The organism is Chryseobacterium sp. RU37D (assembly GCF_900156075.1).
Taxonomy (GTDB): domain Bacteria; phylum Bacteroidota; class Bacteroidia; order Flavobacteriales; family Weeksellaceae; genus Chryseobacterium.
This window is the reverse complement of the sequence record NZ_FTMM01000007.1, coordinates 1-115343: the sequence shown is the minus strand read 5'-3', so window position 1 is coordinate 115343 and position 115343 is coordinate 1. Positions and strand designations below refer to the sequence as shown.

The 115343-nt window shown below is 35.2% G+C and carries 99 protein-coding genes and 2 tRNA genes (1 of these 101 running past the window's edge); 57 read left to right on the top strand and 44 right to left on the bottom strand.

From position 1 onward, the window contains the following. Together BW926_RS05335 and BW926_RS05330 are read left to right on the top strand one after the other, a co-directional pair. Positions 1-94, top strand: partial view of a heme-binding domain-containing protein gene (locus tag BW926_RS05335; protein WP_076444921.1) — the 3' end only. Its footprint begins 368 nt before the window's first position; the window shows 94 of its 462 coding nt (coding positions 369-462); its start codon lies off the left edge, out of view; it ends in the stop codon at positions 92-94. A 9-nt stretch (positions 95-103) separates the two neighbouring features. Then, positions 104-511 carry a thiol-disulfide oxidoreductase DCC family protein gene (locus tag BW926_RS05330; RefSeq protein WP_076444895.1) on the top strand — a complete coding sequence of 136 codons (408 nt, stop codon included), beginning with the start codon at positions 104-106 and terminating at the stop codon, positions 509-511. A 45-nt stretch (positions 512-556) separates the two neighbouring features. Here BW926_RS05330 and BW926_RS05325 read toward each other — a convergent pair whose 3' ends face one another. After that, positions 557-1993, bottom strand: coding sequence for an alpha-amylase (locus tag BW926_RS05325; protein WP_076444893.1), 1437 nt, complete (start codon positions 1991-1993; stop codon positions 557-559). A 188-nt stretch (positions 1994-2181) separates the two neighbouring features. Here BW926_RS05325 and BW926_RS05320 point away from each other — a divergent pair, with 188 nt between their 5' ends. Then, the gene (locus BW926_RS05320; RefSeq protein WP_076444891.1) at positions 2182-2832 is read left to right on the top strand and encodes a DUF4290 domain-containing protein; all 651 of its coding nucleotides are present in this window, start codon (positions 2182-2184) and stop codon (positions 2830-2832) included. Continuing rightward, complete coding sequence (murA, locus tag BW926_RS05315; RefSeq protein ID WP_076444889.1) at positions 2833-4140, top strand: UDP-N-acetylglucosamine 1-carboxyvinyltransferase; 1308 nt, start codon at positions 2833-2835, stop codon at positions 4138-4140. It begins immediately after the preceding gene. A gap of 100 nt (positions 4141-4240) precedes the next feature. Here murA and BW926_RS05310 read toward each other — a convergent pair whose 3' ends face one another. The 3 genes from BW926_RS05310 to BW926_RS05300 all read right to left on the bottom strand — a co-directional run bounded on the left by BW926_RS05310 (position 4241) and on the right by BW926_RS05300 (position 5858). Continuing rightward, positions 4241-4555: a cysteine methyltransferase gene (locus tag BW926_RS05310; RefSeq protein ID WP_076444887.1), complete on the bottom strand. Its 315-nt coding sequence runs from the start codon at positions 4553-4555 to the stop codon at positions 4241-4243. Between the two features lie 213 nt (positions 4556-4768). Beyond that, entirely contained in the window at positions 4769-5425 is a 657-nt protein-coding gene (locus BW926_RS05305; protein ID WP_083672265.1) for a YiiX/YebB-like N1pC/P60 family cysteine hydrolase, read from the bottom strand. Then, positions 5403-5858, bottom strand: coding sequence for a DUF1801 domain-containing protein (locus BW926_RS05300; RefSeq protein WP_076444885.1), 456 nt, complete (start codon positions 5856-5858; stop codon positions 5403-5405). The genes BW926_RS05305 and BW926_RS05300 overlap by 23 nt, the downstream gene beginning before the upstream one ends. 397 nt (positions 5859-6255) lie before the next feature. On the opposite strand from BW926_RS05300, the gene BW926_RS05295 reads away from it, so the two are divergent. From BW926_RS05295 to proC, 4 genes are all read left to right on the top strand, one after another. Then, positions 6256-7461 (top strand): pyridoxal phosphate-dependent aminotransferase, encoded by a 1206-nt coding sequence (locus BW926_RS05295; RefSeq protein ID WP_076444883.1) that lies wholly within the window; start codon positions 6256-6258, stop codon positions 7459-7461. Positions 7462-7478: 17 nt separating this feature from the next. Further along, on the top strand, positions 7479-7949 hold the full coding sequence (locus BW926_RS05290) for a hypothetical protein (protein ID WP_076444881.1): 471 nt from the start codon (positions 7479-7481) through the stop codon (positions 7947-7949). A gap of 16 nt (positions 7950-7965) precedes the next feature. Beyond that, the gene (murB, locus tag BW926_RS05285) at positions 7966-8979 is read left to right on the top strand and encodes a UDP-N-acetylmuramate dehydrogenase (RefSeq protein ID WP_076444879.1); all 1014 of its coding nucleotides are present in this window, start codon (positions 7966-7968) and stop codon (positions 8977-8979) included. 137 nt (positions 8980-9116) lie between these two features. Beyond that, complete coding sequence (proC, locus tag BW926_RS05280) at positions 9117-9920, top strand: pyrroline-5-carboxylate reductase (protein WP_076444877.1); 804 nt, start codon at positions 9117-9119, stop codon at positions 9918-9920. 119 nt (positions 9921-10039) lie between these two features. Here proC and BW926_RS05275 read toward each other — a convergent pair whose 3' ends face one another. Beyond that, positions 10040-10462, bottom strand: a complete 423-nt coding sequence (locus tag BW926_RS05275; protein ID WP_076444875.1) for a VanZ family protein — start codon at positions 10460-10462, stop codon at positions 10040-10042. A 55-nt stretch (positions 10463-10517) separates the two neighbouring features. Between BW926_RS05275 and lnt the strand changes: the two genes are divergently transcribed. The 6 genes from lnt (at position 10518) to BW926_RS05245 (ending at position 14458) form a co-directional block, all read left to right on the top strand. Next, on the top strand, positions 10518-12152 hold the full coding sequence (gene lnt, locus BW926_RS05270; protein ID WP_076444873.1) for an apolipoprotein N-acyltransferase: 1635 nt from the start codon (positions 10518-10520) through the stop codon (positions 12150-12152). Positions 12153-12375: 223 nt separating this feature from the next. Then, positions 12376-12615 carry a 50S ribosomal protein L28 gene (gene rpmB / locus BW926_RS05265; protein WP_007841810.1) on the top strand — a complete coding sequence of 80 codons (240 nt, stop codon included), beginning with the start codon at positions 12376-12378 and terminating at the stop codon, positions 12613-12615. 7 nt (positions 12616-12622) lie between these two features. Then, a complete protein-coding gene (gene rpmG / locus BW926_RS05260; protein ID WP_027379950.1) occupies positions 12623-12805 on the top strand; it encodes a 50S ribosomal protein L33 in 183 nt (60 codons plus the stop codon). A 20-nt stretch (positions 12806-12825) separates the two neighbouring features. Further along, positions 12826-12978, top strand: a complete 153-nt coding sequence (locus tag BW926_RS05255) for a DUF4295 domain-containing protein (protein ID WP_002976755.1) — start codon at positions 12826-12828, stop codon at positions 12976-12978. 191 nt (positions 12979-13169) lie between these two features. After that, the gene (ftsY, locus tag BW926_RS05250) at positions 13170-14123 is read left to right on the top strand and encodes a signal recognition particle-docking protein FtsY (RefSeq protein WP_076444871.1); all 954 of its coding nucleotides are present in this window, start codon (positions 13170-13172) and stop codon (positions 14121-14123) included. A 71-nt stretch (positions 14124-14194) separates the two neighbouring features. Then, on the top strand, positions 14195-14458 hold the full coding sequence (locus BW926_RS05245; RefSeq protein ID WP_076444869.1) for a GlsB/YeaQ/YmgE family stress response membrane protein: 264 nt from the start codon (positions 14195-14197) through the stop codon (positions 14456-14458). 76 nt (positions 14459-14534) lie between these two features. Here the strand turns inward: BW926_RS05245 and sppA are convergent, their stop codons facing one another. Further along, the gene (gene sppA / locus BW926_RS05240; RefSeq protein ID WP_076444867.1) at positions 14535-16292 is read right to left on the bottom strand and encodes a signal peptide peptidase SppA; all 1758 of its coding nucleotides are present in this window, start codon (positions 16290-16292) and stop codon (positions 14535-14537) included. A 19-nt stretch (positions 16293-16311) separates the two neighbouring features. Between sppA and folK the strand changes: the two genes are divergently transcribed. The 5 genes from folK to fmt all read left to right on the top strand — a co-directional run bounded on the left by folK (position 16312) and on the right by fmt (position 22749). Further along, complete coding sequence (folK, locus tag BW926_RS14165; RefSeq protein WP_076444865.1) at positions 16312-16728, top strand: 2-amino-4-hydroxy-6-hydroxymethyldihydropteridine diphosphokinase; 417 nt, start codon at positions 16312-16314, stop codon at positions 16726-16728. 21 nt (positions 16729-16749) lie between these two features. Then, the gene (locus BW926_RS05230; protein WP_076444863.1) at positions 16750-18252 is read left to right on the top strand and encodes an OmpA family protein; all 1503 of its coding nucleotides are present in this window, start codon (positions 16750-16752) and stop codon (positions 18250-18252) included. A gap of 31 nt (positions 18253-18283) precedes the next feature. After that, positions 18284-19744: an OmpA family protein gene (locus tag BW926_RS05225; protein ID WP_076444861.1), complete on the top strand. Its 1461-nt coding sequence runs from the start codon at positions 18284-18286 to the stop codon at positions 19742-19744. Between the two features lie 78 nt (positions 19745-19822). Continuing rightward, entirely contained in the window at positions 19823-21724 is a 1902-nt protein-coding gene (locus BW926_RS05220) for a RecQ family ATP-dependent DNA helicase (protein WP_076444859.1), read from the top strand. Between the two features lie 77 nt (positions 21725-21801). Continuing rightward, entirely contained in the window at positions 21802-22749 is a 948-nt protein-coding gene (gene fmt / locus BW926_RS05215; protein WP_076444857.1) for a methionyl-tRNA formyltransferase, read from the top strand. A 43-nt stretch (positions 22750-22792) separates the two neighbouring features. On the opposite strand, the gene ribB is transcribed toward fmt, so the two are convergent. From ribB to BW926_RS05200, 3 genes are all read right to left on the bottom strand, one after another. Continuing rightward, a complete protein-coding gene (gene ribB, locus BW926_RS05210; RefSeq protein ID WP_076444855.1) occupies positions 22793-23914 on the bottom strand; it encodes a 3,4-dihydroxy-2-butanone-4-phosphate synthase in 1122 nt (373 codons plus the stop codon). Positions 23915-23980: 66 nt separating this feature from the next. After that, positions 23981-24985, bottom strand: coding sequence for an LLM class flavin-dependent oxidoreductase (locus BW926_RS05205; RefSeq protein WP_076444853.1), 1005 nt, complete (start codon positions 24983-24985; stop codon positions 23981-23983). Between the two features lie 463 nt (positions 24986-25448). Next, a complete protein-coding gene (locus BW926_RS05200) occupies positions 25449-27575 on the bottom strand; it encodes a helix-turn-helix domain-containing protein (protein WP_076444851.1) in 2127 nt (708 codons plus the stop codon). 82 nt (positions 27576-27657) lie between these two features. On the opposite strand from BW926_RS05200, the gene BW926_RS05195 reads away from it, so the two are divergent. Next, positions 27658-28101: a hypothetical protein gene (locus tag BW926_RS05195; RefSeq protein WP_076444917.1), complete on the top strand. Its 444-nt coding sequence runs from the start codon at positions 27658-27660 to the stop codon at positions 28099-28101. Positions 28102-28197: 96 nt separating this feature from the next. Here the strand turns inward: BW926_RS05195 and BW926_RS05190 are convergent, their stop codons facing one another. Then, entirely contained in the window at positions 28198-28728 is a 531-nt protein-coding gene (locus BW926_RS05190; protein WP_076444849.1) for a gamma carbonic anhydrase family protein, read from the bottom strand. Between the two features lie 153 nt (positions 28729-28881). On the opposite strand from BW926_RS05190, the gene BW926_RS05185 reads away from it, so the two are divergent. The 3 genes from BW926_RS05185 to BW926_RS05175 all read left to right on the top strand — a co-directional run bounded on the left by BW926_RS05185 (position 28882) and on the right by BW926_RS05175 (position 31289). Beyond that, positions 28882-29760 carry a NifU family protein gene (locus BW926_RS05185; protein ID WP_076444847.1) on the top strand — a complete coding sequence of 293 codons (879 nt, stop codon included), beginning with the start codon at positions 28882-28884 and terminating at the stop codon, positions 29758-29760. A 68-nt stretch (positions 29761-29828) separates the two neighbouring features. Next, positions 29829-30851, top strand: a complete 1023-nt coding sequence (gene hemH / locus BW926_RS05180; protein WP_076444845.1) for a ferrochelatase — start codon at positions 29829-29831, stop codon at positions 30849-30851. A gap of 207 nt (positions 30852-31058) precedes the next feature. Then, complete coding sequence (locus BW926_RS05175; RefSeq protein WP_143756500.1) at positions 31059-31289, top strand: hypothetical protein; 231 nt, start codon at positions 31059-31061, stop codon at positions 31287-31289. A 475-nt stretch (positions 31290-31764) separates the two neighbouring features. Here BW926_RS05175 and BW926_RS05170 read toward each other — a convergent pair whose 3' ends face one another. Then, positions 31765-32976 carry a type IX secretion system plug protein gene (locus BW926_RS05170; protein WP_076444841.1) on the bottom strand — a complete coding sequence of 404 codons (1212 nt, stop codon included), beginning with the start codon at positions 32974-32976 and terminating at the stop codon, positions 31765-31767. Between the two features lie 204 nt (positions 32977-33180). Between BW926_RS05170 and BW926_RS05165 the strand changes: the two genes are divergently transcribed. Next, complete coding sequence (locus BW926_RS05165) at positions 33181-33819, top strand: MBL fold metallo-hydrolase (RefSeq protein ID WP_076444839.1); 639 nt, start codon at positions 33181-33183, stop codon at positions 33817-33819. A gap of 102 nt (positions 33820-33921) precedes the next feature. On the opposite strand, the gene BW926_RS05160 is transcribed toward BW926_RS05165, so the two are convergent. From BW926_RS05160 to BW926_RS05150, 3 genes are all read right to left on the bottom strand, one after another. Next, a complete protein-coding gene (locus tag BW926_RS05160) occupies positions 33922-36381 on the bottom strand; it encodes a TonB-dependent receptor (protein ID WP_076444915.1) in 2460 nt (819 codons plus the stop codon). Between the two features lie 77 nt (positions 36382-36458). Next, positions 36459-37937 (bottom strand): trehalase family glycosidase, encoded by a 1479-nt coding sequence (locus tag BW926_RS05155; RefSeq protein WP_076444837.1) that lies wholly within the window; start codon positions 37935-37937, stop codon positions 36459-36461. Between the two features lies 1 nt (position 37938). Beyond that, entirely contained in the window at positions 37939-39168 is a 1230-nt protein-coding gene (locus tag BW926_RS05150) for an MFS transporter (RefSeq protein ID WP_076444835.1), read from the bottom strand. A 124-nt stretch (positions 39169-39292) separates the two neighbouring features. Here BW926_RS05150 and BW926_RS05145 point away from each other — a divergent pair, with 124 nt between their 5' ends. Further along, on the top strand, positions 39293-40198 hold the full coding sequence (locus BW926_RS05145; RefSeq protein ID WP_076444833.1) for an AraC family transcriptional regulator: 906 nt from the start codon (positions 39293-39295) through the stop codon (positions 40196-40198). 210 nt (positions 40199-40408) lie between these two features. Here BW926_RS05145 and BW926_RS05140 read toward each other — a convergent pair whose 3' ends face one another. Further along, a complete protein-coding gene (locus BW926_RS05140; RefSeq protein ID WP_076444831.1) occupies positions 40409-40963 on the bottom strand; it encodes a thioredoxin family protein in 555 nt (184 codons plus the stop codon). 291 nt (positions 40964-41254) lie between these two features. On the opposite strand from BW926_RS05140, the gene BW926_RS05135 reads away from it, so the two are divergent. From BW926_RS05135 to BW926_RS05120, 4 genes are all read left to right on the top strand, one after another. Beyond that, positions 41255-41851, top strand: a complete 597-nt coding sequence (locus tag BW926_RS05135; protein WP_076444829.1) for a TetR/AcrR family transcriptional regulator — start codon at positions 41255-41257, stop codon at positions 41849-41851. Between the two features lie 378 nt (positions 41852-42229). Next, entirely contained in the window at positions 42230-43390 is a 1161-nt protein-coding gene (locus tag BW926_RS05130; protein ID WP_076444827.1) for an efflux RND transporter periplasmic adaptor subunit, read from the top strand. Between the two features lie 209 nt (positions 43391-43599). Next, positions 43600-46782 (top strand): efflux RND transporter permease subunit, encoded by a 3183-nt coding sequence (locus BW926_RS05125; RefSeq protein WP_076444825.1) that lies wholly within the window; start codon positions 43600-43602, stop codon positions 46780-46782. A gap of 345 nt (positions 46783-47127) precedes the next feature. Continuing rightward, a complete protein-coding gene (locus BW926_RS05120) occupies positions 47128-48540 on the top strand; it encodes an efflux transporter outer membrane subunit (protein WP_076444823.1) in 1413 nt (470 codons plus the stop codon). Positions 48541-48592: 52 nt separating this feature from the next. On the opposite strand, the gene BW926_RS05115 is transcribed toward BW926_RS05120, so the two are convergent. Further along, positions 48593-49201: a DapH/DapD/GlmU-related protein gene (locus BW926_RS05115; protein ID WP_228403402.1), complete on the bottom strand. Its 609-nt coding sequence runs from the start codon at positions 49199-49201 to the stop codon at positions 48593-48595. Then, on the bottom strand, positions 49198-50130 hold the full coding sequence (gene miaA / locus BW926_RS05110) for a tRNA (adenosine(37)-N6)-dimethylallyltransferase MiaA (RefSeq protein ID WP_076444822.1): 933 nt from the start codon (positions 50128-50130) through the stop codon (positions 49198-49200). The genes BW926_RS05115 and miaA overlap by 4 nt, the downstream gene beginning before the upstream one ends. A gap of 411 nt (positions 50131-50541) precedes the next feature. Here miaA and BW926_RS05105 point away from each other — a divergent pair, with 411 nt between their 5' ends. From BW926_RS05105 to BW926_RS05070, 7 genes are all read left to right on the top strand, one after another. Beyond that, positions 50542-51399, top strand: a complete 858-nt coding sequence (locus BW926_RS05105) for a YicC family protein (RefSeq protein ID WP_076444820.1) — start codon at positions 50542-50544, stop codon at positions 51397-51399. Positions 51400-51480: 81 nt separating this feature from the next. Next, the gene (gmk, locus tag BW926_RS05100) at positions 51481-52047 is read left to right on the top strand and encodes a guanylate kinase (RefSeq protein ID WP_076444818.1); all 567 of its coding nucleotides are present in this window, start codon (positions 51481-51483) and stop codon (positions 52045-52047) included. Positions 52048-52153: 106 nt separating this feature from the next. After that, the gene (nadA, locus tag BW926_RS05095; protein ID WP_076444816.1) at positions 52154-53173 is read left to right on the top strand and encodes a quinolinate synthase NadA; all 1020 of its coding nucleotides are present in this window, start codon (positions 52154-52156) and stop codon (positions 53171-53173) included. Positions 53174-53221: 48 nt separating this feature from the next. After that, positions 53222-53590 carry a dihydroneopterin aldolase gene (gene folB, locus BW926_RS05090; RefSeq protein ID WP_076444814.1) on the top strand — a complete coding sequence of 123 codons (369 nt, stop codon included), beginning with the start codon at positions 53222-53224 and terminating at the stop codon, positions 53588-53590. Continuing rightward, positions 53556-54980: a DUF4403 family protein gene (locus tag BW926_RS05085; RefSeq protein WP_228403401.1), complete on the top strand. Its 1425-nt coding sequence runs from the start codon at positions 53556-53558 to the stop codon at positions 54978-54980. The genes folB and BW926_RS05085 overlap by 35 nt, the downstream gene beginning before the upstream one ends. 151 nt (positions 54981-55131) lie before the next feature. After that, positions 55132-55202, top strand: a tRNA-Cys gene (locus BW926_RS05080). A gap of 735 nt (positions 55203-55937) precedes the next feature. Beyond that, positions 55938-56744, top strand: a complete 807-nt coding sequence (locus tag BW926_RS05070; protein WP_076444813.1) for a M12 family metallopeptidase — start codon at positions 55938-55940, stop codon at positions 56742-56744. A 404-nt stretch (positions 56745-57148) separates the two neighbouring features. Here BW926_RS05070 and BW926_RS05065 read toward each other — a convergent pair whose 3' ends face one another. The 9 genes from BW926_RS05065 to BW926_RS05025 form a co-directional block, all read right to left on the bottom strand. Further along, positions 57149-59938, bottom strand: coding sequence for an aminopeptidase (locus tag BW926_RS05065; protein WP_083672263.1), 2790 nt, complete (start codon positions 59936-59938; stop codon positions 57149-57151). 85 nt (positions 59939-60023) lie between these two features. Then, on the bottom strand, positions 60024-61403 hold the full coding sequence (gene pyrF / locus BW926_RS05060) for an orotidine-5'-phosphate decarboxylase (protein WP_076444810.1): 1380 nt from the start codon (positions 61401-61403) through the stop codon (positions 60024-60026). A gap of 103 nt (positions 61404-61506) precedes the next feature. After that, the gene (locus BW926_RS05055) at positions 61507-61854 is read right to left on the bottom strand and encodes a YkvA family protein (RefSeq protein WP_076444808.1); all 348 of its coding nucleotides are present in this window, start codon (positions 61852-61854) and stop codon (positions 61507-61509) included. Between the two features lie 78 nt (positions 61855-61932). Beyond that, positions 61933-62472, bottom strand: coding sequence for a TlpA family protein disulfide reductase (locus BW926_RS05050; protein WP_083672262.1), 540 nt, complete (start codon positions 62470-62472; stop codon positions 61933-61935). A 167-nt stretch (positions 62473-62639) separates the two neighbouring features. Further along, complete coding sequence (locus BW926_RS05045; RefSeq protein ID WP_076444805.1) at positions 62640-63203, bottom strand: thioredoxin family protein; 564 nt, start codon at positions 63201-63203, stop codon at positions 62640-62642. A 2-nt stretch (positions 63204-63205) separates the two neighbouring features. Continuing rightward, a complete protein-coding gene (gene aroC, locus BW926_RS05040) occupies positions 63206-64276 on the bottom strand; it encodes a chorismate synthase (protein WP_076444803.1) in 1071 nt (356 codons plus the stop codon). Positions 64277-64321: 45 nt separating this feature from the next. Continuing rightward, complete coding sequence (locus BW926_RS05035; protein ID WP_076444801.1) at positions 64322-65962, bottom strand: LIC_10190 family membrane protein; 1641 nt, start codon at positions 65960-65962, stop codon at positions 64322-64324. A 56-nt stretch (positions 65963-66018) separates the two neighbouring features. Then, positions 66019-66561 (bottom strand): YMGG-like glycine zipper-containing protein, encoded by a 543-nt coding sequence (locus BW926_RS05030; RefSeq protein WP_076444799.1) that lies wholly within the window; start codon positions 66559-66561, stop codon positions 66019-66021. A 1344-nt stretch (positions 66562-67905) separates the two neighbouring features. Next, on the bottom strand, positions 67906-68745 hold the full coding sequence (locus BW926_RS05025; RefSeq protein ID WP_228403400.1) for a glycosyltransferase family 2 protein: 840 nt from the start codon (positions 68743-68745) through the stop codon (positions 67906-67908). 489 nt (positions 68746-69234) lie between these two features. Here BW926_RS05025 and BW926_RS14615 point away from each other — a divergent pair, with 489 nt between their 5' ends. Further along, on the top strand, positions 69235-69369 hold the full coding sequence (locus tag BW926_RS14615) for a hypothetical protein (RefSeq protein ID WP_262484483.1): 135 nt from the start codon (positions 69235-69237) through the stop codon (positions 69367-69369). A 438-nt stretch (positions 69370-69807) separates the two neighbouring features. Continuing rightward, complete coding sequence (locus BW926_RS05020) at positions 69808-73584, top strand: fibronectin type III domain-containing protein (protein WP_076444795.1); 3777 nt, start codon at positions 69808-69810, stop codon at positions 73582-73584. A gap of 966 nt (positions 73585-74550) precedes the next feature. On the opposite strand, the gene BW926_RS05010 is transcribed toward BW926_RS05020, so the two are convergent. Next, a complete protein-coding gene (locus BW926_RS05010) occupies positions 74551-75324 on the bottom strand; it encodes a T9SS-dependent surface endonuclease, AS87_RS02955 family (RefSeq protein WP_076444793.1) in 774 nt (257 codons plus the stop codon). A 327-nt stretch (positions 75325-75651) separates the two neighbouring features. On the opposite strand from BW926_RS05010, the gene BW926_RS05005 reads away from it, so the two are divergent. Both BW926_RS05005 and dusB read left to right on the top strand, forming a co-directional pair. Continuing rightward, positions 75652-78723 carry a hypothetical protein gene (locus BW926_RS05005; RefSeq protein WP_410493247.1) on the top strand — a complete coding sequence of 1024 codons (3072 nt, stop codon included), beginning with the start codon at positions 75652-75654 and terminating at the stop codon, positions 78721-78723. Between the two features lie 188 nt (positions 78724-78911). After that, the gene (gene dusB / locus BW926_RS05000; protein ID WP_076444791.1) at positions 78912-79910 is read left to right on the top strand and encodes a tRNA dihydrouridine synthase DusB; all 999 of its coding nucleotides are present in this window, start codon (positions 78912-78914) and stop codon (positions 79908-79910) included. Positions 79911-79972: 62 nt separating this feature from the next. On the opposite strand, the gene deoC is transcribed toward dusB, so the two are convergent. The 5 genes from deoC to BW926_RS04975 all read right to left on the bottom strand — a co-directional run bounded on the left by deoC (position 79973) and on the right by BW926_RS04975 (position 84475). Beyond that, positions 79973-80719, bottom strand: coding sequence for a deoxyribose-phosphate aldolase (gene deoC / locus BW926_RS04995; RefSeq protein WP_076444789.1), 747 nt, complete (start codon positions 80717-80719; stop codon positions 79973-79975). A 3-nt stretch (positions 80720-80722) separates the two neighbouring features. Beyond that, positions 80723-81193: an Lrp/AsnC ligand binding domain-containing protein gene (locus tag BW926_RS04990; protein WP_076444787.1), complete on the bottom strand. Its 471-nt coding sequence runs from the start codon at positions 81191-81193 to the stop codon at positions 80723-80725. Positions 81194-81231: 38 nt separating this feature from the next. Beyond that, positions 81232-82161: an endonuclease/exonuclease/phosphatase family protein gene (locus BW926_RS04985; protein WP_076444785.1), complete on the bottom strand. Its 930-nt coding sequence runs from the start codon at positions 82159-82161 to the stop codon at positions 81232-81234. A gap of 377 nt (positions 82162-82538) precedes the next feature. Further along, on the bottom strand, positions 82539-83216 hold the full coding sequence (gene trmD / locus BW926_RS04980; protein WP_076444783.1) for a tRNA (guanosine(37)-N1)-methyltransferase TrmD: 678 nt from the start codon (positions 83214-83216) through the stop codon (positions 82539-82541). Then, positions 83213-84475 (bottom strand): NAD(P)/FAD-dependent oxidoreductase, encoded by a 1263-nt coding sequence (locus BW926_RS04975; RefSeq protein ID WP_076444781.1) that lies wholly within the window; start codon positions 84473-84475, stop codon positions 83213-83215. The genes trmD and BW926_RS04975 overlap by 4 nt, the downstream gene beginning before the upstream one ends. Positions 84476-84540: 65 nt before the next feature. On the opposite strand from BW926_RS04975, the gene BW926_RS04970 reads away from it, so the two are divergent. Further along, entirely contained in the window at positions 84541-85404 is an 864-nt protein-coding gene (locus tag BW926_RS04970; RefSeq protein ID WP_076444779.1) for a glycoside hydrolase family 25 protein, read from the top strand. Positions 85405-85574: 170 nt separating this feature from the next. On the opposite strand, the gene BW926_RS04965 is transcribed toward BW926_RS04970, so the two are convergent. The 3 genes from BW926_RS04965 to BW926_RS04960 all read right to left on the bottom strand — a co-directional run bounded on the left by BW926_RS04965 (position 85575) and on the right by BW926_RS04960 (position 87266). After that, the gene (locus tag BW926_RS04965) at positions 85575-86573 is read right to left on the bottom strand and encodes an 8-amino-7-oxononanoate synthase (protein ID WP_410493246.1); all 999 of its coding nucleotides are present in this window, start codon (positions 86571-86573) and stop codon (positions 85575-85577) included. Then, a complete protein-coding gene (locus BW926_RS14725) occupies positions 86531-86641 on the bottom strand; it encodes a hypothetical protein (protein ID WP_410493245.1) in 111 nt (36 codons plus the stop codon). The genes BW926_RS04965 and BW926_RS14725 overlap by 43 nt, the downstream gene beginning before the upstream one ends. A gap of 109 nt (positions 86642-86750) precedes the next feature. After that, a complete protein-coding gene (locus tag BW926_RS04960; RefSeq protein WP_317043261.1) occupies positions 86751-87266 on the bottom strand; it encodes a DUF1761 domain-containing protein in 516 nt (171 codons plus the stop codon). A gap of 267 nt (positions 87267-87533) precedes the next feature. On the opposite strand from BW926_RS04960, the gene BW926_RS04955 reads away from it, so the two are divergent. Further along, positions 87534-89435, top strand: a complete 1902-nt coding sequence (locus BW926_RS04955) for an ABC-F family ATP-binding cassette domain-containing protein (RefSeq protein ID WP_076444775.1) — start codon at positions 87534-87536, stop codon at positions 89433-89435. A gap of 76 nt (positions 89436-89511) precedes the next feature. Here the strand turns inward: BW926_RS04955 and BW926_RS04950 are convergent, their stop codons facing one another. Then, positions 89512-90570, bottom strand: a complete 1059-nt coding sequence (locus BW926_RS04950) for a Gfo/Idh/MocA family oxidoreductase (RefSeq protein WP_076444773.1) — start codon at positions 90568-90570, stop codon at positions 89512-89514. Between the two features lie 175 nt (positions 90571-90745). Here BW926_RS04950 and BW926_RS04945 point away from each other — a divergent pair, with 175 nt between their 5' ends. The 4 genes from BW926_RS04945 to BW926_RS04930 all read left to right on the top strand — a co-directional run bounded on the left by BW926_RS04945 (position 90746) and on the right by BW926_RS04930 (position 95632). Continuing rightward, positions 90746-92926 (top strand): TonB-dependent siderophore receptor, encoded by a 2181-nt coding sequence (locus tag BW926_RS04945; RefSeq protein WP_076444771.1) that lies wholly within the window; start codon positions 90746-90748, stop codon positions 92924-92926. 87 nt (positions 92927-93013) lie between these two features. Next, positions 93014-93529, top strand: coding sequence for a hypothetical protein (locus tag BW926_RS04940; protein ID WP_076444769.1), 516 nt, complete (start codon positions 93014-93016; stop codon positions 93527-93529). A gap of 160 nt (positions 93530-93689) precedes the next feature. Continuing rightward, positions 93690-94283: a hypothetical protein gene (locus BW926_RS04935; protein ID WP_076444767.1), complete on the top strand. Its 594-nt coding sequence runs from the start codon at positions 93690-93692 to the stop codon at positions 94281-94283. Positions 94284-94756: 473 nt separating this feature from the next. Next, positions 94757-95632, top strand: a complete 876-nt coding sequence (locus tag BW926_RS04930) for a mechanosensitive ion channel family protein (RefSeq protein WP_076444765.1) — start codon at positions 94757-94759, stop codon at positions 95630-95632. Positions 95633-95781: 149 nt separating this feature from the next. On the opposite strand, the gene sucC is transcribed toward BW926_RS04930, so the two are convergent. The 4 genes from sucC to BW926_RS04910 all read right to left on the bottom strand — a co-directional run bounded on the left by sucC (position 95782) and on the right by BW926_RS04910 (position 100443). Beyond that, positions 95782-96972, bottom strand: a complete 1191-nt coding sequence (gene sucC, locus BW926_RS04925; RefSeq protein ID WP_076444763.1) for an ADP-forming succinate--CoA ligase subunit beta — start codon at positions 96970-96972, stop codon at positions 95782-95784. 131 nt (positions 96973-97103) lie between these two features. Next, a complete protein-coding gene (locus BW926_RS04920; RefSeq protein WP_076444761.1) occupies positions 97104-98381 on the bottom strand; it encodes a chloride channel protein in 1278 nt (425 codons plus the stop codon). Positions 98382-98576: 195 nt separating this feature from the next. Then, positions 98577-98963: a DUF423 domain-containing protein gene (locus BW926_RS04915; protein WP_076444760.1), complete on the bottom strand. Its 387-nt coding sequence runs from the start codon at positions 98961-98963 to the stop codon at positions 98577-98579. Positions 98964-99114: 151 nt separating this feature from the next. Continuing rightward, a complete protein-coding gene (locus BW926_RS04910) occupies positions 99115-100443 on the bottom strand; it encodes a hydroxymethylglutaryl-CoA reductase, degradative (protein ID WP_076444758.1) in 1329 nt (442 codons plus the stop codon). A gap of 258 nt (positions 100444-100701) precedes the next feature. Here BW926_RS04910 and BW926_RS04905 point away from each other — a divergent pair, with 258 nt between their 5' ends. The 9 genes from BW926_RS04905 (at position 100702) to htpG (ending at position 111430) form a co-directional block, all read left to right on the top strand. Beyond that, entirely contained in the window at positions 100702-101961 is a 1260-nt protein-coding gene (locus tag BW926_RS04905; protein WP_076444756.1) for a putative DNA modification/repair radical SAM protein, read from the top strand. Between the two features lie 187 nt (positions 101962-102148). Then, positions 102149-102907: a TIGR03915 family putative DNA repair protein gene (locus BW926_RS04900; protein ID WP_076444754.1), complete on the top strand. Its 759-nt coding sequence runs from the start codon at positions 102149-102151 to the stop codon at positions 102905-102907. A gap of 154 nt (positions 102908-103061) precedes the next feature. Beyond that, the gene (pfkA, locus tag BW926_RS04895; RefSeq protein ID WP_076444752.1) at positions 103062-104048 is read left to right on the top strand and encodes a 6-phosphofructokinase; all 987 of its coding nucleotides are present in this window, start codon (positions 103062-103064) and stop codon (positions 104046-104048) included. A gap of 29 nt (positions 104049-104077) precedes the next feature. Next, the gene (gene gap / locus BW926_RS04890) at positions 104078-105082 is read left to right on the top strand and encodes a type I glyceraldehyde-3-phosphate dehydrogenase (RefSeq protein ID WP_076444750.1); all 1005 of its coding nucleotides are present in this window, start codon (positions 104078-104080) and stop codon (positions 105080-105082) included. An 88-nt stretch (positions 105083-105170) separates the two neighbouring features. Continuing rightward, positions 105171-105665 (top strand): hypothetical protein, encoded by a 495-nt coding sequence (locus tag BW926_RS04885; RefSeq protein ID WP_076444748.1) that lies wholly within the window; start codon positions 105171-105173, stop codon positions 105663-105665. Between the two features lie 233 nt (positions 105666-105898). Further along, on the top strand, positions 105899-106675 hold the full coding sequence (locus tag BW926_RS04880) for a response regulator transcription factor (RefSeq protein ID WP_076444746.1): 777 nt from the start codon (positions 105899-105901) through the stop codon (positions 106673-106675). Between the two features lie 135 nt (positions 106676-106810). Further along, positions 106811-108007, top strand: a complete 1197-nt coding sequence (locus BW926_RS04875) for an oxygenase MpaB family protein (RefSeq protein ID WP_076444744.1) — start codon at positions 106811-106813, stop codon at positions 108005-108007. A gap of 150 nt (positions 108008-108157) precedes the next feature. After that, positions 108158-109159: a recombinase RecA gene (recA, locus tag BW926_RS04870; protein ID WP_076444742.1), complete on the top strand. Its 1002-nt coding sequence runs from the start codon at positions 108158-108160 to the stop codon at positions 109157-109159. A gap of 378 nt (positions 109160-109537) precedes the next feature. Continuing rightward, positions 109538-111430, top strand: a complete 1893-nt coding sequence (htpG, locus tag BW926_RS04860) for a molecular chaperone HtpG (protein WP_076444738.1) — start codon at positions 109538-109540, stop codon at positions 111428-111430. Positions 111431-111667: 237 nt separating this feature from the next. Here htpG and BW926_RS04855 read toward each other — a convergent pair whose 3' ends face one another. Then, positions 111668-111964 carry an MGMT family protein gene (locus BW926_RS04855; RefSeq protein WP_076444736.1) on the bottom strand — a complete coding sequence of 99 codons (297 nt, stop codon included), beginning with the start codon at positions 111962-111964 and terminating at the stop codon, positions 111668-111670. Between the two features lie 55 nt (positions 111965-112019). On the opposite strand from BW926_RS04855, the gene BW926_RS14335 reads away from it, so the two are divergent. Further along, positions 112020-112166, top strand: a complete 147-nt coding sequence (locus BW926_RS14335) for a hypothetical protein (protein WP_179077980.1) — start codon at positions 112020-112022, stop codon at positions 112164-112166. A gap of 308 nt (positions 112167-112474) precedes the next feature. Here BW926_RS14335 and BW926_RS04845 read toward each other — a convergent pair whose 3' ends face one another. From BW926_RS04845 to BW926_RS04835, 3 genes are read right to left on the bottom strand one after another with little or no spacing between them, the layout of a single operon-like run. Beyond that, positions 112475-113449, bottom strand: coding sequence for a deoxyhypusine synthase family protein (locus tag BW926_RS04845; protein WP_076444731.1), 975 nt, complete (start codon positions 113447-113449; stop codon positions 112475-112477). A gap of 36 nt (positions 113450-113485) precedes the next feature. Beyond that, the gene (arfB, locus tag BW926_RS04840) at positions 113486-113878 is read right to left on the bottom strand and encodes an alternative ribosome rescue aminoacyl-tRNA hydrolase ArfB (protein WP_076444729.1); all 393 of its coding nucleotides are present in this window, start codon (positions 113876-113878) and stop codon (positions 113486-113488) included. Between the two features lie 28 nt (positions 113879-113906). Then, positions 113907-114956 (bottom strand): AMP-binding protein, encoded by a 1050-nt coding sequence (locus BW926_RS04835; protein WP_076444727.1) that lies wholly within the window; start codon positions 114954-114956, stop codon positions 113907-113909. Between the two features lie 101 nt (positions 114957-115057). Between BW926_RS04835 and BW926_RS04830 the strand changes: the two genes are divergently transcribed. Continuing rightward, positions 115058-115128 (top strand) — tRNA-Gln (locus BW926_RS04830). Positions 115129-115343 lie beyond the last annotated feature (215 nt).

Sequence of the window (115343 nt, the reverse complement as noted above, 5' to 3'; positions counted from 1 at the left end):
CCAGGATGCTAAGCTGACAGATGAACAAAGAAAAATTTTAATTAATTATTTCAAAAAAGAGAAATCTGAGACAGAGCGAAAAATGAATCTTTAAAACAAAATCATGGAAGAAAGTCTAGAAAACAAATATGTTGTATTTTTTGACGGGGATTGTGGAGTCTGCAATTTTTGGGTACAATGGATTTTGGGGAGAGATAAGAAAGATCAGTTCATGTTTGCTTCGCTACAATCTGATTTTGGACAAAAATTTTTATTTGAAAGGGGATTAAATACGAAAGTTTTCAATACAATGTATCTTTGGAAGCCGAATAAATATTACCTGCAAAAATCAGAAGCGGCTCTACAGATTGCCAATCTTATTGGAGGAATTTACAAGCTTTCATGGCTAGGAAAAATCATACCAAGCTTTTTAAGTGATAAAGTTTATGATGTTATTTCAAAAAACAGGATGAAGCTGGCCAATCAGAAATGTTACCTCCCGACACCGCACCAAAGGGCGAAGTTTATTTAGATAAAAAAAGACTACTCAATGATTAAGCAGCCTTTTTTATTTAAATTATTGATTCAAAGACCAAACAGAATAAGAATTCGGCGGACATTGGATTTTCACCCACTTATCGCCCTGCGTGGTAGGATACCAGCTGGAATGCCCTGTAAAATCTTTGATCTGCTGACTGCTCCAATTTGTCTCAATCCATCTTTCCTGCCAGCTTGAAGAATTATTAATGTAAACAACCAGCCCGGGGTTTCCGTTGTAGCCATTTCTTCTTGCGATATATTCGTCATTATCCGTATAAAGAATTGAGGTTGTACCGGTTGCCTTATTGTTGTGAATCCAGATCAGATTATTCAATCTTTCCTTACTTAGCCACTCTTCATAATCTCTGTAAAAAATCGTAGGATAACCTTCATGCGTTAAGATATAGGCATAGGCCAGCATTTTATTGTAAATGATATCGGTATCATGGTTTGTAACAAAAGTTACAGCTTTGAAAGGATTCCTTTTCCACATCATATCATCATTGAGCGCATTTAAATTCCCATTATCAAAGGCTTCATCCATCTTATAATATGCCGCAAAATCGAAGACGGAACTGTTGGCATTATTCGCCCACCATTCCAGCGTGTTGACATTAGAATCCCATAATTCTCCGACGGAAAATCCGCCCACATTTGAGTTCCAGTTATTCACAACCCACGGTCCGAAACCTTTTACATAATCGAATCTCCAACCGTCGAATTTCATGACATTTTTATAGTACTTTCCGACAGAATCATCCCTTCCCCAAAGCCAGTCCTGAACATAAGGATTCGCATGACACAGATCCGGAAAACCGCCGAAAGCGCCTTCATCATTATTTCCATAGGCATTTTTATAAAAATCATTGTAGCTTCTGGGGAATTTTCCAGAGGCTACTCCGGAAAAATCTGTCCATGTATTGGTTCCCGTGTACGGATTGGCCTGAGACTGCCCGCCGCTGTTATGATTGATAACAATATCTGCATAGACCTGCATATTTTCAGCATGAGCCTGTGTAATTAAAGCTTCCAGCTCTGTTCTTGATCCAAAACGTGTTTCCACACTTCCATTTTGATTAAAATTTCCAAAATCATAATAATCCGTAGGATCATACCCCATAGAATACGCTCCGTTTTGTGCTTTTGAAGCAGGAGGAAGCCAGATTGCACCGATTCCTGCATTCGACCAATCCGTAACTTTTCCTTTTACGGTATTCCACCAATTTCCGCCATCGGGAACATCCCAGTAAAAACCTTGCATCAAAACGCTACCTCCAGGTCCCGCAACGAATTTAGCATTAATGTTGGAGGAAGTTCCTGTGCTGAAAGGTCGACCATCATGGTTGGTAACATTCACCGTTTTGTTATGAACTTCCTGTTGTTTCGGATTTTCAACTGACATTTCATCATTATTCTGACAGGAATTAATAAGCCCTAAGCCTAGTAAAGAGAGTAAAAAGTGTGTTTTTTTCATATCGAAATTTTAATTATTAAACTATTAACGAAAATACAATTTTATTAAAATAAATTCTAATCGAAGTGAAATAATTTTCATTTTTACCAATAAACGTTACGAAAAGATTATTTAAATTTTTATAAAAAAACAATAAACTTTTAAGATTTTCGGTACAATTTTTCCATTAATCCATATATTTGCATACTATGGAATACAATACCCAAAAAACTCAGCTTCATTTGCCTGAATATGGCAGAATTATACAACAGTTGGTTGAACATTGCAAAGAACTTTCTACAAAAGAAGAAAGAAGCGAAATGGCAATGGCAATCATTGATTTTATGGGTCAGAGAAACCCCCAGCTCCGAGACGAAGAAAATTATAAACATAAGCTTTGGGATCATCTTTTTATTTTGGCTAATTATGATCTGGATGTAGACTCACCTTACCCCTTCCCGACCAGAGAACAACTTGCCGAAAGGCCCAAAAAGATGGAATACCCGAAACTTCAGGGCGATTTTAAATTCTACGGAAAAAGTATTCTTCAATTAATAGAAAAAGCAATCGAGCTAGAACAAGGTGACGAAAAAGAAGCCCTGATCGAAGTGATTGCCAACAATATGAAAAAGTCCTATAACGTATATAATAAAGAACACGTAACGGATGATGTCATCTTCCGCCACTTGAAAGAACTCTCCGAAAACAGACTGGATCTCACGGGAATCGAAACGCTGGAGAAGAGTAAAATCTATTACACAAACAGTAACAACAGAAATAATAACAATAACCGAAATAATAGTAAAAACCAGTCTAATAAAAAGAGACACAACAACAATAATCATAAAAACAGAAAGTAAATGAGTGGTACATTTCAAATAAGAGGGGGAAAAAGACTGCATGGTGAAATCACTCCACAAGGAGCAAAAAATGAAGCTCTACAGATTCTTTGTGCCGTTCTACTGACGAATGATGAAGTAAGAATTAAAAACATTCCGGATATCCATGATGTAAACAGACTGATTGAGATTTTGGGTGATTTTGGAGTAAAAGTGACTAAAAATGGACAAGGAGATTTTACCTTCAAGGCAGATAAGGTTAATTTTGACTATATAAAATCCAACGAATTTAAAAAAGATGGAGCCAAGCTGAGAGGTTCTATCATGCTGATGGGCCCAATGCTAGCAAGATACGGAGAAGCTTACATGCCGACTCCCGGAGGTGACAAGATCGGAAGAAGAAGATTAGACACTCACTTTCAAGGACTTGTAGAGCTTGGTGCAGAGTTTAATTATGACGAAGAGGAATATTTTTATTCATTAAAAGCCAAAGAGCTCAGAGGAAAATTCATCCTGCTCGAAGAAGCTTCTGTCACAGGAACAGCCAATATTGTAATGGCTGCAGCTTTGGCAAAAGGAAAAACCAGAATTTACAACGCTGCCTGTGAGCCTTACCTTCAGCAGCTTTGCAAAATGCTGAACAGAATGGGAGCGAATATCTCAGGAATCGGTTCTAATTTATTGACCATCGAAGGAGTGGAATATCTCCACGGAACTGAACACACTATGCTTCCGGATATGGTAGAAATCGGGTCTTGGATAGGCCTTGCCGCCATGACGAAATCTGAAATTACCATTAAAAATGTCAACTGGAACCAACTAGGTGTTATTCCCAATACTTTCAGAAAATTAGGAATCCAGCTTGAGCAAAGTAATGATGACATTTTCATCCCGGCTCAGGAAAATTATAAAATCCAGAAGTTTATTGATGGATCCATTTTAACAATTTCTGATGCACCCTGGCCAGGGTTTACCCCAGATTTGCTATCTATTATTTTAGTAGTAGCAACCCAGGCAAAAGGAAGCATCTTGGTACATCAGAAAATGTTTGAATCAAGATTATTCTTCGTTGATAAACTAATTGATATGGGAGCTCAGATTATTCTTTGTGATCCGCACAGAGCAACGGTAATTGGGCTGAATCAGGAAACTCCGCTGCGTGGGACAACCATGGTTTCACCGGACATCAGAGCCGGAAATGCCCTTTTGATTGCCGCACTTTCCGCAGAAGGAAAATCAATCATTCACAATATTGAGCAAATCGACAGAGGATATGAAAATATTGACGGAAGACTGCGAGCAATTGGAGCCGATATCGAGAGAATTTGATAAGTTTCAGGCTAAAAGCTTTAAACTAAACAAATTATAAAATAAAAGCGTTCGGTTTTCACTGAACGCTTTTTTTTGTAATTAAAACTATATGAATGGTTTATGAATACTTTCTGCATATGTATTCTACATTAGTATTCAAAAGTTTATTTTTATTAAGATAAAACTCCAGCTGCTCATAATCATCAGAATTGACATTGATATAAAGCTGGACAGAACCAAAGCTGTTTCCTTTAGAATCATATTCCACATTAGCCGATAGCACCCTGTGACAAATTCCGAATTTATTATAAATAGTATTCATCAAATGCTCAAATTTCATTTTACCATTCAATTCTATTTCCAGTACAAACTCATTTTTTGGCAGGTTTAGTTTGTTTTGTAAAACCTGCAGATTAGGATTAGGTGTAATCATAACTAAACATTTTGGCTCATATTAAGATCTCCTCACGATGAGTAAATCTTTAGCAAAAATATAAAAATTTATTAGTCTACCAAATTAGTAGGATAATATTTTTAATTAAATATATTTCTTTAAAGTTTAATTTTGTCTAAAATTAATGTGGATTCTAAATATTGTATGAATGAATAGCGGAAAAAGCTTAAAATAAAAATTTAAACAAATCTTTTATTTCAATTCCTTAATTCTTTCCAGCTTATCGGAAGCCGCCAAACCATTTGGATTGCATCCTAACTCACCTTCAGGAACTGCTAAATTTTTCCCATGATAAAATTCTTTCCAAAAAGTATTTGTATTTCCAGTTTTGGGGTCAATGAAAGTCATGGGTTCGAGTTTGAAAATATGGTCATTTCTGAAAGCTCTTTCTACAAAATCTGAACAGTAATACGAATTTTCATCCAAAATATAATTAAAATTGTAGGGCTTGCCCAACATAGACTCTGCCTTTTCTATAGCTTCCGGAATTGCATTCTGATATTGCTCCCTTAAGCGATAAACAATCACTTTCTGACCTTCCTCAGACTGATCTTTCAGAAAATCTTTTAAAGCCTGCTTCTGAGCACCGCCCTTTGGAGCAGCATGAAGAACGAAAATTCCATTATCTGCTTTTTCTAAAATACCTATATGATCAAATGGAGCATTTTCTTCTTTTTGAGTAACATTATTGATAGCACCGGATAAGCCAGTCTGCTTAGCGGTGACGAAAAGTAAATCCCCATTTCGAAGGTCTGAAGCAACAGAATTTTTACAGCTTAAAAATAAATTTATAAGAAAAAAAACCGCAAATAATTTCAGGAATATTTTATTTTTTAAAATTTGATTCATAACAATCTATCCAATCCTGTACTGTCATTTTTTTGCTCACCTCAGCCAATAATTCCAAAGGAATATCATCCATTTTTTTGAAGCGGACACAGGATTTTCCCATATCCAGTTTTCTTTTGGAGTGTTTTGGAAACTCTTCAACAAACCAGCTTAATAATTCCGGTTTTGCATACATTCCCATGTGATAAAATGCGATAAAATTCTTCTGGGAAGCCAGCGCCATAAACGGTAGCGGGGATCCCGGTGTGCAGTGGTATCCGGCAGGATAAATTTCCAGCGGAACGCCCCACCCTACCATTCCGTAGCTGATACTTTCACGAAACCCTTCCGGTAAATTATCATTAATGGTTTCAACTATTCTTTTGAAAATATTCTGTCTTTCTTCGGGAATTTTTGAAATGTAATCTTCTACGGATAAGGCTTGAATCTGCATACTGTAAAGTTTTTAATAATTCTTCAAATTAACAAAATTTAAATGAAAAACTTGTTTAAACCTTTTAGGAGCAATTTCCCTCTTTTCACTATGTCTTTTCTTTTGTTTTACTTCGCTACACAAAAGGATGCCGTTACAATGGGACTATGGTTATCATCCCCTATTTAAGCAAGAGGAAAGATCTTTGAAAATAAAAAGTTTAAACAGATTTGAAATTAGTTTTAAATCAAATAAAAAACAGCTAAACAAATTGTCTAGCTGCTTACGTAAAAATTATTATATCGAACTCACGTTAAAATAATTGAAAAATTACGAATTGCAAAAAATCATTAATAAACAAGCAACATTTTATTATTGAGAAATTAAATCTTATTTTTGCTATACAAATTTTTGAACAATGCCGAATATTTCAAACAGAGCACAACACATGCCGCCGTCGCCGGTAAGAAAACTGGTTCCCTTTGCCCTGAAAGCAAAACAAAAAGGAATAAAAGTATATCACCTCAATATCGGGCAGCCAGATATTGAAACTCCGGAAACAGCTCTTAATGCTTTAAAAAATATAGACTTAAAAGTCTTGGAATATGCTCTTTCTGAAGGCAATATAGAATATAGAAAAGTACTTACGGAATATTATCATTCATTAGGCTTTACAGATCTTACAACTGATAATTTCATTGTGACAAACGGAGGTTCAGAAGCATTAAACTTTGCGGTATCAACTCTGTGTGATGATGGTGATGAGGTAATCATTCCTGAACCTTATTATGCTAATTACAATGGCTTTACAAGCACATTCAATGTACATGTAGTTGCCGTACCTTCTACTATTGATACAGGGTTTGCCCTTCCTCCTATTGAAGAATTTGAAAAAAAAATCACTGATAAAACAAGAGCAATCATCATCTGTAACCCGGGAAACCCTACAGGATACCTATACACCCGTGAAGAACTTCAGAAGCTGGCAGATATTGCTTTAAAACATGACATTGTGGTGATTTCCGACGAAGTATACCGAGAATATGTGTATGACGGAAAGCAGCAGATTTCCATGTTCGCATTCCCGGAGCTAAGCGAAAACTGTATCATTATTGATTCAGAATCTAAACGTTACTCAATGTGCGGCGTAAGAATCGGATGTATGATTACTCGTTCCAAAAAAATCCACGATGCAGCAATGCTTTTTGCCCAGGCAAGATTAAGTCCTGTTTTATTAGGACAAATAGCCGCTACTGCTGCCCACCAGAATGATGGAGCTTACATCAGAGCGGTAAGAGAGGAATATACCCACAGAAGAAACGTTTTAGTGGATTTACTAAATGCCATTCCCGGTGTTATTTGTCCAAAGCCAAAAGGAGCTTTCTACTGTGTGGCAGAATTACCTGTTGATAACACTGAAAAATTCGCTCAATGGTTACTGGAAAGCTATTCCAATCACAATGAAACCATTATGGTGGCGCCTGCAGGAGGATTTTATAGCAACCCAGAATTAGGGAAAAAACAGGTAAGAATTGCTTATGTTTTAAAAGAAGAAGATTTAAAGAGAAGTATGGCGATCCTGAAAGATGCTCTTGAAAAATATAAATCTGAATTTAGTCTTTAATTAAAATTACAAATATCATGTCAGCGATAAAAAATATAGGATTGAAACTCTCCGCACCTGTTCTTTTATTGCTGATATTTTTTTCCTGTGATTATAAAAAAAGTGAAAACATTTTTTCAAAAAAACCAAACGAAATTATTTCTATCAAATATTCGGAAATTGGAGGAGAGCTTGGGAACTACAAAATAGTTGAAGTCACCAAAGACTCCATTCATATGGAAACCGGCAGCACCCATACCAAAGCCCATAAAGAGTGGAAATCCAAAAATACTCCCCAAATCTGGAACCGCCTCACTTCTACCTTGGACGTGAGAACTTTAGATAAAATCAAAAGTTCACCGAGCCAGCAATCCGTAGACGGAATTGATGAAACCTTCCAGATCAGAACTCCGAAAAAATATCATGCTTACGTAAATGCTTATGTTGACACAATTTACTACAAACAGCTTCAGAAGTTAAAAGATCAGATTCTAAATATCCTTCCTTAAGAATATAAATAAACCAATGCACGAAAATTTTTCACTTAAGCCATATAATACTTTTGGTGTTGGTGCCAATGCAGCCTATTTCACTAAAGTAAACACCGTCGAAGAACTAAAGGAAGCTTTACATTTTTCAAATTCCGAAGCTCTTCCTCTTCTTTTTTTAGGCGGCGGAAGCAATATCCTGCTCACAAAAGATTTTGACGGGCTGGCCATTCAATTAAATCTGAAAGGCATTCATGAAGATCTCATCAACGAAGAAGAAGCCTTGGTGACAGCAAAAGCAGGTGAAAACTGGCACGAATTCGTTCTTTTCTGTCTTGAAAAAAACTTGGGCGGCCTTGAAAATTTATCCCTGATCCCGGGGAATGTAGGAACTTCACCCATACAAAATATTGGTGCGTACGGAACAGAAATTAAAGACATCTTCGTAAACTGTACCGTTCTGAACCTTAAAAGCCTTCAGCTGGAGATCTTTAATCTTGAACAATGTAAATTCGGGTACAGAGATTCCATATTCAAGCAGGAAGGAAAGGGAAAGTATGTAATATTGGAAGTCACATTCAAACTTACAAGACGCAACCACATTATACAAAACGAATACGGCGCTATCACATCAGAGCTCGAGAATATGGGCATTAAAAACCCGACAATTCAGGATGTATCAAAAGCTGTTATCAATATCAGACAAAGTAAATTACCTGACCCCAAAGAAATTGGAAATGCGGGAAGTTTCTTTAAAAACCCAACAATTCCTTTAACGCAATTTGAGGAGCTACAACAAAAATTTGAAAATATTCCTGGCTATCCAAACAACGACTTTGTAAAAATTCCGGCTGGCTGGCTGATCGAGCAATGTGGATGGAAAGGAAAGCAAATCGGAAATGTAGCATCCCATAAACTTCAAGCCTTAGTAATTATCAATGCAACCGGAAATGCGACAGGAAAGGAAATTTTTGATTTTTCGACAGAAATTATCAATTCTGTGAAAGAGAAATTTGGAATTGAGCTAGAAAGAGAAGTGAATATTATTTAATAATTTTAATAATTCAGATGCTCCGACTTCGCTCAGTACGACATCCCTAATACTAACACCTAAATTCAACGTTCTAATTGCACTTGCCGTGCTGAGCCTGCCAAAGCATCTCCAAACAAATAAAAACCAGCGCGAATATGAAAATAGCTATTCTTGGAGCCGGAAATATGGGATTATCTTTCTCAAAGTCATTTTTAAAATATGAATTGATAAAGCCGGAAAACTTACATTTAATTACAAGAAACGAATCTAAATTCCCTAAAATATTAGAAGAATTTCCTAAGTCGAAAGTTTCTACTTTTAATAATGTTACAGAATTGGATGCAGATTTAATCATTATCGCTGTAAAACCACAGGATTTTCAATATGTTTCGGAAAATTTTCAATTTGCATTGAAAGAAAACCAGATGGTATTATCTATTATGGCCGGAATTAAAATTGAAAAAATTCAGAAATTATTAAATCACCCGTTAGTTGTAAGAGCCATGCCGAACTCTCCTACTCTCTTAGGAATGGGAATTACAGGATATACTTCTGCAAAAGGAATTTCTTTCAGCCAGTTGATCAATATTGAAAGATTATTGAATTCTACGGGCAGATCGGTTTATCTGGAAAATGAAGAGCTCCTAGACGCTGTTACGGCGCTTTCCGGAAGCGGCCCGGCTTACTTTTATTATATTGTAGATGCCATGATCAAGGCCGGAATTGAAATGGGAATCGAAGAAAACCTTTCGAAACTTTTTGTACAGCAAACCATGTTGGGAGCGTATCATCTGATCAATAATTCTGATAAAAACCTTGAGGAATTAATCCAGGATGTTGCGTCAAAGGGGGGAACAACAGAAGCTGCTTTGAAAACTTTTAAAGAAAATAATTTTAAAGAAATTTTGAAAAATGGAATTCTGAACGCTGAAAAACGCGCAAAAGAATTGAATGGGTAAATTATGATAAATGCTTAGATAGACTCAGCATGACATTGCTACAGATTACCATAAAATAACACGGTTAGTATTAGAAATGTTGTGCCAGGCCTGTCGAAGTATCTCATTTTATTAATAAGTTAAACGACCCAACTTCTCAATCTTTTTTCAATAAATCCCTTCATTAAAAATCCTAAACACACTCCGAAAGTATTCAAAATAATATCATCAATTTCAAAAATTCCCATTCTTGTAAAATATTGAAGTGCCTCCACAATGACAATCGTAGATATAAAAGTAAAAAGCAAATTTTCAAAATTCTTAAGCTCGGGGAAAACCCATCCCAAAAAACCGAAGGGAATAAACATCAATACATTCCCAAGAACAATAGTCACAGTAACCTTCCAGGAAACAGCTCCTTTAATGAAATTAATTGTAGAAATAACCGGTTCCACTGTAATAAGATTATCCTCATACTGAAGTCTGCCCATCCCAAGAAACATGAGATATAGCAAAAATAAAGTATATGGAAGAATAAAAATTTTATAAAATTTCTTTAACATCAATTGCAAATTTATTCATTTCAAAAGCATTAAATTTGTGTATTAAAAAAAATTAATGAAATACGTTTTACTTACGCTCATTTCTGCAATGTTGCTATCCGTTTCATGGCCTACGTACGGAGTTCCGTTTTTTATATTTTTTGCCCTTGTTCCGCTTTTGATGATGGAACACGGAATTTCAAAATTTTCAGACTATAAAAGAAAAAGCTGGATGATTTTCGGCCTTTCCTACCTATGCTTTATCATTTGGAACATCGTAACAACAGGCTGGTTATATGGTGCTAAAAATCCCGACGGAAGCCACTCCATATTTGCTGTTGTTTTTCCCGTTTTGGTTAATTCTCTTTTATATTCTCTGGTTTTTCAATGTTATCACTGGTACAAAAATGCACAGGGAACCTATTGGGGATTGGGTTTTTTCATTGTTATCTGGATGAGTTTTGAAAAATTTCATTTAAACTGGGAATTTACATGGCCATGGCTGAATCTTGGAAATGCGTTTTCAGAATATCCAAAACTCATTCAATGGTACGACACATTGGGAGCGACAGGTGGAAGTTTTTGGATTTTATTGATTAATGTACTGATTTTCTATACTGTAAGAATTTGGCAGGCGGGAAGAAAAAGAAAAGATTTAATTAGAAATTCTTCAATTATTATTGGTTTAATTGCAGTCCCGATGGTCATTTCTTTAATGAAACATAATAGCTTTAATGAAAAACCAATCGGAAGTGTAAATATTCTGATGCTTCAGCCCGATCTTGACCCTTATGCTGAAAAATATTCACAGGATAGCTTAACAATTGAAAATGATCTTTTAAGTCTTGCAGAAAGGAATTCAAAAGGTAAAATCGATTATTATATTGCACCGGAAACGGCACTTCCGGGAAGAGGTTCTATCGCTGAGAGAGCTTTTGAGAAGAGTTTGATGTTAAATAATCTTAAAGAATTTTTATCCAGACATCCCGGATCTGTTTTTGCAACAGGAATTTCTTCACATAAGTTTTACACGAACGATACCGATTTACCCAAAGAAGCTTACCAACTCAATCATGAACTTTGGGTAGAAAATTTCAATTCTGCTGTTCAGGTCATCCCGAATCAGAAAGTGGAAGTTTATCATAAAGGGAAATTAGTTCCCGGCGTTGAAATTTTTCCTTACATGAGCTATTTAAAGCCTCTTTTAGGCGATGCAATGCTCAATTTGGGCGGAACTGTTGCTTCTTTAGGAACTGATAAAGAACGGGTTGCTTTTTCCAATCCTTTCAATAAAGGGAAACTAGCTCCTATCATCTGCTATGAAAGCATTTATGGGGAATTTACCACTGATTACGTAAAAAAAGGCGCCAATTTCCTGGCTATCATGACGAATGATTCCTGGTGGGGTGTAACGGAAGGGCACAAGCAGCTTCTATCTTACGCCAAATTAAGAGCCATCGAAACCAGAAGAGAGATTGCGCGTGCCGCCAATAGCGGGATTTCTGCACATATTAATGCAAAGGGCGAGATCCTTGAAAATACATTTTATGGCGACAAAACGGCTTTATTCGCAAAAGTGAATCTGTATGACGGAATGACTTTCTATACGAGATCAGGGGATTTGCTTTCAAGATTTTCAATCTTTGCACTGGGATTTTTATTGTTTTATTTTTTGATTAAATGGTTTCAGAATAAAATGAAGAAGAAATAATCACAGATATACAGAAGATATAAGTAAACTAATAGATATAAAGCCCTATTCCTTCTCATAATTATAAAAACAAACATCTGTGAAATCTGAAGGTTAAACAAAATAAAATCAAATTACAAATCAATAAGTTATTATAAATAATTTCCAAAAGATTTGTCTATCTAAAAAATTCTTCGTTATTTTGCACTCTCAAATATTATAGTACAAATAAGAACATCGAGATATGTCAAGAATTTGCCAAATAACAGGAAAGCGTGCAATGGTTGGTAACAACGTTTCTCACGCTAATAACAAAACGAAGCGTCGTTTTGAAATTAACTTATTGGAGAAGAAGTTTTACCTTCCGGAGCAAGATAAGCACGTAACACTGAAAGTATCAGCTCATGGATTGAGAGTGATTAACAAGATTGGAATCGAGGAGGCTCTGGAAAGAGCTGTAAGAAACGGATTGATTAAAAAGTAATTGAATCATGGCAAAAAAAGGAAACAGAGTTCAAGTAATCCTTGAATGTACAGAGCACAAAGAAAGCGGTATGCCAGGAATGTCCAGATACATTTCTACAAAAAATAAAAAGAACACAACAGAAAGATTGGAATTAAAAAAATACAATCCTGTTCTTAAAAAGGTAACCGTTCATAAAGAAATCAAGTAATTTATAAAATATAATTTACCATGGCAAAGAAAGTAGTAGCAACCCTACAAAGCGGTCAGTCTAAAAAAATGACTAAAGTAGTGAAAATGGTGAAGTCTTCCAAATCAGGAGCTTACGTTTTCGAAGAAAAAGTAATGAATGCAGACGAAGTAGACGGTTATTTGAAAAAATAATCTACACTTTATTTACAATATAAAAAAACTACTCATATTTTGGGTAGTTTTTTTGTTATCTTTGCTTTTATTCTAGCTGGAAATCAGAAGTTAGATGCTGGAAGTAATAATAAAGACTTAATAAGTCTGTAAACTTCAAGCCTTCATTTACCAGCTTCCATCTTTAATTAATAAATTTCGTAATTCATACAATGAGTTGGTTTAAAAATATCTTTAAAAAAGAAGAAAAAGAAACTCTAGATAAAGGATTAGAAAAATCCAGCCAGGGGTTTTTTGAAAAAATCACAAAAGCCGTAGCCGGTAAAAGCAAGGTAGACGACGAAGTTCTGGATGATCTGGAAGAAGTACTTATTGCATCGGATGTCGGCGCATCTACCACCATTAAGATCATAGAAAGAATTGAAGAGCGGGTTGCCAGAGACAAATATGTCAATATAAGTGAGCTTGATAAAATTTTGCGCGAGGAAATTTCCGGATTACTACTGGAAAATCCTCACCGCGGAACCGGAAATATTGACACTTCCAAAAAGCCATACGTCATTATGGTCGTAGGGGTAAACGGTGTGGGGAAAACCACGACTATTGGAAAACTGGCTCATCAGTTTACATCTGAAGGTAAGAAAGTTGTTTTAGGAGCTGCAGATACTTTTAGAGCTGCGGCTGTTGACCAGCTGGTGATTTGGAGCCAGAGAGTTGGAGTTCCTATCGTAAAACAGGAAATGGGTTCCGATCCTGCTTCAGTCGCTTTTGATACAGTACAGAGTGCGGTTGCTCAAAATGCAGATGTTGTGATCATCGATACTGCGGGAAGGCTTCACAATAAAGTTAATCTGATGAATGAGCTTTCAAAGATTAAAAGGGTAATGCAAAAAGTAATTCCTGATGCGCCTCATGAGATTTTACTGGTTCTGGATGGTTCCACAGGGCAGAATGCTTTTGAGCAGGCTAAACAGTTTACAGCCGCAACGGAAGTCAATGCTTTAGCCGTTACAAAACTTGACGGAACAGCAAAAGGAGGTGTTGTCATAGGCATTTCAGATCAGTTTCAGATTCCGGTGAAATATATTGGTGTCGGAGAAAAGATGCAGGATTTGCAATTATTCAATGGTACGGAATTTGTTGATTCGTTTTTCAAGAAAAGATGATTTTAATCATGTTTTCCATATATTAGCAATGTAATTTCATTTAAATATTAACAATAAAAAAATTTGCAACTATGGGAATTTTAACATGGATTATTTTCGGGCTGCTAGCCGGAGCAATCGCAAAACTTATTATGCCGGGCGCCCAGGGAGGTGGATGGCTGATTACTATTATTTTAGGGATTTTAGGCGCCTTCATTGGCGGAGCAATCGGAGTGTATGTCCTTCATTGGGGCGATGTGGATTCTTTCTGGAATTTTAGAAGCTGGATCCTTGCGATCGGTGGCGCTTTAATAATCCTTTGGATCTACGGTATGGCTACTAAGAAAAGTGCTTAACATTAATTATTTAAGACAATAAAATAAGAGGGCGGATTTGAAATCAAATCCGCCCTTCTTGTGTACAATATATAATTTAGTTAATCTTGATCTGGTAAGGCATTTCCATTTTCACTTCAGACTGCAGCTTTCTTTCTTCCATAATCTGTTGCATGGTCTCATAATTTGCCTTTCCTATCTTATTTTTAATGACTCTTGCTGAAATATCATCTTCTTTCAGCCCCTTAAATACCTGCTCAAAAGGGGTCATCCTTTTTGGGTAAGATGAAACTTCGTAAGATTTTAACCCCACTTTTTGTGCTGCAAATTTTACAGCATCATTTAAAGTTCCCAATTCATCCACAAGACCAATCAGTTTTGCTCTTGTACCGCTCCAAACTCTTCCGCCACCGATGGTATCAATCTGGTCAAAAGTCTTTTTCCTGTTCTGCGTTACGAAATGAACGAATCTTTTGTAAGTTCCCTCAACATTTTTTGTAATTACACTTACTCCGTAAGGACTAATTCCGTTCAGGGAAGAGTAATATTTAGAATTGGCATTAGTAGCAACGATTTCGGAATGGATCCCATTTTTATTGGCAATATCCTTAAAGTAAGGAATCACCCCAAAAACACCGATAGATCCGGTAAGCGTATTCGGTTCCGAATAAATTTTATCAGCCGCCATTGCAATATAATACCCTCCAGATGCAGCGTAGTCTCCAAAAGATACAATAAGCGGTTTTTTCTTTTTTAATTGTTGAAGTTCAAATAGAATTTCATCCGAAGCATTTGCACTACCTCCCGGAGAATTAATTCTCAAGACTACAGCTTTCACTTTATCATTTTCCTGAAGTTCCTTGACATATTTAATGTAATTTTCGGCATGAATCTCATTATAATTTTCACCTCCGCTAATGGATCCTGAAGCATACAGAACAGCCACTTTATCTCCTGATTTTTGATCTTCGGAATAGGATGCGATGTATTTTCCTAAAGAAATTTTATTTAGATTTTCTTTTTCTTTTAAGTTTAATTTAGATTTAATTAATTCATCATATTCTGTTTTTTGAATTAATTTATCGGCCAATTTATTCTTTAATCCCAACTCAGGAATCATCCCGTACAAACTATCAACCACGATTCTAAACTGAGCCGTATCAATCTTTCTGGAAGCGGCCATTTTTGATGAAGTATTTTTCCAGATGTCTTTTAGCAGAGTGCTTAATTGTTCTTTATTTTCAGGAGAAATATCATTTCTTAAGAAAGGCTCCACCGCAGATTTGAATTTTCCGTGACGGATAACCTCAATACCGATTCCGTATTTATCTGCAAAATCTTTTAAAAATGTCACTTCCGTTGCAAGACCTTTAAGCTCAATCATCCCCGATGGATTGAGATAATACTGATCCGCAACAGATCCCAGGTAATAAGATGCCTGAGAAACCGTATTTCCGTAAGCATAAACAAATTTTCCGCTCTTTTTAAAATCTGAAATTGCATTTCTAAGATCATCAATCTGGGTAATCCCTGCATTCAGATTATCCGCTTCGATACTTATCCCTTTAATATTATTATCATTTTTCGCCTTGTGAATAGCATCAATAGCATCATAAATCAATATGCTTTTATTCTGCTCGTTAATGGCAAATAGATTTCCCTGCTCTTCCGTAGGGCTGTCTATAATATTTGTTTTTAAATTAATCGTTAATACTGAATTCTTTTTTACTACCACGGATTTATCACTTCCCATCGTACTAAATACAAGCATCATAATAAAAAAGAAGAAAAACACGACACATAATAGGACAATCGCCACTATATTTGCCAGTACATTTTTAAAAAAACTTTTCATAAATCAATCATTTTGTAATATGTCGCAGCATAAGGTAGTTTTGTTACTCGGAAGTAATTTAGGAAATCAAAAAAAAAATCTGGAAACCGCCCTGCAAAAGATCAAAGAGGAGGGAATTGAAATATTACAAATAAGTGAATTTTTGACATCTAAGCCTGTAGAATTTGTCAGTTCCAATATTTTTTGTAATATTGCATCAATAATATCAACAAGTCTTTCACCAATTCAACTACTTGATTTTGTTAAAAGTATTGAATTTGAGATGGGCAGAAATAACGATTCTAAGGTCACTGGCGGATATGCAGACAGGGTTATAGATATAGATATTGTTAAATATAATGAATTAAAGTTTATCTCAGGAAGATTAGAAATCCCTCATAAAAAACATCTTTTTGAAAGGGAGTTCTCAAAAATATTATTAAAAGATTTAATCTGAATAAAACATAAAACATATTGTATGAAATTAGGTTTATTATTATTGGCCACCTTGCCTATTGCAGCTTATGCTCAGGACAGTATCGCTGTTAGTTCTACGAACGAATATCCGAATACTTTCTCATCAGGTTCGGCCAATGTCCAACCTTTCGACAACAAGGCTAGAAGATTTAGAGACTGGTCAATCTCAGTAGGTGGTGGTACCGCTTTAATGGTACACTCGGATCTTACATCGATCTATGATAAAAAGATCAATTGGGGATACAACGCCTATGTGAGTATTGATAAGCAAATCAGTCATGCTTTCGGACTTAGCCTTATTTACCAGAGAGGAGAAACGACACAAAAAGCTCAATTGGATGGAGCTGCAGGTATTGCTGCCGGAGTGGCAGAAGCAAATACAAAGTATAACCAGATTGCTTTAATGGGGGATATCAACTTCTCAAATCTTATGAGAAGAGTAGATAATCATTCTCCATACAGGTGGGCGTTACATGGTTATGCAGGTATTGGTCTAATGAACTTCAACACTTCTTTGCATGATAATAATGAATTCAGATGGAGTACTTCTCCTGCAAGAATTCCGTTATTTATCAATCAGAAGTTGGATATCAGCTCTTTCTATTATCAGATCGGTACTGGTTTGAAGTATAATGTATCCAAGCTTATTGATATTGAAGCAAGAGCAATGTATGTTATCAGTGGTGATGATGAGTTTGATGGTGGAGGAAATGCAGGTCCTGCTGATTACGATCTAAATTCTTCGGTTTCTAAGTATAACATGATCAATAAAAGAAGATCTGATAATATGTTAACGGTAAACTTAGGACTTACATTTAAGTTAGGTAATAAATTATCTCACCTTACATGGCATGATCCTTTACAAGAAGCATATTACAGAACTAATGTTTTGGAAAACAAGGAAACAGATTTTGTAGTTTGCGAAAAAGGTGATAAAGATAATGACGGGGTTTGCGACGATTGGGACAGACAGCTAGATACTCCTGCAGGAGCAAGAGTTGACGGTGCCGGTGTAGCATTAGATATGGATCTTGATGGTGTTATCGACCTTTATGATAAATGTGTAACGGTTCCAGGTCCTGTAGACAATAATGGATGTCCACCAGCTCCAGCTACTGTTTCTACACCTGCAACTGCAGTAGAAGAAGTAAATAAAAATTTTGAAGGTATTGAATTTGAACTGAATAGTGATAAGATTAGATCTCAATCTTTTGGGAAACTTGATCGTGCAGCAGAGGTTATTAAAGGACTAAACTCTAGTGATAAATTCTTAGTAATTGGTGCTACTGATGCAAGAGGTTCAGCTGCTTATAACTTAAAGTTGTCTCAAAGAAGAGCTGATGCTGTTGTAAAATATTTAAATAGCAAAGGAGTTTCTTCTGGTATGCTTATCGCAGAGGGAAGAGGGAAAAATGACCTTAAATACCCTGAGTGTGATCCAGCTTCCAAATGCTCTGAAGAAAAAAATGAAGCAAACAGAAGAGTTTACTTCCAAGCAAAATAAAATCATTTAATTAACTAAATAAAAATACACTATGAAATTAAGTTTAGCAATTGTTGCATTAGCATTAGCTGTTCCTACAGTAGGCTTTGCACAAGACTCAACTGCAGTAGCTTCAAACGGAGAATATCCAAATACATTCTCTTCGGGCTCTGCTAATGTTTCCCCCTTTACAAATAAATCTAAAAGATTCAATGATTGGTCTATTTCAGCTGGTGCCGGTGTACCATTAGTTCAATCTGCAGACTTAACATCTATAAAAAACGGTAATGGTAAAAACCTTTTTGGATATTCTGCTTACGTAAGTATTGATAAGGCCATTACTCATGCTTTTGGTATTAATTTACAATATGACAGAGGGGAAACAAGACAGGGATGGTTCAACACCAAAAATGCCGCACCTACAGATGCTTCAAAATATCAGCAAATAGGGGCTAGAACTCAATATGATGCGATCTCAATTTTAGGGGACATCAACTTCTCAAATTTATTAAGAAGAGTTGACAACCATTCTCCATACAGATGGGCATTACACGGATATGCCGGTGTTGGGACTCTCGCATATAGAGCATATCAAAAAGATGAAACAGGTGAAAGAATGGTAACTGAAGTTAAGCCTTTCAAGCTTGTATCTTTGTTTGCTCAGGCTGGTGCAGGTCTTAAATTTAAAGTTAATAGAAGACTTGACATTGAAGGTAGAGTAATGTATGTAATGACTGGTGACGATGAATTCGATGGTGGAGGTTCTCAATACAGCGATATCAACCAACGTGAAGAGCAGGTTTCTGACAACTTCTTCAATGCAACTTTAGGGGTTTCTCTAAAATTAGGAAAACACGAGTCTCACTTAATGTGGCATGATCCACTTCAGGAAATCTATTACAAGCTAGATGTATTGGCTACTAAAAACCAGGATATCGAAGTTTGTAAAAAAGGAGATCTTGATAATGATGGTGTTTGTGATGATTGGGACAGACAGCTTGATACTCCTGCAGGTGCAAGAGTTGATGGTGCTGGTGTTGCTCTTGATACTGACCTTGATGGCGTAATTGACCTTAATGATAAGTGTGTAACTGTTCCTGGCCCTGTAGAAAACCAAGGTTGCCCTACTACAACTACTCCTATAAGCGGACCTGTTGTAGAAACAGAAACTAAGCTAGACGGAATTGAATTTGATCTGAACTCGGACAGAATTTTACCTTCTAACACACCTATCCTTAACAACGCTGTTAATTATATTAACTCTTCAAGCGGTTCTTATAACGTAATCGGAGCTACAGATACAAGAGCTTCTGATGCTTATAATCAAAAATTATCTGAAAGAAGAGCTAACAACGTTAAGAGCTATTTAATCCAAAACGGTGTTCAGTCTGGCAAATTAAATGCAATCGGTAGAGGTGAAAAAGACCTTAAATACCCTGAGTGTGATCCTGCTACTAAATGTCCTGAATGGAAAAACAGAGCAAACAGAAGAGTTTACTTTGAAGCTAAATAATAAACTTATTAGTAAATTATATCAAAGCCATGCTAAGCGTGGCTTTTTTTATTATATTACATTCATTATATTTATCCTATGATTTCGCAGCAGGACTTCCAAGAATTAAAATTTAAAACCTTAAAATTTTTTTGGGGTTATCATACCTTTCGTGATTCTCAGGAAGCAATTATAGATTCCGTGATCAATGAGAAAGACACCCTTGTACTATTGCCCACGGGTGCTGGAAAATCACTTTGCTATCAGCTCCCTGCTTTATTGAAAGAGGGAACCTGCCTTGTTATCTCTCCACTTTTAGCATTAATGAAAGATCAGGTAAACCAGCTGAAGTCAAGAGGTATAGAAGCTGAATATTTATCTTCCGAATTAGATGAATATGACGCTGAAACAATATATGACCGTTGTAAGGAAGGCTTAATAAAAATACTATATATTTCCCCTGAAAGGCTTACTAATAAACAATTTCTGCAAAATATTGAAGAAATCCAGCTTTCGTTTATAGCGGTGGATGAAGCACATTGCATATCAGAATGGGGCCAGGACTTCAGGCCAAGCTATCAAAATATAAAAGAATTTAGAAGAAATAATCCTAAAATTTCCTGCCTGGCATTAACAGCTACGGCAACTCCAAAAGTTTTAGAAGAAATAAAACTTAAACTCGAGCTCAAAAACCCGAACATTTTTCAAAAAAGCTTCAAAAGAAATAATATTAAAATTTTTACAGAAGAGGTTTCGGACAAGTTTCAAAAGATTTTTGATATTTTAAAATATACTAATGAAGCCGGGATTGTCTATGTAAGGACAAGAAAGGAAGCCGAACAGCTAACTGAGTTTTTACAAAAGAATCAATTGAATAATGTGGATTTTTTTCATGCGGGATTAACTCCAAAAGAAAAAAACGCTAAACAATCTATTTGGAATAATGGTGATAAAAATGTTCTGATCTCAACAAACGCTTTTGGGATGGGGATTGACAAAGATAATGTACGCTTTGTAATTCATTATTCTCCTTCTCCTTCAATTGAAAATTATTATCAAGAAATCGGGCGATCCGGTAGAGATGGAAAAGACAGTTTTGCATTTATGTTGTGGAATAAGCAGGAAATTTCGAATTTTGATCAGATCCTAAAAAATCAAATTCCAAATAAGGCAGAATTTTTAAAAATTATTACCCATCTTTACTCTATCTTCCAGGTTGCAGAATTTGAATTGCCGGAAAAGGTCTTTCAGATCAATCTCAATGGCATCCAAAGTTTCACAAAATTATCTATTGCTAAGATTAAAAACGTCCTAAATTTTCTTCATAATCAGGAAATCATTTATTATAATGATAACAAGAGTCTGTCTTCTTTACAGCTTTTGATGCAGTCAGACGAAATTGATCAATTACCTCAGAAAGATGCCTATTTTATTGAGCTTATGCTTCGTACAATTTCGGGAATTACTACGCATAAAGTAATGTTTAATGAGCAGCAGGTCAGTAATAAAATTGGTGTAAGCATACATCTGATCAAAGAAAGACTGAAGGAACTTCAGCAGAAAAATTATCTTGAATATGTTGACGGAGCTTTGTCAAGCGTAAAGTTTTTAAAACCCAGAGATGAAAGAGTCAGCAGCACCATTTACTGGAAGCTATTTGAACATATTCAAAAGAATAAAATTCAGAAATGGGAAGAAATGAAGTTTTATATTGAAGATAATCAATATTGTAAAATGAAGCTGATTCTTGCCTATTTTGGAGAAAAAAATTCTAAAAATTGCGGCCAATGCTCGGTCTGTGAAAAAAATAAGCAATCAATTTTTGGCAAAAATATTTCCGGGCAGATCATTAATCTATTAGCACAAAAACCGGCTACGATCGAGGAGCTTTCTATACAGCTCAGCTATCATTCGAAGGAAAACATCCTTGAAAACTTGATTTTTTTATTAGATTCAGGAAAAGTAAAAATGATGAATTTTAGAACTTATATGCTGGCATGAGTAGAATGAGTAATAAGTGATAATAATTTTTAATTTTTAAATCTTAAATCCTTTACCAAACCCCTTATCTTTGTAAAATGAAATCATTGAAAGTAGTTTTTTTAGGAACTCCAGAGTTTGCGAAAACTTCATTAGAGACCATTCATAAGTCTCATCATCAGGTAGTGGGCGTTGTAACGGTTGCCGACAAAGCGAGCGGACGCGGACAAAAAATCAGTCAGTCTCCCGTAAAGATATTTGCTGCAGAAAATAACATCCCAGTTTTTCAGCCTGAAAAATTAAGAAATCCAGAATTTTTAGAAGATTTAAGAAAGCTGGATGCCGATGTATTTGTAGTGGTAGCATTCAGAATGATGCCTAAAATTCTTTTTGAAATGCCTAAAATAGGTACTTTCAACCTTCATGCTTCATTACTTCCGGATTACAGGGGAGCAGCTCCGATCAATTATGCCATTATTAACGGTGAAGAAAAATCCGGGGCAACAACATTCTTTATCAATGAAAAAATTGATGAAGGAAATATTTTATTACAGGAAGAAATTCCGGTTCTGAAAAATGAAAATGCGGGAAGCCTCCATGATCGACTGATGGAAATGGGAGCAAAATTAGTGGTAAAAACTTTGGATGGACTTGCAGAAAATTCAATTACAGAAAAGCCTCAGCCACAGGTGGAGCATCCTAAAAATGCTTATAAAATCTTTAAAGAAGATACAAAAATCGACTGGTCAAAAACTTCAAAGGAAATTCATCAGTTTATTTTGGGAATGTCACCTTATCCTGCAGCTTTTACTACTTTAAAAATTGGGGAAGAAGAAAAAGGATTAAAAATATTTGGCGGAAAGTTTGAGCTTTCAAATCATGGAAAACGAGCCGGAACATTGGATATTTCCAAAAATGATTTTAAAATTTATACAAAAGACGGTATATATTTTCCTTTAGAACTGCAATTGGAAGGAAAGAAAAGAATGAATATCAAAGATTTCTTGAACGGCTTCAGAAATTTTGATGAAATAAAAATGGCTTAAAAAAACCTTCAAAGTTTTTGAAACTTTGAAGGTTTCCTTATAATTAAAGCTGAACCATTTCCGTCACCTCAACATCGTATCCTCCAACCTGAGGCTTGATATTCGGGTTTTGAGTGATTACTTTAAATTTATTAATTCCAAGATTTTTCAGAATCTGTGTTCCGATTCCGTAATCCCTGTAGTTATAAGCCAATGTAGGATGCTGCTCCTGACCGTCCTGATAATTGATGAACTGCTGTAATTTTCTTAAGGTATTTTCAGAATTTGAAACGTTATTAATAAAAATAATGGCTCCTTTTCCTGCCTCATTTACCATATTAGTTACTTTTTCCAATAAAGGTTTCTCACCATTGTTCAGCCTTGTTAATACATCAAAATAAGAATCTGAAGACTGTACCCTTACCAAAACCGGCTCATCGACAGTCCAGCTTCCTTTCGTTAAAGCAAAATGGATCTGTTCATTAGAAGTTTCTCTGAAAGCATAGAAATCATAATCTCCGTAAGCGGTTTTTACCTTTCTTTCTTCAATTCTTTCAATAAGATTTCCTTTTTTAAGCTGGTAGTGGATCAGATCTTCGATTGAAACGATCTTCATATTGTGCTTCTGAGCGAAAGCATATAATTCCGGAAGCCTTGACATGGTACCGTCCTCATTCATAATTTCACAGATTACTCCGCCTTCTTTTAATCCTGCCAGGCAAGTAAGATCAATTGCTGCTTCCGTATGCCCTGCTCTTTTTAAAACACCTCCTTTTTTGGCACGAAGCGGGAAAATGTGTCCTGGTCTCATGAAATCAGTCGGTTTTGACTTTTCATCCATTAAAGCTAAAATTGTTTTTGCTCTATCTGCCGCAGAAATCCCTGTAGAGGTTCCGTTTCCAAGAAGATCAACTGACACTGTAAAAGCAGTTTCTTTCGGATCACTGCTTCTGCTTACCATAACTTCCAGCCCAAGCTCGTCGCATCTTTTTTCAGGAAGCGGCATACAGATCAACCCTCTTCCGTGAAGCGCCATAAAGTTGATGATTTCTGGTGTTGTAAGCTCAGCAGCACAAAGAAAATCGCCTTCATTTTCTCTGTCTTCATCATCCACTACTATTATTATTTTACCATTTTTAAGGTCTTCAATTGCCTCTGGAATAGTATTTAATTTAATATCTGACATTTTTACTTTTTAATTTTGTGCAAAGATACTTATAAAATAAGCATCTCCCAATAATATGATTGTTTGTTAGACTTTGAATATGGAGTCTTTGGCATTTTTAAAAATCTCATAAGACTTTAATCTTTTTTGATGATCGTAAATATGAGAATTAATAATAAATTCATCAACATTGAATGCTGACTGAAAATTTTTCAGTTTTTCTTCAATTTCTGCCTGATCACCAATCAATGTATATTTTAACTTCTGCAAAACCATTGTTTTCTCCATCGGAGACCAAATGTCGTCCATATCATCCACCGGCGGTGCAAAAGGTTTCCTGTCATTTCTTACAATATTAATGAAAGCTTGGAACAAAGTCGTAGAAATTCTGTGAGCTTCTTCCGAAGTTATCGCTGCAATTCCGTTGATACAGACAATAATATAAGGCTTATCCAAATATTTCGAAGGCTCAAAATTCTGCCTATAGATATTGAATGCCATTTCCATCTGCTCAGGAGCAAAATGTGCCGCAAAAGCGTACGGAAGGCCTAGCTCAGCAGCCAAAAATGCACTGTCTGTACTGGAACCTAAAATATATAACGGAATATCTAATCCTTCTCCAGGAATTGCACGTACTAACGCGTTTGAATTTTCTTTGGAGAAATATTTTTGTAATTCTAAGATTTGTCTAGGAAATTGTTCGTTAATAATCGCAGGATTTCTACCCAAAGCCTGAGCCGTCAAACCATCTGTTCCGGGTGCCCTTCCCAGTCCAAGATCTATTCTTCCGGGAAAAAGTGACTCCAAAGTCCCGAATTGTTCGGCAATGACTAACGAACTGTGGTTCGGAAGCATGATTCCCCCGGAACCTACTCTTATTTTTTTTGTTCCGTTAGCGATAAAGCCAATCAGAACCGAAGTTGCAGAACTGGCAATGCTTTCCATATTGTGATGCTCGGCTAGCCAGAATCTTTTATAATCTAAACTTTCAGTGTGGTTTGCTAAAGATAAACTGTCCTGAAATGTATCGTAAATGCTTTTCTCCTGCTTTACGGGCGCAAGATCAAGCACCGATATTTCAAAATTTTTCATATTTTAAATTTTAAGTTTAAAAACCATGACAAATTTAAAACATATAAACCGCATTAGTTACTTTTTGTAATTGATAAGATGGATCGATTAATTCAGAGAAAAACTATTAGAGTTTTGATTTTAAATTTTTATTTTCTTCTTGTAGTTTTTCTATTTTTTTTTTCAGTAATGTGATATAATCCTGTAGATTATCAAGAATTGAGTTTGGAATGCTGAAATATTGATTATAATTTCCAGAATTATCATTAAAGATAGAACTAACGACATTAACGATTGGAAAAAATAATACGTGAAAAAAACTGGCATGACCGCAATTCTTAGATGAAAATGCGACCGAACCAAACAATCACAATATCAACGTTTTTCTCACAACTTTTCTTTTGGATTCAAAAGGGATGATTATTAAGAAAAAAATCTCACAAGAAGAATTAGAAAAATTATTTCCACAAAATTTACACTAAAATTATTTCCCTTTTTCCTTCAAATAATTAAAATGGTTAATCAAAATTCTTATTTCATTGAACTCAAAGTCACTCGGCAGGATATTTTTCCATTCCGTTAAAGTTTCTTTAGGATCTTTGTAGAAAACTTCTTCAAAAATCTTGATTTTATCGGAAGTGATCACTCTTGAAATATCCAGCAGGCCCTGCTCGGCAAATTTTGCCAGGTGGCCAATCACCGTTTCCTTAACCAGGCCTCTTTCCAATGCAATTTCCGCAATCGTTTTTCCTTGTTCAAATAATTGAAAGGTCAACACCTGGGACGGAACTTTTGCAATTTTCATGCTAATTTCCTTATCATTTTTTTCGTCTAAAAGCTTCGTTTCTAATAAATGAATCTCTTTCAGGCTATTTAAATACTCTTCAATATCTTCAAGCCACACCCGGAATTCTTCATTATACTGCTTTAAACCTTTTGTACCTTTAATTTCAGCATAAAATTCTTTCAAAGGGTTAAAAACTTTATCCCGGATTTCAGTAAAAAAGAAATTAACCGCACCTTTCGTTTTGCTTTCAATTTCAGACCACTCTTCTTTTTGATCAATAAAATTATTAACCTTTTGAGAAATTACCCTTTCTAATTTTTCAAAGATTTTCCCAAGATTGACAATTTCTGGTTTCAGCTGGTGATAAAGCTGATTGGTTTTTAAATGATCAATGCTTTTCGTGATTACAGATAACTTATTCCACTCCTCCACTTCATTCAGAAGCCACTGACAATCAATGTTACGAAGGACTTTCTTGATGCTGTAATCGTATTTTTCTTTGTTTAAAATATTTTCAATGTGGTCATTTGCATTGGTATCCGTATGAAAATGAAGAATCCTGTTATCTTTAAAAATAACTTCAGGCGTAATTTTGGATTTTAAAACAATGCCTTCCAACGTTCTGCAACGCGACAAAGCAACATAAACCTGCCCCGCCGTGAAACTTTTCCCTGCATCGATGATTACTTTATCAAACGTAAGCCCCTGGCTTTTATGAATGGTAACCGCCCAAGCAAGCTTTATCGGGAACTGCTCAAAACTTCCCAGAACTTCCTCCTTAATATTTTTTTCATGATCCAGGAAATATTTTTTTTGTTCCCAGACTTCACGTTTTACAGTAATTTCACGATGACTTCCGTCTAGAATGACTTTGATTTCATTTTCATCCAGCGTTGAAATTTCGCCTAATTTTCCGTTAAAATATTTCTTTTCCCCGGAAATATCATTTCGGATAAACATGATCTGGGCCCCGATTTTCAGTTCTAAAAACTGCTCGTTCGGGAACTGATTTTCTTTGAATTCGCCGAAAAGCTTAGCTTCATAGCTTCTGGCCTCCGTTTTTATTTCGGCTAATTTTTCCTGATTGATATCGTCCGCCATTTTGTTGTGCGAGCATAGATAAACATAGGGTTCATCACCCATTTCAAAATCCGGATCATATCTTTCATTGAGATGGTTAAAATCAATATTGGCAACATCACCGTCACGGATGGCATTTAAAATCTCTAAGAATTCCTGATCGGTCTGGCGGTAGACTTTCGTCAGTTCAATCGTAATTAAAGGAATTTCTTTGATGGCTAAGCTGTCGAAAAAGAAAGGTGAATTATAATACATTTTAAGAATATGCTCATCCCTTACCACCGGCGGAAGCTGGTACAGATCACCGATGAAAAGCATCTGAACCCCACCAAAACGCTGATTATTCCTTCGGATAAACCGCAACGAAAAATCCATCATATCCAGAACATCCGCACGCAGCATGGAAACCTCATCAATGATGATAATTTCGACTTCCCTTAAAAGCTTAAGCTTATCTTTTCGGTATTTGAAATGAGGCATCAGATCGGCAATATTATTGGCCAGGCTGGTATCTATCCTTTCAGTAGTCGGCAAAAAGGTCCTCAGGGGAAGCCCAAACATTGAGTGAATGGTTACACCCCCTGCATTAATTGCAGCAATCCCCGTCGGCGCCACTACAATATGCTTTTTGTGTGTCCGTTTTACAAAATCATTGAGGAAAGTAGTTTTTCCCGTTCCTGCTTTACCCGTTAAAAATACGCTTCTGCTGGTATGTTCTATTAAGTCAAAAAAATGATTGTTCATCGCCGTCAAAATTACGGAAAATGAATTTGATTTCTTTATCTTGGCATAACTTTTGAAAATTCTTGCACAGAAAAAAAGCTATATGAAAAATATATTCTTTCAGATACCTTCTTTAGCATTATTTGCTTCATTAACGATAATTTCATGTAATACAACTCAAAAAGCGGATGCCAATTTACCAAAAGACATTTCGGAAAGGCCTGCCGATGAAAACAGCCAGAAATATGACCAGGCACAATTAGACAAAATAAAAGCCTCCATTGAATCTGAAATTGCTAAAGAAAAATGTACCGATGCCAATGAATGGACCTTTGCTCCAATGGGTGCAAAAGCATGTGGTGGACCTCAGTTATATATTGCTTACCCTAAAAAAATGGAAGCGGCTCTTTTACCAAAAATTAATGATTATACAGAAAAAGTAAAAGCATTTAACCAAAAATACAATATCGTATCCGATTGTATGATGATTATGCCACCTACTTCTATAAAGTGTAAAGACGGAAAAGCAGAACTGGTGAACGGGTAATAATGAATGGTGAATTTTGCTGAGCAAGTGAATTTTTACAGTTAAAAAATTGACAATAAAATTAATTGACTTGCGCAGCAAAATTCACCATTGACATTAAATATGCTTCACATTCTCCTTATACCAGGAAGAATATTTTACATAATTATCAGCAATCCTGTTCACCTCGCCTTCTAAAAGCTGAGCATTAATATCTTTAATTTTTCTTGCCGGCACACCACCCCAGACTTCCCCGGATTTTATGTGAGTCCCTTGCGTTACCACAGAACCGGCACCTACAATAGAATTTTCTTCCACAAGGCAAGCATCCATCACAATAGCTCCCATCCCGATCAGAACATTATCCTGAATCGTGCAGCCGTGAACAATAGCATTATGGCCAATAGAAACATTATTCCCTATATTCAAAGGGTGTTTCTGATAGGTACAGTGCAGCATCGCATTATCCTGAACATTAACCTTATCTCCCATTTTGATGTAATGAACATCCCCCCTGATCACCGCATTATACCAGATGCTGCAGTCTTTTCCCATGGTAACATCACCAATAATGACAGCTGTTTCAGCTAAAAATATATTTTCTCCTATTTGTGGTGTCTTTCCTAAAAGTTCTTTTACTAATGCCATATTTTTAGTTTGATAAATTTGATAATTAGCTAATTTGAAAATTAAATTTTATATCATATAATTTAAAATGATACTGATAGCAAAAATCTAACTTCTAATCTCCAGCTTCTAACTTCTAATTCCGTATTTTTGTATCTCAAATTTAACGAAAAAATGCGTACAATACTTATAGAACCAACCGAAAACCCGAAAGTGATGAAATTTGTTGCGGATTACAACCTGATCCCGGGATCTTTGGAGTTGGACAGAGATTCAGATATTTCAGAAATCCCTTTGGCTCAGGAGCTGTTTAATTATCCGTTTGTAGAAAGAGTTTTCATTACGGCTAATTTTGTAGCAGTTGCCAAGCAGGACACCGTAGAATGGGAACATGTAGCGGAAAGCCTGAAAAATGTGATCGAGGACGAGCTATTGGCCAACCCAAGAATTTATCTTCAGAAGAAAAAGGAAATGTACCAGATCTATGCTGAAATGACTCCCAACCCTAATGTGATGAAGTTCGTTTCAAACAAATTGCTGCTCGAAGGTTTTGTAGAAGTAAAATCCAGAGATAAAGCAGATGGTGTTCCTTTGGCTCAGGCTATTTTCAAGGAGTTCGATTTTGCGAATGAAGTTTTTATTTCTGATAATTTTGTGGCAGTGACAAGAGACAATTCTGTAGAATGGCATCAGGTAATGATGGCTGTTCGTGCTTTAATTGCCGATTACCTTCAGAATGGAGGAGAAATTTCAAATCTTGAGCCTCAGAAGCACGAAAATCCTGTAGAGAAGATCATTAACAGAGATTATACAGACGATGAACAAAAAATTTCTGACATATTAAATGAATACGTTGCTCCAGCTGTAGAAAATGATGGAGGAAAAATCTCTTTAATGGAATATGTCCAGGAAAGCAAAACTGCAAGAATGCTGTTACAAGGTGCATGTTCAGGATGCCCAAGCTCTACAGCCACGCTGAAAAACGGAATTGAAAATATTTTAAAGCAATTCGTTCCGGATCTTGTGGAACGTGTGGAAGCTGTCAACGGATAAACATGAACAATGAGTAATGGGCAATCAGCAATAATTACTCATTATTAACTTACTCATTACTTATATTTATGAAAGGAATTTTATTAGTAAACTTAGGTTCACCAAAATCTACGGCTGTAGAAGATGTAAAGGAATATCTTGATGAATTTTTGATGGACGAAAGAGTGATCGATTACCGCTGGATCTTCCGTGCACTTCTCGTTCGCGGTATTATTTTAAAAACAAGACCCGCGAAATCTGCTGAAGCATACAAAACTGTTTGGACGGATGAAGGCTCACCACTCATTGTCATTACTGAAAAAATTCAGAAAAAGCTACAGAAGCTGGTGGATGTTCCGGTGGAAATCGGGATGAGATATGCCGAACCAAGCATAGAAACAGGAATCCGCAAGCTGGTGGAAAAAGGCGTAACCGAAATCGTACTTTTCCCCCTGTACCCGCAATATGCGATGAGTACAACGGAAACCGTAATAGAAAAAGCAGAAGAAGTAAGAAAGCAGAAATTCCCTAATGTAAGGATCAATTATATCCAGCCTTTTTACAATAGGGATATTTATATTAATTGTTTAGCTGAAAGTATTAAGGAAAAGCTTCCTGAGAATTTTGATGCGCTTCAATTCTCTTATCATGGGGTTCCGGAAAGGCATATTTATAAAACAGACCCTACAAAAACATGTAATCTGAACGACTGCTGCTCAAGAGAAAACAATCCTAGCCATCAGTTTTGCTATCGTCACCAGTGTTTTGATACCACAAACAGGGTGATTGAAAAACTTAATCTTCCGAAAGAGAAAACAATTGTCTCATTCCAGTCAAGATTAGGAAAAGATAAATGGATTGAGCCTTACACGGATGAAACGTTGGAAACCATCCCTGCTAAAGGCATTAAAAACCTGGCAATTGTGTGTCCGGCTTTTGTTTCGGACTGTTTGGAAACACTGGAAGAAATTTCAGTGGAGGGAAAAGAGCAGTTTCTGCATGGCGGCGGCGAAAACTTCCATTATATTCCTTGCCTGAACGATGAAGACCGCTGGATAGATGTGGTAAAAACGTTATGTGAAGAAAAACTTAATGAATTTTATTTTGTCTAAAATATAAACCTTCGGAAACGGAGGTTATTTTTTTGTTCAATATCAAAATATTTTGCCAATACCCCTCCGTTTTTCATCTATTATTTCAATATAATTACATAATAATCAATTACACCCCTAAATTTTTAATATAAATTTATAAAAATTAAACATTTTTTCATACCTTTACCCTGTCAAAAAGAACATCATTAATCTTAAAAAATAAAAATGATGAATGCAACTGCCGAAATTTTAAAGAGTAAAATTGAAAACTTCAGTCCGGAAATACTGGAAGCTTTTGCAAAAATGATGGAAAGTTTTGAAAAGAAGAGCCAATCTGCTATTCCTAAAATTCATTTAGATGAAATTTTATACAGAATCCAGTTTCATAATGAAAATCCTAACACAAAATTAGATTTCTACGAAAATATTTCGGAGCTGAAAAAGTATTACGCTTAAAATGAAGGTACTGCTCTCTTCCATCGCAAAAACGACATAAGGCTTCTTATGCGGGTATTTAACACGGAAAAAGAAAGTATGGGAGCTTATTTCCTTGAAGATCTAAAGGACACAATTGAAGAAATCCTGTAGCAGATGGAAAGGCCGGAAGATGTCAGCATATACGCAATGAGCAATTTTCCTGTTACTATTCATTACCTTTTTGAAAATGAAGAAGTTTTGTTTGTAACAGCAATTTTTAAAAAATAGAAGATTTTTCCAGAACTATTATTATATTGAATCTCACAGGAGTTTTCTGTGAGGTTTTTGTTTTCCCGCATCAGATATTTCCGCGGCTTCAGCATGATATCACTACAAATTACCCGTTTAATAAAAGCCTTTAGCATTAGGTTTGTCATGCTGAGACCGCCGAAGCATCTCAACAATTATTAAAAATTCAAAACACTCAGACACTATAGCCGGCCGTAATAAAACACTATCTCACCGGCGTTCTGAATTCACCATATCCCATCAAACCGTCATAATTTCTCCCGAAAGGCGCATAATATAAAAATGCCTGATACAAGTTGTCGGTCTGCCAGAAGTTCCCATTCACGTCACCGAAATTCAGTGGACCATTTCCTGTTCTTGTTGCCAGAATATAATTGTAAAAACCTTGCTTTAAGTATAATTTGGCCACATATTTTTTTGTTGCGGCATCATACTGCATCTGGTTTTCTTTGTTTGGTTTAAAATCGTTAAACCCTCCCAGTACATAAATATCCTTATCCACCGGATCAGAATCTAAAGAAAAATATACCCACGAATAATCTGCTTCCCGGGTTGCATCCCTTTCCCTTCCGAGATCATTTCTTCTGTAATACCATGCTCCGTTTACGTCAGGCTGGTATTGATAATTCAGGGGAAATGCCCAAACCGGATGAAGGTAAGTCTGGTTCACTCCGTCAAGGACTTCTGTTGCGCGCACCATGTCTGCAGCCATATTCATATTTTTGTTATCGAAATAATAGAATTCGTTATTTCCCGGAAAAACAAGGCTCATCTGCTGAAAAAGCAGTTGGTTTCCTAATGTTGCGCTTGGTTTTAAGTTCTTAATTGTCACATTTGGATTGTTGTTCTGCATTACATTCAGGCTCATGGAATTGACGTTGGACGACAAGTTCCCGCCCTTTGAAACAGCTTTCACCTCTACCCTTTGATTGGCATCCGGATTTCTTGCATCAGAAAATCTTGAAACGTTTAAAGCTACTGCAGCTACATCTTCCACAAGGTAAAATCTTCTTTTGAAAAGTGGCTTATCCGCTGAATCCTTATACACTATAATTTCAAAATTCCCTGAAATTTTCGGCTGTATTTTATCGTTAGGAAACGTCAGCGTATAATGAGTATACGCCTGCAACGTATTGAATGAATACTGGAATTTGTCAAGCAGCGCATTCAGGCTTCCATTGGCATATTCGGTGAAGAAAAGGTTGTCATCTTCCCAGTTTCTGTTGTAGTGCTTGATGGTATACCGGTAGATTTCGCTGGCATTGGTAAGATCATCAAAGCTTAAAACAAGCTGCTGACCAACATTAATAACCGGTGTCTCGTCATTTGTCTGGGGATTGAACAGCTGTATGCTTTGGATATTCTGCCCAAAAACCAATCCGCTCAAAGAAAGTAATACTATTTGCAAAGTTTTCATTATGACGAAGATAAAGAAAAATCGGGATTTCTGATGTGATAAGTATGTTTTTAATTATTTTCTAATCATAAAAATTACTGAGGTCGAAGCATCTTTTAATGAATATTTTAATGAAGAAATCATTTTTACTCATTAATATTTAAATTAAAAATTTTAAATCAAAACTTTTGTTCTTACATTTGTTCACAAAAAAACATTCACAATATGCTTCAAATCCAAGGTTTTGTATTCAATTTTGCAAGCGAAAACACATACATCATTTACAACGAAAATAAAAAGGCCTGGCTGATCGACCCTGGAAATATGAATGGCCAGGAAACCAAAGCTATTGAAAGTTTTATTACGGAAAATGAATTAAAAATCGAAAAAATCCTTTTAACTCATGCTCATATTGACCATGTTTTAGGCTTGCAGTGGGCTTTTGACACTTATAAAGTTCCTGTAACGATGCATCAGGATGATAAAGAAGTGCTGGATATGCTTCAGGCCAGCGGAATGAGATTCGGGTTTCAGATTAATCCTGTAAATGTTGATATTGAATATATTAATGAAGGAGATGAACTGGATCTTGGCGAGGAAAAATTTAAAGTCTACCACGTTCCGGGACATTCTCCGGGAAGCTTGGTTTATCATAACGAAAATCAGAAATTCATGATTTCCGGTGATGTACTGTTTGAAGGAAGCATTGGAAGAACAGACCTTTACAAAGGAAATTACGAGCAGTTAATTGAAGGAATAAAAACAAAGCTGTTCATCTTTGATAACAAAACACAGGTTTTCTCCGGACATGGAAACCCAACGACAATCGGTTTTGAAAAGGAGTATAATCCATTTTTAAAGTAATTATTGATATTAAACCTTGAAGGTTTAATATCTGTCAATTTATTATAACAAAACCGCCAGAGATTTCTGGCGGTTTTTATCAATTATGAAGAAACTAATGTGTTAGAAATCCAATGTAATAGATGCCCTTACAGCTGCTCCCATGATTGGTCTGGCCATAATGATCCCGTCACCTGTAGGAGATCCTGCTCTTGGGTCACCTTCTGTAATACCGATGGTGTTAAAGATATTCGTTCCGTCAACTGCAAAACGGATTTTCCCCAACTGGTAAGAAGTTCCCGCCCCGAATTCGGAGAATGAAGGTAATGTCTGGGCATTTTTTTCATCCTGGAAACGTTTTCCGTAATAATTCATGCTTACATAGGCTCTCCATTGTTTTGTGATATTCACAGCAGGAGAAATATTGAAGTAGAATTTCGGCATTCTTCTCACAGTATTTCCATCGTAATCGAATGTTGTTCCGTCTGCATTTCTTCCGGTGAAATCTTTGTATTTAGGATTCTGAATTGTTCCGTTAAAGGTTACTTCCAGCAAATTATTGAATAATCTTGCATATCCTTCTAGTTCCACTCCCATGTTGGTTGTATTGGCAAATTTATTTTCTGAAGCACCATCAGAGAAAACATCTGTAAATGAAAGGTTTTTTAATGTAGAATAGAATGGTATCACCGCTACATCAAATGTTCTTGAATAATATTTATACCCAATTTCCAATTGATTGGTTGTTACCGGTTTTATTGCTGACAGATTATTCATATTATTATAATATGCTTCTTCGTTCGGAGATCTGAAGCCGTTGGAAAAACGAGCATACACAGCATTTTCTCTATTAATTTTATAATTTAGAGCGGTTGTGAAAGAAACCCTGCTTACATCATAATTCCAATAGGTATATTTATTTCCTAATACAGCCATATTATCGTCTGCTGTCGTAGTGTAGAAGCTGTGAGTTCCGTCTGTTGTTAAATTAGAATCATTCAGATTAGAAGTGGTTGTATTCACTCCATAACCTTTGTAAAAATCTCTGCTGTAGCGGATTCCTCCATTAAAACTTAAGTTATCAGTAATGTTATAATCTAAATTTAAATATAAATCATTTAGGCTTCCCTGAATCTGAGAATCCCTGATCAGGAAAGACATATTCGTAACTCCATTGTAAGTTTTAGAATATCCCATATCAGTTGGAAGCAGCGAAGTGTCTATCAGGTTAAGAAGCTCAGGCCTGTCTGTTGCCGTTGTTAAAATATTGCTCCAATTCCAGTATTGATGGGATTTCCAGTTGGATTTATAGAATCCGGCCGTTACATTTCCTTTGTTGAATTTATAATTGAATTGTAAATCGTTTACAAAATTATTCATTTGTTTATCGATGGCCCAGAAACCTAATTTCTGAACAAATTGTGGATTGACCACTGCTCCATTGCTGACTAAAGAATATTGATAATTAGTCATCCCATAATCTCCACCTTGAGAAATGGGTTTAGTTGCAAACTCAACAGCATTTTGAGGTCCACCTGCAGGGAAAATCCCTGTATAATTCATATTGATATTGGTATATCTGGTTTTGTTTAAAACAGAGAAGTTATTTCCTAAATCATATTTAAATTCTGCTCCCAGAACATCTACTTTCGGATGAATTCCGTCTTCTAAATTTCTGTTGAAAAACCCTCCGCCTGCTTGCGGAATATTCAGCTGACTAATGGTTCTGTAGCTGTAGGTTCCGTAATTAGCATCGAAACCCGAAAACTCTTTAAGATCATTTCCGTTCTGAACCAAAGGAATCGGAAGGAAGAAAGTGTTTCTGTCATCCAGCTTTTTGTAATATATTTTAGCATAGCCTTTATCAAAGACGTATTTCAGATTCATTCTGATCTGCCCGCCGTTATTGGCTTTAAATCCTGTTTTTCTAATCCCGTTGTCTGCTCTGTAGAAACCTCCGACATTAAAGAATAATTTATCTTCTACCAGCGCTCCTCCCAGGTTGACATCGGTACGCATAAGACCATAAGTACTGGTCTCTAGTTTTGCGGTACCCTTAAAGTCATTGCTTCCTTCTTTGGTAATAAAGTTGATCAGACCACCAGGAGAATTATTGGCATAAATAGATCCCGAACCTCCTCTCAAAGCTTCCAGCCTGCTCACAGAATTGTCTACACGGAAGAAATTATCTGCATTGGCAAACTGTAAAGCCCCGTCCTCAAAAACCGGAAGACCATCTTCCTGAACCTGTACAAATTCGTAAGCTCCCGCAGAAGGAATACCTCTTGCAAAAAGGTTGTTCCCAACCTCTCCTCCTGAAGTTTCTACCGCAAATCCCGGAACTCTTTGTAATAATGCTGCCGCACTAATTGGGTTTTGCTTCTGAATTTCTTTTGCTGTAAATGTAGAAATTGCCGTACTGGATTCTATTTTCTTTTTCGGGTTTGAGTTCCCGGTGATAACCACCTGGTCAATAGAAGTTGATAATCTTGTCGAGTCCTGTGCAGGCGTTTCCTGAGCATATGTATTATTGAAATACAAAGTTGCGATACCTGCGAGTAAGAATATCGATCTTTTTTTCATAGTCATATAATTTTTTATAATTAATTTTAATATTATTTTAAATAATAAAAAGGGTTGAGATTCTAATTCCTTACTATTTAGTTTTGTTTTAGTTTAAGATATACCCCATTCGTCCATCCGAAACCGTCCTGATTAGGATATTCTCCACCACCTGCAACAGTTTCTATGTCTAATGCATTATATTTCTCCATCAGTTTTCCGGTGTTGTTGTAGACTCTTTCTACATTTTCACACCAGTTATTTTTAATTTTTTCCGCCAAATCATCAAAGCCGTAGTTTTTCATAGCTTTAAAACCCAGCCATTGATATGGAGCCCAGGCGTTGGGAAGATCCCATTGCTGGCCTGTTTTTTTTGTGGTAGTGACCAATCCGCCCTGATACAAAAACTTTTTTTCAATAATTTCTGCAACAGATTTTGCCTGTTGAGCACTTGCTAACCCCAGGAATAAAGGATAAAGAGCAGCAATATGTTCAGACGTTGTGGTTGTGTTTTTTTTCGTATGATAATCTTTATAAGTTCCAGAATTTTCGTCCCAGAAATATTTGTGGATTATCTGTCTTCTGCCTACTGCCCTTTCTTTAAAATAATTTTCTTTTTCCGATAAATTTTGAAGCGATGAAGATTTTGCCAGTGTTTTTTCCAAATGCCACAGAAGGCAGTTCAGATCTACTTCGGCAAGGTTCAATGTTTCAATCGTCTGTATATTTTCTCCATCTGCAAACCATCTGCTGGAAAAATCCCAGCCTGATTCGCAGGCACTTCTTATATTTCTGTAAAATTCTTCACCTGCATTTTCTGCATCCTCAATATCAATCAAATAGCTCTCCGGACGGGGCTCATTTTCAGCATCGTAATATCTGTTTAAAGTATCTCCATCCTTAGTCTTAAGCACCCTTTTTATGCTTGATTTTTTTTCTAATCTTTCAATTCCGTTCATCCAAAAAGCGTATTCTTTTTTTAACGTATTGTGATATTTAATATAAACACTCTCGTCTTTTGTCGTTTCAAAAAGAAGATCCAGCATCAATGAAAAATACGGAGGCTGCGAGCGGCTTAAGAAATGAGTACGACTTGCATTAGGAACAAATCCCACAGTCTGAATTAGATAAGAGCAGTTTTCCACAATATTTTCCATCATTTCCACTCTACCGGAAACCTGCAGACCAAGCATAATATAATAGCTGTCCCAATAAAAAAATTCATTAAAACGGCCTCCGGGAACTACATATGGCTTTGGAAGCTTTAATAATGTGCCTTTTTCTTCATAAGCCGTTCTTGTAAGCTCGTCCCAAAGCTTTTCAATATGGTCTTCAATCGGCAATTGTTCTTCTCGGTGAATAGAAACTTTTGCTCCTAAAAAATCAAAATTCGACAGCACAAAATCTTTCAGATCAAAATCCGGAGACTTTTTTTCGGCTTCGTACTTTGCGTTGATTTCAGCAATCGGAAGCAGAGGAACGGCATCGGTCATCATTTTCTGATCTTCAAAAACCTTTGACCTTTGAACATCATCAAAAAGTGCCTGAATTTCTTTTATATAAAGTTGTGTATTCATTTTATTTTTTAGGATTTATTTTTAATTTATTCATGAAAACTGCCGAAATAATCAACAGGGAAAGCGGAATTAACGAAAGGTAAAACGCCTGCTGTCCACTGAATTCCTGAAACACAAAACCAGTAATTATTGATCCGATTGTTCCTCCAATTGCAGAGAAAACCACGATCAAACCAGACATGGCGCTATGTAAATATTTCGGGATAGAGGCCAGAATTACAGAATTTATGCTTGGATAAATCGGTGCCAGCAGCCCCCCCATCAATGGAAATAGATACACCACCAAAGGGGCATTGAACCAGGTTGTTCCGGCATTAATTTTAATATTATGAGTTAAAGGAAGTACCAGCAGAATACTCATCGCAAAACCAACCACACAAAAAGAAACCACATAAATCCAGCTGAATTTTTTCGAGAAAAAGCCCGATAAAAACCTTCCCAGCGCAAAAGCACCTGCCAATACTGCTCCTGCCTGAATGCTCATGGAAGTCGGGACTTTTAAAATTTCTTTATAGAAAGTCGGTGTCCAAGTCTGGAAGCTTTGTTCAACCAAAACGAAAAGAAATGCACACAATAAAAAGAATAATACTTTTCTGTAGCCGAACAAACTTGCACTGTTTCTTAAATCACCCAGCAAATCTGTTTTTTCACTTTTCGCTTCGTGCTCATCCAATTTTGTGAAGAATAAAAACAAAAATGACAAGGTTGAAATCCCTCCCAACACCCAATATACATTCAGCCAATGGGTTGATCTTGGGTTATGGTCATCAATAAATAAGCTAAATAAAACATTTCCCATTAATACGCCGATCATGAAAAACCCTTCCAGATAACCCATAAAGCTTGAATGTTCTTTATCCGTATTCGTCACCAGTCCGATGGAAGTGAAAACCGAAATTTTAATTAAAGCAAAAGAAACTCCGACTACCGTAAACAGCAGCTTGAAAAACCAAAAATCATTGGAAAAAGGCATTACAAAGCACATGCAGCTAACGAGAAGCAATGCCGTCAGCATCGAATTTTTGATCCCGATTTTTGGCAAAAATGATGCTAAAATGAATGAACAAATGGCAATCGGCAGGTCTTTAAAACCTTCCAGAACGCTTGCATGAGATTTTGAGATCCCAAAATTCTGCTGTACCTGTAAAATTACCGTTCCTACAGAATTCAAAAGAATGGCAAAAACGAAATAATTTAAAAATAAAACCGCCTTAATGTTGAAATTTTTCATTCAATTATTTTTCTTGTCGGCTAAGATAGAGGCATTTAGGTTAACATTAATTTAACATAGTAAATGAATATTTGAACTATATTAATATAATTATTATTTTAGGAAACAAAATATGATTAACTAAATGAAAGTTACATTTGAAAGAGTAATCCCCGATGAAAAGAGCTCATTCCGTACAATTCACAACAATTCGCCTATTTCGGAATTTAAATGGGAATATCATTATCATCCCGAAATTGAGCTTGTCTGCGTGATTTCCGGGAGCGGAACTCGACATGTCGGTTATCATAAAAGTAATTATACGAATGGTGATCTGGTATTGATCGGTTCAAACATTCCACATTCGGGATTTGGGTTGAATTCTATTGATCCGCATGAAGAAATTGTCCTTCAGTTTAAAGAAGAAATTTTGCAGTTTCCTCAACAGGAAGTGGAAGCCAGATCGATTAAAAATCTTTTAGAATTGTCAAAATATGGAATTCACTTTCATGATGAGGTTCATAAAAAGATGCTTCCAAAATTGAAATTAATGCTGGAATTTGAAGGCTATAAAAGGTATTTATTGTTGTTGGAAATTTTATTTGAACTTTCAAAATGTGAAGATTATGAGCTCCTGAATAAGGAAATCATGCCTTACACCATTATTTCAAAAAATAAAACCCGTCTGGAAAACATTTTCACGTATGTTGAGCACAATTATGATAAAGAAATTAACATCGAAAATGTCGCAAAACTGGCAAATTTAACCCTGCCTGCTTTCTGTAATTTTTTCAAAAAAGCAACGCAAATTACATTTACAGAATTTGTGAATCGATACCGAATTAATAAAGCTTGTTTGCTAATGGCGCAGGATAAAAGTATCTCGGAATGCAGTTATAGCTGTGGTTTTAATAATGTGACTTATTTTAATAGAATGTTTAAAAAATATACGGAGAAAACACCTTCGGAGTTTATGAAAAATTTCGCACATAATAAGGTAAATGTAGATTTAAAGGTGGAGAATGAGGTGAAGATTAAGGCTAGTTTTTAAATTACTTTAAAATGTTTCGACAAGCTCAACATGACATTTCTCTAATACTAGCCGTTTTATTAATGCCCAATTGTAGCAATGTCATCCTAAAACGAAGCTGTCAAAGGATCTCACATAAACAAAAAAAGCCGTCCCCCAAGAACAGCTTTATATATTATATAGTTAAGTTGCAGAACCATTAACCGACAACCCGCAACAATCAACGAAAAATTATTTCCATTTGATATTGCAGCCCATGCTTGGTCTTTGAATTTCCTCTTGTGGCTCGCCCAACAAAAGATTTTCAAAAGCAATAATCAAGTCTTCTCCCGTTACATCCTTATGATTTCCCGGTCTTGAATCATCCATTTGGCCTCTGTAAATAAGGTCTAATTTCTCATCAAAGAAGAAGAAGTCCGGTGTGCAAGCTGCATCGTAAGCTTTAGCGATTGCCTGACTTTCATCGTATAAATAAGGAAAATCGAATTTTCTTTCAATTTGAAATTCGATCATTTTTTCCGGAGAATCTGCAGGATATTTTTCTACGTCATTCGAGTTTATTGCGATAAATTCAATCCCTCTTTCATTATAGTCTTCATATAATTCGTTTAATTTATCTATTACATGAAGAACAAACGGACAATGGTTGCACATAAAGATAACCAACGTTCCTTTTTCTCCTTTCAGATCATCCAATGACTGAATTTCATTGCTTTTTGATGGGTTTGGAAGCTCAAAAAAAGGAGCTTTGGTACCCAAATCAATCATATTTGAGGGAGTATTCATATCTTTTTTATTTTAGCCACAAAGATAAAGATTTTCTTGGTTATTCTAGCCAGGAAGATAGATGCGGGAGAATTGAAGTTATTAATTGAACTTGACTATAAACTTCATTAATTTTTACAATAATTAAAAAAAACAATAACATGAAACGTCTTCAATCCCCGATTCTTTCAGCATCCAGCAAATTTTAAAAGTCTTCAAAAAATCTTTCGCCAAAAGTTAAACTCTGAAATTTGTTTGGAAGTTATATTAAAAAGTTTGTAGTTTTGCTAACACTGTTAGTAATTAAAAATCATGGGTCTACATGAACGTCGACAAAGAGAAAAAGAAAACATACGCACCAGCATTCTGGACGCGGCTTTCTCTTTGGCAAAAACCGAAGGGTGGGCTTCACTTTCCATGAGAAAAATTGCCGATGCTATTGAGTACAGTGCACCGGTAGTTTACGATCACTTTGAAAACAAAGAAGCTATTTTATACGAAATCTCGTTGAATGGTTTCCATTGTTTACATATCGAATTGTTGAAAGCTCAGAGAGAACACGACAATCCGGAAGACCAGTTGAAAGCTATTGTGGATGCTTACTGGAAGTTTGCATTCAAAAACAAAGAGTATTATCAATTGATGTTCGGATTGGGAATGCAATGTAGCGGAAAAGGAATGATGAAAGAAGAATTTTCGTCGTTTCAGGACATGCTTTACGATTGCACGTATGAAATTATTAAGAAAAACGGATCAAAACCGGAAAATGCCTGTCACATGTCTCACGCCTTATTTTCGGCGGTACATGGCTTGATTTCGATCATGATGATGCGTAATGATGATATTCCTTCTACAATGAATAAGACGACTTTGGACGAAACTGTTTCAGCTTTCATTAAGTCTTTGTAGGATTTTTTTTGAACTAAAAATTAACATCGTTAGGAATATTAACACTGAATTAATGTAAATAAATTATTCATTTAAAACTAAATTTAAATTAAAAACCATCTCATGTAAGATTAGAAAGCTAATAGTAAAAATTATTTTTTTTACAGAAACAATTAACACTGTTAATAAAAATAACACACTTTACACCTCATCTTAATTATACTTAAAACCAACATTAAAACAAGTTTCAATTATGAAAACACCGATCTAAAATCGAATATTAAGAATTCTGGAATTTTTTTTTGAACAAATCATTAACACCGTTAGGAAATATAACGGAATTCAAATTTAAAAACAACATTATTTAATTTAACACTTCATTAAAAATTTAAACTCAAAATGAAAATATTGGGAAAAACGAGGATCATCGTACTTATATCAAGTATTATCCTTTTACAAAATTGCACAAAGGCTGCAGAAGGATCAAACGCTGCTCCACCTGCTCCAGAGTTGCCTGTTTATACCGTAATTACCTCTCCTGCTACTGTTTATCAAGAATTTCCGACAGCTTTGGAAGGGAAAAACAATGTAGAAATCAGATCTCAGGTTGATGGCTATTTAGATAAAATTTATGTAGAAGAAGGAGCTTATGTAAGAGCGGGACAACCTTTATTTAAAATAGATTCAAGAAGCTACGGCGAACAAATGAATATGGCAAGTGCCAATTTACAAGTTGCCAACGCTAATATTCAAAAAGCAAAAGTTGAGGTAGACAGATTAGAGCCTCTTGTTGCTGCAAAAGTAGTTTCAGACGTACAATTGAGAACTGCAAAAGCAAATTACGCAGCCGCAGTGGCATCCGCTTCACAGGCAAAAGCATCAGTAGGAAGCGCTAAAATCAATGTAGGATTTACAACGATTACAGCACCAGTAAGCGGATACATCGGAAGAATTCCTTACAAAAAAGGAAGCTTGATTTCAAGAACAGATGCAAGTCCATTGACTTTATTATCAGATATCAGCGAAATTTACGCTTACTTTTCTTTAAGTGAATTGGATTTCATTGCTTTCCAAAATAAATATCCGGGAGCAACTTTAAATGAAAAACTGAAAAATATGCCAATGGTAGACTTGGTAATTGCCGACAACAGCACATATCCTGAAAAAGGAAAAATGAGTATTGTTGACGGGCAATTCGACAAAACTACGGGAGCAATCAGTGTTCGCGCGGTATTTCCAAATGCAAACGGAGTTCTGAGAACAGGAAATACGGGTAGAGTTCGTATGCCACAGCTATTCGATAAAACAATGGTAATTCCACAGGAATCTACTTTCGAAATTCAGGATAAAACGTACGTTTATGTTGTAGGAAAGGACAAAAAAGTAACCGGAAAACCTGTAAAAATCTCAGGAAAAACAGATAGCTATTACTTCATTTCTGAAGGACTTTCTGTAGGAGATAAAATCGTATTCACAGGAATCGGTGCATTGAAAGACGGGGTTGCTATTCAGCCAAAAGCTATTTCTTCTGATAGTTTGTTGAAAGCAAAACCTTTATAAGCTCCTTTCAGGACTATTTATAAGAACTGTTTAAACTTTTTTTAAATATGATTTAAAATCGCAATTATTTTAAACATTAAGATTTTATAAGATGCAACGCTTAGTTATTTGATTTGTCAAATCTTAATGCATCTTTCTTTTAAAATTTAATTTCTTAAATCCTTAATCTTTAAAATTAGTTTAAACAACATTAAAAAAATAAACTTCTTATGTTAAAACAATTTATAGAAAGACCGGTACTTTCAACGGTCATTTCCATCATACTTTTATTATTGGGGGCATTGTCCCTCTTTAATTTACCCATCGCCCTCTTTCCGGATATTGCGCCACCGAGCGTTCAGGTGACGGCTTTCTATCCGGGTGCGAATGCGGAAGTTGTAGCCCGTTCGGTTGCAACCCCAATCGAAGAAGCGGTGAATGGTGTGGAAAACATGACGTACATGACCTCCAACTCGAGTAATGACGGTACCATGACACTGAGCGTATTTTTCAAGCAAGGATCTGATCCTGACAATGCTGCCGTAAACGTTCAGAACCGTGTATCGAAAGCGATGAGCCAGCTTCCGCAGGAGGTTGTACAAGCGGGAATTTCGACGCAGAAAGTTCAGAACAGTATGATTATGTTCATGGGATTAACAAGTGATGATCCTAAGCAATACGACGAACTTTTCTTGCAAAACTATTTGAAGATCAACATCATTCCACAAATTCAGCGTATTCCTGGGGTTGCTCAGGCGCAGGTTTTCGGAACAAGAGATTATTCAATGAGACTTTGGTTGAAGCCAGACAGATTAGCAGCCAACAACCTTTCTCCACAGGAAGTTTTGGCAGCAGTAAAAGATCACAACTTGGAAGCTGCTCCGGGACGTTTGGGACAAGGTAGTAAGGAAACTTACGAATATATTTTAAAGTATAAAGGTAAATTAAACAAGAACGAAGACTACGAAAATATTGCTATTAAAGCTAATAGCGACGGTTCTTTCCTAAGACTGAAAGACGTTGCAAGAGTAGAATTTGGTTCATATACTTATACAGCAGCTAACAGAGTGGATGGCAAACCTGTTGCAGGTTTTGCAATTATGCAGACAGCGGGATCTAATGCTAACGAAATTTTAACTGAAATTGAAAAACAGGTAGATCAGTTTAAAACTACCCTTCCAAAAGGTGTTGAGCCGATCATCATGTATAATTCCAAAGACTTTTTGGATGCTTCAATTCATCAGGTTGTTGAGACATTAGTCATTGCATTTATCCTGGTATTTATTGTTGTATATATTTTCCTTCAGGATTTCAGATCTACATTAATTCCGGCGATTGCAGTTCCGGTGGCAATTATCGGTACCTTCTTTTTCCTTCAGTTATTTGGGTTCAGTATCAACATGTTGACATTGTTCGCTTTGGTACTCGCCATCGGTATTGTGGTGGATGATGCGATCGTTGTTGTGGAAGCCGTCCACTCCAAAATGGAACATACAGGAATGCCCGTTGAACAAGCGACAATGAGTTCAATGAGCGAAATTTCCGGTGCGATTATTTCCATTACATTGGTGATGTGTGCCGTGTTTATTCCGGTTGGTTTCATGCAAGGTCCTGCGGGAGTTTTCTACAGACAGTTTGCCTTCACATTGGCAATTGCGATTATGATTTCTGCGATTAATGCACTAACATTAAGCCCGGCTTTATGTGCGATGTTCCTAAATGATCCTCAAGGTGAACACGGAGAACACGGTAAAAAAACAGGTTTTGGAGCAAGATTTTTCAATGCTTTCAATGCAAGTTTTAATAACATGACTAAAAAATATATCTACAGTCTTAAATTTTTAATTAAAAATAAATGGGTTGCAGTCGGAGGATTAGTATTAATTACTGCTGCAAGTGTTTTCTTAATTAAAAAAGCACCATCAGGATTTATTCCTACGGAAGACCAAGGATTTATTTTATATGCGGTGAATACCCCTCCCGGAAGTTCATTGGATAGAACACACAGAGCAACTGAGCAAATTGATAACATCATCAACGGTGAAAAAGCCAAAAATCACCTTTGGGTTGCAGATGGTTTGAACTTCATTAGTAACGCAAATGCATCTCCATATTCTGCTGGTTTCATTAAATTAAAAGATCACGATCAACGTGGTGAAATCACCGATCCGGATCAGATTGCAGCGAGATTGACAGGGAAAGTATCCCAAGTGAAAGATGCAAGTGCATTCTTCTTCAACTTCCCTACTGTTCAGGGATTTGGTAACGTTTCCGGTTTCGAATTTATGCTTCAGGATAAAACAAACGGTTCTCTGGAAAATTTAGGAACAACAACTCAAGCCTTCATTGGAGAATTGATGAAACGTCCTGAAATTGCATTTGCTTTCACAACATATGCTGCCGGAAATCCTCAATATACGATTGAAGTTGATAATGATAAAGCCAATCAGCTAGGCGTTTCCATCACAGAATTAATGCAGACGATGCAGATTTATTACGGAAGTAGCTTCGTTTCGGATTTCAACAGATTCGGAAAATACTACAGAGTAATGGCTCAGGCAGACATTCCTTACAGAACAGATGCAAATTCTTTGGAAGGAATTTATGTTAAAAATAAATCAGGTGAAATGGTTCCTGTAAAAACATTGGTGACATTAAAAAGAGCTTTTGGCCCTGAAACAGTGACAAGAAACAACCTATTCAACGCCGTTACGATCAACGGAACACCAAAACCTGGTTACAGTACCGGGGACGCAATTAAAGCAGTTGAAGAAGTGGCAGAAAAATCACTTCCGAGAGGTTTCGGATACGAATGGACAGGGATTACTCGTGAAGAGATCAAAACAAGCGGACAGACAGCATTTATCTTTATGTTAAGTATTTTGTTTGTATACTTCTTATTGGCAGCTCAGTATGAAAGTTACATCCTTCCATTTGCGGTAATTTTAACTATTCCAACAGGTATTTTCGGGGTATTTGCCTTCACAGGATTGGCAGGAATTGATAATAATATTTACGTTCAGGTTGGTTTAATCATGCTCGTCGGATTATTAGCGAAAAACGCCATTCTGATTGTAGAATTTGCCGTTCAAAGAAGGAATGCAGGAAGATCATTACTGGAATCTGCACTTCAGGCTTCAAGATTACGTTTGAGACCGATCTTAATGACGTCATTTGCGTTTATTGTTGGTATGTTACCGCTTGTATTTACGCAAGGTGCTTCTGCAAAAGGAAATCACTCCATCGGATTCAGTACTGTTGGTGGAATGTTGACAGGAGTTTTATTCGGAATTTTCATTATCCCGGTAATGTTTGTGATCTTCCAATATTTACATGAAAAAATGCCAAGCAGAAGAAAGAAAAGACTTCAAAGACAAAAATTAGAAGAAGAACTTTTAGCTAGTGCTCATTAATAAAAAGTGAATGATAAACTTTGAGAGATTTGATTTAAGTTTTAACGTAAAGCTATTTAAACATTAAGAAAATTAAAGGATTAAGATTAGTTAAGGAAATATCAAAAATATTTATAAAGCATAACGCTTATTATTTGACTTGTCAAATTCTTAATTCTCCTTTTAAAGGAAAAAATTCTAAACTTCTTAATGTTAGAAAATAAAACATTATTCTGTTAAAAACCTAAAATAGAGAAGCAAACTATTCAAACTATATCATATAAAAAGCAAAGCATTTCTCCTACTAAAGACAACTTTGCCCAAACAAAACCTCTCAAAGTTTTGTATTCAAAAAAAAATTAAATTATGAAAAGAGTAAAAAATATAATCATCGCTTTCGGAATCGCTATAGGTTCGGTTTCCTGTGTGCCCAAACTGGCATTAAGTGAACCTGAAGTTGATCTTCCCGAAACGTTCAAATATACTGCAACAGCCGATACAGCAAGCGTTGCGAATTTGGAATGGAAACAATTTTTCAGCGATCCGATGTTACAAACATTGATTGAAAAAGGAATTAAAAACAACTACGATTTACAAATTGCTTTAAAACAAGTTGCTTCATCACAGGAAAAACTAAAACAAGCAAAATATCTTCAATATCCCGATGTTGGTTTTGGAGTGACTGCACAGATTTCAAAGCCTTCAAAAAACAGTATGAACGGACAAAGCTTGAACCTGTTTTTAGGAAAAAGCTATGTAGAAGATTACAATGCAGCGTTTAATTTGTCTTGGGAGGCCGATATTTGGGGTAAAATTAAAAATCAGCAGGAAGTTTCAAAAATGCAGTATCTGCAAACTTATGAAGCGACAAAAGCCATTCAGACACAGGTTGTTGCAGCCATTGCCCAAGGGTATTACAATTTATTGATGCTTGACAAACAACTGCAGATTGCAAAATCGAATCTGGAATTAAGCACAAGCACCCTTTCTCTTACAGAAAAACTATGGAAAAGCGGTGATACAACATCTTTGGGAGTTCAACAGGCAACAGCTCAAAAGCAATCCACAGAACTTTTGATTACTCAATTAGAACAAAATATCGCGATTCAGGAAAATGCTTTAAGTATTTTAATCGGTGAAAATCCAAATAAAATAACAAGAACGATTGAAATGTCCGATACTTCTTTACCACAAGATATTTCCGCGGGACTTCCTGCTGCAATGGTAAGTCGTCGTCCCGATGTTCGTCAACAGGAATTGGTTTTATTGGAATCAAATTCAGTGGTGGGAATTGCTCAGGCAAATATGTATCCTTCATTGAAAATCACAGCGAACGGAGGAGTAAATTCATTTAAAATTGATAACTGGTTTCAGATTCCGGCTTCGTTGTTCGGTTCTGTTTTAGGAGGTTTGACTCAGCCTATTTTCCAGAAAAGACAATTGAAAACGGATCTTAATGTTGCTAAAATCCAAAGAGAAAAAAACGTTCTGGCGTTCCGTCAATCTGTTTTGAATGCAGTGGGTGAAGTTTCTGATGCTTTGGTTTCTAATGAAAGTTTAAAAGTTCAGGAACAAAAAGCAACCGAACAGGTAGCAACCCTAAAAAATGGAATTAAAAGTGCCGAAATGCTTTACAAAGGCGGAATGGCGAACTATTTAGAAGTAATAACAGCTCAGGGAAATTCTCTACAGGCAGAACTTAATTTAGCATCTGTAAAAAGACAGAGATTGAGCAGTATTGTAGACTTATACCGAGCGTTAGGAGGCGGTTGGAAGTAGTAAATAAAATTATATTGTTAATGGAATGCGGTCTTTCGGGGCCGCATTTTTTTTATGGAAACTGCTCTATTAATTCTAATCTTTTTACAACGGTTTTTTTCTCCAGAATGGTTCCGGGAGACAGCACGGCATTAGCTCCGATTTTAGAATCATCCCCTATCAACGATCCGAATTTGTGCGTTTCCGTAGAAATTACCTGATTGTTATAAAAAACCAAGATATTCTTATTTTCCCTTTCGTTAAAATGATTAGCGCAGATAGAACCCGCTTCAAAATTCACATTTTTACCGATAATGCTGTTTCCGACATAGTTAAAATGGGCAGTGGCAGAATGATCAAGAATAATGGAGTGCTTGATTTCCGAGCCCGGGCCGATATTCACTGACTTCCCAAGAAATATCGGGCCTCTCAGGTAAGCATAAGCACCTACTCGGCAATTTTCACCAATGATCAAAATTCCTTTTAACACAGCCCCCTGCTCAATATCTGCAGATCGATGAACTGCGATATTTCCATTAACGATATAATCATCTGATAAAGTTTTAATTTTTTCAATTAGTAAATCTTCCAGATGGTTTATTATTTCCCAGGGAAGTTTATTTTCAGTATTAAAAACATCAGAATCAAAATTTTTTATAAAATTTTTTACAGCGATCATCATTTATTGTTTTTTATTTTATGCTTTAGCCTAATATATTGAATTAAATTATCAAAATCCTCCTGCGAATATCCCAAAGGCAAATAATGAATATCATTCGCTTTCCGGTACCAGGTCAGTTGGCGTTTTGCATATCTGCGACTGTTTTTTTTAATTTCAGAAACAGCAAAATCCAAATCCCACTCCCCTTCAAAATACTTAAATAATTCGGAATAGCCAACCGTATTCAAAGCTGTTAAGTATTTGAATTTTTCGAGGTTTTTTGCTTCCTCCAGCAAGCCTTTCTTCATCATGATATCCACCCTCCTGTTGATCCTGTCGTACAATTCTTCCCTTGGCGCTTCAATCCCGATCCGGATGGTATTAAAATCTCTGGAGTTTTGCGAAACAGCAATTAATTCAGAATATTTTTTATCTGTCTGCCAGATTACATCAATGGCCCGTAACAGCCTTCTATGATTATGAATATCCACTATTTTAAAATATTCGGGATCAAGCTCTTTCACAATTTCCTGAAGCTTTTCGGTGCCTTCATTTTCAAGAATTTCGTTTAATTTTTTCTGGTTTTCTTCATTTGCCTCAGGCAAATCATTTAATCCTTCAATTAAAGCTTTTTCGTACATCATACTTCCGCCCACCAAAATAACAGTTTCATGATTTTCAAAAAGTTCATTAAGTTTTTTTAAAGCATCTTCTTCATATTGCCCGATAGAATAATAGCCTTCAACCGAAAGATTTCCGATAAAATGATGAGGTGCTTCTGCCAGTTCTTTTTCTGATGGAGCAGCTGTACCTATTTTCATCTCTTTAAAAAACTGACGAGAATCACAAGAAATAATCTCCGTATCGAAATGCTTAGCCAGATCAATGGCCAGTCTTGTTTTTCCAATTCCGGTGGGGCCTACGACAGAAATCAAATTTTTAGCTTTCACAGCGCTAATTTACAAAAATTGATTTTTTTATTTTTAACGCTAAAGTCACAAAAGAATTTACTTGATTATTAGATATTTAAAAAGTTTTCGTTTTACCATACTGAAACTATTTTTAGGATTTATAATCTTAATTTTCTAAACCAAATAAACTAAGTTTATCCTCTTTCTTTAAACATTAGGAATTTAAGCAATAAAGCATACTTTAGAATTAAGAAACCAATAAATTGATTTTTTAAAGCTATTTAAGACACAAATACTTAAAATCTTAATTTCTTAATGTTCAAATACATGTTGTAAAAATATTTCACGACAATCTTCCCTCCTCCAGCCTCTGGTTCCCCTTTTCCAAACCATCCAACATTAGCAAAACTATAGACTTAAATGTTTATCTTTGTACTACAATATAAAACTATGATTTTATCAATGACCGGCTTCGGCAGAGCTGAAGATGTTTTTGAAGGAAAAAAAATTACAATAGATATTAAATCATTGAACAGCAAAAGCTTCGATTTAAATATCAAAATTCCTTTGAGGTATAAAGAAAAAGAATTTGAAGTAAGAAAAATTCTTAACGATAGGCTCATCCGGGGAAAGGTAGACTGTTACATCAATATAGAGAATCTTGAAGAGTCTAATGATTTAAAAATTAATAAGAACTTAATTGATTCTTATATGAGCGAATTGCGAAGCATTGCTTCGGACGGTCCCGATTTTGAATATTTAAAAATGGCGGTAAGACTCCCAGATGCCATTACTTCGAGGCCAGATGAGCTTTCTGAAGGCGAGTGGGAAGCATTAGCAAAGATTGTTAATGCTGCGGTTGACCGTTTCGAAGAATTCAGAAAAACGGAAGGAAAAATTTTGCATGAAGAGCTGGAAAGAAATCTTCAGAATATTGATAAATATCTTACCGAGGTTGTTCCTTTTGAGGAAGAAAGAATTTTTGCTGTAAAAGAGCGTTACCAAAAGTCTTTAAAAGAATTTGAAAACGTTGATGAAACCCGTTTTTACCAGGAAATGGCCTACTTCACGGAAAAGCTTGATATTTCAGAAGAAAAGGTAAGACTGGCCCAGCATTTAAAATATTATAAGGAAGTGATGGATAATGAAGATTTCAACGGAAAAAAACTGGGGTTCATTTCTCAGGAAATCGGCCGTGAAATCAATACATTAGGATCAAAGGCCAATCATGCGGAAATCCAGAAGCTGGTAGTAATGATGAAAGATGATCTGGAAAAAATTAAAGAGCAGACGTTGAACGTTTTGTAAAAGTTATAAGTTATTAATGATGAGTTATGAGTTGCTTTTTTTAATGTGATTTTAATAACTTATAATTCATAACTAAAAAAAATGAATAAAGTTATCATATTTTCAGCCCCGTCCGGAAGCGGAAAAACGACGTTAGTAAAGCATTCTTTGAAAGTTTTTGATGAATTGCAGTTCTCGATTTCCTGTACAACGAGGCAGCCGAGAGGAAGTGAGGTGCATGCTGTTGATTATCACTTTTTAACGCCCGACGAATTCAGGCAAAAAATTGCAGAAGGTGCTTTTGTGGAATTTGAAGAAGTTTATACTGATAAGTATTACGGAACTTTAAAATCCGAAGTTGAAAAGATTTGGAGCCAGGATAAAGTGGTTATTTTTGATGTCGATGTAAAAGGCGGAATCTCTTTAAAGAAATATTTCGGAGATCAGGCCCTGTCTATTTTTATTGAACCGCCTTCCATTGAAGAGCTGGAACGCAGACTGACGGCAAGAAACACGGATGACGCAGAAACCATCAAAACCCGCATAGCAAAGGCTGAAGAAGAAATGTCTTACGCGAATGAATTTGACAAAATTGTGATTAATTCCGATTTAGATATTGCAAAAAAAGAAATAGAAAGTTTAATAAAAAATTTTATCGAAAGAAACTAGAAGTTAGAGATTAGAAGTTAGTAAAAAAAATATCGCAAATTGTGGTTCAAAATCTAACTTCTAATTTCTAAATCTAACTTCTATAATCAAAAACATTGAGGTTGATATGAGTACCGAAACATTAGAAAAAGCTAAATCTGCAATTCCGGTAAAGGGGTTTTTAGATATAAAAGATTTGGTGATTCCTCAAGGAGAAGAGCTCGTAAAAGCTATTCTTAAATTGAAGGAAGAAAAAAATGCGGTGATTTTAGCGCATTATTACCAGCCTGGAGAAATTCAGGATATTGCTGATTTTCTGGGAGACTCCCTACAATTGGCGAGACAGGCAAAAAATACAAATGCTGATATGATCGTATTCTGCGGAGTGCATTTCATGGCAGAAGCCGCAAAAATCCTGAATCCTACGAAAAAGGTTGTCCTCCCCGACACCATGGCAGGATGTTCTCTGGCAGACGGCTGCTCAGGAGAAGGTTTGAGAAAAATGCGTGAGCAGTATCCTAATGCTTTGGTAGCCACGTACATTAACTGTAATGCAGAAACAAAAGCAGAAAGTGACATTATTGTAACCAGCTCGAACGCGGAAACCATAATTGAGGCATTACCGAAAGACAGGCCAATAATTTTCGCTCCGGATAAAAATTTAGGAAGATATTTATCTCAAAAAACCGGTCGAGACATGATTCTTTGGGATGGAAGCTGTATCGTTCACGAAGCATTTTCTATGGAGAGAATTGCGAAACAACTTGCCGATAATCCTGATGCAAAACTGATTGCACACCCTGAAAGCGAAGAAGCAGTTTTGAAACTGGCCCATTTTATCGGGTCTACCTCTGCCTTGCTGAACTATGTAGAGAAGGACGATTGTCAGAAATTCATCATCGCAACGGAAGAAGGAATTCTTCACGAGATGAAAAAGCGCTCCCCTCATAAAAAGCTTATTCCAGCACTTGTTTTCGATGAAACCTGCAATTGCTCAGAATGTTTTTACATGAAACGCAACACGATGGAAAAACTGTATTTATGCATGAAATATGAGCTTCCGGAAATTCTTATAGATGAAGAATTAAGATTGAAAGCCTTAAAGCCGATTGAAGCAATGCTTGATCTTTCAAAAACTATAAAATAAATGAAAAGCGGGTTTTACTCGCTTTTTTTAACCTTATAAAACTAAAATATGAGCAAGATTTATCTTGAAGACGTAAAAATATATGCTTATCACGGTGTTTTGCCTGAAGAAAACATTATCGGAACATATTATATCTTAAATGCGGAAATTCATACAGACCTTTGGAAAGCCGCATCATCAGATAATCTGAATGATACGATAAGTTATGCAGACATTAATCAAATTATTTATGATGAGATGAAAATCAAATCAAAATTACTGGAACATGTTGCAGGAAGAATCATCGCTAAAATTCATGAAAAATATTCTGAAATCTCTTATATTAAATTAAAAATAACCAAAACTTCCCCTCCCATGAAAGGTGAAATGAAAGGGGCCAGCATTGAGCTGGAACAAAGTTTTAAACCAGAAAATTAATTATTCCATTCATAAAATCCAGACATTGAAAATCATTAAAATTTTATTTCTGCTTATTTTTATTAATATTTTCGGGCAATCTGATGTTAATAATCAAGTCGCAATTTATAATTTCCCGAAAATAAAATCTAGCATTACAATGCCGGTGACTATTCCACTTTCTGAGATCAGCAATATGATCAACAATTCTGTGAAAGAAATTATATATCTGGATGATTCTTATACCGATAATAATAATGATCAGTTTAAGGTAAAAGTCTGGAAAACCCGTCCTATAAGACTTGTCGGCGGAACCAATCAGAATATTTTAATTGAAGTTCCTTTAAAAATCTGGGCCGAAAAAGGTATCGGAACATTAGGAGTTTATACTTATCAGAGCACAACTTTTGAAACAGTAATGTCTTTCAATACAACTTTAAGCTTTAAAAACAACTGGACAATTTCCACAACTACTAGGCCCAACGGTTTCAGATGGGTGACCAAGCCCGTTCTGAATTATGGAAAAATACAAATCCCGATCACTTCTCTGGTAGAAAAAAATCTGAAAGAGCAACAGGAAAAATTCTGTAAAACTATTGATCAGCAAATGGCCTCGCAGCTGAACTTCCAGCAATATGCCGTACTGGCATGGAATGTTTTTTCACAGCCATTCCATATTTCTGAAGAATACAATACGTGGCTTAAAATAACTCCTGTTAATGTAAATATCACCCCATTGAAGTTCTATGGAAATCAGATAGATACCAACATCGGAATTGATATTTTCTCCGAAACCTTTACGGGAAACAAGCCTGAGGCGTCACAGCTTGTGAAATCTGCAATGAATTTCAATTTTATCCCCATTTTGGCAGATAAATTTCTTTTGCAGACCACAGCCAATATTCCTTTTTCAGAAGCTACTAATATTGCAAGAAATATGTTCCTGAACAAAGAATATGAAATGAGAGGATCTTCTGTGAAGATCAAGGACATCAAGGTGTATGGAACGGAAAACAGGGTGATGATTGAGGCTGAAACTGAAGGTTATATCAATGGGAAAGCTTTTATTTCTGGAGTTCCTGTTTATGATGAAATGAAAAAGAAAATCGTACTCTCAAACACGAAATTTAATTTAAAAACTTCAAACATCTTACAAAAGGCAGCAACCTTATTATTCAAAGGAAAAATCGTAAGGATGATCGAAGAAGAATACGGAATTCCTACACAAGATCTTGAAATAAGCTCAAAAAAAAGCATTGAAGAAGCCTTTAATAAAGAATATTATAAAGGATTAAATATGAACGGCAGAGTTTTCAATCTTAAACCGGATAATATTCTTTTAAACCCTTCAGGAATTACGGCCGTAATTAATACCAATGCAACTTTAAAACTGATATTAAAAGGCATTTAATTAAAGTTAAGAGAATCTTTCATTCATTAAATTATCTCTGAAACCCAGGCAAAAGCGAAAAATAAAGCCTAAAACCACAAAGAAATTCTATAAAAACTTTTGCTGAATCATATATTTTGCTATATTTGCAAACCTAAAATGGTAAAGATATGGTACTTTGGCCGAGCGGCTAGGCAGTGGTCTGCAACACCATCTACAGCGGTTCGAATCCGCTAGGTACCTCTTTTAAAATCCCTAAACAGTTTTGTATGACAGTTTAGGGATTTTTCATTTATACCCTTTCCCGATATTTTCCCGATAATTAATGACATCATTGATAAATTAATTAGATATGACATCTTCCATAACTCTAAGGTTGGCTTCTTGCTTGGCAGTAAGTTCATCTAAACCGTTTAATTTCATCAATTAAATGATGACAAATCTAAGTGCATTTGTAGCTTGGGTAGAATTAATTCGGTAGCCAACGGAAATTATAACATCAAGATTATAAAATTTTGTGTTACAGTTTTTCCATCAGATCCAAGTTTTGAGAAATTTATCGAACGGGTTATAGGATGACAGAATATGTTGTGTTTGAGTTCCAACTTTTTTTTTAATTTTCACTAAAAAAACTACAAGTATACATGATAATTCCTTATACATTTGCCTCTATAACTATTAAATATCTATCTTATTAGGGGAAATTTAGATTTATTATAAATACAACTTTCAATAAAAAAATATTAAAACTCATTCATTATGAAATTAAAAACAATTTTCATCTATTTGTCTTCAATTGTTCTATTTTCTACATCAGTTTCATGTAGAAATGACGAGTCTGAATCTTCATTAAAAAATGAACAACAACTAACAAAAACTAATCCCATTATTATTGCTACTAATATTGAAACTGGAAAACCCTATTTATTGTAATATATAGAAGGAGACGCTAATAACTTTCTTTATTCCGATGATATTTTGATTCCTAAAGAAGATGTAAATATTATAAAAATATTTCAATCTCCAATAAATAATAATGAGATAAAAAAACTATATAATCAGCTAGCCAATCATACAACAGGTAAAGCAAAAATAGAATCAAAAGGAAGTAGGAGGATTGCAACGGTTGGTGTTACTATACCAGGTACTAGATTATGGTCTAATAATACCGTTAATGTATCTGTTAGCCCTGATTTCAGTAATGAACAAAAAAATAACATTCTCACTGCTATAGATATATGGCATACTAATACATCATTAAATTTTAACATTGTGGATGTAAATGATGGTACTGTTCAAAAAGTCAATATTATTCCTACTGCATCTGGATGTAGGTCCACTACTGGAATGCCAAGTATTCATGATGGAACAATTCAACTTTCCCCAACTTGTGATATACAAAGTATAATTCATGAAATTGGACATACTGTAGGGCTGATACATGAGCACCAAAGACCATTGAGAGATACTTATTTGAAAAATGTTTTAAATGAACAAGATCTTAGTGTAATTGCAAGTGCATTTTCCGAAAGCTTGGCTAATTCCATAAGGTATAATCTAGAAATAGAAGAAGTAATAGATGACCTCGATCCATTTGATATGCATTCGGTGATGCTTTATGGTTCATGGCCTAGGAATAATCAAGAGCTTTCTGATTATCTAAAATATCAATATCAGAAGCCTTTTTATACAGATGCAAATGGTCAAGAAGTGGTAAGGCCTACTTATGGATTAACACCAAATGACATCAAGAAAGTGCATAGAATTTATGGTATGGCTGATTGATAAATATAAAAAGGCTATATAGAGGCTTAATTACTATTAAAATAGAAAATTTAAACTTTATTTTTCACTACAATTTACTTTAAGAGTATATAGTTTAGGGTTTAAAATAACATGATATAAAATAAAAAGAGCACTTCATTGTGTTCTTTTTATTTTATATATTTGAAAAAGTCTTAGATTACAAAATCCAAATCTAACTTTTTAAATTACACACTTCGGGGGAGAAAATATCTCCAACAAAATCAGCTTATTATTTAGATGTTACAAATCTCCCAAAGGAAATTATATTGTTACAGGAACCATCAATAACGAGTCAGCTTTACAAAAGATTTTAAAAGATTGTGAGACTGACAATTTTTACATATAAGTTTAGATTAACAGTTTTACAGTCTTGTCAGTTATTTTTAGTACCAGCCTCTTCTTGCAGCGTTGATAATCGAATTTAAATTAAGAACCAAAGTATATCGGATTCTTTTTGCATAGTCCTTAAATCCCGGTTCAAAGCCAAGGGAAGACTGTATCGGGAAGTAAATTTCAAGGAAATCAGGGATTACTCTTACTTTCACACCGCTATCCCAAATGAACTTTGTCGGCTGGCCTTTGTTATCATAAATCCCTGCATCGGCATACACGTGGAAAATTTTCCAGACACTTGTATCCACGTTTACAGAAGTGATCCATTTGTTGACACTTCCGGGGATAAAAGATTTAAAGCCTCCGTCTGCAAGAATATATTGTTGTGAAAGAATCCCACCCGTAGCACTTTGCCCCAAAAGATTGTAGGAAAAAGAATAATCGGAAACTCTTGAAATACCGTAATTAAATGTATTATTCCTGGTTTCATTTCTCAAAAAGTATCCGGCGAATAATCGTACACTGAGTTTTTGCTTCGGAGCAAACTCCCAACGATAAAAACCTTCTGCCGTTATTTTATGAAAATACTTCATCCATTGTGTGCTTACACCTAAACTTTTTTCGTGGATGCTTTGGCTGTCATTATATCCATACCCTAAGCTCCAAAGATTATACTTATCATAATCATTGCTGGCAATCATTTCCGGGCTCAGATCTCTTTCAAAATAATTATAAGAAACACCAATGCTTCTACTTACTGTACTTCTCGGATTTTTTCTAAAATTTAAATTGGAATATAGTGAAGCTTTACGGTAAGCCAGATCATAATCATAATGGAAATAAGAGCCGGAAGCTCCAAAAGTAATGCTTCTGAAAATACTTTCGGCCGGAAGAACAGAATAGGTAACCGCACCGGAACCTGTCAGCTTTCCCGTTCCTGTACTGTATGTCGGAGTGAAGGAATATAAAAACTTCTGATCAAAAAAAGACTGGTTTTTTAAGTTGACCCCAATCAAAAATTTGTCGTAGGTATTATTGAACCTCACTCTTGGGCTTATATAAATTTCATTAAACTCAGGATTAGGAATATCTTTAATGAGCTTCAGCTTAATTTTTTTTGTATTAGAAAAGAAACCTTTCGCGTATAGAAAATTGTCTCTGTAATTCGATTCCGGAAAGATATAATCCTCATTAAGGGTGATTTTGTAAATACCTGCTGTAGGGATGGAAAATGTTTTAGTCTTTTGATTTTCGTCTGCTCCTACCCAATATTCCTTTTTGTCACCTTCCCTCGTTTCGGTATGAAGTTTTACAGGAATTTCAGCGAAAGTATTTTTGTTAATTTTGATATTTAAAGAATCATTCTCTTTTTTAAATCGTTTAAGCCTAAAGTTGACCCGGTTTTTATGTTCCAAAAAGTCTGATAAATAAGTTGTTCTTTTATCTTTTTCTGCAAGTTCTTTGATGAACTCTCTAGGATCAATTTTTTTATCAGTGTTTTTTGCAATGAAATTTTGTAAAAGATGATCAAAGCTTTCGTATCCCATCTTATCAGCTGAATAATTGAACAGACTTCCCATTTCAAAACTACTGATCGCCATATCATTAAAATTACTCAGAACGGTATATTTTTCATCAATTTTTTGATCAAGATTTTGAGACATTATATACTGGTAGGCCAAGCCGTACCGTTCGATCAGCTTTACCTTTGAGGCATAGAATAGTTTCAATGGCTTTACGCCAAAAACTTTTGTCTCCGGTAAATTGCCCAGTAATTTTGTGTCCGGGTAAAATTTCTTTAAATACTGGATTTCAAGATAAGATTTCAGACCATTTTTAAACCAATGATTATCTTGTTTATCCGTAATAATGCTTTCGTCCAGAACCTTCTTGGCGATAATTCCAAAATAATCAAGATCAGTTTTTTCTGCATCATTAAACAGCTGGAACCTGAATTTCCAGAAGGTAATATCATTATTCCCGAAAAAATCTTCTTTACCCCTGAATTTATCCGATATAAAAATTCTTTCAGGAACAGAACCAATGCTTTCTTTAATAAATTTTAAATGCAAAGGAAGATAAAACTCCAGATTCTGCTTCTCTTCCGGCTTCAGATTATACCCAAATTGTACTTCCGTATTAATATCTGCAGTATTGATCTTGATGGAAGAGTATTCACTGTGAGAAATCAAAAATTCAGGATCAGAATCCAGATAACCTTTAAATGAATTCATCTGGGACTGCTGAAGATTGCTTTCAATAAAATAATTCACAGGCAGATCAAAATTCACTGTCCAGAATGTATTGAAGCTTACAGATTCTTCGATATCATGATAATCTCTTTTGGAAATATTGTCCGGATCAAAACGATCCGGAACAATAAAGAAATATTTTAATGCAATGTTGTCATCAGAAGTTCCGTACCCCGTAAATTTTTTATCAGGCAGCTGGATCTGATATTGCAGCTGTAGTTTGATTTTCTCTCCCGATTTTAAAACTTCTTTTAAAGGAAGGAAAAAATTTTCATCAGAAATGGAGCTTACGGGAATTTCCTGATCAACATTCTTAATTTGTAAGCTTAATAATTTACCAAGTTCATTTCTTTTGGCAAAGTGCAGATCAGTATTTCTGTCTTCCAGTTTTCTGTATACCAGGGAAGTTCCTCTTTTTTTGTACGCGGAAACCCAGTTCAGTAGTTTTACGGTAGCAAGATCTTTCTCAGAATTGTTGTAATAAACAATTTCTTGATTTACGCTCAGTGTTTTTTTGTCCGTAGAAATTTTAGCTTCAATATAAATGCTGTCTTTCTGCGCAGAAACCTGAACAACTCCCCAAAACAAAATAAAACAAATACTAATCCTTTTCAATTATCTGTGATAAAGAGCCAAATATAATGTATTTTGTTTAGACTTTGCCCGATTTAAATTAACTTTGAATTACTTTTTTTTCCAATGAACTTAAATAGGCATTCCAGCCTTCGTTTTTATAAGTAAAAGCAGCCTGCTCCGGATCTTCAGATTTATAGATTCCTCTTCCGACAATAATAAAGTCTGTATGTAGTGTTTTGAACACATGTTCAGGAGTATTGTACTGCTGTCCTTTACCATCGCCTGAATCAGCAAGGTTTACACCGGGCGTGAACAATAGCATTTCTTCCGGAAGCGGGTTTTGAGAAACCCCTCCGATGACATTCGGGTGAGATAAAGCTACTTTTAAGGCTTCTTCCCTATAAGAATTCGTTGTTAAAGTTCCCTTAGATGACATTCCGATAATAGCCACCACACCTACATTTTTGAAACAGTCTAAAGATTCGAAACCGCCGATCACCTGAGAAGTTACAAAATCTGCCCAGTCTGTAATTTTGAAAACTCCGCTTGTAAACTGAAGCTCCTGCGTATTTCCGATGTCTGCAAATTTTCTGTCTTCCATTAGAAGGAAATTGTGTTTTGCAGCCAAAGCTTTCAAAGGTGTAATGGTTTTTTCGTATTCGAAATCAGAAATGATGTCAATATGAGTTTTTAAAGCGATAATATGCGGGCCTACTTTTTCAGCGAGATCTAATAATTCCTGTGTGGTTGTAACATCTGCAGAAGCTATTAAATTGGATTGTTTTGCCAAAGCAGTCTCTAATAATTTTTTAGAAACGGAATGTTGTGCAGTATTTAATTTCTGTCTGTAAGAAGATCTTGTTTTTTCCTCAAACTGAATATGATTTCCCTGTAAAAAATTCTGAATTCTTGTTACTTCATCATCTGTTAATTCTCCATTTTCCTGAAGGATTTCACAAACCTCCGAAATATTGAAAAGTGTATGCACCCTGAATCCTTTGTTTTCCAGAAGCTGCTTTCCGCCTTGTTCTCTGTCAAGGACCACTACGATATCAGCAACTTTTATGTCTTCCTGTTCAATTTCTGTAATGGTTTCGATCAAAGATTTCCCGGAAGTAATAACGTCTTCTACCAAAAGACAGTTTTGCCCTTTCTGGTAAATACCTTCAATCATTTTTTTTGTACCGTATTCTTTAGCTTCTTTTCTTTTGATAATCAAAGGAATATAGCTTTCCAGAGACATTGCTGTTGCCATTGGAAGCGCGGCATAGGGAACCCCACAGATCAGATCAAAATTATCCAAGGGAAGCATTTCCAATAAATAATTAGCCAGATTTTTTAAGATTTTAGGATCAGAAGCTAATGGTCTTAAATCTACATAAAATGGGCTTTCAATACCACTTTTCAATGTAAATCTTCCGAATTTAATAATTCCAAGTTTGTAGCACTCCAAAAAGAATTCTTTTTTACTTTCCATTATTTTTTATTAGATGTTACAAATTTAAGGAAATGATATGAAAGAGTGAAGGTGAATTGTGAAAATCAATTCATAAAAAAACCATCCTAATGGGATGGCATTTCTATTTTATTATTTCTGCGTCGATAACTTTCGTTTCACCAGCACTGTACTTTCGCTCTGCCTCCCAAAGAAGGAATTTATCAACTTCTTTGATAAGTTTCGGAATTACCAGTGATAAAACAGCAAGGTCATCTAAAACTCCAATTACTGGCACAGCGACCTCCGGTAGAAGATCAATAGGTGAAATGATATATAACAGTCCCAGCATAGGCAGGATAATGTCAATAGATTTCATTGGGTACTGTCCTTTCCTCCACATTTTCACCATTCTGAATATGTCAGGTATTTTTTTTATAAAACCTTTATGATTTATAGCTTCTTTTGCAAGATTTAATTTTGAATACTTCATTTTGTGTTTAGTTTTAATAATTTAACCCTTTGAAATTCACAAATTTTGTACCAATAAATTATAAAATTTAGTTAAAAGTTATTTAATGATATTATCAATAAACAGATGTACAGATTCTGTGTTCCAGTCTCTTGATGCATCTTCTTTAATGATGATTCTTCCACTTTTATCCAAAAGATAAGTAGTAGGGAAAACTTTTGGAAGAATTTTCTCAGAAATAGGACTTTGAGCTATATAAACCGGAACATTGTAATTGTTTTCCTTTAAAAAATTTCTTATGGCGTCTTCCTGGTCATTCATGGCAATAAGTACAAACTCTACATGATCCTTTCGCGTATCATATAGTTTCTGAATAGATGGCCATTCTTTTCTGCACGGTGGGCACCATGTTCCCCAAAAATTCAGGAAAACAGCTTTATTTTTGAAATTTCTAAGATTAGTATCCGGGACGTTAATGCCTTGCAAATCAATATCGTAATCTTCTTCACTTATGTGGACAGCATTTTCAATAGTAGCAATTGGGAAAAAAGTGTCCTGTAGCTTTTCTTTTACTCCCGGAACAAATACAATTACTCCGATAATAGCAATCAGTGCAAGATAAATTATATTTTTTTTCATTTTCACTTTAATAAAAAATTAGTTTTAAACTTAAAGGCAGATAATAGTTTTTAGGAAAGTTAGACACTTAGTTTGTCATTCCTTAGGAATCTCAACAAAGCAATTATGAGTTTTAACAATCCCGGCTTAGAGATTCCTACAGAATGACCAACGGAGAATAAAAAAGACTATAATAATTCCAAAATCTCCTGAATTACATCTTTTCCCCTGTTTTTAGCATAATATATCTGTAAGTCATTATAGAATTGATCTTTTGTATATACCTCAGGAGCAGTTTTATATTTCATTAATAATTCTTTTCCGTATTTTGGACGTGGCCCCCAGGAATTTTTTACGTTAAAATCTTTATCAAGGATAATAACTTTCGGAATAGATTCTGTTCCGTTGGTTAGAAATTGATTAATTAAACTTTTATCGTTGTCTCTTAGGAAAATTTTCACTTCATTTTTATCTTCAAAAAACTTTACTAAAGCAGGCACAGCTGAACTTGCGTCACCACACCAAACCTCGGAAATGATTAAAATTTTTCCATCAAACTTTTTAGATTCCAATTCTTTTAGTTGGCTTTCATCCGGAATATATTTTTTTAATGTCCTGTCGATTCTCTGAAGTCCCAGTTTGTAATATTGTTTATAATCAATTTCTTGGTGAGATACAGGATGTTCCAATCTTTGTTTACCAATTTCAAGATACTTGTTGAAAGAGACGCTTTTTTCCCAGTAATTTTCCATTACTAAAAGTTATTTATATTTCTTGTTTTATTAATTAAAAATAAATCAGCTAAAACAAAAGCTGCTAGGTTTTCCACTATCGGAACTGCCCTTGGAAGTACACAAGGGTCGTGTCGCCCTTTTCCTTCGACGATTGTAGAATTTCCTTCTTTATCAACGCTTTCCTGAGGCCTTAAAATGGTAGCAACAGGTTTGAAGGCTACACGAAAATAAATATCCATGCCATTTGAAATTCCTCCCTGGATTCCTCCTGAGAGATTTGATTTTGTAGTAAAATCGTTGTTGAATAAATCGTTGTGCTCTTTTCCTGTCATTTTTGCGCCGCAAAATCCGCTTCCGTATTCAAAGCCTTTTGCAGCGTTGATATTGAGCATAGCTTTTGCCAATTCTGCCTGAAGTTTGGAGAAAACCGGCTCACCAATTCCCACGGGAACATTTTTGATTACGCAGGTAATCGTTCCTCCGATGGTATTGCCTTCTTTTTTTATTTCCTTGATCCTTTCAATCATTTTTTCTGCGGTTTCAGTATCCGGACAACGGACTTCATTGCTTTCTGTTTTGGAAAAATCAAGTACATGATAAGGTTTTTCGCAGAAAATTTCACCTACAGACGATACATAAGCATTGATATCAATGTTTGATAAAAGTTGTTTTGCTAAAGCTCCGGCAACGACCCAGTTCATGGTCTCTCTTGCGGAAGATTTTCCGCCACCGCGATAATCCCTCAGACCAAATTTTTGATCATAAGTAAAATCTGCATGACTAGGGCGATATGTATTTGCAATATGATCATAATCTTTTGATTTTTGATTTTCGTTTTCAATAACGAATCCAATAGGAGTTCCGGTGGTTTTCCCGTTAAAAATCCCTGATAGGAATTGTACGGTGTCACTTTCTTTTCTTTGAGTAACAATTGCGGATTGCCCCGGTTTTCTACGGTCTAATTCCTGTTGAATTTTATCCAAATCAACCGTTAAACCTGCAGGGAAATTATTGATGATTCCGCCGTAAGCCAGACCGTGACTTTCTCCAAATGTTGTAAGGCTGAGAAGATTACCTAGAGTATTTAACATGACACAAATTTACGGCTTTTTCTTTAGATGAAAACGTCTTAGAACTCACTTCTGTATATATGAATTGCTAATGGAATTGATAATGTTTTCGGCTTCTTTTTTTTCTTTTATATCCAATTTCTTCCAGATAAATCCTTTTTTGATATTATTTTCATCAATCATTTGTGGAAAAATATCTGCTTTAATATCATCATAAATGAAACTTTCGGAAATGGAAGGGAGCTGTGTATCAAAATTATATGGATATTTTTTTGAAACGTTGAATTTTAAATTTCCGATTTTGTAAAATTGAAACTTGTTATACTCATAAATTGAAGGTTTGTATAGCTGTTTTATTTCAAATTTCCCCATGAAATTTCCCAGTTTAAAACTTGGCAAATATGTTTGAAGAATATTCGGGAAGGTTATTAATCCTGTGAAAATTATACTTAAAATAGAAAAACAAATAATAGCTCTTTTTTGATTAAAAATATGAATTAAAGTAACAAAAATGATTACAAAAAACACATCAATAAAAAATCTGTACTGAGCCGAAAATAATAAAACCAAAATACTTTTAATGATTAAAGAAATACAGATAAGGCTAATGATTTTGTTTTTTTTAATCAGACTAAAACAAGTGAAAATAATTAAGCTTACAACAAAAAGAATATTGATTTTTGATTTAATACCGTTCAAAAACAGCCAGTTTTTTATATAATCTCTAGCAGAAAATTTCTGAATTTCCTCATAAGAATACTGCATATCATAGGTTTTTTGGATTGCGTATTGAGAAGAGGTTCTTAATATTTCCGGATTGGATTTCCAGCTTACATTAAAATCCATAATTGAAACAGGAAATACGGGATACCCAAAGGTGTAAATATTTTTAATAAAAAAAAGTAAAATAATTAAAATTCCCGGAATTAAATTTTTAAAATTTGATTTGATAATAAAAATAGAATAAAGAAAGCTTAAAACCGGAAGCCAGATCATGGTCGGCTTGATCGCAAAAACAAATACTGAAAAAGTAAACAGGAGGGAAATTCGAGTATTTCCTTTCATGATTTCGTTTACCATAATTAATGAGAAAATAACGACCGGAAGATCAGGACTAGGAGACTGTGAAAACAGCAATAAAACAGGTAGAAAACATAGGTGGATCCAAGCTTTATTTTCTATTATATATAAGGTAAAAATAATTAGTAAAATTGAATTAATTCTCAAAAAAGGATCAGAAAAATTAGAAAAGCCGGCCTGAAAAACGTGCCAGACAGACATTTGCCCTAATGTAAGATCCAGATTTGCAATCCCTTTCACAAGTCCGTATTCATTAAGCCATTTTATTGTGGGGATATAATACCCAAAGTGATCCAATATATAGGGATAAAATGAACTACAGAAGAAAATTATTAATGAAATTACTAAAAATAGTAAATATTCTTTTTTTGAAAATCGATATAATTCCCAATACAGCTTATTTTTAAAAAAATAAATTAATCCTGCTATAACCGTGGGAATTTCAACAACTATATTTAAAGGAATAAAAAATGCAGCAACTGTCCATATTACGCTGATGGCCAATATCCCCAGTAAAATTTTTCCTGAAATTCCTTTACATAAGATACCGGAAAAATTTTCTGCAATTTTTCCTATACCTATTAAAACAGGAAAGATAAAAATCGTTGAAATCAGAATTAAAATCATAAAAAAAGATTGCTTAAAAATAAGGAATCTTTCTATTTTATAGTGAAAAATATTTTTTATTTAGCAGAAACTCTGCCATCTTTCCTATCTCCGGCTCTACCAATGGTGTAGCCAGTTGCGCCCCCTACAACCCCTCCGATCACAGCACCAAGACCTCTGTTTTTCTTCGCAATGATTGCCCCTGCCGCTGCGCCACCTACTGTACCAATAATGGTTCCTTTTGCAGCTTTACTCATTCCTTTCTTCTGGGTTGTGCCTTGAGGTGTATTGTTTCCGCTATTGATGTAAGTACCATTGTTGGAACTCTGGCTTGGTCTGTCTCTGTATACAGTATGAGTTTCTCTTATTACTTGTGGTTTTGAATTATTTATGACGGCTGTTTTTGCCTTTTGAGATTCCACCACGCTGTCTGCTTTCTTTTGAGCTTCATAAACCATCTTTTCTTTCTCGATTGCGAGCTTTTGCTTTTCTATTTCAATCTGTCTCATCTGGAACTCCATTTTTTGTTGATCCAAAGACTTTTCTACTACTTGATCACCTTTTTTGCAGGCTGTCAGTAAAAAAACAGACAATATACCTACTAACATTATACTTTTCATAACTCAAGTTTTAATAAGGGAATACCTTGATTTTAGTAATATTTCCAATTTTAAAGCCAAAAACAGTTAATCAACGTTAAAAAATAAAAACCTTTTAAAAAAATAATGATAAAGTATTGTTTATTAATTACTTAGAAATGTATTTATAGAGATTGATAATAATTTTAACTTAACTGTCTATTTAGAATGAATGATTAGGTGTGCAATTATGTATAAAATCATCTTTTGTGCAAATCTTTAAAAATAAATAAATTTCATATTATTTGTTTCTTTGGTTATTATTTATACTGATTTATAAATCTTTAATTTTTTCTTTTTATTGAATTAATATTTGATCATTTATTTTGATATAGTAAATTACTTTTGTGGAAAAATAAAAAAATTATAAAGTTTCTTTTTAAAAAAAACAGAAGATCAATTACGTTTCAGATAGTTTTTAGCAGATTAAAATACCTCCAGAAATAATAATTGCTTAATTTATAATCGTAAAATAAATGATCAATTAATGTATTTTATATTTAATATAATTATATTTTTAGATAATTTTTCATTAAAATTATCTAATATAAATATTTTATTAATATTATTTTGAAATAATTTATGAGTTTATCACAAATACACCATGAAAACTTTATTAAAGAAATTTTTGACTTTTCGCTTATTTTATTGCTCACAATTTTGTTTTTTCATTAATGCTTACTATCTTTGGGCTCTCTCAAATTCTCCAGAAGAGAAGTTGTAGATTTTGATAATGATTTATAATGATTTTCCGAACAGGAAAAATATTATAAAAAGAAAATATAATAGCTTTTTAGCTATCAAAGAGTTCTGTTCAGAATACTCTGAATAGATTTTTTTCATCATTTGTGTTTTTACGGCCTCCTGAAAAGGGGGCTTATTTTATTTCAAAATTTCATATCATAAAGAGGAAACAAAAAATAGTACAATAATCGATTCTTCTGCCATAACATATACACTCTGACGTCTGCAGATTCTACAGGAGCAAGCTCTACTCCAATGGATACTATGGGAGTGTTCGTGATAGTAATATGCATAAAGAAACAGGTTGGGCCAGACCACCCTAAAACAACTTACCGGAAACAATACCGAAGAATCAAGATCAAGAATAGATTCCATTAGAGAATTGTACTTTTTTAGACCGCCTGGATTAGGATGCAGGGTGTAGTTAACAATGAAATGATTCTCGATACTGAACTGAAGATTGTGGGCAGCTATAAGTGGGTGTTGCGCATGTGCTCTTTTTCCATTCGCATAAAAGAGACATCAGGATCTGTTTTTGAATAGTTGTTCCTACCCCGAAGAACTTTCAGCCTCTTTTTATTTTTATATTATCGGAAAATTAAGAATCGTTTTGATTTTATTCATTAATCTATAGAGGATCTTTGTTTGACAAGTTAGAAGATTATAGATTTCTTCGGAATTTGTATAATTTTCTGGAACTGGAAGGTTATTGATCTTAGTAAGACTTCTTCTTTTCATTGATTCGTGGATTACTTTTGCAAATGAATCCTTTGCACTTTGTTTAGAAGTTCGTTGGGAAATTCCGCTAGAATGAAGTCTATACTTATATAGTACTTTTTCAATGAATTTTGCATTTCCTATTTCGAGCAGTTTCAAATACAGATCCTGATCTACAGCGTTTTTCAATGTCGGGTTTATCCCACTGGTCTGAAGGTAAGCATCTCTTTTAAATACAAATAATGCTGAAATTTGTATAGGGATATTGAAAAAATATTTATTGTTATGAACTTGCTTTATTTTAGTAAATATATTTTTAGGAGTTAGCTTTTCATCGCAGAAAACCAGTTGTGAATACGTTGCTACGATTTTGTTATTTCTTTCAAGCTCTTCAATTGATTGTTCAAGTGAATGATCTGCCAAAGCGTCGTCAGGATCTAAAAAAGCACAGAAAGCTCCTGTTGCAAGTTCAACGCATTTTCTTTTTGTGTAGCCACATCCTTTATTTATGCTATTTTTGTAAAGTTTAAAACGTTTGTCATTTCCAACTAATTCTTTGATGATATTTACAGAATCATCCGTTGAACAATCGTCCACAATAATTACCTCCCAATCTTCATAATTTTGTGAGATAATAGAATCATAACAATCTTTAAAGTATTTACCATTGTTATAGTTCGCAATTAATATAGATGCTTTATTCACTTTTAATGATTTAATTAAAATAACAAATATATTTAACATAAATTAAAAAAACACACTTATACCTTAATAATTCTCAGATATAATTCATATTTTAAGAAATATAATTATAAAAGTTTTATTAATTTATATCTATCCGTACTTTAAATAGTTTTATGTTTTGTTTAAGAAATCAAAAATACATTTTAATTTGAAGATCAAAGACTTCATTTAATTTCTTAAACAAAAATTAATGTGTTTTTATAGTAAAGTGTAAGTAGGTGTTAAACATTACTGCATAACATAAATTGAGTATATAAGTGTAAATATAAAAATTAAAAAACAATTGATTTCTTTTGAAGTTTAGCTGATCTATAATGAATTAATCTATTTTGTTTTGTTTTATTGATTTTTGATCTAATTGTTTATATTTTTCCATCTAATTAGTAATATTTTTTATAAATAATTTATTTAGGCTGATATTTTTTCTATATTTATGAAAAAATAATTATTATGGTATTAGTTGTAGAATCTACCAATATTCAAGGATCAGATTTTGATTTTGTTCAGCAAATATTTATAGTAGGTGTTGTAGTTTTGGTAGGACTTTTAGGTTTTGCATTTATCAACAGTTGGAATAAGAGGTAAGATAATTTGATTATTATGGTAAATATCAATAGAAATTTAATTATTCGGAAAGGATAAATGCTTTTATCCCCTAATATCATGTACCAAAATACAAAAACCTTATATGGGTCGACTTTATTTACTAGTTTAAAAAATTAAAACCCAATCCTTCGTCTTTTTGTGTTTTCTAAGGTAAACAAAGGCATTTGTGCGTCGAATCTCCGATTTCATTAAAAAAGTAAAAACAAATGTAGATGTAATATCCTTTAATTAAACTTAAAATGCACAACAGGTTTTTATAATAAAATATTTATTCTTTTGCTCTTTAAGAGTACCTCAATAAATTTTGACTAACAATTATCTTGGTTTTTACAATTTTTGTAAAAAATATTATAGTTTATAATATATATTAATAAAAAACGAATTAGATTTGCAAGGATTAATATTAAATGATAACCTATGAAGAAACTTTCTACTTTCTTAGTACTTCTTCTGTGTTTGATAAATTTAGGCGCCATACCGGCTGTCTATGGTCAAGCACCTGCTACATTACCTTATTCTCAGGATTTTAATACAACCAACGATTTTACACTTCTTAATGGTACACAAACCAATAAGTGGGTTTATGGAGCGTTTACAGGGAATACAGGAAGCTCAATCTATGTCTCAAATGATAATGGGATATCTAATGCTTATACAATAAATAGCTCAAGTACGGTTCAGGCATACAGGGACTTCACAATTCCCGTCGGATCTACTATTGCTAATTTTTCTTTCGACTGGAAAAGCGGAGGAGAATCTACTTGGGATTATATAAAAGTTTGGGTAGTACCTGCCACTTTTACCCCTACGCCAGGAACACAGATTAGTGCAGGGACTGGAAGAACACAGCTTGCCCAGCTTAATCTACAGAGTACCTGGCAGAATTACAGTTTGCCTAACTTAAATGTTGCTCCTTATGCAGGAAATACAATGCGTCTTGTATTTGAATGGAGAAATGACGGCACCGGTGGTACTCAGCCAGCTATTGCCATTGACAATATTAATATAAGCATCCCTACCTGCATCATGCCTTCGGGAATGACGGCATCTGCGATAGGCGCTACTACAGCTACATTATCATGGACTGCTCCATCTCCTGTACCAGGAAACGGATATGAATATTATTTAAGCACAACCAACACTGCTCCAGTAGCCGCTACAACAGGTATTTCGAATGCAGGTACTACAGTAACTCCCACGCTGGCTCCTGTAACTACTTATTTCTGGTGGGTACGTTCTATCTGCAGCGGAACAGATAAAAGTGTTTGGATGGCAGGACCTAGTTTTACAACTACACAGATCCCGACTACTGTTCCTTATACTCAGGACTTCTCCACAGGTAATGATCTTCAACTTAATAATGGGACGCAGACTAACAAATGGTTCTATGGTACAGCTTTAGGAAACCCTGCAAATTCTCTTTATATTTCTAATGATAATGGAGTCTCTAACGCTTACAGTATAGGCTCAAGCAGTGTTGTTCAGGCATACAGAGATATTGCAATCCCTGTGGGAACTACTGATGCTGCATTGTCTTTTGACTGGAAAGCCGAAGGGGAAAGCTCTTGGGATTATTTAAGAGTTTGGTTGGTTCCTACATCTTTTGTTCCTACACCGGGGACTCAGATTGGTACCGGAGGAGGAAGAATTCAGGTAGGAGGTAATTTTAACCAGCAGACAACTTGGCAAAACTATCTTAATACCTCATTAAACCTAAGCTCTTTTGCAGGACAGACCATGCGTCTTGTATTTGAATGGAGAAATGATGGGAGCGGCGGTACACAACCTCCAGCCGCTATTGATAATATTAACTTAAGTATTCCGACATGTAAAGTACCATCAGCATTGGCTGTGTCAAACGTTACTACTACAACAGCTACGATCAACTGGACAGCTCCGACACCTATACCTGTAGGAGGATATCAATATTACCTGACTACAACAAACGTTTCTCCTATTGCTACGACTGCTCCAACAGGAAGTTCAGCAACAACGACAGCACTTCTATCTTCATTAACACCAAATACTACTTATTATTTCTGGGTTCGTTCTGTATGTGTAGCTTCTGACAAAAGTTTCTGGGTGGCAGGACCAAGTTTTACAACTCCACAGATTCCAACAACGATTCCTTATTATCAGGACTTCTCTACAAATAATGACTTAGGATTCACCGGAAGTACAACACAGACTAATAAATGGTTCTATGGTAATGCTACCGGAAACCCTGCAAGATCAATCTATATCTCTAATGACAATGGAACTACGAACGCTTATACAACTTCAGCATCAAGTGTAGTTCATGCTTATAGAGATATCACTGTTCCTACAGGAACTACAAATGTTACCTTCTCCTTCGATTGGAAAGCACAAGGGGAAGGTTCTTGGGATTATTTAAGGGTATGGTTGGTTCCTGTAACCTTCATGCCGACTGCGGGAACTCAAATTACTACTGGAGCAGGAAGAATCCAGATTGGTACGAATTATAACCAGCAGGATACTTGGCAGTCATACCTTAACCCGAATTTAAATATCAGCAGTTTTGCAGGGCAAACCATGCGTTTGGTATTTGAATGGAGAAATGACGGCACCGGTGGTAACCAACCTCCTGCAGCTATTGATAATATTAAGTTACGTATTTGTAGTACTGCAACTCCTACTGTCACAGTAGCAACTCCTACTCATAATTCGGTAGTTCTGACTTGGCCTCAGGATAACGGTGGTGCTAGTTATACGATCAGATACAGACCTGTAGGATCTACAACATGGTTGATGGCAAATATTGCTGCAGCACCTTTCCCAACTCCTACAAATACTACTACATTAACAAACCTCTTATCTGCAACTCAATATGAAGTTGAAGTAGCAGCGGTTTGTAACGGTACACTCGGCGTATTCTCCCATAATGAATTCCTTACAAGATGTGATCCTACACCTCCGAACGTGACAATAAGTAATATTACTACAACTTCTGCTTTGGTTACATGGTCTCCACTTGCAGCAAGTTCTCACTACTACCTAAGATACAGAATCGTAGGAAGCGGCCCAACAGGATGGAATATTCCAAATATTACATTACCTGCGGCACCAGCAAATACTTATACACTTACCAATTTAAATGTGTATACAACATATGAGGTTCAGATCGCTAATATGTGTGATAACGAAACTACGCTAAATACTTGGTCTAATCCTAAAGTGTTTACAACTGAAAGAACATGTGATATTGCTCCTCCGGGGCTAACGATTACTAACCTTACGACAACTACAGCTGTTGTAACATGGGATCCTTTTCCTGGCGCAACTTATATCCTTAGATATAGAAAAGTAGGTATTCCTAGCTGGACAAATATTCCCTCTTCTACAAATACAGTTACATTAACAGGACTTACGGAATTGACTCAGTATGAAATGCAGGTTGTAAACATATGTAATGGAACTCCGGGTACATATACTCAGCCTTATATATTTACAACACCTACAGTAGTGTATTGCCAAATGGAATCTACAATATCATCTTCTGAATATATTTCAAAAGTAACAATGACTCCAAATGGTAAACCTGAAATGGTGAATGAATCTCAAGCTTCAAACTATTCTGATTATACGGGTGTTCCTGTTAAGTTCATTGAATTAATCCAAGGCTCATCAAATAATAAAATCACGATTGATAAAAAGCTTTCAGGAAATGCTAATGCCGGAGTAGCTGTATGGATTGATTTCAACAGAAACGGATATTTTGACATCAACGAAAGAATTTTTGTTGCACCTTCCAATAATGAGCAGACAGTAAGCGGAACATTCTCAGTGCCTGCAGATGCATTCATTAGTATGACAGACTACAAATATGTAGTAATGAGAGTAGCAATGCAAAAAGATGGAATTCCTGTAAACTGTACAAGCTTCCCAACGGGAGAAGTAGAAGACTATACCGTAAGGATTTCTAAACCAGCTATCCCAAATTCGGTAAACCAGAATGATATTCTGATTTTCCCTAATCCTGTGAAAACAATATTGAATGTGAAAAATATTAGTAAGAAAGCTAATTATAAGATCTATAATACAGCAGGGCAGGTAGTGTCTTCAGGAATTATCTTAAACAACAAGATTGATGTACATAATTTGATCAACGGAGTTTATATCATTGACATCGAAGATGCACAAGGTACAACTCAGAAGAAATTTATTAAAGAATAATAAATATATAAAAAACAGAATAAGCTCTCAGAAATGAGGGCTTATTTTTTGTAAATAGGATCATAAACGTTCTTAAATAATTTTTAAAATTTGATAAATAACTGTTAATTGATGAAATTAATGGTAAATATAAGCATATAGATGGCATACATTTCATAAATTTGCAGCCACTCATGTTTAATTTGAGTTTTCATGGTTATTAGTTTTTAGTCCTCGTTGAAAGACGGGGACTTTTTTATTTGGATAATGATAGTATTCATTTTATTTGATTTCTTATTAAGAATTATATTATAAAGCTGTTTAAACTTTTTTAAAGAAAGAATTTCCAAAGTGGAAAAATAGATTTACCTCATTTGAGTCAAGGCAAACGAGAATTTTCTACAAGATTTGATATAGGAAAACAACCTTTAAACTGATTGTAAAACGATTGAAATAAGCTGACAAACTACCCCATAGCAGAACAGGAGGTGAAGAGCGGTAGGATATCAGAGAAAAAAATTATCAAAACCAGTAATGATATTTTCCTTTGTAATAACCAAAAGAGAAATACTTTCAATAGGAAATCCAATAAGCGGAGAGCATCGTGATTTATATCATATTAAGGAAAGATGATATTCTCGATCTTCTGAACGATGCTGATATATAGTATAAAGGATTATTTCTTAATGCAGGTCGATTTTGATAATAAACAATTCAGAGATTTTCTGCATCAAAAAAGAAATCATCGAAAATATTAAAGAGAATCCTCGCAATGGAGATGCGAAATATGAAAAATATTTTGATTATAAGTTGTATAAAAGAAGATTCAAAATAGAAAAAGCAAATGCTTGGCTTGATAGCTTCAAGGTTTTATTAGTAAGGTTCGAGACTTTGAGTATAACCTGGAGAAATCTACATTATTTGGCTTTTTCTATTTTGTTCTTAAAGAAAATTAAAGTTTAAACAAATTTATTTTAAAATTTAAGACTAGTCCTTAAGGATTTTTTGAGAAATCGGCTGATTATTTACCGTACCGGTTACTATATAACTTCCTTTTTGTAAATCAGAAACGTTTAAAGATTCGTTTTCTTTTACAGAAGCAGTTTTTACAACCTGTCCGTACATATTGTATACTTTTACGTCTTTAGCCTGAGCTCCAAAAGTAATTTCTTCATTTTTTACAAAAGTATTTTTAACTAAGCTTCCCTTAGTTTTAGACAAATCAGAAACAGCTAAAGTAGTATTTGCAGTCACTACAATATCATCAATAAAGAATCTGTTATTAGCAGCTACACTTCCTTCAAAAGTAAGAGTTACAGCTCCGGTTGCACCCGTAATATTTACAGTATAGCTACCAAACGCACCTTTCGTTAAAGTTACGCTGGGTACACTTAAAGCAGCTCCTGTAGCAGAAACATTTAAAGTAGTTACTTCGCTTGCTCCGTTCCAGGCCCCGGCTCTGAAAGTTAAAGTACCATTACCTGTTAAATTAATAGTAGGAGTAGTTACAGTTCCTTTTGCAGAACTCGTTCCTGCTTTAAGGCACTGATTTCCTTTGTAAATTTTTGCAAAAGTCCAGGCACCCCCTGTGGTATAAGAGGTATTCCCGTCTGTAAATCCTGACCCGGCAACACTCCCGCTCCACCCTCCATCATTTCCTCCGGTTCCAGTTACATCATCAAAGGTTGCACTGAAAACTGTTTGGGCAAAAAAGCTTGATGCTACCAATACAGTAGCCAATAGCGAATAAAGTTTTTTCATGATTTAAAAATTTAATTATTAATAATTTACGGCACAAAATTAAGTGATTATTTCAAAACAAGACAATAATTGGGTTAATTTTTTGTTAATACTACTAAAACCTTTCTCGTTAACAATTTTTAGTTATTTTTACAAATTATTTAGGCAGATTTGCGGAATTATTTTCTAATATTCGTGTTGATTTTTATAGGCATATTTTCGGGTAATGCTCAGGTGTTCACGTGGAAAAACCCTAATCTTCCTCAGGATAGTTTGAAGCAGGACAATAGTAAACAAGACAGTATTTTGGCCGCAAAATTTGAGCAGGATATTTTTGCCAAAGACACGATGGATTTTGTAAAAACCAGCAACAAAATAATCGTAGACGAAGCCGTTCTTGCTAAAAATGATAAAAAAAGATTTTTAGGAGAATTAAATTCCAAAGGTTCCATTATCCGGGGGATTACTTTTGGTAACAATCAAGGGCAGTCTGTACAAAGCTCGATGGATTTGCAGATTTCCGGAAGGCTTTCCAAAGATGTTACCATTTTGGCCAGTATTTCAGACCACAATCTGCCGATTCAGGCGGATGGATATACACAAACTCTTGAGGAATTTGATAAGATCTATATGCAGCTTAATATTAAGGATAAATCCATATTAAGAGCCGGGCATCTTGATTTAGTAGAAGCTAAAAATTATTTTGCAAAATATCAGAGACGAAGCATGGGTCTTGAATTCCAGACAGAATTTGGAAAAGACAATAAAACTTTTGTAGACGTTTCGATGGGTGTAGCGCGAAGTGAATTCCACAGAGTCCGTTTTCAGGGAGTTGAAGGTAACCAAGGACCATATCGTCTGACCGGTAAAAATGGAGAACAATTCATTACCCTGATCTCCGGCTCAGAACAGGTTTTCATCGATGGTATTTTAATGAAAAGAGGGGAAAACCAAGATTATATAATTAATTACAATACGGGAGAAGTTACTTTTACCAGTTTCCGTCCTATTTTCCAACAGAACTTTATCACCATTTCTTATAATTATACCAACAGAAATTATTCAAGATATTTATTTACCGGAAAAGTGGAGCATAAAAGAGAAAAATTAAGGCTCGGCCTAAACTGGTTCATGGAAAATGATAACAAAAATGCACCTTTATCTTTAAATCTTTCACCAGAAGATGAGCAAATCCTTGCTAATGCAGGAAATAATCCAGACCTGATGTATGCCCCTTCGGGAGTTGTGACAGAATATGATGTCAACAAAATCCTTTACCGCCTGGTTCAAAACCCGAACGGAAATTATTATGAATTTTCAACGGATGCCAATCAGACCCTTTACACAGTTTCCTACACCTATTTCGGAGCAAATCTTGGTGATTATAAAATAACACAAACGACCAATAACGGCCGTGTTTTTGAATATGTCGGACCCAATCAGGGAGATTATAGAGCCGTAAGAAAACTGCCTTCCCCGGAAAAATCACAGGTATATTCCATAAACTCTGAATATTTATTGAAAGACGGTAAAATAGGTGCCGATATTTCTTTAAGTAATTATGATGTGAATTTATTCTCTTCAAAAGATTCGAATCAAAATTTTGGTTACGCCTGGAGAATTTTCGGGAATAAAACATTCACCAAAAACAATTGGAAAGGAACTCCAAACTTTGAATATCAATATATTGACAGACAGTTTCATATTCTGGACAGGATCAATGATGTAGAATTTTCCAGAGACTTTAACTTAACTCAGGAATTTAGTGGAAGAACTCAAAACCGATTCATTTTCAGCTTCCTTAATAAATGGAATAATAAATCAACCTTAAACTACAGAATTAATTATCTCGATGAACAGGATTCTTATAAAGGAATTAAAAACGATCTTGATTTCGGATGGATTAAAGGAAAATTTTTCACAAAAGGAACTTTTTCTTATTTGAATACAAATGCTATTCTTCAGGACACTAAATTTATCAGGGGTGGTGTTTCAACCGAATTTACCGGCAAAAAAGGAAGCTGGGCAGTCGGAGGAAGCATGGAACATAATGAGAAGAAATACAATGACACTCAATTAATGGATGCAACAAGTTTCAGCTGGAAAGAAGTTTTTGTTCAGAAAAAAATTGGAGACAGTACTAGAACAAAATTATTGGCAAAAGTCTACATGCGTGACAACGATTCCGTTCGTGACAACAGGCTTCAAAACATGAACAATATTCTAGGGTTTATGGCAGAAAGCCAAATCATTAAAACAGAAAAAACCACCTTAAACGCCCTACTCCATTACAGAAAATTCTTTTATCAAAATCAGGATGTGGATACTTCCAAAAACAATGATTTCGTAGTAGGAAATATCCTTTACAATCAGCAGCTTTTCAAAAACGGGATGCGACTCCAGGCTTTTTATGAGCTTGGAAATGGACAGGAGGCACAGCGTGAATTTCAGTATATAAAAGTTACAGACGGACAGGGTATTTATAAATGGACAGATTATAATGGGGATGGCATTCAACAGCTTGATGAGTTTGAAATCGCGGAATATTCGGATCTAGCCCAGTATATCAGGGTTTACACCAATTCCGTAAGGTATATCCCTTCCAATAAAAATAAAATTCAGCTAGCTTTATTCGTAAATCCATCTATTGTATTTAATTCTGAAAATAAATTTTTAAAACGCTGGAATTTCAATATTTCCCTGAATTCACAAAACTCTTTTTATAAAAAAGACAAAGTTTTAGTATTAAATCCTTTTGAAAAAAATGATGACCAAATCCTGAAAAATCAAAATATCTTAGCTTCGGTGCAGTTTAGTCCTACGGAAAAATCCGGATGGAACGGAAACTACCGCTTTATTTCCAATGATAATCTAGTGAACGCCAATTTCAGCAATGAAGAAAGGGAGCAGATTTCGCATTTCCTGAATATCGGATATTGGTTTAATAAAGAATTCAGGGTAGACTGGGAAAATTCCGTGCATGATATTCAAAACTCTTCACAATTATTTGCAACAAGAGATTACCGCTTGAATAATTTTGAAACAAAACCAAAAGCCACGTATAAATTCACTGATGCCATCCAGGCTGAGCTTTCATCTGCTTACCGCCAAAAGCAAAGAGTGGATGGTGAAGAATTATTAAAAGCTTTTGACATTACGGGGACCATCCAGTGGGAACGTAAAAAAACATCCATCAGGGGGAATTTTTCTTTTATTAATAACAATTTTACCGGAAATAATTTCAGTATCGTCGGGAACCAAATGCTTGACGGACTAAAACCAGGAAAAAATCAGGTTTGGAGCGTTTTCATTCAACAGGCAATCAATTCTTTTCTGCAGTTAAATTTAAATTATGAAGGAAGAAATTCCGGTGACAGAACCATCCACATTGGAAGTATGCAGGTAAAAGCAAGCTTTTAATTGAATTGGAAAGTTTTAGGATTTAGTATTTAAGAGCAAAAAATTAATGTTATTAATTTTTTTTTTACTAAAACTTTCCACACAACCTACCTCCACCACTCTCCCTCACTACTTCCCTCCACGCTCATCAAATTAGCTCATAGATTTTATTCATGCTGGAGAAGTTTAAAATTTTGTAAATTTGCACCATGATAAAAATAGGCAATATAGAACTGCCGGAATTTCCGCTTTTGCTTGCACCGATGGAGGATGTAAGCGATCCGCCATTCAGAAGGCTTTGCAAAATGCATGGTGCAGATCTGATGTATTCAGAATTTATCTCTTCTGAAGGGCTGATTCGTGATGCTATCAAGAGCAGAAAAAAATTAGATATCTTTGATTACGAAAGACCTGTTGGAATCCAGATTTTCGGTGGAGATGAAGAAGCAATGGCCATGTCTGCAAGAATTGTGGAAACTGTTAATCCCGATCTGGTGGATATTAATTTCGGATGTCCTGTAAAAAAAGTGGTCTGCAAAGGGGCCGGAGCCGGTGTTTTAAAGGATATTGACCTTATGGTACGCCTTACAAAAGCTGTTGTAAGCTCTACAAGCCTTCCTGTAACGGTAAAAACACGTTTGGGCTGGGACAGTACTTCCATTAATATTGACGAAGTTGCAGAGCGTCTCCAGGAAACAGGGATTAAAGCTTTAACAATCCATGCAAGAACACGTGCCCAAATGTACAAAGGCGAGGCAGATTGGGAGCATATCTCAAGGATCAAGCAAAATCCTAACATTGAAATTCCTATTTTTGGAAACGGTGATATCGATTCTCCTGAAAAAGCTTTGGAATACAAACAAAAATACGCCTGTGACGGAATCATGATCGGCCGTGCGGCCATTGGCTATCCTTGGATTTTTAACGAAATCAAACATTTCTTTAAAACCGGAGACCATCTTACTGCACCAAAAATTGAAGACAGATTATTAGCTGTTCGCCAACATGCAGAATGGAGCGCAGAATGGAAAGGTGAAAGATTGGGATTAGTGGAAATGAGGCAGCATTACAGTAATTATTTCCGTGGAGTGCCTCATTTTAAAGATTTCAGGAAGAAATTTTTAGAAGTTTTCTCTTTAGAAGAAATGGATGCTCTTATTAAAGAAACCCAGGAATTTTATACGGAATATTTGGCTCAACAGACATAAAAAATAAAACCCATCAAAAAAATTGATGGGTTCTTTTTTGCATTATCCTAATACATATTTTATTAATAACCTTCCGGTGAAGATTGATTTTTAATTATCGCCAATGCTGAAGAAGTTCCGATTCTCTTTACGCCCAAGGCGATCATTTTTTCGGCGTCCCCAAGAGTTTTCACCCCTCCTGCAGCTTTTACAGGAAGTTTACCGGCATTATCCAGCATTATTTTAACACCTTCAAATGTTGCTCCGTTAGGCTTTCCACCGGTAGTTTTATAAAAGCCTGTTGAAGATTTCACAAAAATTCTCGATAAGTCGTTTTCTGAGAAATTTTCTTCTGCCCAACTAGAAATTTTTTTAGTAAGATCTGCAATTTGTTGATCATTCAAAGCTGCGATTTCAATAATCCATTTCGCAATTTTATGATACTGTACACACAACTTCATACAGCTTACAAATTCTTTTTTTACTAAATCTATATTTCCTTTCAGGTAAGCATTATAATTAATAACAAAATCTAATTCATCAGCTCCATCGGCAATTGCTTTTGAGGCTTCTGCAAGTTTTTCATCAATGGAATATGTCCCTTCATAAAAACCAATCACAGTTCCTACCACAACATTAGAATTCCTTTCCTGAATATACTTTTTGATTTCAGATACATAATCCGGACGGATCATTACGGCAAAAATCCCGTTATCGATTGCCTCCTGGGCCATATCTTTATCTTTCTGTAAAGTTTCTTCGTCTGAAAGCCCTGACTGTGCAGGCGTTTTCAAATATGTTGAATCCAAATATTGAGCAATATTCATAATCTGTTATACTTTCAATTGTCTGTAGATACCTTGCTCCAAAGATATGAAAGTTTCTGTTCTTGTTACTCCTTTTAGCTTCTGAAGTTTGCTAAGAATCTGCATAAGGTGATCATTATCTTTACAAAGAACCTTCAGGAAAATGGTATAATTACCAGTTGTATAATGAGCTTCCACTACTTCGTTAATATCTTTCAAAGATTTTACTACTTCAGGGTAATGACTTGGTTGATCCAGGAATACACCGATGTAAGAAATCACTTTGTAACCAATTTTCTTTGGATTTAAGAATGAGATAGAATTTTCAATAACGCCTGCATGCTCCAGCTTTTTAATTCTCTGGTGAACGGCAGTTGTTGAAATTCCAACATTTTTCGAAATGTGAGCTAACGATGTTTTAGCATTATCCATTAACATGTAAATGATTTCCTTGTCAATTGAATCTAAATGGTAGTTTGTGTTGCTTGAATTTTTCATTTTCTACTTTTTTTATTATTTATGTTTTTACGTTGTGTTTAAACCTTAAATTTTACAAAAACCGGGAAATGATCACTATAGCCTCCTAAGTAACGCGTACCTGCGTAGGTTCGGAAGGGTCTGCCTTCAAATTTCCTGTTCCGGCTGCTGATTTTTTCAGAATTGAATACTTGCGCATTCTGAAATGACAAAACATTATTGTTATGGAAGAAAGACTTCGACAATATGATCTGGTCATACAGCAATCCAGATTTATAATGAAAAGTAGAATAATTTCTTGTGGAAAACAACTGCTGAAAAGGGTTTTCTAATATCTTTTCATGTCCGTCGTCATAGAGAATTTTTACTAAATTTTCATCATCTGGGTTTTCGTTAAAATCACCACACAAAATCACATGTTCTTTGTCTTCATTGACAATATTCAGAATCCTCCCCCGGATTTCGTTCAATATAAAGGTCCTTTTTGGTTTATTAATGTCCTTTTCGCGTTTAGAGGGAAGATGCGCGATGAATACATTAATGATCTCTCCTTTATATCTTATTTTTGAATAAAGTACATCCCTTGTTGTGTCGTAGTTTGTGTTTTTTTTTATAATTTCAAAGAAGAAAGTAATAGTTTCTGAGTCCACCACCTCTACTTTATTTTTATCATATAGTAATGCCACATCTACCTTTCTCTCATCCATAGAATTGTAATGTACAATCCCATATTCCGAATTAAAAGGATCCATCTTTACCAGATCTTCCAATACTTTCCTCCCAGAAACCTCGGATAAACCTATCATAAAAGGCAATACATCTTCTTCCTCCTTCATCAATTGAAAAACGTGTGCAATTTTGAAAAGCTTGTTCTCATATCTTTTTTCGTCCCAATTTTTAAGTCCCGATATAGTCGGGTCTAGCTTATGCTTTGGTTTCGGGTCCGGTAAAAATAAATTTTCAACGTTATAAAAACTGAACAGCTCCATTAACACTCAAATCTGAGATTTATTTAAAAACCTATATCTTATTTTCCGATGTAAATTTATTACTTTTTTCGATATATCTTTAAATATTTTTAAAATTTTTCAGGTTAATTTTATAATCTAGCCATATAAAATAAATGAAAAATAAAAATAAAATCATTCATTTAAGATTAAAAATTTTAATAATCACTGTAAGCAATTCATTAAACTAAAAATAAAATAATATATATAATTTCAATTTAAAAGAAAAAAAAATACTAATTAAGTGAAAATAAAATTAATTTTTAACAATAAATCAAATATTATCAATTATTATTCCATTTTTCAATTTTTGTAAAAAAAAAGGGAAAAATTTTTCTTTATTAATAAAATTAAAGCTACTAATTTCCTAATAAATCAGGTCTCCTTTCTTTAGTAATTCTTACAGCCTCATCATGTCGCCATTCTTCAATCTTACCAAAATTCCCGCTCAATAGAATTTTAGGAACCTCTAATCCTTTATATACTTCCGGCCTTGTATAAATGGGGGGAGATAAAAGATCATCCTGGAAACTGTCCGTAAGAGCACTTTGCTCATCATTCAAAACACCGGGAAGCAGACGGATAACAGAATCTGCCAGTACACACGCCGCCAATTCACCACCTGTAAGCACATAATCCCCGATTGAGATTTCTTTTGTGATATGTAAATTTCTCACACGCTGATCGATACCTTTATAATGACCACATAAGAAAATAAGATTATTTTTAATGGAAAGCGTATTGGCTATTTTTTGATTTAAAGTGACCCCATCGGGGGTAAGATAAATTACCTCATCATATTCTCTTTGAGATTTTAGTTCTGAAATACATTTATCCAGAGGCTCTACCATCATGACCATTCCTGCGCCGCCGCCATATGGCTCATCATCAATCTGCCTGTGCTTGTTGACAGCCCAATCTCTAAGATGGTGAAAATGTACCTCTGCCAGCCCTTTATCCATAGCTCTTTTTAAAATAGAAGTCTTGAACGGGCTTTCCATCAGCTCCGGGAGTACGCTTATAATGTCAATTCTCATTGTACTGTTTCGTTTTTCTTATTTGGCAAAATTATTAATCTTAAAGAAGAATCTTTATTAAAATAGCTCCACATCCAGTTGAAGAATACAGCAAGCTTATTTCTTACACTTAAAATGAGCATTAAATGTAAAAACATCCAAAAATACCACGCGAAAAAACCCTGGAATTTGATAAACGGTAAATCAACAACCGCCCTGTGCTTTCCTATTGTTGCTAATGATCCTTTGTCGTTATATTCATACTCCACCCAATTACTGGCATTTTTCTTTAAAAGATTTTTTCCTAAATTTTTTGCCTGATTAATGGCTACGTTGGCAACCTGCGGATGGCCCTGCGGATATTTTGGAGTCTCCATATAGGCAATATCACCAATTGCATATATATTGCTGTAGCCTTTTATTTTATTATATCGGTCTACTATATATCTGTTTTTCATTAATTTATCTTCCTGAAAACCATTTACAATATTCCCTGTAACTCCGGCGGCCCAGATTACATTGTTGGAAGGAATTGTTTTTCCGCTTTTCGTGAAGACTTTATCACCGTCATAATCCGTCACGTATTCCCGGCTTAAAAAAGTTACACCTAAGTCTTTTAAATATTTTTCAGATTTCTCCTGAGCTTCAGGGCTCATAACTGCTAAAGGTTTTTCTGTGGAGCTTACGAGAATAATATTAAGGTGATCAAAATTCATGTAAGGATAATCCCTCGGAAGAATTTCTTTCTTCATTTCCGCGAAGGCTCCGGCCAGCTCTACTCCCGTGGGTCCGCTTCCTACAATTACAATATTCCAGTTTCCATCATCGCTGCGGCTTTTTTCGATGATCAGCTTTTCGAAGGTCATTAAAACATGATTTCTGATACTGATTGCCTCTTGGGTATTTTTCATCCCGAAAGCTCTTCCTTCAAGATCTTTATTTCCAAAAAAATTAGTTTTACAGCCTGTTGCGATGATCAACTTATCATAACTGAAGTCTGCTTCATCGGTAATGATCTTATTGTTTACCGTATCAATTTCTTTGGCTTCCGTGAGACGAAACTGGATATTTCTGGAACGCTGGAAAATCTTCCTGAACGGGAAAGATATATTAGAAGGTTCAATCCTTCCACACGCGACCTGGTAGAAAAGAGGTTGAAACATATGGTGGTTTACCCTGTCCAGAACAATGACCTTTTTATTCTTATTGTTCAATTTTTTTGCAAGCTGTAGTCCCGCAAAACCTCCCCCTATGATGATAATTTTTTCGCGTGTTTCCATAGTACACAAATTTACTGATTTTATTTAGCATTTAGAAGTGAAAAAAGTTAGTTTTGCAAAACTTTATGACACCTAAAAAGTATAGCAAAAAAAACCTCAAAAAGATCCATCAGAACAGACGAAAGAACTATTTTTTACGTCGGAAAGTGGTATTGGCCATTTTAATTATTGCTTTGATTGGAACAGGGTTGTACCTTAAGCAGTCTGTTAGCTATTACTATGCCCTATACTTTAATAAATTCAAGCATAAAAAGCTTCACAACTCCGAAATTGAAGCCTTAAGAATACAGAAAATCCTGTCTGACAATCTTGATAAAACATATGGTTTCGACATTTCTCATTATCAAAACAAGGAAGATATCAGCTGGGACAGCCTGAGCATCGGAAACAAAACCATACCGCTGGAATTTGTTGTCATGCGTTCAACCATGGGAAACTGCAGTGCAGATAAGCATTTTGATGAATTTTGGGAACAGGCAAAAAAGCATGAATTAATTCGCGGTGCCTATCATTTTTACAGGGCAGATGAAGATCCGGTGGTTCAGGCCAATAACTTTCTGGAAAATGTAAAGCTGGAAAGCGGTGACCTGCGGCCGATTTTAGATATTGAAAAAATTCCTAAGCGCAAAACGAATAAAAAACTAATAGAAGATTTAAAAGTCTGGTGTAAAATTGTGGAGAAAACGTATGGTGAAAAGCCTATTATTTACACCTATTATCATTATTATAAAGATTTTCTGAAGGGCGAATTTGATGATTACCCTCTCTGGCTGGCCAACTACAATGATGTTCCGGCTCCCTCACCCGAAGACAGCTGGGATTTCTGGCAGTTTACGGAAAACGGAATTGTGCACGGAATCAATACGAAAGTAGATTTGGATATTTATAATGGCAGCTCCTGGTCTTTGAAGAGATTGACTTTGGATTGATTTTTCTTCCAGCAGATTTTTCAAATTTTTACGGATATTGATACTTATTAATTTTCAAATTTTGACTAAAACCGATTGACACTTTTAATTTATTAAACGGGCTAAAGCCCGTTCCTATTGATAAAAAGCTTTGTGGGAATTCGTGAACATTTGTAGCATTTGATTAAAAACTATTTAAACGGTTTTCGCTGAATCCAGTCTATTTTTGGGGAAAGTGACGGAAATATATTTTCCACTAATGAATTAATAATGAAATTATTATGCTTAATTAATCCAAAAATTCTAACCGGTTCTGCGCCGATGGTTGATTTTATTTCTAAAGCTGTCCGTCCGAAAATAATTCTTTTAAACTGATTATTAATAGAAAACTCTACCATATCCAAAAGCATATTCAGGTACAGCTGTTTTTCTTTCTGAAGCTCTTTATTGTATCCTAAAAAATAAGTATCAATATCTTCATTATTTAAAATTAAAGTATAAAAACCAATTAATTTCTGGTCTGAAAAATATCCGAAAACTTTAAACTTATCTTTTAGATTTTCCTTCATGCTTTCAAAGTGATTTTCTGCAAGAAAAAAAGTGTTAAAAGGTGCATTCTCAGCAACATTCTGATAAAGAAAATTCATTTCTTTACGGAAATTTCTTATCGTCAAAATATCTAGTTCCATTTTCTCCACCCCGTACAGCTTTTTCTTTGCAGATTTGGCTCTGGTACGATATTTTGTAGAAAAATTATTGATATAATCTTCAAAAAACTTCCAATACGGCATTATCTTCAGAATCATGGTTGGCTGGACAGAGAATCTAAAATAAGGTTGATGCTTTTTATCCTTAAAGTATTCAATAAAATTTGATTGATAATCTTTATAAATTATCAAGGAGGTTTTTCTGATTTCTTTCTGCATTTTACAAACAGCCTCATTCAGAAGCGGAATTACTTTTTCGAGAGTAATTTTATCTGCATTAAAATAAAACCCGTTTTGCCCCGTCAGCATATTGTTTCCCAAAATCATCACATCTTTGCTGAATTGCTTTGCCGCAAAATTTCTGATACTGCAGGAAAATTCATTTTTTTGAAAAGTTTTATGCCGAAGGAAAAGCAGATATTGAAACAAAGCTCCGCCGATCAGTTCATTATCCTGAAAAAATCCCATGAAATAACACTCCATATTTTCAGGTTTTGAAACTTCGAGAACGTGAAAATATTCTCTGGAAAGCATAATGTTATGATTTCCAACCACAGTGTTCCACTCTTTGGGCAAATCCGAAGCAGAACTGTATATTTTTAAAATATTTGACATAAAAAGGCCACGCAAATGTAGCCTTTATCTTTTAAAATGTTAAAATTATTTTTGTGTCACCCAATGGAAACCATCTGCAGCATACCAACCACAGATAATCCCACCCATGATTGTAATTGTGATCGTCCAATACGCGGTATTAATCATCGTGTATTTCCAGGATTTCCTTTCAAACATGGCATTGATCGCGATCATTGGAAATACAAAGAAAACCCCTGCCATAAATGAATGCAAAGCTCCATGGCCAAATGACCTGTAAGCCATCCCATAGTCTTTCATAAATGCGTTGTAAGATTCTTTGGCATTCATTTCATCACCTCCGATCATTCCCATCGCCCCAAACTGGTGTATAGTGACCATTTGTAGAAAAAAAGCCATCAAAGCTGATAAAATAATTGAAAAAATGAAAACCCCGATCATTGATCCTTTCATTTTATCGTCCGTTAATCCGGCTTCCTGCATCCAGACTCTCCCGAAAACTTTAGGATGATACCAGATAAATCCAATAAATAAAGGAATAAGAGCGGCTACTAGAATAGCCCAAAAGTTAATTTGTATCATAGTTTTAATTTTTAAATAATCTATTATAAAGCTACATCAAAAAATAATACAAAATACATAAAACACAAACAAATATCTGTTTTTATGGAAATTTGAAACAGAAAATACTATTTAATAAATAATAATTTAAAGCAACAATAAATTGATGATTACTTCAATTTTTCAACACTTCGGTAAAAACGCTTAATTAATACGATTTTTATCAAAATTTTTATTGATACAATTTTGTAATTTTGCGGCTTAATTTAAATCAAGCACTATATCATAATGAATTACGTTTCTGCTGAAAATCTTACGAAATCTTATGGCATTAAAATTTTGTTCGAAAATGTTTCTTTTCATGTAAATGAAGGGGATAAAATTGCCATTGTAGCCAAAAACGGAAGCGGAAAATCTACCCTTTTGAAAATACTTATGGGTAAGGAAATTGCGGACAGCGGACTGGTAAACATCAATAAAGATATACAGGTAGTTTTGTTTGATCAGGAAATTGATTTTGATCCCAATCTCACTATTGACGAATTCATGATGACACTGGATTCTGCACCTATCATGGCTTTGAAAAATTACCATCAGTCACTTCACTCCACAGATAATGATTTTATTGAAAAAGCCCTTCTGGAAATGGAAGCCCATAAAGCATGGGATCTGGAAAATGAAATGAAGCAGATTCTTTCCCAGCTAAAAATCACCGATCTTGAAGCAAAAATGGGAACCCTTTCCGGAGGACAAATCAAACGTGTGGCGCTGGCAAAATTGCTGACAGAAACCCGGGCAGAACATCGTCATACTTTATTAATCATGGACGAACCTACCAACCACCTTGATGTGGAAATGGTGGAATGGTTAGAAAATTATCTAAGTAAAGCAAAAATCACGCTGCTGCTTGTAACCCACGACAGATATTTCCTTGACAGCGTATGCGATATCATCTGGGAAATGGAAGATAAAAATCTGTATGTTCACAATGGTTCATATGCGACTTATCTTGAAAATAAAATGATTCGTGAAGATAACCTGAATGCCACGATTGATAAAGCCAACAATCTCTACAGAAAAGAATTGGAATGGATGCGGAGACAACCTAAAGCAAGAACTACAAAATCAAAATCTCGAATTGATGCTTTTTACGAAACAGAAAAAGTAGCCAAAACCGATACCAGAAAACAAGGTTTGGAGCTTGACTTTGAAATGAAAAGACTGGGAAACAAAATTCTTGAGCTTAAACACATTGACAAAAGTTTTGGAAATAAGGTTTTATTAAAAGATTTCAGCTATTCTTTTCAAAGAGGCGAAAAAATAGGAATTGTAGGAAAAAACGGTGTGGGAAAATCTACTTTATTAAATATTATTCAAGGATTTGAAAAGGCTGACAATGGTGAGATTGAAACCGGAGAAACCATTCATTTCGGGTATTTTTCACAAAAAGGTCTGCAATACAAGGAAGATGAAAGGGTAATTGATTTCATAAAAGAAGTTGCGGAATTTTACCCTTTAGCTAATGGGAAAAGTCTTTCTGCATCACAGTTTTTGAGATTATTTTTGTTTGATGATCAGACACAGTACTCTCCTATTTCCAAGCTTTCCGGCGGTGAAAAAAGGAGGCTGCATCTGATGTATATTTTATATCAAAACCCAAACTTTTTGATTTTTGATGAGCCTACAAACGATCTGGATCTCCCGACTTTAACGGTTCTTGAAAACTTCCTGCAGCAATTTCAGGGTTCAATAATCATCGTTTCCCACGACAGATATTTTATGGACAGAATTGTCGATCATATCCTGGCTTTTGAAGGCGAAGGGAAAATTAAAGATTTTGTAGGAAATTTCTCCGAATATCGTGAAGCAAAAAGCCGTGAAGAGTCTTTGGAAAAATCAACTAGCCAAAAAGCTGAGCCTATAAAAGGGTCTGCTGAAAGTACAACCCAATTTCAAAGTTTCACAAAAAAGAAAAAACTTTCCTTTAAAGAGCAAAGGGAGCTGGAAACTATAGAAAAAGAAATGCCTGAATTCGAAGATCAAAGAGCAAAAATTCTTGACCAGCTTAATAATGAAGCAGATTATGAAAAGATTTCAAAACTATCTGCCGATTTAGAAAACATTTCCGAAAAGCTGGAAAATCATGAAATGAGATGGCTGGAACTGCAGGAGATTTTGGGAGAAGGGTAAAAAGAGTTATAAGTTATAAATTATTAGTTATGAGTTTAACATCCTCGACTCATAACTAATAATTTATAACTTATAACTAAATAAGGTTTATAACTTTTTGAGCATTTGAGCTTTCTACAGCTGCATCGATGATTCTCATGTTTTTAATAATTTCTTCCGCAGGTGAAGGTAATGCATATCCAAAAACAATAAATTCATAAATCTGCTGGTAATAATTCATATAATTTCCGGGGTCACTGGATGTAAGGATTCTTTCGGTTTCATTATTTTCATTTAAAAAATTGAGGATTCCGTCGGTTTCCTGTAATGGCTGAGTCCATTTCTTTCCATATTCTGGAATAGCTCCTGCTGCCAGTTCATTTTCCTGATTATCTGTTCTTTCCTGCAGGAAACTTCCTTTTTCTCCATGAATATTGTAAGCAAAATGCGCTTCCTTAGTAAAAACGGAAGATTTTAACCTAACCCGCAAATCATTAGGATAAAATAAAATAATTTCAAAATAATCATTAGCGAATTGTTTTCCCTTCATTGAAAATACATCTGCAAACAACTTCTCCGGGAACCCAAAATACTGCACCGCCTGATCTACCAAATGCGCTCCCAAATCATGAAGCGAACCAGAACCTGTAGCTTGCGGATTCTCTTTATGAGCTTTTCCGCTTGGCTCCGTCCGGAATCTGTCGAAACGGATTTCAGCTTCTTTGATGTTTCCTAATTTTCCTTCATTCATGATTTTTTGAACCTGAAGATAATCGCGGTCGAATCTCCTGTTTTGATACACGCTTAAAAACAAGCCTTTGTCTTCTGCAAGCCTGACCAATTCCTCAGCTTCAGAAACATTGACTGTAAAAGGTTTTTCAACAATCACATTCTTTCCCGCCTCCAGAGCCATTTTTGCATATTCAAAATGAGTCTGAACGGGAGTATTCACCACTACGAGTTCAATATCCACATTTCCCAGCATTTCTGCTACAGAGCGATAAATGGTCGCTTCCGGATATTTTTCTTTTGACTCTTCCCTGCTTCTTTCAACAACAGCAGAGATGAAGAAACCCGGATGTTCCTTTAAGAACGGAGCATGAAAAACTTTCCCGCTCATCCCAAATGCACAAAGACCAACTTTTACCAATTGCATAGTTTTATTTTTTGTTAAAGATATTTATAAAACAAGAACCAGACTTTAAAAGACTAGGATTGTTTTTAAAAAATAAAATCAATAAATGACAAATATCATTTATTAATTTTTATTAATTCTAAATAATAATATACTTTTGCACTTTATTTAAAACCACTCTAAATAATAAACTACAATGAAAAAGCAGCTAGTTACCTTAGGATTATTATTCACAGCCGTATCCCTGGGGGCACAATTAAAAGACATCGAAGCTGACACTGTAAGAGTTCAGACCATTGAGGACGTCAACCTTCATAAAACCGGAAACCCAAATAAGGCAAGGCCAATGTCTACCAAATCGAACCTTACGGTGATGGAAACCCCTCAGCCCATTGCAATTGTAACCCATGAGATTATTGAGCAGCAACAGGCGAAACAACTAAGTGATGTAATTAAAAATGTGAATGGTATCTATCTGACTTCTGCAAGAGGTGGTTCTCAGGATAGTTTCGGAGGTCGTGGTTTTACTTTCGGAAATGATAATATTTTTAAAAACGGAGCAAAAGTAAACAGTGGGGTTTTCCCGGAGGTTTCAGGATTAGAACGAGTTGAAGTTCTTAAAGGAGCCAATGCCATGCTATATGGTAATGTAGGCCCAGGAGGAATTGTAAACTTAATCACAAAAAAACCAAGATTTGAGTTTGGTGGTGCAGTGGGATTTAGTGCGGGAAGCTGGAATTCTTACAAACCGACCGTAGATATTTATGGGCCTTTATCAAAAAATATTGCTTTTAGGATAAACGGAGCTTATGAATATGCTGAAAGCTTCAGAGATCTGGTACAATCTAAAAAGAATTATTTCAATCCTTCTTTTGCGTTTAATCTTAGCGAAAAAACTCAATTGATTGTAGAAGGAGATTATTTATACCATACTTTCACGCCAGATTTCGGAATCGGAAGTGTTACAGATAATTCAACAGGAGTTTCCAGGTTAGCTACAGAAATTGGAAGAAACCAATTCTTAGGGACAGACTGGCAGTATCAAACCAACCAGCAGGCAACCGCTGATGTTATTTTAAATCATCAATTTAATAACAGCTGGTCTTTAAATGCAGTTGCTTCTTACCAGAATTACACAAAAGATTATTTTTCTACGGAAAGGGTTCAATGGGGTTACACTTCACCAAACATGAATGCCAGTTGGAAAAGACCTGTAGGAAGAACTTATAATGAACAAAATTATACTTCATTACAGATAAACCTGAATGGCGAATTTAAAATTGGAAACGTCAACCACAAGATCTTAATTGGAACTGATGGAGATTTCGGACAGGCCGATGCCTACACTTTTAAAATCAGTGTAACTACATTAGGAAACTTCCTTTTGAATGACCCTTCGACATGGACAAATGATGACCCCATGCCTACTGCAGAAAAAACTTACAGAAGAAGAATCCCGACAAGAAGAGTGGGCGTTTATGTACAGGATTTAGCCGAATTAACAAAATCATTAAAATTATTAGCGGGAGTTCGTTTTTCATATTTAACGAATGGAGAATCTAGTGATAAGATATTCTTACCGAATAATTTTATTGCAGCTACAAGTGCAAAAACAGAGGATCATGCCTTTTCCCCAAAAGTTGGCTTAATCTATAATCCAAATGAAAACCTTTCTATATTTGCTACTTACACCAATTCTTTTGTGCCAAATGCAGGTTTTGATTTTGATAATAATTCTGCCCTAAAACCATCCACAGTAGATCAATATGAAGTGGGTGTTAAAAAGAATTTATGGAATAATGCAATTGCTGTTAATTTAACCGCCTACCAGATTAATAACAATAATACTTACACAACTCCTATCAATAACCCAACAGGAGACTCTACCCGAAAAGTTTATGCCGGAGCAGTAAGAAGCCGCGGTGTAGAGCTAGACATTACAGGAAATCCACTTACTAACCTTTCTTTAATTGGAGGTGTTTCTTACAACAATTCTGTTTATACAAAAACTCCTGATAATGGTTTTGTAGAGGATCAAAGATTAGTAAGAACTCCTGCTGTAACTGCAAATGCATCAGCTTTCTATACATTTACAAATTTTGCTAAAGGATTAAAATTCGGAGTAACCGCATTTTATACCGGAGACAGAAAAGCAGGATGGAATGACGTAAAAGGTCAAACACAGGCAACAAGAATGATCGATGTTGATGGTTTTGTAACGGTCGATCTAAGTGCTGGCTACGAATGGAAAAAATTCATAATCCAGGGTAAAGTAGGAAACCTGTTTGGTGTGGTAAACTACAACGTTCACGAAAACTATTCTGTAAACCCTATTACACCTAGAAATTATTATTTCACACTGACTTATAAACTTTAAAAAATTAATATTAATTAGTTTCTTCATAAAGTGGGAATTGCAATTTTGCGATTTCCACTTTTGAATCTTTAAACAAACAAATAAGATATGGATAAAATCAAGGACACACGGAGTTTTATGAGAATAACCCACCGCTACCTGGGATATTTTCTTGCAGGAATTATGGCAGTCTATTCACTGAGTGGTATCCTGCTCATTTACAGAGACACAGATTTTTTAAAAAATGAGAAAAAGTATGATAAAGTAATCGATAAAAACCTTTCTGAAAAGGAATTAGGAAAAGAATTAAAAATAAAAAACCTTGAGATCGAAAAAACGGAAGGCACAATGTTAATATTCAAACAAGGAACTTATGATGCAGCAACCGGTCAGGCAAAATATTCAAAAAAAGAGCTTCCTTTTGTTTTAGATAAAATGACAAAACTGCATAAGGCCCAGTCAAAAGACACACTGTCACCCTTAAATGCCTTTTTTGGCATATCATTGTTCTTTTTTGTCATATCAAGTTTCTGGATGTTCAACCCAAAAACAAAAGCTTTTAAAAGAGGTATGATTTTCACTATTATTGGCATTACAACTTCTATTATTTTAATATTTATTTAATTTTTTTTATATTATTAACTGTAATTTTTCTTAAAAAGAATAATATTTTTCAACAATTAACAATTTTCATGGAAATTCAACAAGCGTCATAGTAGTATGGCACATTTATTGTTCCCCCTCTGCTTAGACTGATAAACATTAATTATTAAAAAAATAAATTATGAAAAAACTAATTTTAACAGGAATATTTGCTGTAGCAGGATTAGCTACAACTATGAATGCACAGATTCAGAAGGGTAACTGGATGGTTGGAAGCAGTTTAGTAGCAAGTAGCTTCGGTTTAAATACAGGAGGTGGATATCAAATTAATCTTCAGCCTAAAGGGGCATATTTCATTAAAGATAATGTAGCGGTTGGAGGATATGTTAACCTAGGTATTGGTAAATCTTCTAATGATTCAAACACAAGATTTGATTATGGTGTTGGTGCATTGGGTCGTTATTATCTTTCCCCAGGGGAGCAAGGTGTAGATAGCTTACTAAAACACGGCAGATGGTTTTTTGAAGGTAACTTAGGTGTTGGTGGTTATTCTATCAGCAAAGGAGGTAACTCTACAACAGGTCTTGACTTTGGTGTAGGTCCTGGTTATTCTTACTTCATTACCCCAAATATCGGTTTAGAAGGTTTAGTAAAATATGCAGGTGTAACAGGTTTTGGAAACACTGGCTTAACATCCAACATTACTTTCAACCTTGGATTTAGTATTTATCTGCCAACTTCAAAAGCAAAACAAGTGGTGAATGATGTAAAATAACAATCACTTCACATATACATACACGTATAAAATCGAAAGCGTCACAGAAATTCTGCGACGCTTTTCTTACAAATTAAAACTAAACTATAAAAAATTAAATAAATTATATATTCGGTTGAGGTGTATATTTTAGATACTGCTTTATTTCTGTCACTCCTTTAGGGAAAATTTTTCTTGCATCTTCTGGTAGAGATAACTTGAAAAACAATGACATTATCCCGTGTTTCCAATTAACAGGTGTTGTTATTTTGTATGAATAAACTAATTGAAGAGAATCCAACACTCTCAAATTTCATTGAAGTTTCTTCCTGTAAAAGCGGGGTAAGTGATAAAGTCATAATTAGCCCTATTTTTCTCTACGGATAAATAATTAATAATAAACGGTCTGTAGCCGTTTCAAAAGACTTTTTTGAAACTGGCAAAATTTTTGTTTAAAAAATTTTTTAAAATAATCTATCTATAAAAATCACTCTATGCAAAATAATAGCCTGAATTACTTTGATGTTGTCTATCGGGTTTTGGAAAACTGGTATGTGAAATTCGCCGAGTTTACGCCAAAGTTGATTGTCGGGATACTTGTTTTTTCTTTTTTCCTTATCACCAGTAAATATTTAAGCCAGATTGCCGTAAAAATATTCCACAAATTTTTACCAAAAAGTAAAGAAAGTTCTGTAGTTACTCTTATCAGTATTTTCAGATTTCTAATTATGCTTATGGGAACTTTCATTGTCTTGGAAATTATGGGACTAAGTGGGTTCCTTTGGAAGTTTATAGGAAGCTTGGGAGTTGCGGGGGTTATCGCCGGTGTGGCCCTGAAAGATCTGGTTTCGAGTATTTTTTCAGGAATGCTCATTGGGATTGATAAAGCTTTCAAAATAGGAGATTATATCATTATCGGTACAAACTCTGGGACGGTCTCCGAAATTGGATTTTTAACCACAAAAATCATTACAGATGACGGTAAAAAAGTATACATCCCCAATCAGGTGATATTCAATGCACCTTTCTCCAATATTACCTCATCACCTCAACGAAGAATTATCCTTAATTTTGAAATTCCCGCTGACGAAGATATCACTAAAGCTCAACAAGGCATCATGGAAGTCATCAAAGGAATAGAAAATGCGGACAGGCTGGATGCAGCAGAAGTAATCTTCAACGACCTGAAACAAGGAGTATTCACCCTTCAGGCAAAATTCTGGCTGGCTATGGGGGCTAATATGGTTTATGTAAAAAGTGAAGCCTTATTAAAAATAAAACAACGCTTGGATAAAGAAGGAATTCATCTGATAACACCAACAAGCATAAGTATTACTAATGGGGAAAACCCTCTCAACACGGATAAATAAAAATCATGTTTGGAGAAAACAAAAGAGGCTGTCTCAAAAGGTAAACTAATGCTCTGAGAATCTCCCAAATGACAAAATTTGTCAGACACGATTCCGTGAGAGGGCATACTTTTGAGACAGCCTCTTAATTTTTATGTGAAAATTTTAAATTAAGCTAAAACCTCTTTTACCTTGTTTGCAGCTTCTTCTAAAGTAATTGCAGAATGAACCGGAAGACCAGACTCGTCGATTAATTTTTTAGCTTCAACAGCGTTAGTTCCCTGTAATCTTACAATTAATGGAACAGGAAGGCTACCCATCGCTTTATAAGCATCTACAACTCCTTGAGCAACTCTGTCACATCTTACGATACCTCCAAAGATGTTAATTAAAATTGCTTTTACGTTTGGATCTCTCAAGATGATTCCAAAAGCTGTCTGTACTCTCTGAGCATCAGCAGTTCCACCAACGTCTAAGAAGTTTGCAGGATTACCACCAGATAGTTTGATGATATCCATCGTCGCCATTGCAAGACCAGCTCCGTTTACCATACAAGCAACGTTACCGTCCAGTTTTACAAAGTTAAGACCAGCTTCACCAGCTTCAACATCCATTGGGTCTTCTTCTCTTGTATCTCTAAGCTCAGCTAAATCTTTGTGACGGAACAATGAGTTGTCATCCAAAGTTACTTTAGCATCTACCGCGATAATTTTGTTATCAGAAGTTTTCAATACTGGGTTGATTTCGAAAAGAGAAGCATCAATTCCGGTATACGCATTGTAAAGAGAACCAATGAATTTTACAAATTCTTTGAAAGCATTTCCCTCAAGACCTAGATTGAAAGCAATCTTTCTAGCCTGGAAACCTTGGAGACCTAAAGCCGGATCAATGATCTCTTTGTGGATCAAATGAGGAGTTACCTCAGCAACGTGCTCAATATCCATACCTCCTTCAGTAGAATATACAATTGTATTTTTACCTTCAGCTCTGTCTAAAAGGATAGAAACATAAAATTCTTTAGTTTCAGTCTCACCCGGATAATATACATCCTCAGCAATCAAAACAGAGTTTACTTTTTTACCTTCAGCAGAAGTTTGTGGAGTTACCAGCTGCATTCCGATGATATTCTGAGCGTTTTCTTTAAGCTTATCCATGTTTGGAGAGAACTTTACACCCCCACCTTTACCACGTCCTCCTGCATGGATCTGAGCTTTCACTACCCACCCTTGAGCGCCAGTTTCAGCAGTTAGTTTTTCAGCAGCAGCTATAGCTTCATCTACGTTGTTTGCAACGAAACCACGTTGGATAGCCACTCCATACTTTGATAAAATCTCTTTTGATTGATACTCGTGAAGATTCATATTATTTTTATTATTTTATTTTAAAATTTAAAGGTTGACAAATTTAATAAAAAGACATGGAAGTTCAAGTTTATTGACTTAAAATTTAAACCCCGGCCGAATTGATTTTTAACATATCTATGAAATTTGCATTATTCTTCGGATAATTTTTCAGATTGTGAACCGATAAACGGAATTTTCGGAGCCAGAAAATAACCTGTTAAGCTTGCAAAAAGTATCGGAACGAAGTATGTAAAGCCCGTTAAAGTCCCCAAAATAATGGTCGTACTCATCGGAGTTCTAGTAACACAGGCATTAATTGCACCCATACAACTCACAATTGCTAACGTTGTATCTACGATTGGAAATAAACTATGAATAATTAAGCCCAAAGTCGTTCCCACAAAGAAAAGCGGAATGATAAAACCTCCTCTCCAACCCGAAGTTACGGTAATAGCGATAGCTAAAATTTTAAAAATCAAAATGATAATTAAAAAATTCAATGCAAAATTCCCGTTGATTAATTGATTGATTTCATTATGTCCAAAATATCTTGTAATCGGAAAATAGAAGGCAATGATTCCTAAAACAATTCCGCCCGTTAAAGTTTTAATGTAAATCGGAAATTTCCTGTATTCAAAAACTTTCTTGAAAAATTTTACTACAAAAATGAAAATCCAGCCAAATAAAGTACCGACAATTCCAAAAGCTGTTGCATATGCAAAATCATAAATTCCGGTGTAATGATATGCTTTCAAGTCCCAAGTCGCTCCAATTCCCAAATGGATAATCAATGCAAACATCAGATAACTGAAACAGCTCGCCACCAACGATGGAATAATCGCTTTATAATATTCAACTGCGTGTTTATGATGTAGAATTTCTAAGGAAAACAAACTTTCACCAAGCGGAGCTCCGAAAAGAGCAGTAAAACCAGAAGCCATTCCTGCAATGCTTAAAGAGCGTAATTCTTCACCTTTTAATCTGAATAATTTTCCAAGATAAGTACCTGTAGAACCTGTCACCTGAACCAAAGGCGCTTCCGGGCCTAAACTTCCGCCCGAAGCCACGCAAAAAAGCGATGATAAAATCATAGAAGGATTATTTTTTGGTTCTAATTTTCCTTTATTAAATCGAATATTATTTACAATTAAATGAATTTCCCCCGGATCTCCGATGAAGTGAATCACTAATCCCGCCAACAAACCGCAAATTGCCATCGTCAGAATCACCATCCAACCCTGAAATTCGGCTAAAAATTCTGTAAAATATTCGAGAACAATCCAGTAAAGTCCGGCAATAATTCCACCAACTAAGCCTGTAAAAGCCCACATAAAAAAAATACGACTGAATACAAAAGGATTAAATCTTATCGGCTGATCCAGAAGATTAAATGTTTGGATAAGTCGTCTTCTTCGATTGATTTTCATCTTAATTTATTTTTAAAATTGTGATCATCATTTGCTTGTAATATTTTTCGCTTTACTAATATTAATGTCTTTTCCAGTAAAAATTGAAGATGAAAATAATCTTTTTTAAATGCTTCGCTCCCTCCGGCATGAAATTACTAATACTACGCGTTATTGCTCTAATAGTTTCAGCCAGAGCTTGTTGAAGGTTTTATTTTAAATTTTGTTTTTAGCAAAATAAAGAATCAGGATTCCCCAGCTTAGGATCATCAACAAACCTCCAAGCGGCGTGATTGGTCCTAAAAACTTCAGGTTTGTACCCAAATAATCCTGAAGACTTAAAAAATAAATACTTATAGAAAACAGAAATGTTCCCACAATCATTAAAATGGAAGTCCATTTTTCCGTTGAAGTTTCAAATTTTAAAATGTAGCCGATAATCAGCAAAAAGAAAGCAGCATACATCTGATATCTCACTCCTGTTTCGAAGCTTTCCAGCCTTTCAACAGATAAAATTTTCTTTAAAGCGTGCGCCCCGAATGCACCTAAAATAACGGATAACATTCCGTAAACTGCACCAAAAACTAAAGTAATTGTTTTCATTTATAGTTTAAAATCTTAAATATTAATGATATTGCTCCGATTGCAATGAAAATCCAAGCAAATCTTTTATTCTGAGCAAAACCTGGATTTTTAGTTACTTTCAGAAAAATTCCGAAAACTAACATAAAAGCTGATACAATAATTCCCAACATTATTGACCTCTCAATCTCTTAAACTCATTTATAACTTCGTGATGGCTCACTGTTTTATCCTTAAAATAGGTCACAAAATGCTGCTTTTCTTCTTCTGTTGCTCCCATTTGGTTCAAAATATTCAGTAAATGCATTTTCATGTGCCCTTTTTGAATTCCTGTTGTTACCAAAGAACGCAATGCTCCAAAATTCTGTGCTAAACCGGAAACCGCCAAAATACTCATCAATTCCTGAGCAGAAGGCTTTCCAAGAAGTGCCAGAGAGAATTTTACCAAAGGGTGAAGATTCGTTAAACCACCCACAACTCCCACAGAAATCGGAAGATCGATCCAAAATCTGAAAATCCCATTGTCTGTCGTACAGTGCGTTAAAGAAGAATATTTTCCGTTTCTTGCTGCATAAGCATGAGCGCAGGCCTCGGTTGCTCTGAAGTCGTTCCCCGTTGCAATAACAACAGCATCTACTCCATTCATAATTCCTTTATTGTGAGTCGTTGCACGGAAAGGTTCAATTTCAGCAATTGTTACAGCCTGCTTAAATTTTGAAGCAAATTCCTCATTAGAAATTCCGCTATCGTCTTTTAAGTCTTCAATTTTACAAGAAACCTCAGCTCTTACAATACAATCTGGAGTAAAATTGGAAAGAATATTCATCACAATCTGTAAAGAATATTTCTCTTCCTGTGTAAAGTCTTCACTTACTGCCACTTCCTGCTTAAGCGTTTTCCCAAACTGTTCCAAACAAGAATTGATAAAATTCGCCCCCATTGAGTCTACAGTATCGAAACTCGCCTTCAACTGGTAGTAATTCGGCATTTCAGCGGTTTTATCTATCAATTTAATATCTAAAATTCCGCCGCCGCGATTTCTCATGTTAGCAGTGATATCATTTGTAGATTCAATTAATTTTTTCTTTAAATTAAAATTAAAAAAATGAAGCAGCTTATGAGATTCAACGTTAAAAATAAAGTGAGTATGACCTAGTTTTTCGTTGTTGATAATTGTTGTTTTAAAACCACCTTTATCAATCCAAAACTTCGCTGCTTTTGAAGCCGCCGCAACTACAGAACTTTCTTCAACAGCCATCGGAAGAGCGAATAGTTTTCCGTCAATTAAAAAATTCGGTGCTATTCCGTAAGGCATATAAAAATTGGAAATCGTATTTTCCGAAAATTCATCATGAAGCCTCTGTAAATCGGCGTTTCCGTTCCAATATTGCTTTAATGTATGTTGATATTCTTCGTTACCTTCAAGGTATTCGTTTACAAGCCAGTCGATTTTTCCTTGTTTAGACAGTTTTGAAAAACCTTCAACGGGTTTATGATTCATAAAAATATATTTAATAGATCAGTGCGATCGCAGTTTTTGTAACTATACGCATAAATTAATGAGCGTAAATATACTAATTTTGTCATTTTAAACTGTTGATAACTTCAATCAAAAAATGTTGATTTTTATCAATTTTGGAATTAATTTTGAACATAAATTTAAAATTAAACCACAAAAGTCACAAAAGTTTTTACTTTGATAGATATCAAAGCTTATATGTAGATTTTTAACATTTTTATGATAGATTAAAGTAATAAAATGAATTTTGAACGCCTTAAAGAAAAACTCGAAATCCTGGCTGACGCGGCAAAATATGATGTTTCCTGCTCGTCAAGTGGTGGTACGAGAAAAAATAAAAAGGGCGCTTTGGGCGACAGTTCTCCGAGCGGGATTTGCCATACCTATACAGAAGACGGGAGGTGTGTCTCGCTCCTCAAAATTCTTTTGACTAATCATTGCATTTACGATTGTGCTTACTGCGTTTCCAGAAGCTCAAATGATATTAAAAGAGCTGCTTTTACCGTTGAGGAAGTTGTTGATCTGACCATTAATTTTTACCGGAGAAATTATATTGAAGGTTTATTTTTAAGCTCAGGAATTTTTAAAAATGCAGACACAACTATGGAACGCTTGGTTCGTGTGGCGAAAAAATTACGCTTAGAAGAGAATTTTAACGGATATATTCATCTTAAATCTATTCCGGGAGCAAGTGATGAACTGATGCAGGAAGCTGCTTTGTACGCCGACCGGTTATCCATCAACCTTGAAATTCCTACCGAAAGCGGACTGAAATTATTAGCTCCTGAAAAAAACAGACAGGATATGCTCAATCCGATGAAATATATTCAGAAAGGGATTGATCAATATAAGGATGAAAAAAAAAATTTCAGAAAAGTTCCCAAATTTGCTCCGGCGGGCCAGTCCACCCAAATGATTGTGGGCGCAACCAACGAAAATGATTTACAGATCATTAAGGTTGCCGATCATTTTTACAAAAATTTCAATCTTAAAAGAGTTTATTATTCTGGTTATGTTCCTGTTTTGGAGGATAAAAGATTGCCTTCTTTGACGACGGAAGTTCCTATGCTTAGAGAGAACCGCTTATATCAGTCGGATTGGCTGATGCGTTTTTATGGTTTTAAAGCAGAAGAAATTTTAGACCCAAATATGCCGTTTCTAGATTTGGAAGTTGACCCTAAATTAAGCTGGGCTTTACGACATCTTGATCAATTTCCGGTTAATCTTCAAACTGCAGATTATCAGATGATTTTAAGAATTCCGGGAATTGGAGTAAAAACGGCCCAGAAAATTGTAAATGCAAGACGTTTTCAGGTTTTGAATATAGAACATTTAACAAAATTAGGAACGGCTGTTAACCGTGCAAAATATTTTATTGATTTTAATGCTGGGAATGCCTTTCTGAAATATTTAACCAATCAAAATTTGAAAAAATTGCTGATTGGCGGGAGTTCTTCGAAGTTTCATAATCAATTTTCGCAGCAGCTTACGCTTTTTTAAACGATTCACACTGCCATTCAGAAATGAATCGTGATGGCGTGAAGTATCTACCAAAAAACAGGTTTTCCCTTTGTTGAATTTATATCAAAATAAAAGATGTATTGAGATTCTTTCTTCGTCAGAATGACAGATTGAAAGCAAAAACAATTAATTAATTTTCAAATTATCACATTTTCAAATTAAAAAAATGACCACCCTACTCTACGACGGCAGTTTCGACGGGCTTTTCACTGCGATATTTGAAGTTTTTGAATACCGTTATAAAGACGTGGAAATTATGAGTAAGGTAAGATTTCATCAGGAAAATATTTTTGCTGAAATCCATGAAGTCATTACTCAAATTGATAAATCTGAAAGGGTTTTAAATAAATTAGAGCAAAATATCGGAAAATCAGGCATTCATCAACTGCTGAAAGTTTTCTTGTCGGAAGATATCGAGCTGGAAAACCTGATTCTGTCTGCCGTAAAGCAATCCATCCGGCATCCGGATGAAAATATTCTCCAGAATTTTGCGGATAGTGATATTTTAAAGATTTCGAAAATTTGCAAATCTGTTGATCGTGAACGACATAGAATGACCGCTTTTGTACGTTTTGAAAAAATGCAGGACGATGTTTTTTTTGCTAAAATTGCTCCTGATTTTAATGTCATTCCTCTCATTCGAAAACACTTTAAAGACCGCTATCAGGATCAGAAATGGATGATTTATGATTTGAGAAGAAATTACGGACTTTTGTATGATCTCAATACCTGCGATTTTTTCTATCCTGATGAAAGAATTGATTTAAATAAATATCATGAGAAATTCCATGATCAGGAAAAGAACTATCAATCTCTTTGGCAGAGGTATTTCACGAAGACGAATATTGTAGAGAGGAAAAATCTTAAACTACATATCCAACATGTTCCGAGAAGATATTGGAAATACCTAACTGAAAAAAGCTGATGTTTTACTTATATAATCTATGATAGAAAAAAGTAAATGTATTAAAAATGACAAATTTTAGAAGTTTTTAATCATTTATATTCAAATCTCCTATAAACTTCCTACCATTATCTGAACTTGTTTTTGTAAATTTGTGTTCGAAATTTTTTACTAGATGAAAGAGAGTGCTGTAAAAAAAATCGCAGTTCTTACTTCTGGAGGTGATTCTCCCGGTATGAATGCGGCATTAAGGGCGGTAGTAAGAACCGCAAATTACTATAACATTGAATGCTACGGAGTAAGAGAAGGCTACAACGGCCTGATCCACGGCGATTTCCTGAAAATGGGACCACGTTCCGTAAAAAATATAATCAACCAGGGCGGAACTATTTTGAAATCTGCCCGTTCCCAGGAGTTTAGAACCAAGGAAGGCCGCCAGAAGGCTTACGAAAATTGTCAGAAATTAGGCATTGACGGATTGGTATGTATCGGAGGAGACGGAACTTTTACCGGAGCCAAAATCTTCAACGAGGAATTCGGAACCAGGGTAATTGGGGTTCCGGGGACTATTGACAATGACATTTTCGGGACAGACAATACAATCGGATATGATACAGCCCTGAACACAGCGATGGATGCCATCGACAAAATCCGTGATACGGCAACTTCCCACAACAGGGTTTTCTTTGTGGAAGTGATGGGCCGTGATGCAGGTTTTATTGCTTTAAACAGCGGATTGGCTACAGGTGCTTTAGATATTTTGATTCCGGAGAAAAAAGACAGCATGGAGGATCTTTTTGCGAATTTCAGAAAAGCTGAAAAAACAGGAAAGGCTTCCAGCATTGTTGTAGTGGCAGAAGGTGAAAAATTAGGCAACATCTATGATCTTGCCAAAGAAACAAAAGACGAGTTCCCGGATTATGATATCCGTGTAACAATCTTAGGACATATCCAAAGAGGCGGTTCTCCAAGCTGTGCAGACAGAGTTCTGGCGAGCAGATTGGGTTACGGAGCTGTAATCGGGTTAATGAACGGGCAGACCAATGTGATGGCAGGAATGCGTTCCAATGATCTGGTATATACACCAATCGAAGAAGCCATTAAAAAACATAATGAAATCAATAAAGATCTTTTACTGATCTCAGAAATTTTAGCAATCTAATATTTTAATATAATTTAAAACAAACTATTATGTCAACAATCAAAGTGGGTATCAACGGGTTTGGTAGAATCGGACGTCTCGTTTTCAGAGCAATGACTGAAAGAGATAACATCGAAGTAGTAGGAATCAATGACCTTATCGATGCTACATACATGGCTTACATGCTTAAATATGACTCTGTTCACGGGATTTTCCCAGGTGAGGTTTCTGTAGAAGGTAATGACCTTGTAGTAAACGGAAAAAGAATTAGAGTAACTGCTGAAAGAGACCCAAGCAACCTAAAATGGAACGAAATCGGTGCTGATTACGTAGTAGAATCTACCGGTTTATTCCTGGATAAAGAAAGTGCCGCAAAACATATTACTGCAGGTGCTAAGAAAGTAATCCTTTCTGCTCCTTCCAAAGATGATACTCCAATGTTTGTAATGGGGGTAAACCACAAAGAGCTTACTGACGATATCAAAATCTTATCAAATGCTTCTTGTACAACAAACTGCTTAGCTCCATTAGCTAAAGTAATCCACGATAATTTCGGGATCGTAGAAGGTTTAATGACGACGGTACATGCCACAACAGCAACTCAGAAGACAGTTGACGGTCCTTCAATGAAAGACTGGAGAGGAGGCAGAGCTGCTTTAAACAATATTATCCCTTCTTCTACAGGTGCTGCAAAAGCGGTCGGCAAAGTAATCCCTTCTTTGAACGGAAAACTAACAGGTATGTCCTTCAGAGTACCAACTGTTGACGTTTCTGTAGTAGATTTAACGGTAAGATTAGAAAAAGCTACTTCCTATGATGAAATATGTGCTGCAATCAAAGCTGCTTCTGAAGGCGAATTGAAAGGCATCCTTGGATACACTGAAGATGCTGTAGTGTCTCAGGATTTCGTAGGAGATAAGAGAACTTCAATCTTCGATAAAGATGCCGGTATCATGCTTTCTCCAAATTTTGTAAAACTTGTTTCTTGGTATGACAACGAAATGGGTTACTCAAACAAACTAGTTGATATGCTTGTACACGCTGCTTCTTTGTAATAAATAATCAGTAATAAGCAATTAATAATAAAACCTTCCGGGATTGGAAGGTTTTTATTTTTTCCATAATTTTATTAAAACTTTAAACATGTCAGACAGAACATTTCAGGAAAAATCCGGATTTCCGAAGCTTTTCGTTATTCTTCTTATTTTTCAGTCTATTGTTGCATCATTTATTCTTTTTAAGGATAATGAGTCTCCATTCATTGTTCTGTATATAGCGGCTCCTTTGATCGTGCTTTTTACTTTTTCTTTTTTAAAATTAAACTTAAATCAAAGCTACTTTGAATACAGTTTCTTTCCTTTCACTTTTAAAACCACAAAAATCAAATGGAACGAAATTCAGGAAATACAGATTGTAAAAACAGATCCTATTTTTGACTTTGGCGGCTGGGGCGTACGTCTTTCCAGAAAATATGGCAAAGCCTTTATCACCGGAAATAATGAAATTATTTTTTTAAAGCTGAAAAATGGAAAAAAAAGAGCTTTCTCAATTAATAATAAAACCGACCTGCTAGAATTTCTTGATAAAAACAATCTCCCTTATCAAAAAGTAAAAACAATAAATTCCCTACCATCGTAAGGGATTCAAGCTTATTATTTTCAAACAGCTAACAGGAAATTATAAACAATGTGTTCTATAATAATTGTATTTTCTCTATTTTCCGGGTAAAAAATAGTAAATGGAATAATTCAGAATTGAATTTTCATGGTTATTAGTCATTACAAATTTTAAAATTTTTTTGATATAAAAAAATCCCCCTTTTGTAGTATTTTTTAGAAAAACTTTAGTTATTTTTAGCCAAAAGCTTAAACATGACTGACCTTAAAAAAAAACATCCTTTAATTGAGGTTTGGAAAACTTATCTTGGGATCAGAGAGAATAAACATATCTCAAATATCCCTCCTATTGAGAGGATTATCGGAGAAATGTTTGCCATAGGTGAGTTTTATTATTATGTGCTTAACCTTACCAACAGTACGCTTTCTCAACATCATAAAAACATTCTCAAGCTTCATGGCCTAAAAGAATATCCCCAAAATTTGAAAGAAGTGATTGATCTTGTTCACCCGGATGATATTGAATTTATTACTAAAGCCGAGCAAAAAGTCGTAGAAATCTTAATGGAAATCGGGAAAGAGCATCAGCTTTTTCTTAAACCCAGCTATTGTTTCAGAATGAAAACTGCGGCCGGAAATTATGAGCTATTCCATCATCAAGCGATTCTTACGTGGGAAGATGAAGACAAAAATCTGGTTCAATCCATTAATATTCATACCAATATTAACCATATTACAAAAGAAAATCCACGTATGGTTTTAATTTCAGGAATCGGTCCGAGAAATGACTTCTACCAGATAAAGATTGAAAATAATCCGTCAAATAAAAACTTCTCTGAAATACATTTAACTAAAAGAGAGAAAGAAATTTTATCTCACATCGCTAAAGGCTATTCGGGTACTGAGATTTCAAAAATGCTGGTTTTATCTGAGCATACTGTTCGTACCCACCGAAAAAACATTCTTTCGAAAACCAACTCCAGAAACAGCAAGGAGCTATTAAAAAAAGCTTTTGAATGGGGGCTGATCTAACGTGAATTGTAAATGGTCAATTGTGAATTATTAAAAAATCGACAAGCAAAGTGAATTCACAATTCACCACTGACTTTAGGTCAATGATAAATCTCACAGCGGTATTTCGGCGTAAAACTTGTATTTTTATCCTTAATGGAAAAAGCCGCATTACAACCTCGCTTTAAGGATTCACCGCATTTCAAAGACTTTTGGACAAAGGGCAACGGAAAACAGCTTCTCGAATTTTCAGGAGCGGAAGTAGGCTTTAAAGATTTTGAAAAATTTTCTCTATATTACTATCATGTGGATGAAATAGGTGATGAAGTCGTAAAAGACGTTTACCTTACCAAAAAATTCCATGAAGCTTCAAAAGAAATTGAAAAGTACATCAGAAACGGAGTTTCAGAAGCAGATGAAGTTCCGGAAAGTGTAAAAAAATTATTTCTGCAAATCCAGGAAATCCCGGAATGGCTTGATTATAACTTAATCAATAGTGGTGCAGAGCTCTGCATGAGGAGCAATCTTGATTCGCTTATCTCACTTCGTGATTACTGCCTGATGGGCGGGTATGATTATGCTTACCTTAACAAACCGCTGATTGCCACCGAAGCATTGAAAAAAGGAGCTGTAAAAAGACTTTCAGAAACCCTCGACTTTTGGGTAAATGTTACAAGGTATAACGCCCTGAAAACTCACAAAAAAGGATATGAATTCGCGATAAAAACACGTTTAATCCATTCATACGCAAGACTTTCCATTAAAAAACATTACAAAAGCTGGAATACGGAAAGCTGGGGTGAGCCCATTAATTCCTGGGATATGATGGCTACTTACATCGGATTCAGCCTGGTATTTATGCACAGTCTCTACAAGCTGGGAAATACTTTTTCGGAACAGGAAGAAAAAGGGCTTTTCCACCTTTGGAAATATGTCGGTTATCTCTTGGGAATCCCTGAAAAACTGCTTCCAAACGATAAAAAAGAGGCTACTGAGTATTTTTATTTATGGACATCCATCCAGCCTCCTGCGGATAAAGATTCTGTACTGCTTGCTCATTCTTTGCTTAATGAATCTTTAGAAAACCCAATTTTAAAATATACATTCCAGAGGAAAAATCTGCGCTATCTTCACATCTGCTGTACCTGGTTCCTGCTTGACGATGATGTTTGTCAAAGGCTTCAGATTCCTGATGTTTTCAACAAAAAAGCTTTTCCGGCAACCAAATGGATCATTAATAAAGTTTATGATAAGATCGTAAGCCGGAAAGCAAGAATTGAAAAAGGAAATAAAAATCAGATGAAGGTTTTAAACGATTACCATAAAATCACCCAAAACTCCAACTTTCATTAAAAATATTTTTTAAAAACAACTCAAACCTTCAAGGTTTATTTAGCTTAAAAATTTATATTTTTTTTAACTATAAAAACAGTGTCCAGAGGTAAATAATATTAGTTTTTGAGCGCAGAATTTCGTATTTTTGATCAATTATTTAAACAACAGATGAGTAATATAGACGATAAGAAAAAAGCGCTTGCATTAGTGCTTGACAAACTAGATAAAACATACGGAAAAGGAACGGTAATGACACTGGGAGATGATTCGGTGGACAATACCATCGAGGTGATTCCTTCAGGATCTTTAGGACTTGACATTGCCCTTGGAGTGGGCGGTTATCCGAGAGGAAGAATCATCGAAATCTACGGTCCGGAATCTTCAGGTAAAACGACATTAACCCTTCACGCTATTGCAGAAGCTCAAAAAGCAGGCGGAATTGCAGCATTTATCGATGCAGAGCACGCTTTCGACAGAACCTATGCCGCAAAGCTTGGAATTGACCTGGAAAACCTGATTATTTCTCAGCCTGACAACGGTGAGCAGGCCTTGGAAATTGCCGACAACCTCATCCGCTCAGGAGCTATTGATATTGTAGTCATTGACTCCGTAGCAGCATTGACTCCAAAAGCCGAAATAGAAGGGGAAATGGGAGACTCCAAAATGGGACTTCATGCGAGATTAATGTCTCAGGCACTGAGAAAATTAACAGCGACCATTTCAAGAACAAAATGTACGGTAATTTTCATCAACCAGCTAAGGGAGAAAATCGGGGTAATGTTCGGAAATCCTGAAACAACTACCGGAGGTAACGCGTTGAAATTCTACGCTTCTGTAAGAGTTGACATCAGAAAAGCAAGTGCGCCAATCAAAAATGGTGATGAAGCGATCGGAAGCCGCGTGAAAGTGAAAATTGTAAAAAACAAAGTAGCTCCACCTTTCAAACAAGCAGAATTTGATATCATGTACGGTGAAGGAGTATCTAAAACAGGAGAAATCCTTGACCAGGCTGTAGAGCAGGGAATCGTAAAGAAAAGCGGCTCATGGTTCAGCTACGAAGATACGAAATTAGGACAAGGGCGTGATGCTGTAAAAGATGTATTGAAAGATAATCCTGAACTTGCTGAAGAACTGGAAAATAAAATCAAGGAAGTATTGAAAAACAAATAAGTTTTTGATTTTTAAGATATTGAAGGCAGCTTTTTACAGCTGTCTTTTTTATTTGTCATTGCGAGGAACGAAGTGACAAAACAATCTCTTTTTATCTTGCAGATTGTACAAATACTTGTGGTTTGTTTATGAGATTTGTATTTAAATTTAACCATCCCCGGAGAAAGAGAATTGTAAACACTATATCACTAAGCTATTTCTTATTTCTTATTTCTTATTTCTTATTTCTTATTTCTTATTTCTTATTTCTTATTTCTTATTTCTTATTTCTTATTTCTTATTTCTTATTTCTAAATAAAAAAATGTCAAAATGTCACTTTCTTTCAAACGGTATTTTTTTTGAAAAAGCTATGGAAGAAAATTAAAACTATCAATATTATGACTAAAGGAAATATTAATGTATCTGTGGAAAATATTTTCCCGCTTATCAAAAAATTTCTTTACAGTGATCACGAAATATTCTTAAGAGAATTAATCTCCAATGCAACGGATGCTACTTTAAAATTAAAGCACCTTACAAGCATCGGGGAAGCAGAAGCCGAGTACGGAAACCCGAAAATTGAAGTTAAGGTTGATAAAGAGGGTAAAAAGATTCATATCATCGATCAGGGAATCGGGATGACGGGGGAAGAAGTTGAAAAATACATCAATCAGGTGGCTTTTTCCGGAGCTGAAGAGTTCTTGGAAAAATATAAGGACACGGCAAAAGATTCAGGAATTATCGGGCATTTCGGGCTTGGATTTTATTCAGCTTTTATGGTAGCTGAAAAAGTTGAAATTTTAACTAAATCTTATAAAGATGAGACTGCAGTTCGCTGGATCTGCGACGGAAGCCCTGAATTTACTTTAGAAGAGACAACGGATAAAACCGACAGAGGAACGGAAATTATTCTTCATATTGCAGAAGATTCTCTAGAATTTTTGGAAGAAAGCAAAATCCGTGAATTACTGTTGAAATATAACAAATTTATGCCTGTTCCGATTAAATTCGGGACAAGAACTCATACTCTGCCTTTACCGGAAGATGCTCCGAAAGATGCTGTTGCTGAAACCGAAGAAGTTGACAATATCATTAATAATCCTACCCCGGCATGGACAATTGCGCCAAGTGAACTGACGAATGAGGATTACATGAAATTCTATCATGAATTGTACCCAATGCAGTTTGAGGAGCCTTTATTCAATATTCACTTAAATGTTGATTATCCTTTCAACCTTACAGGAATCTTATTTTTCCCGAAGCTGAACAACAATTTAAATATTGAAAAAGACAAAATACAACTCTATCAAAATCAGGTTTTTGTAACGGATGAAGTGAAAGGTATCGTTCCGGATTTCCTAATGCTTCTCCGCGGAGTGATTGATTCACCGGATATCCCGTTGAATGTTTCCCGTTCTTATTTACAGGCGGATGGTGCTGTGAAGAAAATATCTTCTTACATTACGAAAAAGGTTGCCGACAAAATGTCATCTCTTATTAATGAAAACCGTGAGGATTACGAAAAAAAATGGAACGATATCAAAGTAGTAATCGAGTACGGAATTGTAACGGAAGATAAATTTGCTGAAAAATCTGACAAATTTACCCTCTACCCTACTACTGACGGAAAATATTTCTTGTGGAATGAATTGGAGGAAAAAATCAGGTCTAATCAGACGGATAAAGACGGAAATCTTATTGTTATCTATGCTTCTAATGCAGACGAGCAGCATTCTTACATTCAATCAGCGAAAGATAAAGGGTATGAAGTTCTCATTTTAGATTCGCCAATTATCCCTCACGTGATTCAAAAGCTGGAAACTTCAAAAGAAAAGATTTCTTTTGCAAGAGTAGACGCAGATCACATCAATAATCTTATTAAAAAAGATGAGCCTGTCATTTCCAAACTAAATGAAATCGAAAAGCAAGCATTAAAGAAAAATGTAGAGGAAGCTATAAACGATAAGAAGTTTACTGTTCAGCTTGAGGATTTAGACAGCAGTGATGCACCTTTCACCATTACTCAGCCTGAATTTATGAGAAGAATGAAAGATATGCAGGCTACCGGTGGTGGCGGAATGTTTGGAATAGGCGGCTTCCCTGAAATGTATAATCTGGTGGTGAATTCTAACAGTGAATTTGCCAGTCAGATCCTGAAAACGGAAAATGCATGGGATAAGGAAAGCCTGATTAAATACGCTTTGGATCTGGCTAAGCTTTCACAAAATTTATTGAAAGGAAAAGATCTGACGGATTTCATCCAAAGAAGCTATCAAAACCTGAATAAATAATTTGACTATTTTATATTTGAGATTTCGGGGCGGCTTTGCCGCCCCGAAACTTATTTTTTATAGAACGTGATTAAAAAGTTTGCTTACAAAAAGGGTTTCGGCGGTGCCTTTGGCACCGCCGAAACCCTTTTTGTATTTATTCAGAAACTTCTCAAGCTCTCCCCTATCTACTACTAGTATCGCCAAAATATTTTTCAGAAATGCAGAAACTCATAACTAAAAATCAACAACCCAACCTCACAACTCCTTCATCGGGTCCCAGAACAATTTCTTAAAATCTTTAATTCTGAAATTCTCCACGACAATACCTTCCGCTTCCAGTTTTTTTTGAAATTCCGGGACAGATAAAATGCCCGAACTTGAAATTACACGATGAGCGGGAACATCTTTCGGACAGCCTCCCATTGCTTTTCCCACGTGCCTGGAATGATTGGGATAACCTACTGCTTTCGCTATTGCTCCATAGCTTGTTACTTTTCCTTTGGGAACCAGCTTTGTGATTTCCCAGACTTGTTTCTTGAAGATTTCGTCCATGCCTTTTTTGCATTATTTTTGGATTCTATTGATATCCATTTCTAAATATAAAGTTATGAAAAAATCATTTTTCCGAATGATGAATAAATTCAATAAAGCTATCCTTCTGAAACTGAGCAATAAAGATCCGAATACATTGACCAAATTCGAAAAAGGTATCCTGGCATATCGGTATTTCGTGCTGGTAAATTCTTTAGACTGACAGTCTCGCGTGAGGGATACGGAGGGTGCGACCGAAGGGAGCAGTTTCGGCTCGGTGCTTCGCACCGAGCCGAAACCGAAACGAAGTGAAGCCCGGAGCAGCCCGACCCTGGTTCTGGACCTAGCTCTGGAGAGGGGCACGCCATTATCTTTATTTTTTTAATAATTTTTCTCTCGCAAATTTTGCAGATTACGCGGATGTTTATGTTGCTTTAAAGATCTGCGTAATCTGCAAAATTTGCGAGAGAAAAACGCCCCAAAAATGGAGCGTTTGTATACCTTCAAGCTTTAGGCTTCCGCCTTCGGTTTTTATGAATTTTCTAAAATATAAGAGAACATTAATGGTGCACAGATCGTTGCATCACTTTCAACGATAAATTTCGGTGTAGTGATATCCAATTTTCCCCAAGTGATTTTCTCGTTTGGAACAGCTCCAGAATATGAACCGTAAGAAGTCGTAGAATCTGAAATCTGACAGAAATAAGACCAGAAAGGAATATCATGCATTTCCATATCCTGATACAGCATAGGCACAACACAGATCGGGAAATCTCCGGCGATACCTCCTCCAATCTGGAAGAATCCAACTCCTTTTCCTGATGAATTTTTTGTATACCAGTCAGCCAGATACGCCATATATTCAATACCTGATTTCATGGTAGAGAATTTAAGATCTCCTTTGATACAGTATGATGCAAAAATATTACCCATGGTAGAGTCTTCCCATCCTGGTACCACGATCGGTAAGCTTTTTTCTGCAGCAGCAATCATCCAAGAATTTTCTCTAGGGATTTCATAATACTGCTCTAAGACTCCTGAAAGGATCATTTTATACATATATTCGTGAGGGAAATATCTTTCTCCTTTGTTGTCCGCATCTTTCCAGATTTCATAGATATGCTTTTGCAATCTTCTGAAAGCCTCTTCTTCAGGAATACATGTGTCTGTAACCCTGTTAAGACCTCTTTCTAAAAGATCCCATTCTTCCTGTGGGGTAAGATCCCTGTAATGGGGAACTCTTTCGTAATGAGAATGCGCTACAAGATTCATTAAATCTTCTTCAAGATTTGCTCCCGTACAAGAAATGAAATCTACTTTGTCCTGACGGATCATCTCGGCTAGGATTTTTCCCAATTCTGCAGTAGACATTGCTCCCGCCAAAGTAATCATCATTTTTCCGCCATCTTTCAGGTGAGCTACATACCCTTTGGAAGCATCAACTAAAGCAGCTGCATTAAAGTGCAGGTAATATTTTTCTATGAATTCAGTAATCGGCTTATTCATTTATTTAATTTTTGCAAAGATAAAAACTTTAAGCCTTTAATATCGAAACTTTCTGTTCTCTTTTTTCTCAGAAATTTTCTTCTTTGTATCTAATCGTTTTTGCTTTTGAGCTTTTGAAGGTTTTGTGGCGACCCGTTTCTTAGGAATGATTAAAGCTTTATCTACAATTTCAAGGATTTTTTCAATGGCATTGTTTTTATTTGCTAATTGAGTCCTGCTTTCTGAAACTGTTAAAAATAAAAACCCTTCTATATTAATTCTGTTTTTAAGTTTATTTTGAATCAAAAGTTTTTGTTCTTTATTAAAAAATTCAGACTCATTTACATTCCAAAGAACAGTGACAGAGGTTTCAACCTTGTTTACGTTCTGCCCTCCCGCACCGCTACTACGGGAAGTTTTAAAACTAAGCTCTTTTGTAAAATCTTTCATTTAATTAAGCAGTAAAGATAAAAAGACTTTATAAGATATTTTTTAATTCAATCCGGTTCACTTTACCATTTGGTGTCCTTGGAATTTTGTTGGTAAAGATAATCTCCTTTGGTTTATGAAAACTTTTCTCAAATGGAATGATTGAAATCTTATCAATCAATTCCTGAGATTCTTCTCCTTCAATTACTATTATTAGCTTTTGTCCAAAATTTTCGTCATTTTTTCCTAAAAATACGACCTCGTTTGAAATTTCTTTTTTTACTAAAGACTCCAGCTCCTCTGGGAAAATTTTCGCTCCACCGGAATTAATCACATTATCGATTCTTCCTAGAAACCTAAATTGTCTGTTGCCAATCTGAGGAGAGTCAGAGGGTTTTATCTCAACTAAATCATTAGTTTGTAATACCTTATTATTCAAATCGGGAGCAAAAACTTTTAGGCATCCTCTTTCATCTGTAGAAATGGCAATATTCTCAAATACAGTGAAATAATTTTCCAACCATGGAGCAATTTGCTTTAAAGCAATATGAGAAAGAGTTTCCGACATTCCATAAGTTTCGAAAGCTTTGGTGGGTAGTTGCTGGTTAATTGTTGTTAGTTTGTCCAAAATTTTCGTTTTCAAATTTTCAGAAACTGCAGCTCCGCCGATGATTAAATTTTTGATTAAATGTAATTTATCTAAAGAATTCTCTACCTGAAGTGGCGTCATTGCACAAAAATCAATTTCATGGTCAAGACCTTCAATTGGTTTCACTGAAGGATCGGCAACCATTAATTTTAGTTTTCTGACAATGGAACGGACTATCATCATTTTACCTGAAATATACTCCACGGGAAGACAAATCAAAGCTGTATTTCCTTCTTTCAAATTCAGAAAATTGCAGGTCATTTCTGCAGAATTAACCATCTTCTTTTTTTCAATATCAAATACCTTGGGAACTCCTGTAGAGCCGGAAGTCTGTACTTTTACCGTATCAGAGTCAGAAAACCATTCTTCCAAAAAAATTTTAATCTTTTGCTCGAATTCCTTTTCAAAGGATAATTGATTAATATTGAGATTATTGAAGTCTATCAGCATGATTATCGTAATTGAAATGTAAGGTAAATTTAGAAAAAAGTTTAAAAAGTTTTTGCAAATAATTAAAAAAGCTGTAGATTTGCACCACTAAAAATAAACAAAGACCCATGGTGTAGCGGTAACACTACTGATTTTGGTTCAGTCATCTGGGGTTCGAATCCCTGTGGGTCTACTTACAACGCTGTTAATCATTTGATTTTCAGTGTTTTTTATTTTTACACTCCCGAATTTTTCCCCGACTTGATTTTTTTTTAACTCTTTTCAACATTATTAAATCTAAATTAATTCAAAATGGATATACTAATTTAGCTTCCAGTTAGAGTTAAGCATAAAACCTTAATTTTAACGTATGAAACAAGGGCGAAAAATCTATGATCCAGCTTTTAA

Bases quoted from the DNA above. Each gene is read 5' to 3' on its own strand.
- BW926_RS05330 (WP_076444895.1), top strand. From the start codon at position 104: ATGGAAGAAAGTCTAGAAAACAAATATGTTGTATTTTTTGACGGGGAT.
- BW926_RS05325 (WP_076444893.1), bottom strand. From the start codon at position 1,993: ATGAAAAAAACACACTTTTTACTCTCTTTACTAGGCTTAGGGCTTATT.
- BW926_RS05320 (WP_076444891.1), top strand. From the start codon at position 2,182: ATGGAATACAATACCCAAAAAACTCAGCTTCATTTGCCTGAATATGGC.
- murA (WP_076444889.1), top strand. From the start codon at position 2,833: ATGAGTGGTACATTTCAAATAAGAGGGGGAAAAAGACTGCATGGTGAA.
- BW926_RS05310 (WP_076444887.1), bottom strand. From the start codon at position 4,555: ATGATTACACCTAATCCTAATCTGCAGGTTTTACAAAACAAACTAAAC.
- BW926_RS05305 (WP_083672265.1), bottom strand. From the start codon at position 5,425: ATGAATCAAATTTTAAAAAATAAAATATTCCTGAAATTATTTGCGGTT.
- BW926_RS05300 (WP_076444885.1), bottom strand. From the start codon at position 5,858: ATGCAGATTCAAGCCTTATCCGTAGAAGATTACATTTCAAAAATTCCC.
- BW926_RS05295 (WP_076444883.1), top strand. From the start codon at position 6,256: ATGCCGAATATTTCAAACAGAGCACAACACATGCCGCCGTCGCCGGTA.
- BW926_RS05290 (WP_076444881.1), top strand. From the start codon at position 7,479: ATGTCAGCGATAAAAAATATAGGATTGAAACTCTCCGCACCTGTTCTT.
- murB (WP_076444879.1), top strand. From the start codon at position 7,966: ATGCACGAAAATTTTTCACTTAAGCCATATAATACTTTTGGTGTTGGT.
- proC (WP_076444877.1), top strand. From the start codon at position 9,117: ATGAAAATAGCTATTCTTGGAGCCGGAAATATGGGATTATCTTTCTCA.
- BW926_RS05275 (WP_076444875.1), bottom strand. From the start codon at position 10,462: ATGTTAAAGAAATTTTATAAAATTTTTATTCTTCCATATACTTTATTT.
- lnt (WP_076444873.1), top strand. From the start codon at position 10,518: ATGAAATACGTTTTACTTACGCTCATTTCTGCAATGTTGCTATCCGTT.
- rpmB (WP_007841810.1), top strand. From the start codon at position 12,376: ATGTCAAGAATTTGCCAAATAACAGGAAAGCGTGCAATGGTTGGTAAC.
- rpmG (WP_027379950.1), top strand. From the start codon at position 12,623: ATGGCAAAAAAAGGAAACAGAGTTCAAGTAATCCTTGAATGTACAGAG.
- BW926_RS05255 (WP_002976755.1), top strand. From the start codon at position 12,826: ATGGCAAAGAAAGTAGTAGCAACCCTACAAAGCGGTCAGTCTAAAAAA.
- ftsY (WP_076444871.1), top strand. From the start codon at position 13,170: ATGAGTTGGTTTAAAAATATCTTTAAAAAAGAAGAAAAAGAAACTCTA.
- BW926_RS05245 (WP_076444869.1), top strand. From the start codon at position 14,195: ATGGGAATTTTAACATGGATTATTTTCGGGCTGCTAGCCGGAGCAATC.
- sppA (WP_076444867.1), bottom strand. From the start codon at position 16,292: ATGAAAAGTTTTTTTAAAAATGTACTGGCAAATATAGTGGCGATTGTC.
- folK (WP_076444865.1), top strand. From the start codon at position 16,312: ATGTCGCAGCATAAGGTAGTTTTGTTACTCGGAAGTAATTTAGGAAAT.
- BW926_RS05230 (WP_076444863.1), top strand. From the start codon at position 16,750: ATGAAATTAGGTTTATTATTATTGGCCACCTTGCCTATTGCAGCTTAT.
- BW926_RS05225 (WP_076444861.1), top strand. From the start codon at position 18,284: ATGAAATTAAGTTTAGCAATTGTTGCATTAGCATTAGCTGTTCCTACA.
- BW926_RS05220 (WP_076444859.1), top strand. From the start codon at position 19,823: ATGATTTCGCAGCAGGACTTCCAAGAATTAAAATTTAAAACCTTAAAA.
- fmt (WP_076444857.1), top strand. From the start codon at position 21,802: ATGAAATCATTGAAAGTAGTTTTTTTAGGAACTCCAGAGTTTGCGAAA.
- ribB (WP_076444855.1), bottom strand. From the start codon at position 23,914: ATGTCAGATATTAAATTAAATACTATTCCAGAGGCAATTGAAGACCTT.
- BW926_RS05205 (WP_076444853.1), bottom strand. From the start codon at position 24,985: ATGAAAAATTTTGAAATATCGGTGCTTGATCTTGCGCCCGTAAAGCAG.
- BW926_RS05200 (WP_076444851.1), bottom strand. From the start codon at position 27,575: ATGAACAATCATTTTTTTGACTTAATAGAACATACCAGCAGAAGCGTA.
- BW926_RS05195 (WP_076444917.1), top strand. From the start codon at position 27,658: ATGAAAAATATATTCTTTCAGATACCTTCTTTAGCATTATTTGCTTCA.
- BW926_RS05190 (WP_076444849.1), bottom strand. From the start codon at position 28,728: ATGGCATTAGTAAAAGAACTTTTAGGAAAGACACCACAAATAGGAGAA.
- BW926_RS05185 (WP_076444847.1), top strand. From the start codon at position 28,882: ATGCGTACAATACTTATAGAACCAACCGAAAACCCGAAAGTGATGAAA.
- hemH (WP_076444845.1), top strand. From the start codon at position 29,829: ATGAAAGGAATTTTATTAGTAAACTTAGGTTCACCAAAATCTACGGCT.
- BW926_RS05175 (WP_143756500.1), top strand. From the start codon at position 31,059: ATGATGAATGCAACTGCCGAAATTTTAAAGAGTAAAATTGAAAACTTC.
- BW926_RS05170 (WP_076444841.1), bottom strand. From the start codon at position 32,976: ATGAAAACTTTGCAAATAGTATTACTTTCTTTGAGCGGATTGGTTTTT.
- BW926_RS05165 (WP_076444839.1), top strand. From the start codon at position 33,181: ATGCTTCAAATCCAAGGTTTTGTATTCAATTTTGCAAGCGAAAACACA.
- BW926_RS05160 (WP_076444915.1), bottom strand. From the start codon at position 36,381: ATGAAAAAAAGATCGATATTCTTACTCGCAGGTATCGCAACTTTGTAT.
- BW926_RS05155 (WP_076444837.1), bottom strand. From the start codon at position 37,937: ATGAATACACAACTTTATATAAAAGAAATTCAGGCACTTTTTGATGAT.
- BW926_RS05150 (WP_076444835.1), bottom strand. From the start codon at position 39,168: ATGAAAAATTTCAACATTAAGGCGGTTTTATTTTTAAATTATTTCGTT.
- BW926_RS05145 (WP_076444833.1), top strand. From the start codon at position 39,293: ATGAAAGTTACATTTGAAAGAGTAATCCCCGATGAAAAGAGCTCATTC.
- BW926_RS05140 (WP_076444831.1), bottom strand. From the start codon at position 40,963: ATGAATACTCCCTCAAATATGATTGATTTGGGTACCAAAGCTCCTTTT.
- BW926_RS05135 (WP_076444829.1), top strand. From the start codon at position 41,255: ATGGGTCTACATGAACGTCGACAAAGAGAAAAAGAAAACATACGCACC.
- BW926_RS05130 (WP_076444827.1), top strand. From the start codon at position 42,230: ATGAAAATATTGGGAAAAACGAGGATCATCGTACTTATATCAAGTATT.
- BW926_RS05125 (WP_076444825.1), top strand. From the start codon at position 43,600: ATGTTAAAACAATTTATAGAAAGACCGGTACTTTCAACGGTCATTTCC.
- BW926_RS05120 (WP_076444823.1), top strand. From the start codon at position 47,128: ATGAAAAGAGTAAAAAATATAATCATCGCTTTCGGAATCGCTATAGGT.
- BW926_RS05115 (WP_228403402.1), bottom strand. From the start codon at position 49,201: ATGATGATCGCTGTAAAAAATTTTATAAAAAATTTTGATTCTGATGTT.
- BW926_RS05105 (WP_076444820.1), top strand. From the start codon at position 50,542: ATGATTTTATCAATGACCGGCTTCGGCAGAGCTGAAGATGTTTTTGAA.
- gmk (WP_076444818.1), top strand. From the start codon at position 51,481: ATGAATAAAGTTATCATATTTTCAGCCCCGTCCGGAAGCGGAAAAACG.
- nadA (WP_076444816.1), top strand. From the start codon at position 52,154: ATGAGTACCGAAACATTAGAAAAAGCTAAATCTGCAATTCCGGTAAAG.
- folB (WP_076444814.1), top strand. From the start codon at position 53,222: ATGAGCAAGATTTATCTTGAAGACGTAAAAATATATGCTTATCACGGT.
- pyrF (WP_076444810.1), bottom strand. From the start codon at position 61,403: ATGGAAAGTAAAAAAGAATTCTTTTTGGAGTGCTACAAACTTGGAATT.
- BW926_RS05055 (WP_076444808.1), bottom strand. From the start codon at position 61,854: ATGAAGTATTCAAAATTAAATCTTGCAAAAGAAGCTATAAATCATAAA.
- BW926_RS05050 (WP_083672262.1), bottom strand. From the start codon at position 62,472: ATGAAAAAAAATATAATTTATCTTGCACTGATTGCTATTATCGGAGTA.
- BW926_RS05045 (WP_076444805.1), bottom strand. From the start codon at position 63,203: ATGGAAAATTACTGGGAAAAAAGCGTCTCTTTCAACAAGTATCTTGAA.
- aroC (WP_076444803.1), bottom strand. From the start codon at position 64,276: ATGTTAAATACTCTAGGTAATCTTCTCAGCCTTACAACATTTGGAGAA.
- BW926_RS05035 (WP_076444801.1), bottom strand. From the start codon at position 65,962: ATGATTTTAATTCTGATTTCAACGATTTTTATCTTTCCTGTTTTAATA.
- BW926_RS05030 (WP_076444799.1), bottom strand. From the start codon at position 66,561: ATGAAAAGTATAATGTTAGTAGGTATATTGTCTGTTTTTTTACTGACA.
- BW926_RS14615 (WP_262484483.1), top strand. From the start codon at position 69,235: ATGGTATTAGTTGTAGAATCTACCAATATTCAAGGATCAGATTTTGAT.
- BW926_RS05020 (WP_076444795.1), top strand. From the start codon at position 69,808: ATGAAGAAACTTTCTACTTTCTTAGTACTTCTTCTGTGTTTGATAAAT.
- BW926_RS05010 (WP_076444793.1), bottom strand. From the start codon at position 75,324: ATGAAAAAACTTTATTCGCTATTGGCTACTGTATTGGTAGCATCAAGC.
- BW926_RS05005 (WP_410493247.1), top strand. From the start codon at position 75,652: ATGGATTTTGTAAAAACCAGCAACAAAATAATCGTAGACGAAGCCGTT.
- dusB (WP_076444791.1), top strand. From the start codon at position 78,912: ATGATAAAAATAGGCAATATAGAACTGCCGGAATTTCCGCTTTTGCTT.
- BW926_RS04990 (WP_076444787.1), bottom strand. From the start codon at position 81,193: ATGAAAAATTCAAGCAACACAAACTACCATTTAGATTCAATTGACAAG.
- BW926_RS04985 (WP_076444785.1), bottom strand. From the start codon at position 82,161: ATGGAGCTGTTCAGTTTTTATAACGTTGAAAATTTATTTTTACCGGAC.
- trmD (WP_076444783.1), bottom strand. From the start codon at position 83,216: ATGAGAATTGACATTATAAGCGTACTCCCGGAGCTGATGGAAAGCCCG.
- BW926_RS04975 (WP_076444781.1), bottom strand. From the start codon at position 84,475: ATGGAAACACGCGAAAAAATTATCATCATAGGGGGAGGTTTTGCGGGA.
- BW926_RS04970 (WP_076444779.1), top strand. From the start codon at position 84,541: ATGACACCTAAAAAGTATAGCAAAAAAAACCTCAAAAAGATCCATCAG.
- BW926_RS04965 (WP_410493246.1), bottom strand. From the start codon at position 86,573: ATGGAGTGTTATTTCATGGGATTTTTTCAGGATAATGAACTGATCGGC.
- BW926_RS04960 (WP_317043261.1), bottom strand. From the start codon at position 87,266: ATGATACAAATTAACTTTTGGGCTATTCTAGTAGCCGCTCTTATTCCT.
- BW926_RS04955 (WP_076444775.1), top strand. From the start codon at position 87,534: ATGAATTACGTTTCTGCTGAAAATCTTACGAAATCTTATGGCATTAAA.
- BW926_RS04950 (WP_076444773.1), bottom strand. From the start codon at position 90,570: ATGCAATTGGTAAAAGTTGGTCTTTGTGCATTTGGGATGAGCGGGAAA.
- BW926_RS04945 (WP_076444771.1), top strand. From the start codon at position 90,746: ATGAAAAAGCAGCTAGTTACCTTAGGATTATTATTCACAGCCGTATCC.
- BW926_RS04940 (WP_076444769.1), top strand. From the start codon at position 93,014: ATGGATAAAATCAAGGACACACGGAGTTTTATGAGAATAACCCACCGC.
- BW926_RS04935 (WP_076444767.1), top strand. From the start codon at position 93,690: ATGAAAAAACTAATTTTAACAGGAATATTTGCTGTAGCAGGATTAGCT.
- BW926_RS04930 (WP_076444765.1), top strand. From the start codon at position 94,757: ATGCAAAATAATAGCCTGAATTACTTTGATGTTGTCTATCGGGTTTTG.
- sucC (WP_076444763.1), bottom strand. From the start codon at position 96,972: ATGAATCTTCACGAGTATCAATCAAAAGAGATTTTATCAAAGTATGGA.
- BW926_RS04920 (WP_076444761.1), bottom strand. From the start codon at position 98,381: ATGAAAATCAATCGAAGAAGACGACTTATCCAAACATTTAATCTTCTG.
- BW926_RS04915 (WP_076444760.1), bottom strand. From the start codon at position 98,963: ATGAAAACAATTACTTTAGTTTTTGGTGCAGTTTACGGAATGTTATCC.
- BW926_RS04910 (WP_076444758.1), bottom strand. From the start codon at position 100,443: ATGAATCATAAACCCGTTGAAGGTTTTTCAAAACTGTCTAAACAAGGA.
- BW926_RS04905 (WP_076444756.1), top strand. From the start codon at position 100,702: ATGAATTTTGAACGCCTTAAAGAAAAACTCGAAATCCTGGCTGACGCG.
- BW926_RS04900 (WP_076444754.1), top strand. From the start codon at position 102,149: ATGACCACCCTACTCTACGACGGCAGTTTCGACGGGCTTTTCACTGCG.
- pfkA (WP_076444752.1), top strand. From the start codon at position 103,062: ATGAAAGAGAGTGCTGTAAAAAAAATCGCAGTTCTTACTTCTGGAGGT.
- gap (WP_076444750.1), top strand. From the start codon at position 104,078: ATGTCAACAATCAAAGTGGGTATCAACGGGTTTGGTAGAATCGGACGT.
- BW926_RS04885 (WP_076444748.1), top strand. From the start codon at position 105,171: ATGTCAGACAGAACATTTCAGGAAAAATCCGGATTTCCGAAGCTTTTC.
- BW926_RS04880 (WP_076444746.1), top strand. From the start codon at position 105,899: ATGACTGACCTTAAAAAAAAACATCCTTTAATTGAGGTTTGGAAAACT.
- BW926_RS04875 (WP_076444744.1), top strand. From the start codon at position 106,811: ATGGAAAAAGCCGCATTACAACCTCGCTTTAAGGATTCACCGCATTTC.
- recA (WP_076444742.1), top strand. From the start codon at position 108,158: ATGAGTAATATAGACGATAAGAAAAAAGCGCTTGCATTAGTGCTTGAC.
- htpG (WP_076444738.1), top strand. From the start codon at position 109,538: ATGACTAAAGGAAATATTAATGTATCTGTGGAAAATATTTTCCCGCTT.
- BW926_RS04855 (WP_076444736.1), bottom strand. From the start codon at position 111,964: ATGGACGAAATCTTCAAGAAACAAGTCTGGGAAATCACAAAGCTGGTT.
- BW926_RS14335 (WP_179077980.1), top strand. From the start codon at position 112,020: ATGAAAAAATCATTTTTCCGAATGATGAATAAATTCAATAAAGCTATC.
- BW926_RS04845 (WP_076444731.1), bottom strand. From the start codon at position 113,449: ATGAATAAGCCGATTACTGAATTCATAGAAAAATATTACCTGCACTTT.
- arfB (WP_076444729.1), bottom strand. From the start codon at position 113,878: ATGAAAGATTTTACAAAAGAGCTTAGTTTTAAAACTTCCCGTAGTAGC.
- BW926_RS04835 (WP_076444727.1), bottom strand. From the start codon at position 114,956: ATGCTGATAGACTTCAATAATCTCAATATTAATCAATTATCCTTTGAA.